This is a genomic window from Rheinheimera sp. F8 (genome assembly GCF_001518915.1).
Genome location: NZ_CP013656.1, coordinates 228441 through 343783, shown reverse-complemented (window position 1 = coordinate 343783; position 115343 = coordinate 228441). Strand labels below are relative to the sequence as shown.

The following is a 115343-nucleotide window of genomic DNA, read 5'->3' as shown; positions in this document are numbered from 1 at the left end:
CGCTAATCATCGCGATATCCGCAAGCGGCCGGCCAGATTGCACCGCATTGCCGGCGCTGGAACCGCCGAGCGGCACTGCTTCAAAACGAACGCGCTGTAGCAGCCGTTCAGTCAGCGCCAGCCACTTGCCGTCAGGGCCGGTCAGGGCGCGTAACGTCAGCGATTGATCGCCGCCATTGATAAACACCACATCGGCCTGTTCCACTAAAGCGGCCATTGCTTTGGGATCGCGGCACAATTTTTGTTGTTGTGCGGCCAGTTCCGGGTAACGTTCAGCGCGGCGCAGTTGACCGGAATGTTTTAACCGGCCTGCTTCAATCGCGTTGCAATCCCAGGGCTGTGCTTGCTGACTCAATGCTGGTTCCAGCGGCAGCCAGTCGACATCGGCGCCTGCGGCCTGAAACAGTTGCTGATAATAATCGACCCATTCATAGGGGTTGTAAGAGGACGCAGTGATCAGCAGCAGCCGGGGCTTCTGCGTCACCGGTGTTTGCGGCTGACGCAGCTGGCGGCGTTCGCGCGCCGAGGCGATAAAGCCCTGGAACAAATCCTGCGTGACGGCATAAGTGCCGGGCCAATACACCGCCATCCGGGCGGTGCTGCCGTCTGGGCGTTGCGGCCGGATCTCGCAGCTGTCTTCAATCGCACTTTGTTCATCGCCGTTCAGTTTGAGCTGATCTGCGAGCTGCTCCAACTCCGCGGCACTGAGGATTTGATTCTGCTTCGCGCTCAGTGCCTGCAGCACCTGAAGACGCCGGGCCTGTGGCGCTGCATCAACCGGCCAGTGCGGCAGTTGTTGCAGCAGCTGCAGGCTGTTTTTGTCGCAACGAAAGGTCTTGCTGGTTTGCGCCTGCTGCCCGGCAAAAAACTGCTGTGCTGCCTGCTGCTGCGACACTTCGCAATATTCAGGTTCGACGCTGGAACAAATGCGCTCGCCGCCGCCAAATAACCATAACTCTTTGCCGGGCAAAGCCTGCGCCGCAGCGGCTGCCTGAAATGTGGCGAGCAGCAAAAGTGACAGCGCCGGCAACGCCAAAGCGTGCCGCTTCAAAGGAACTAACATGAGAACTCCGGAAAAAAGACCAGCCGCCGCGAAGGCAACAAAATGCGGCAGCTGGTGCTTGTTAAAACGAATAACGGGCGGTCAGGCGCACCGATCTGGGCGTCTGATAGTTCAAGTCATGCAGGAAGTTCGGGTTACGTCCTGTATCCTCGAGCGACACATCGCCTTGTTCGTCGTACTCGGTGACTTGCTGACTATTCAGCAGGTTATACACCTGCATTTGCAAACGCAGCCCTGGAACTTTCACCGGTTGATAGGTCAGACCGGCGTCCAGCGTGTAAGTCCAAGGTGTACGGCCGTACTGTCCGCGTTGCGTCAGTGTTTGCTCACCGGCTTCATTGCGGCAATACAGGGTCGAAGCGGCATACCGTTCAAACACTTCATATTCCGGGTCGTCGACATCAAAGGCCGGGTAACCAAAACAGCTGACGGGCCGACCGGATTGCACCGCCAGATTGGCCGAGACTTCCAGTTCGTCGGTCAGTTCATAACCGCCAAACACCTTGAAGCTGTGGCGGCGGTCGTTTGACAGATAGCCGTTGGTACCATCAACAAACATTTTGTGGTCGAAGTCGTTGGTCAGGCCGGGTGATTCTGCTTCAAGGAAGCTGTTGACCAGTCCTTCGGCATTGCCTTTGCTGTACGCCAGCGTGTAGCTGCCCTGCAAATACCAACCATCACTGCGGCCGCGTTCAAAGAAAAATTCCAGCGCTTTATAGGTGCGTTTGTATTCTTCCAGCTGCAGATAGTCGTTGGAGACTGTGACGCGTTTCAGTTCACCGTCGCCGGCAACATCCATATCCATCTGCAGGTCGCGGCCCGGGTTGACGATAATGCAGGTGGCCAGGGTGTCGGCGTCAAAATCGTCATAACCCTGATCGGCGGCGAAGTCGATAAAGGCCTGACGGCCGCAATAATCGTCAACGCCGTTTTTCACTTCCCGGGCGATGGCTTTGACTCCGCCGGTCCAGCCGTCAAACAACTCGCGCTGATACCCGACAATCAGTTCGTCCTGCAACATCGGTTCTAAGTCAGCAGAAGCAACCGTGGCCGGATCCGGCGAAGTGTTGCGGCCGCTGGTCAGCGTATCGCCGAGTTTTTGCCCGAGCTGGCGTGGCGCCTGTGTCACCGGATCGACAGTGCCGTCATACAGATAATATTCGGTGGTGACATATCGCCAGTTCGACGCCCGAACGTTGGTATTGGCGGCGATTGGAATAAAATAACGGCCGGCATTGGCAAAAACTTTGGCGCTGCTGTCTGAATTGACATCCCAGGCGAAGCCTAAACGCGGCGCCAGCATATCTTTAGCATCGACAAAAGACACACCGTCGCTGTTCAGGTTGTCAAAAGATTCATTGCGTAACCCGGCGTACAGCATCAGGTCATCAGTGACATGAAAACTGTCTTCAAGGTAAATCGCGTCATTTTTCACTTCATAACTGCCTGAAGGCGAGCTGCGGGTGCGCTTGCGCACCACATGGGCGTCTGGTGCCACGTTAACACCGTTCCAGCGGTCCGCGAATGGCAGCGGGGTGTAGCGCCGGTAGAACACACCACCGGAGTATTCGGCACCGGCGCGGTCAGAAGTGAAAGTCTCGCTGTCATAACCAAACCTGATGGTGTGCGCGTCTAACGTCCATTCGCCGTCGATGCGCAGCGCTTTGCGCTCGTCTGTATTGGGGCCAAAACCGGCTACGCGTACATCAATTTCGTTCCAGCAGCCGACGTTAATCTCAGCGTCGTTATCCTGATCATAGATGTCAACCAGCGGACACTCGTTGCCTGGCAGCGGGTCAGGTGTCACATAAGCAGCGTCGGTTTTCAGATAGCCGTACATCACACCTAAGTTAAAATTGTCAGTCAGCTGGCCGGTGTATTTACCGATGAGGATATTGCCGCCGTCGCGTTCCTGATATTGCGTGCGTAAATTGCCATGCTGGCCGGTATAAAATTGTTTTTCCGGATTGCGGTATAAGGTGTAATCAGTTTTATTGACGTTGCGGATACCGGTCAGCTCAAAAATATGGCTGTCGGTGATATACCAGTCCAGTTTCAGTAAAGCATTCGGGCTGTTGTTGTCGGTTGCTGTGCTGTTATCGGATTCAAAATAGTCAGTGCTGTGTTTTTTACCTTCAACCAGACCGTAGATAAACAATTTATCCTGAATAATAGCGCCGCCACCGCCGACGCTATACACCAGCTTGTCTTCTTCGTCATCTGAGCGATAAGCCGAATAATAGCTGTTTTCACCCGGCGCTATGCCCGGCACTTTGCTGACGACATTTTTGCCATGACCGGCGAGACTGGCCGGGTCCCAGACCACAGAGCTGGTAAATTCCCAGTCATTGCTGCCGCGTTTGGTGACGATGTTGATGACACCGCCCAAAGCGCGGCCATATTCAGCGCCATAACCACCGGTTTTGATCTGCTGTTCACCGATGGCATCAAACGGCACTTTGCCGTAAGACAAAAAAGTGCGGGCGTTGGTGACGTCAAAGCCGTTGATGTAATAGCCGTTTTCCGCAACTGAAGCGCCACCGAATGAGGCCAGATTGCCAAAGCCACTGTCGCCGCGCACTGTACCAGGCGCTAACAAAGCCACGTCAGAAATATCACGGCCGACCGGCAACATTTCCAGCTGTTCGGCGCTAAATACGGTACTGGATTCAACAGAAGACGTGTCAATCGGGTTGATGGCGCGGCCTTGTACGGCAATGCGTTCAATATCACCTTCAGCGAAACTGACCGGCGTGCCGGTGCCAAGCGACACTGTGACTTCACGGGCGATACCGGCGTTTTCCACTTTATAGCGGCCGCCGGGTAACTGACTAAATTGGAAACGACCGTTTTGGTCGACCTGGATTTGCCGTTTCAGCCCGGTATCCAGATTCTGCACCGTGACAGTGCTGCCTTTGGTCGCCTGACCAAAAATCGAGCCGACGGACAAATCTGCCTGAGCGGCAGGGGCCAGCGCCAGTGCGACCAGCGAGGCCAGCGCGGTTTTTTTGAGAATGTTCAAACTGTTGCGTTGCATAGGATCTCCAGCGTTGTGCCTGTCTGTGCTTGCCTGATATTTATTGATCTAACCGCCCGGACGGCGCAAAACGTCTGGTACGGGGCAAACCAAGCCTGATATTAGTGGTCAATATGGGGATCAGAAATATCCACTTAGGGATAGAACATAGGCCGGAGTCAGGCGGTAACTGAGCTTTCCTATTGCTTAAGGAATAGACAGTCGCTGTAATGCGGCGGTCACAGTGCCGCAATCGGCTGACTGGGCTCTTGTGCCTGCTGGTAAATGTGCAGCGGATCTTCCGGCAGCCCTGGGCGGGCAAACGGAATACAGTTGATAAATAACGAGAATAATTCGGCTTGTGAGCCAATCTCCAGTTTGCGGTAAATGTTCTTACGGTGGATTTTGACGGTGCCGTCAGAGGTCTGCAGTTTCTCCGCAGTCAGTGCAGAGGAATAACCGCGCAGCAGGTACCACAACACGTCGCGCTCGCGCGGCGTCAGCAAAGAGCTGGCAAAATTACTCAGTGTCGCTTCAACCTGTAAATGGGTTTGGTCGGCACTATTGGCCAGCGGCAGTGGCGTGGCCAGCTGATGATGGCGCAGCAATGCGGCGTCGAGAACCGGCATCACCATATTCAGCGCCTGCACATCGGCACGGCTAAAGGTGTTGCTGTTGATATTACGTTGCATGAAAAAATTCAAAGCGGTGTTGTCGTCAATGCGCCACAACACATCAATCGAATCTGCCACGCCAATTTTGCTGTAAAACGCCGTGTAATAACTGCTTTGGTAAAAATCATCCGGCGCGACATCCGCCAGCCAATAGGTGCCACTGGCACAGCCTTTTAAAAACAGCTGATATTGTGGGTCGAGCGCATATGGCCCGGTGGAATAAATGTCGGCGTGCAAACTGCGGTCAAACGGATGGAAACGATGCAACAGGCTTAACGGTTTTTGCTGGCGGTAGAACACCAACAAACCACTGGAATCAACCGGACAGACAGCTTCAAGCACATCCAGCACGGCAGCAAAAAAGCCCGGTTTGCCGAGCTGTTGCCACAAAGTTACCTGTGCTTCCAGCATGCGTTGATCCCAAATCAGCGCCAGCGAGCCCCGATGATAAACTTCCGATTTTGCGCGCACCGTGCCTCCCTGTCGACTGCTGTGAATGAGCCGCAATTGAAGCATTACCTTAACGTTTTTTTTGCGTTGTGCCTATAAGCCAAAAGGCGTGGTTGAGATGAGTGTTTTGAATTTGTCGTCTGGCAATATCTATGGCAGCTGTCGGTTTAATGGCGATGTGAAGCGGATGCGGCAAATACAGGCGGCAATGTGGCCGCCTGCATTTGCCTGCCAATGTATTTAACTCCGGTTGCTGTCAGCTGACCAATTGGTCGGCAAGACCAGCGTGGGATGTCCTGCTGGAACAATAATCGGTTAATCACGTTCTCTGGAGTCACACAGCCCTTTGCCAATACAAAATGGCGCCTGAAATACCTGGATATCAGACTGATTGTCCCGAATAGTGACACCACCATGACTCAATGTCATTTCGAGAAAAATCCGGTCTCCGACATTTTTATTCTCAAGGGCGCGGATTGGTACTATCACATCAGGCCGGTAATTGGCGTTGTACTGTACCGCTTCGGGCACTTTTACCGCCATGTCAAATCCCAGTGACTCGACAATACGGGTTACCAGCCGCTGTGCCTCTTCCTGTAATTTTTTGATAATTTTTGGGGTGATTTTATCCAGTACTTTCAGAATGTAAGGCAACTTTACATCCACTGTGACCACCGGATTCAACTTTTCCCGACCCGGTTGTGCATACAACCGTTTGGTAAATACATTGTATTTGCCATACAACTTCATATCGTCCAGGCGAAAGGTCACATAAAGATTAATAATCGAGTCGGTCATTTTCGCGTTGGCTTCCAGGCCAAAGTTGTCAAAAGTGACCGGAACAAAACCTTCGTTATCTACTATGCCGTCAATTAGCAAATGGATCGAGCCGTTATATCGGGCGTCGAGCCGGACGATTTTGTCCATATTGGCATTCGCCTGAAAATTGTAGAATTCCTGTGTCATGCTTTCTCTAAAATTGTCGACGATATAACTGGTTTGCTCTGCCGCAACACTGTGCAGCTCGTTGTAGATCTGTTTCGGATAACTGTCTCTGGTCGTGATGCCTTGGACATGACATTCTCGATTGGAAATCAGCACAGGCCACATTTCATATTCTTTGGGTTTAGTTTTCAGTGGATCAACAATGTAGGCTTTTACTTTGACGCATGATTGGGTTTGCGGAATACCGGATGCTGAGCTTGTTGCTGCTGTGGACAGCGCCGAAAACATCGCGAGTCCCGCCACACCAGCTGTATAGCTCAATCGACCTGTTCTGTTAGTCATGAAAAAACTCCATTTAATTTTAAGGGGGCAAGTTACAAATTGAACTGAATAACAGCGATTCAGATGCCGAAATATTCAGTAATGCCAGCTTAAAGGAAGGTCGTAGTGAGCAGATGTCTGATATTTATATGTAATGAATTTATAAAATATTTGTAATTGATGAAGTCGTTTAAGCAAATTCTGCCATCGTAAAGCAGTTTATTCCGACCAATTGCCACAACAGCTACGGGAGTGTGACTTTGTCATGACAGGTTGGTTTTGCGCAGCGGTTGGATATCAGCTTTGTCGCTGAATCTGCCAATGGGTAATTTGGTCGTCGTTACAGCTGTTTCGTCACTCAACAGCGTAAATACAGCAACTGATTTTTGTCTTCGCGGGATTTAAAGACATGCACTGCAGCCAACTTGCCAGGAGTTACATGTTGCCAGCGGATTCTTCACTGACTCTGACAAAAAACGGCAAAGGTACACACCTTTGCCGTTTCCACGATCCTGTTGATTGCACTTTACCGGATAATGCTCTGCATATTGGTAAAGACACAGGTGCAAGCTAAAAAAGCAGTGCGACCAGGATGATGATTGGGATCGGGATCCCCAGTACAAACAGTAGTATCGAACGCATCACAATCTCCTTAGATTAAACCGGTTGCTTCATAAGTCGCGCTGACGTCCACCGAAAACAGCCATCAGACTTGCGACAAATGCTCCAATCAACAGCGTGGCTGCCATCCAGAGTGCGCCGTATGCGGATGCTTTGCGTGCTTCGTCAACGGTTTCAAGCGCGATGGCTTGCGCCTTTTGCACTGATGCCAGTGCATCAGAGAAGACCATCGATACACGTTGTTCTGCATCCTGCTGACTGAGCTGCGTGCGCTGCGTGATCAATTGACCGATGTAGCGCACGTCCGCTTGCGGCAGGTTTTCGTTCAACAGAGCCCGGCCGAAGATCCGCGTGACTTCGCCTGCGGGGATCTCCGATTGTGGGGCACCGGCTACACCTGTATTGTCGGCACGGAACATCGAATCAACAAAGTACCCGATGGAGCCGGTGATTCCGTTTTTTTCGTCTGTGCCAGCAGCACCGCCGGTTAACATCAATGCGGTGTTGCGGGCATTGGTGGCTGCCACCGACTTTGTTGCCGATCCTGTTTCGCCAATGACTGCCGCGCCTGCACGGATGCCATTTCCGACCGAACCGAGCACAGACGTTAACAGCGCCGCTGTCAGTAATGAAGCGACAGCCCAGGTCAGAAAGCCATGTGCGGTGTCGCGAAAGTACACTTCATCCGAGTGTACTTTCAGCCATCTGGTGCGCAGGCGTCCGGTCAGATACCCGCCCATACCGGATGCAGCCAATTGGGTAAAGCTTAGCCAGGCGATCGCGGTAAAACCAAGCGTACTGGCGCTGATCCCCTCCCGGTTCCACGGCGACACGACAGTGAAACCCAGCCCGGTGCCGAGGATCACTAAAAACAGTGACAATGCGGCGGCCGCGGCGGCGCCGGCGAATATAGCATTCCAGGATACTGCACTACTGCTGCGCGCTATAGCTGTCATACCTGTTGAGATGCTGTGTGCTCCAATCTGATCCTGCTCTAAGTGAATTTCCGACATCACGTTCTCCGATATAAAGTTGGTAAAAACAAGCTTAGGCGTATCCGCAGCACAGGTCGGTTCGCCAGCGCACTGATGGTCCGGCAGGGAAAATCGTCTGCCGGGGGCCACGTCGTTTTGGGTCTGGGTTAAAAAATTAGAATCAGTGTCCGGATTTCAGCATGTCATCCCGTTGTTGCTCGGCCCGGGCGGCACCAATGGCAGTTTCGACTTTCCTGACCTCTTCCGGCGGCGGCAGGACTGCCGGTAAGCCCAGCGATTCAATCCATAACTCACGGACAAATCCCCGGGTGTGCAGGAGGTGATGCTCTTCTTCCTGTTCTACTAATTCAAAAGCAGCCAGTAGTACCGCAGTTTCTGCCCCCTGACCGTGTGTGGCCAGGTGACCTATCAGTTCCCAGTTTTGCAGGTCCTTGGTTTCCGCCAGCACCACACATTCACCAGCCACCAGCTGTGCGGTTGCGGCATTGCCGCGGGTTTTGGCCAATTCCATCGCGCCGAGCAGCGACTGACCAATGTGGGCCACTACTTCACGGCCCGGTGTCATCTGTTCCGGATCCAGTTTTAATTCCGCGAACAACGCCAGCAGGATCTGCTCATGGGTAGTGGTTTGCTCCAGGTATTCTTCCCATTCGCCTTTTAAATCTTCATTGAGTACAGCTGACAACGCGGCCTGGTAAATTTTTATGCCGCCGCGCTCTGTCTCCAGTGCCTGGTACAACAATTCATGTAATTGCTTTGTGCTATAGGTCTGTTTTTTCATCGCGAGCTCCTTGAGTTGGTCGGTGATTTCCGGTCTGACAGCGCGCCGACAGTCGCGCTGCATGAGGGCAGGGCGCTGGCGCGTCCGGGATAGCGATGTGCTGCTATCGCCGCGATAAATGCCGGTGCGATCCCAGCGGCTCCTGTACTTTCTGCCAGCAGGATCCCATTGCTTTGGTCCGTAGCCGCAGCAATGCCGGCGAGTGCCAGCAGCTCTCGTCCGCTGCCGAGCGCCAGGATGGGTTTGCCATGGCGGTACAGCTCACAGATAAATGTCCGGGTGTGCCGATTGTCAGCCAACGCCTGCACGGCAGCGCTGCCATCCGGTAATACCAAAGCGTCAAACAATACGGATGGGGCATTTTCCAGCGATTTGTTGGCCTCGACTGCGCCGGCCGGACAGCCGGCAAAAACACCGATGTGCGGCCCGATAAAATGCAGCACGGCACCGGCATCTGTCAGCGCACTATGCAGGCCGATTAACGACGCATGGTGTACACCGTTGTCTGTCAGCACGGCGATTTGCCGGGTACGGATGCCGCATTCGCCGGGCAGCGCCAACAGTGACAAGGCTGGCGAAGCCGACACTTCGCCAGACTGCAGTTGTGTAATGGCCCGGGGCATTGCTGCAGGCACTGCCATGCCCAGCCCGGCGGCAATGTCTGCCGCCAGTGCAGTTGACACATTGACCAGCGAAGACAACATCCGTAACCGGATGGCCGGAACTGCCACTTTGCTGAGTTCAAACCGGAATGCGGCGGCAATATGCGCCTGCTCCTCCGGGGTCTGACTATCAAAGAACAGGGTGGCCTGCAGATAATGTTCAGCAAATTTCTCTGGTTTGCCGCGGACTTTGTCAGCGTGAATGCTCTGTGGAAAGGAGCTGAAGCCATTGGCACTGCTGTGGCCTGTGCCGGTCTGAAATGGACAACCGCCCGCCAGTGAGTTCGGCTCGTATGCGACCCGGCCACGGTGGATCGCCTGGCGATGCATGCCATCCCGTTGGTTGTTCTGGACTGAAGTTAACGGCGCATTCACCGGGATCTCGTGAAAATTAGCGCCACCAAGCCGGCTGATTTGGGTATCGACATAGGAGTGGATCCGGCCAGCCAGCAAAGGATCATTGGAGAAATCGATGCCGGGAATGATATGAGCAGTACAAAACGCGACCTGTTCGGTTTCGGCGAAGAAGTTGTCCGGATTGCGATTGAGCGTCAAACGTCCCGCAGGCAGCAGGGGAATCAATTCTTCCGGGATCAGCTTGGTCGCATCCAGCACATCAAAGCTGAAGGCTTCAGCTTGTGCTTCAGTAAAAATCTGCAACCCCAGTTCCCATTGCGGAAATTCACCTGATTCAATCGCCTCCCACAGATCGCGCCGGTGAAAATCCGGATCGGCGCCGGATATTTGTACCGCTTCATCCCAAACCAGCGAATGGGTCCCTTGCAGGGGTTTCCAGTGAAACTTGCAAAATACGGATTGGCCCAGGTCATTGACCAGGCGAAATGTATGCACGCCAAAACCCTGCATCATCCGGTAGCTGCGGGGAATACCGCGATCGGACATCAGCCACATCAGCATGTGGGTCGATTCTGGCATCAGCGACACAAAATCCCAGAAGGTATCATGCGCCGACGCCGCCTGCGGCATGCCATGGTGAGGTTCCGGTTTGACGGCATGCACCAGGTCCGGAAATTTCATCGCATCCTGGATAAAAAACACCGGTATGTTATTGCCGACCAGATCCCAGTTGCCTTCGTCGGTATAGAATTTGACGGCAAAGCCACGGGCGTCGCGCGCAGTATCTTTTGAGCCCCGTTCACCAGCGACCGTGGAAAAACGCACGAACACCGGCGTGATTTTGCCCGGCTCGGCGAAAGGGGCCGCCCGGGTGTATTTGGTCAGGCCTTCATACGCTTCAAAGTAACCGTGAGCGCCAGAACCACGGGCATGTAATATCCGCTCCGGGATACGTTCATGGTCAAAATGCGTGAGTTTTTCCCGCAGTACAAAGTCTTCCAGTAAGGTTGGGCCCCGCACACCTGCAGTTAAGCTGTGCTGATTGTCACTGATGCGTACGCCCTGGTTGGTTATCAAAGGCTGATCGCTGCCATCGACCCGAACCCGGTTCATCGCTGTTGTCATGGCATTGATACCAGATCGCGCAGCGCTGCCGGTTTTTGTCGTTCCGCTATGTTCTGTTGCAGTGCTGGCGGTCAGCACCGCAGCATCAGTTTCTGCTGTGATGCCGGGGGCTGCTGTGACGCTCTGGTCATCACCATAGCCAAGGGACTTGTTGCTGTTGTAAACAATGGCACTGGCCAGCCGGTCGCTGGCTTTGGCTTGTTGTGCCACGATGTCATTTGTTGTCAGTACCCCATCATTTTCAATCGGAGATGCTGCGCTGAGATCGCCAGGAGGCTGGTTTTTGGCTGTTGTCGGTTCAGCCGGCTGTTTGTGCATTGCCATCGTGGTGCTCCGGTAAAGTAGGGGAAATTGGACTTTAGGCATACCGCGCACACCAGTCGCCGTGACCGATTCTGTAAGCTGTGGCTGGTATAGTCTGTTCGTTATCGAACTTGCTGTGGTGCGGGCTCTGTTGAAGTTGTCCGCATTGGCATTGGCATTGGGAGTGTGGCCGCAGACAAATAGCCAGTGACAAGGCGGGCGCAATGCATAGCGCTTCGCGATGTTGCGTTGGCTGGTTGAGTGGTGTTCAACAGATGTTATGCTGGCAGATTTGCCTGACGGGCTGTCTGATGCAGCGTGCTTTATATTCTGTTAATAAAAACAGCGGCCGGGGCCGCTGTTGTTTCAGCAATGTTGGCGGATGTTTACTGACAGGACAAACTGGCTTTATCAGCCAAACCCGGCACCAGGCGGATATCCGATAGCTGAACTTTGTTGGTCGATTTACTGCTTAACACAAAACTTTGCTGCACTTTGCCAAAGTCAGTGCCCTTAAAGCAGGCGAGGTCAATACTTAGTGTCTGCCAACCGGTTTTGCCTTTCAGTAGTGGCGTCAGATCCACAGTGCCGCCACATTGTTCACCACAACCGAGGCCGAGGCTCAGTGCCTGCACGGCCTGCAGCGGATTGATTTGCAGTTCCAGTACCGCTTTGCTTTCACGATAACCCCGTAAATCGCGTGGGAAGTTACTGGCCAGCGCCACTGCGTTGTCAGCTTTGCCACCAAAGCTGATTTCACGGCCATCTTCCTGTACACGGCGGTCGATAGATTTGAAGCTCAGGTCGCCAAGCGTCTGTACATTGGCGGTCACTGCTGCCATCTGGCTGCCGCTGCTGAGCCAGAATTGCCACGGTGCTTTGGCGGCGCGTTCAAATAACGGCAATGGCGCCTGGCTGCCGTTGCCGCCAGCGGCTTGTTCCGACAGCGGTTTGCTGAGCGGGCCGCTGTCTTTGCTGGCATAACTTAAGCCAAAACCATAAGGTAATAACGGCGTTTGGCCATCGCCCGAATTGACTTTGAACTGAGTCGGATGTTGTGGCCAGCTGTAGCTCAGCTTGCCCTGGAAGTTATATTGCACTTTGCCGTCGGCGGTTTTCAGTAAGACGTCGGCGATGCCGGCGCCTTCGCTACCCGGTAACCAGGCGGCAACAAAAGCGTCGGACTGATTCAATTCTGGATTGACCCACAGCGGCCGACCACTCAGGAACACACTGACGACCGGGATCCCTTGTTGTTTCAGTGATTTTAACAACGCTAACGCAGTTTTATTGCCACGCTGGAACTCAAAGTTGTCGATGTCACCGTTGCCTTCGGCATAAGGTTCTTCACCAAACACCACCACAGCGACATCGGGTTTTTGCTGGAAGCTGCCGTCTTTTGACAGCATGACCTGGCCACCGGCCGCTTTCACCTGTGCAGCAAAGCCCTGATAAATCGAGCTGCCGCCCGGGAAATCAGTATTCACATTGCCGGTACCTTGCCAGCTGATGGTCCAGCCACCGCTTTGTAAACCGATATCATCGGCGCCAGGGCCTGCCAGCAGGATCTTCGCTTTCGGTGACAACGGCAGTAATGATTGATTATTTTTCAGTAATACCAGTGATTTACGTACAGCATCACGCGCCACAGCGCGGTGCGGGGCAGCACCAATTAATTCAGTTTTACCGGATAAGGCGCGTTTGGCCGGACCTGGCCGGTCAAACAAACCGGCGCGTAATTTGACACGCAGGATACGCCGCACCGCATCGTCAATCCGGCTTTGCGCAATCTCGCCACTTTTCACCTGCGCCAGCAGATTGTGATACAGCGGTTTCCAGGCACTGGTCGGCACCATATAAATATCAAGACCGGCATTGGCCGCTTTGGCGCAGTTTTCATTACTGCACCCAGGGATCTGGCCGTGGCCATTCCAGTCGCCGACCACCAGGCCGTCAAAACCAAAACGCTCTTTAAGCACTTGGGTTAATAAATACGGACTGCCGTGGTTTTTCTCACCATGCCAGCTGTTAAACGATGCCATCACTGTTTGCGCGCCGGCCTGCAGGCCACCAACATAACCCTGGGCATGGATATCGATGAGCTGTTGTTCGCTGGCGATATTGTCGCCCTGATCGACGCCGCCTTCAGTGCCGCCATCACCAAGGAAATGTTTGACGGTACTGATCACATGATGGTCGGTCATAAAGTCACGGCCGGGTTCCCCCTGCAGGCCCCGCACTATAGCAGCGGCATAATCCCGCACCAGCGTCGGCTCTTCGGCATAACCTTCATAAGTGCGGCCCCAGCGATCATCCTGAGGGACAGCCACGGTCGGCGCAAAGATCCAGTCGATGCCGGTGGCGCGCACTTCAACCGCCGTTGCGCGGGCGATTTGCTCAATCAGTTTGGGCTCACGCGCAGCACCCAACCCGATATTGTGCGGGAAAATGGTTGCGCCAATGACATTGTTGTGGCCATGCAGGGCGTCTGTGCCCCACATGGTCGGAATAGAGCTGCCGTCCTGACTGGCATCAATGGACGCCTGATACAACGCATCTGCCAGTTTAATCCAGTCGGCCGGTGTGGCGTGTTTATTGTTGTCGGGGAAAGCGCCGCCGCCATTCAAATAAGAACCAAAACCATATTTACGCATGTCTTCGACGGTGATATCGCGGATCTCCGGCTGGATCATCTGGGCAATTTTTTGCTCCAGCGTCATGCCTGCCAGAATTTTCTCCAGCCGTTGTTCCAGTTTTGTGTCCACAGGCACTGCAGACGTCAAAGCTGGCCAGCGTTGAATATCCCGATCTGTTGTGCCTGCACTGCCTGCATTCGCTGCGGTGCTGCCTGCGGTCAAGGCCAGAGTCACCGCCAGCGCCACAGGAGCAATCCGGCGGCGCGAGGGCAGTGCGGTGAGTTGGAATAAAGCTGGCAACATAAAATCAGATCCCCGTGCAATAGGCGGCGCAGAGGCAGGCTGCCGCGGGCAGTACTGCTAAAAAGGCCGGTAAATGAATAATTGGAAGCGCTTACAGATATAGCATCGTTTTTGTCGGGGGCCAAGTGCTATTTCCGCCGGGCTTTGGCTCAAGCCCTCGGCAATTGGCGTGTTTTGCTGTGCATAATGTAACCGGTTACTGGTATATAAAACCATAATAAACAATGAGATAGTATGGGTTACGTTTTTTGTATTGACGCATTATAAAAAATCAACTAATGTCCTGAAAGCGCTTTCAGAAGTGTGTCAGGGCAGTATCAGCACCAAAGAAAAAGGCGCAACGTCTCGTCAGCAGACGGGCAAAAAAAAGCCAGAAACTAACTCAGATAACTGGGCCAGAAAAAAGTCGACAGGGAAAACAAATGAATCCAACTACATTTCACAAAAGCAGACTCGCCACCAGCATTGCGCTGGTGCTTGGCGTTGCGATGCCAGGCTATGCCGTCGCGGACGACGCTGCAGCGGCCAAAGAAGACAAAATTGAGGTGATTACGGTCACCGGTATTCGCGGCAGTCTGATCAAATCGATGGACACCAAACGCGAATCTGAAGGTATTCTCGATGCGATTTCAGCCGAGGATATCGGTAAGTTCCCTGATACGAACCTGGCTGAGTCGCTGCAGCGTATCACCGGCGTGTCGATTGACCGCGTCAATGGTGAAGGCAGTAAAGTCACAGTGCGTGGTTTTGGCCCGGACTTTAACCTGGTGACGTTAAACGGCCGCCAGATGCCGGTAACAACAGGCTCGCGCTCATTTGATTTTGCCAACATTTCTTCTGACTCTATCAGCGGTGTTGAAGTCCATAAGACTGCTTTAGCGTCGAACCCGACTGGTGGCATCGGTTCAACGATTGATGTGCAGACCTTGCGTCCGCTCGATTCACCGGGCACAAAAGCCATTGCCAGCGTCGCCGCAGTCGATGACCGTTCTACCGATAAAGGCAGTGCCACACCAGAAGTGTCGGCGTTATATTCCAACACCTTTAACGACAATAAATTCGGTATTTTGCTGTCAGGTTCCTACCAGGAACGTGAAAGTGGTAACCAGCAAGCGAACGTCGGTACTGGCTGGCGCAGCTTCTTAGGTAAAGTGGATGATAACTGGGGCGCCGGTACTGCCGAATGGGGCGGTGTACCCCAAGGCAATCAGGTTAACCGTCCAAGCGCTGATGAAGTGTATTCAGTGCCACAAACCACTATCTACAAGTTTGAAGAACAACAACGTAAACGCACCAATGGCCAGTTAGTGCTGCAATACAGCCCACGCGATGATATCAAAGCAACGCTGGATTACACCTACATGCGTAACGACATCGACACGCAATACAACGACGTGTCGGCCTGGTTTACCTTCGCGCCTTCTTCCAGCGTCTGGACCGACGGTCCAATCTCTTCGCCGCTGGTTTATTCCGAAACCTACGATGCAAAACAAGACTTGTCGATGGGAGCCGGTGATTATGGCGTACGCAACGAAAGCGGTTCGTTAGGTTTTAACCTGGAATGGGAAGTCAACGACAAGCTGAGCCTGACCTTTGATGCGCACACATCTGATGCTGAAAACAAACCAAATAGCCCGAACGGTTCCAACAGCAGCTTAAGTACTGCTGGTTTTGTCCGTACTTATGCGGCGACTGATTTCAGTGGTGATTTACCTGTGCTGGCCGTCGGTGGCGGCAACGCTGTAACGCCGCAGGATATGCGCGTCACAGGTTCAGTGTTCGGCAGTGCCCGCAACAAGTCTGAGATAGACCAGGTGCAGTTTGACGGCGATTACACGCTGAACGACGAATCAAATATCGATTTTGGTATTGCGCTGACGACAGTGGATAACCATTCACAGTCAGTCAACGTACAGCGTAACGACTGGGGTGGTGTGGGTAAAGCCGGTGATTTAGACCCAAGCTGGTTCCCTGCAGAAACCATCCACGACAAATTCACTGCCAATGGTGGTAATTTCTCGGCGTTTACCGGCAAGAGCTTTGACGTGCTGAACAAAATCTTCATGTGGGATTTTGAACGGGTACGGGCGCAGGCTGAAAAGCTGTATACACCGGCCGGTTACAAAGGCAAAGGCGATTGCGGCACTGATTTCTGCCCGTCTTCTGACTACGCCAGTGATACTGACCGTTACACCGAAGAAGAATCACAATCGGCCTATGTGCAGTACAACTACCGTAACGACTGGAAAGGCAAGCCATACGATCTGCATGTTGGCTTACGTTATGAACAGACTGACGTGACTTCGACTTCTGCAGTCGCTGCTTACGACCGCGCCGACTGGATCGCTGATACTGAAATCGCCCTGCATGCCAGCGGCAAACGTGAATTCCAGACGCAACAAGGCGATTACGATTACCTGTTGCCAAGCATCAACTTCAATATCGAAATCGTTGAAGATGTGATGTTACGCGCCGCCTACAGCGAAACCATCGGTCGGCCGGATTATGTGTCTATTCAGGGCGGTACTGTAGTCGGCACGCTGGCGAACCGTTCAGGCGGCAGCGGCTCTTCTGGCAACCCAAGCCTGTTACCGCTGGAATCACAGAACTATGACTTCTCGGCCGAGTGGTACTATGCCGAAGCGAGTTATCTGTCAGCCGGTTATTTCCGCAAAAACGTGACGAACTTCATCACGAACCTGAAAGTGGATTCGACCATTTACAACCTGGCGAACCCGGCTGATGGCAAGAAGTATCGTGAAGCTTTAGCGGCAGTGGGAGCTGATGCTGCGGCGATCCGTAACTGGATCTTCGCCAATTACCCGAATGACCCAAGTGTGAACGTGCCGGGTAAAGTCATCAGCGGCAAAGCCGGTGAAGACAATACGATGATCTTCAAAATCGACACCCCATCTAACGGGGCGGAAGAAGAGACGATCGACGGTTGGGAATTTGCTATCCAGCACGCCTTTGGTGAGACTGGTTTTGGCACTATCCTGAACTACACCATGGTGGATTCAGGCGTTGAATATGACAACTTTATCCTGAAAGACCAGCCGGCGCTGGTGGGGTTAAGTGACACGGCCAACGTCATCCTGTTCTATGAGAACAATGGTCTGCAGGCGCGGATTGCGTATAACTGGCGTGACGAGTTCCTGAACTCCCGTGGTCAGGATACCGGTGCGAACCCGAAATATACTGAAGCTTATTCACAAATTGACGCGTCAGTCAGCTATGACCTGCCGCAAGTCAAAGGCTTAACTGTGTATCTGGAAGCGCTGAATATCACTGACGAGTACATCCGTGTGCATGGCCGTGCCAAAGAGCAGGTGCTGAACCTGACTGAAGCCGGTTCACGTTATAGCATCGGTGCCCGTTACAGCTTCTAAGCGAAGTGGTAACAGCAGAAATAAGACAGCAGTGCACAGGAAGTGCCCTGCTGAATTGTAAGCGCTCTCTTGTTTGCAACTGCGCTTTGTTGCATGCTGCAGAGCGCTTTTTTTCGGCTGTATTCTGCTGAATGCGCCATTCTCTACTCATAAAAAGTTGTAAAAGGTCAGGCCGATGCCAAGTTGTCCTCCTGCAAAAACTGAAGTACTGATTGTTGGTGGTGGTGCTGCCGGCTGGCTGACGGCTGCGGTGCTGAGTGCCACACACAATCTTGATGAAGGCGTGCTGGCGGCACAGCCGCGTATCCAGGTCACTGTACTGGAATCGCCAGACGTACCGACTATTGGTGTGGGCGAGGGCACCTGGCCTTCGATGCGCCAGACGTTAAAGCTGATTGGTCTGTCTGAAACTGAATTCTTCCGCTGCTGCGATGTCAGTGCCAAACAAGGCTCATTGTTTGTCGACTGGACAGAACCGGGCAGCAGTTACCTCCATCCATTTACGCTGCCAGCCGGTTGGCCCGAGTTTAATCTGGCGGCTTGTTGGTTGCCTTTTGCCACCGATATCGCTTTTGCTGATGCCGTCACCACACAGTACCAGCTTAGTCATGCTGGTTTTGCACCAAGACTGCCGCAGGCGCCGGATTATCAGCCGGTGCTCAATTATGGTTATCACTTAAACGCCGGTAAATTTACTGCGTTGCTGCAACGGCATTGCCAGGACAAACTCGGCGTGTCTTATATTCCGGCGCACTTAAAAGAAGTGTTGCTGCGCGACGACGGCGCCATCGACAAGTTGTTGGCGATGCCAGCAGGTAGCAACGACCTTTGTGCCTATCAGGCAGATTTATATGTGGACTGCACCGGCATGCAATCGCTGTTATTGGGCCAGGCGCTGCAGACACCTTTTACCAGCGTCAAACATATCCTGTTTAACGACAGCGCATTGGCGGTGCAGGTGCCATACCCGGATGCGCAAACGCCGATCGCCAGTAATACGATATCGACCGCACAGCACAGTGGCTGGGTCTGGGATATCGGCTTGCCGACCCGGCGCGGCGTCGGGTTTGTCTATGCCAGCGACTATTGCAGCGATGATGAAGCCGATGCCTGCCTGCGTAGTTATTTAACACAAACAGTCAGTGCAGAACTGGCGGCAGCAGCAGAACCGCGCAAGCTGCAATTTCAGCCGGGTTATCGCAGTGGTTGCTGGCAGCACAACTGTATAGCGGTGGGCATGGCGGCAGGTTTTATTGAACCACTGGAAGCCTCGGCGCTGGCATTGGTGGAGTGGAGCGCTAAAACGCTGGCGGCGGCGTTACCGCTGGAGCCGGCGCTGTACGGTCTGGCTGCTGCGAAGATGAACCGGACTTTTCTGCGCCACTGGCAACAAATTATCGAGTTCCTGAAACTGCATTATGTGCTGTCAGAGCGTGACACGCCGTACTGGCGCGCGCATCGTGAGACCGCTTCGATCCCGCAGACTTTGCAAGACCAGCTGCAACTCTGGCGGCAGCAAGTGCCGCAGCCGCTGGATTTTGCTTATCAGGATTTGCTGTTTCCGGCTGCCAGCTATCAATATGTGTTGTATGGCATGGGTGCGCTGACACGAACCTTGGCGGCTAAACCGTCACAACAGGCGCGCGCCCGCGCTTTGTTTGCGCAAAATTATCAGGATTTAACCAAGCTGCAGCAACTGCTGCCGGATAACCGGCAATTGCTGCAACAGCTGGCACTCAAACATTCAAACTAAAACGAAAACAAAGAAGGATAAAGCATGACCCAGCCTGTGTTATTAAATGCCGCCGACCACGCTGATGTGCGGGTGATCACGGCGCGTGGTGCTGCATATGGTGACAATCAGTGGTTCGCTACCACCTTCCCACTGGAGATGCGTAGTTGTGCCGCCTGTTATCCATTGTTTTTCTTCAAAGACACACAAAGTCAGCAGATCTTTCCAGTGGCATTATTTGGCTTTCAGCATGGCGAGAACCTGTTTCTGCAAAGCGGTTGGCAGGAGCAGTATTTGCCGCTGTCGGTGCGTCGTCAGCCATTTTTGATTGGCCGTCAGCAAATCCGTGAAGACGGCATGGTACGCGAACAACGGGTGCTGCATATCGATTTAGACCATCCGCGTGTCAGTCAGCATGAAGGTGAGCCGCTGTTCCTGCCGTATGGCGGGCAAACGCCATTTCTGCAGGACATGGCGGGTATGCTGGAAACGCTGCATTTAGGCATGCAGGACGCCAAAAACTTTGTCGCGCTGCTGGAGCAATATCAACTGCTGGAGCCGGTGACGGTCAATGTCACACTGAAAGACGGCAGTAGCCATCAGTTGGTCGGCTTTTTGACCATTGCCGAAGAGCAGCTGGCAAATTTGGACGGTGCAGCGTTGGCGCAATTGCATCAGCAGGGTTATCTGCAGGCAATTTATCTGATGATCGCCTCACAAGCGCAGATCCGGCAGCTGGTGGCTCTGAAAAACCAACAGCTTGGTTTGTAAAATATGCAGCCGGTTGCCGAACTCACAATAACAACAATGCCGGACGCGACGGCACTGGCGGCGATGTTAGCCAATGCTGAAGCGCCGCTGGTACTGCGTGGGCTATGCCGGGATTGGCCACTGACGCAAGCCGGTCTGCAAAGCCCTGCTGCGGTTTTAGCGTTATTGCAGGGTTACAGTGCTGGTTTGGCGGTGAGCGCCTGTTATCTGCCGCCAGAAAACCACGGCCGGGTGTTTTACAACAAAGATTTTTCCGGTTTTAACTATCAGGGTGGCCCGTTGCCGTTTGCTGATTTATGTCAGCGGCTGCTGGATCCGGCGCTTAGCGCCAGTGGCGCTTCGATATACATGGGGTCGACTGAAATCGGCCAGTATTTTCCCGGCATCCGCGAACAGCATCAGCTGCCACTGGATCTGTTACCCGGCGCAGCGCAGGCGCTGGTCAGTATCTGGCTCGGCAGTAAAAGCCGCATCGCGGCACATTATGATTTTCCGCACAATCTGGCCTGTAATCTGGTGGGGCATCGCCGTTTTACCTTATTTCCACCTGATCAGGTGGTGAATTTATATCCTGGGCCAATGGAGTTTGCACCGGGTGGCCAGGATGTCAGTCTGGTGGATTTTGCCGCACCGGATTTTAACCGTTTTCCACGTTTCTCACAGGCGTTAGCCGCCGGTTTTCAGGTGACCTTAGCACCCGGTGATGTGCTTTTTATGCCGTCGATGTGGTGGCATCACGTCGAAGCGCTGGACGAATTAAATTTGCTGCTGACGCACTGGTGGCGTGACACACCGGCTTATTTGGGCCGGCCGAATAACGCCTTATTAAACGCCATGCTCAGCATCCGGCATTTACCCAAAGCGCAGCGTAAAGCCTGGCAGGCGTTATTCGATTACTACATTTTCGCTGACGAACCCGGTGGCGGTGCAGAACTGCCGGAGGCGGCGCAGGGCTTGTTGCGTCAGCCACTGGATGAAACCACGGCGCGGGCACTGCGCAGCCTGATTATTCAGAAATTACAACGATAAAAACAACAGGATTGGACTAATGCAGATGATGAAAAAACAACGGGTGGTGATCGCCGGTGGCGGCACTGCAGGCTGGATGACCGCCGCAGCCCTTGGCAAGCTGATGGGCAAACAGCTGGATATCACCCTGATTGAATCCGACGAAATCGGCACTGTCGGTGTCGGCGAGGCGACTATTCCCACTTTGCATCTGTATCATCGTCTGCTCAATATCAATGAAGCCGACATGATGGCCGCGACTAATGCCACTTTTAAACTCGGTATCATGTTTGAAAACTGGCGCGATGTCGGTAAAGACTATCTGCACTCTTTTGGTTTTTTAGGCAAAGACTGCTGGGCCTGTGGTTTCCAGCATTTCTGGCTTAAAGGCCGCGAAATGGGTCTGGCTTCGGAGATTGGCGATTATTGCGCTGAGCATCTGGCGGCGCGCGAAGGGCGCTTTGCTGCACTGGCGGGGCAGGATCAGAATCATGCGTACCATTTTGATGCCAGCCTCTATGCCAAATTTCTGCGCGGCATCGCTGAAACCCATGGCGTCAAACGCATCGAAGGCAAAATTGCTGAGGTGCAACAGCATGTTTTTGCTCCACAGCATCCGCAGAATGGTTTTATCAAAGCGTTGTTGCTGGAGTCCGGTCAGCTGCTCGAAGGTGATTTGTTTATCGATTGCACCGGCTTCCGTGGCCTGTTGATTGAACAGACTTTAATGACAGGTTATGACGACTGGACGCATTGGTTACCCTGTGACAGCGCCGTCGCGGTGCAAACGGTGTCTAACGGCACACCAGTGCCTTATACCCGGTCTATTTCCCATCCGGCCGGCTGGCAATGGCGCATTCCGCTGCAAAGCCGCGTCGGCAATGGTCTGGTGTATTGCAGCAAATATCTGTCCGACATGGATGCCAAGACGCTGCTCAAAGCCAATGTGCAGGGCGAGATGCTGACCGAACCAAGGCTGATTAAATTCCGCACCGGCACCCGGCGTAAACACTGGAATAAAAACTGTATTGCCATTGGGCTGTCGAGCGGGTTTCTCGAGCCACTGGAATCGACCAGTATTCACCTGATCCAGCGCAGTATCATCCGGCTGTTGCAGATGATGCCAGCCGGTGACGTGGTGCAGGCCGATGTCGATGAATATAACCTGCAGACCAAAATCGAGATGGAGAACATCCGCGATTTTATTATCCTGCACTACAAAGTGACGGAGCGTAACGACAGTGCCTTTTGGCGGCATTGTGCCGCGATGGAGATCCCGCCATCGCTGGCGCACCGCATCGAGATGTTTGGTGAGGCCGGCAAAGTGTATAAATTCGCGCAGGAACTGTTCGGCGAAAGCTCCTGGATCCAGGTGATGCTGGGGCAGGGACTGACACCGAAACAGCACCATCCGATTGTCGATTTGATGCCGCAGTCTGAGCTGGCGCAGTTCCTTGGCAATATCAAAACTAATGTGGCACGGCAGGTACAGGCCTGGCCGCCGCACTATGATTTTGTCCAGCACTACTGTAAAAGCCGGATGATGTGAGGTGTATGCCTTTAACCCACAAGCGCAGGTGCATTGGCTGGAATTAGGCCAAAGCCGCAGCCGTGCTTTATTGATTGATGATGCGCTGACGGATCTGAGCCAGATCCGTCAGGATGCGGTGAGCGCTGCATTTTGCCAAGACAAAAGGTCGTATTATCCCGGTGTTCGCGCTGAGCTGCCGCAAGCCTACGCCCGTAGTCTGCTCGAAGCGCTATATCCATTGTTACTGCAGTTGGTGCTGCCACCGCCGGACTATCGCTTAATCCCACAGCAATGGTACTTGTCGTTGCTGACGACACCGGCAGCCCAGTTATTGCCCCTGCAGCGGTTACCACATTTTGATCAAGCCGAACCGCTACATCTGGCGATTTTGCATTATCTGGCAGATGGTCCACACGGCGGCACCGGCTTTTTCCGTCACGATGCTTCTGGTCTTGAAAAAATTATGCCCGCGCAGCAACAGGCTTATTTTGCGCAGTTACAGCAGCAACTCGCAGCGCAAGGCGGCGCAGCGGCCGGCTTTCCTTCAGCAAACACACCGCATTTCACTTTGTATCAGCAGCTTGCTTATAAACCGAACCGGCTGTTGATTTATCCGGGCCACCTGTTGCACTCGGCGTTGGTGGAACCGGACACTGACTTATCGGCAGATCCGCTGCACGGGCGGCTAACCGCGAACTTGTTTGTTCAATTTCAGCCCAAACGCTGAGCCTCATTTAAACCTGATGTTTAGCTTTGCGTTGGAAGCGCTAACAATGTGCGATTATTCAGACGGTTTCTGGCTAAAAATAACGAAATTTCAATCTGCTCTCTTTGTCTGCTTGACCATCCGATAAGCAGTTGTTACATTCATTTGAAAGCGCTTACAAAATAAAATTCATCACCTGTTGCAGCGCAACTGCGGGATGGAATACCCCACACAGGGGATCAGACAAGTGGATAGCCAAGAGACGACAATGACATTACAACTGCCGGCGGATTCCCGCATTTTAAACACCGATTTTGTGTTTGGTGTTGCCACTTCTTCGTTTCAGATTGAAGGCGGCCGCGATAGTCGCCTGCCTTGTATCTGGGATACTTTTTGCGCGACGCCAGGTGCGATCCGCGATGGCAGTCACGGCGATATCGCCTGTGATCACTTGCGGTTATGGCCGCAGGACGTGGAGCTGATTAAATCTTTGGGTGTAGACGCTTACCGGCTGTCGATTGCCTGGCCGCGGGTCATGCAGCAAAGCGGTGAGCTGAATCCGGCCGGTGTGGCGTTTTACCGCGACCTGCTGAGTGCATTAAAAGCTGAAGGCATCCGCACTTTTGTCACTTTGTATCATTGGGATCTGCCACAGTATTTAGAAGATCAGGGCGGCTGGCGTAATCGTGACACTGCCTATGCTTTTGCCGACTATGCCGACAAAATCTCTGCAGCATTGGCCGATTTGGTCGACGCCTGGGCCACGCTGAATGAGCCGTTTTGCAGCTCATACCTTGGATATGAAATTGGTGTGCATGCGCCAGGTCTGAAAAACAAAGGCTGGGGCCGGCAAAGTGCGCATCATTTATTATTGGCGCATGGTCTTGCGATGCCAAAACTGCGTAAAAATGCACCGCAGGCCCAGCACGGCATCGTATTAAATTTCACGCCTTGTTACGCCGAAACTGCTGCGCCGGCAGATGTGGCTGCGGCAGAACTGGCCGACCAATATTTTAATCAGTGGTATATCAAGCCATTGTTTGATAAAGCTTATCCGGAGTGCATCAACACTTTAACTACTGATGAGCAGCCACAGATCCTACCCGGAGATTTTGACATTATCGCGGCGCCACTCGATTACCTGGGCATTAACTTCTACACCCGCCATGTTTATCGCGCCGATGCGACAGAAGGTTTTGTCGTGGTTGATCAGGTTGGTGTCGCTAAAACCGATATCGGCTGGGAAATTTATCCGCAGGCTTTTACCGATCTGCTGCTGGATTTACACCGCCGCTACCCGCTGCCGCCGCTGTACATCATGGAAAATGGCGCTGCTGGTGCAGATACGCTGGTCGATGGCGTGGTACAGGACGACATGCGGCTTGATTATTATCAGCAACATTTACTGGCACTGGATAACGCTATCCGGCAAGGTGTGGATGTGCGTGGTTATTTTGCCTGGAGCCTGATGGATAACTTCGAATGGGCAGAGGGTTATCTGAAACGTTTTGGCATTGTGTATGTCGATTACACGACACAACAACGGGTGATCAAACAAAGCGGATTGGCGTTTCGCGACCTGAGTTTAAGCCGCAACGGCTAAACCATTATTCATAATAAAAAAACGGCGCCAACGATGCGCCGTTAGCAAATAAAACAAATCAACTACAAAAACAGGGTGGCTTATGCTCAGCAAGCGGGAGAAGATCGCATACGGTCTTGGTGATACCGCCAGTAATATCGTGTTCCAGACCGTCATGATGTTCCTGACTTATTTTTATACCGATATTTTTGGTTTGGCACCGGCTTATATAGGCTTTATGTTCCTCGCTGTGCGCATTATCGACGCAGTGACAGATCCGATCATGGGCGCCATTGCCGATCGCACCAACAGTAAACACGGTAAGTTCCGGCCTTATATCCTGTGGGGCGCCATTCCTTTTGGCATTTTAAGCGTTTTGGCCTTCACCACGCCGGATTTATCTGACCAGGGCAAAATGATTTATGCCTTTGTCACTTACACCTTGCTGATGCTGGTGTATACCGCCGTTAATATTCCTTATTGCGCTTTGGGTGGTGTGTTAACCGCAGATCCGCAGGAGCGGGTGTCAGTGCAGTCGTACCGCTTTGTCTGCGCTTTTATTGGCGGTTTACTGGTGTCTGCGTTGACGTTGCCACTGGTGGATTATTTTGGCGCCGGTGATAAGGCCAAAGGCTATCAGCTGACCATTCTGCTGATGAGTGTGGCCGGGGTCGCGATGTTTTTATTGTGTTTTGCCGGCACCAAAGAGCGGGTGCAGACGGTGGTCGAACGCAAAACCAATTTCCGTGAGGATTTCAAAGCCTTATGGCAAAACGACCAATGGCGCGTGTTGTCGGTGGCGGCGCTGTTCCTGCTGACCGGCAATGTGCTGAAAAACACCATGGCCATCTATTACGTCAAATATTACCTCGGTGCACCGGATGACATCACCTTGTTCATCACCTTGGGCATGTTCGGCAGTATGCTGGGTTGTATCGTGGCCAATCCACTGGCGAAAAAAGTGGAAAAAGTGAAGGCTTACATTGGTTTACAGCTGGCTGCTGCGTTTTTCTGTGCGCTCAGTTATTGGGTGGTCGCCGACCAGCTGACCGTCGCTTTTGTCGTCTTTATCGCCTGGAACTTCTGTTTTAACGCGGCAACGCCGTTGTTGTGGGCGAAGATGGCCGACACTGTCGATTACGGCGAATGGAAAACCGGCATCCGCACCACCGGCATGGTGTATTCATCGATTATATTTTTTATCAAGCTGGGGTTAGCGCTGGGTGGCGCTGCTGCCGGCTGGTTATTAGCCGGTTATGGTTATCAGGCGGACACTGAACAAACTGAGACGGCCCGCAACGGCATTTTATTGTCCTTCACGTTGTTTCCGGCCATTGGATCGGTGATTGTCGCGATTGTGATGCGCCGGTATCTGCTGGACAGCGCCAAAATGAGCGAGATCCAGCTGGAACTGAAGCAAAGCGCCAGTTGAAATTGCCGGCCAGCAGTGGCTAAAAAGCTGATACTATTCGGGTTATGCAACAATAGCTTGGGGATTAATCACACAAATGGCTACGATTTACGATGTCTCACTGCGCGCCGGCGTGTCGCTGGCGACAGTGTCCAGAGTGATTAACAAAAACAGCAATGTCAGTGATAAAACCCGGCAAAAAGTGCTGGATGCCATGGCAGAGCTGGATTACCGGCCCAATACCATTGCCCAGTCGCTGGCGTCGAATGTGTCAAATAGCGTGGGCGTGCTGGTGTCGCAGTTGGATGGTCCGTATTACGGCCCGATGATGGCCGAAATTGAAGCGGCGCTACGCGCGCAAAACAAGCACGTCATTATCGCCGTCGGCCACAGTGATGCTGCCGTAGAACAGGACAGTGTTGAGTTTCTGCTCAGTCGCGGCTGCGATGCGCTGATCCTGGATGTTGAAGCGGTATCTGATGACTATCTGGTGCAACTCAGCCAGCGCTCAGTACCTATTGTGCTGATCAACCGCTATATCCAGGCGATGGAACCCCGCTGTATATACCTGAATAATGAATTAGGTGGTTACCTGGCCACCCGGCATCTGGTGGATTTAGGTCATCGCAATATCGCCTACATTTCTGGTCCGAAGAACAAACACGATGCGATGGAGCGGCTGGTCGGCCACCAACGTGCTTTAGCGGAAGGCGGTCTGGTATTTGACCCTGCATTGTATATCGAAGGCGACTATAAAGAAGAGGGCGGCGAAGCGGGCATGTTGGCATTGTTACAAACCGGAAAGCAGTTTACTGCTGTAGTGTGTGCCAATGACCAGATGGCCTCTGGTGCTATTGCCGTGTGTCTGCAACGGGGTCTGGTGATCCCGCGTGACCTGTCGGTGATCGGTTACGACAATATTCCTTACGCCAAATATATTTCACCCAAGCTGACGACGGTGAATAACCCAATCCATGAAATGGGTAAGATGGCGGCGTTATGGGTGCTACGCCATGTGTACGCTGACGATCAGACGCAGGTCAACAATGTGTTTGAACCTGAACTGGTGGTGCGTGGCTCGGCCATTCGCGCAGTAAACTGAATAATTTCCGGAGCTGACACTGATGTCCCTTTATCGCCTGTGTTCCCGACGTCTGATTGCGCTGCTGTTCCTGCAAGTTGTTGCATTGCCTGCTGTAAATGCCGCTGCGGTGTGGCCGGCCGAGCTGCCACAACAGCCGGTTGAAGTGCGCGATGCGGCGATGCTGCAGGTGATGAGTGCCGATGCCAAACTGGAGATCCTGTCGACGGGTCACCAGTGGGCGGAAGGCCCGGTCGCCGAGCCAGGCACTGGCGCAGTGTTGTTTTCCGATGTACCAAAGAATCAAATCTGGCGCTGGTCAGCAGCGACAGGTTCAACGTTATACCTGACGCCTTCCGGCGCCACAGGTCACACAACTTCAGTGCTAGGTGAAGGCAGCAACGGTTTGATTTTTAATAAAAAATCTGAACTGGTGCTGGCGCAGCACGGTGATCGCCGGCTGGCGGTCCGCACCGCGCAGCAAGGGCAACAAGCGACATTCCGCACGCTGACCGGGCAATATCAGGGCAAAGCTTTGAATAGTCCAAACGACCTGATTGAACTGCAGGATGGCCGGTATTTATTCACTGACCCACCATATGGCTTAAAAAACGGCGATCAATCAGCTGACAAACAACAACCGCATAACGGCGTGTATCAGCTGGGTACCGATGGCGGCGTGAGCTTAATCAGCGCTGTATTGACGCGGCCAAACGGCCTTGCTGTCTCGCCAGATGAACAATATTTGTATGTTGCCAATTCAGATCCGGCTGCTGCGCAGTGGTGGCGTTTCCAGCGCAATGCCAAAGGCCAGTATCAGGATGGCAGCTTGTGGCTGGATGCCACTGCTGAGGTTAAACAAGCACTTGGACTGCCGGATGGACTAAAAGTACTGCCGAATGGCATTTTGCTGGCAACCGGGCCCGGTGGCGTCTGGGTGATCAACGCCGAACGTAAAGTGCTTGGCCGTATCAACACAGGTGTTGCTGCGGCGAATGTCGCGCTCAGCGGCGATCGGCAATATCTTTATATTACCGCCAGTCAGTATCTGTTGCGTATTCGGCTCAAGGTATAACAACGGTCCGTTACCTTGCATAGTTTTTGTACTGAAAGTCTGGCATAGTGCAGTTTGGATCCGCAGTTGTGACGGTGGCCGCCGATGCGTCGTTTTTTGTGCACTGTACTGTTTTTGTTTACCAGCCCACTGTTTGCAGCGTCGTCGCTGCATCTGCTGACCGAACATTTCCCGCCTTATAACTATCAGGATGGCAACCGTATTACCGGTATTAATGCAGAAATCGTGCACCGGCTCTGTGAAATCACCAGTACTGATTGCAACATGCAGATGTATCCCTGGTTACGTGCCTATGAGTATGCTCTGCAGGACCCCAAAGCCGGTTTGTTTACCACGTCCCGTACGCCGGAACGTCAGGCAAAGTTTCAGTGGGTGGGGCCTTTGGCTTCATCCCGCGCGTTTTTGTATCGGTTGAAAAACCGGCCCGAAGTCAATCCAAAGGACTTAATCCAGGCCAGGCAATTTGGCATTGCGGTGGCTCGCGGTGATGTTTATGAAGAGTTTTTATTAAAAGCCGGTTTTGTCAGAGGGAAGAACTTACTGGATTTTCCGTCAAAATCCGCCCCCATCGGTTTATTCCTGCAAGGCAAAGTGGACCTGATTATTGGATCTGAGTTGGTGATGCCAGCCTGGCTGGCTGCACATAACGCAACGATAGAGCAGGTCGAACCGGTGATTGAACTGGAAACCAAAGGCGACAACTATCTGGCACTGAATCTGGCAGTTCCGGCGGAACAAGTGGCAGCGCTGCAAGCTGCATTGGATGAGATGAAAAGCAGCGGCGAATATCAACGGATTGTGGCCCGGCTTTTTGTCGAAGCGATGCCGGATGTACGGGCCAGTAATATCAAAGAATAGCTTAAGTATATGATTTAAAATCAAATACTATAAACGGCTGACAGTTTCTGTCACGGATCGCTGACAGTGCAAAAGCCTCAGTTTTTGTTTGTCCCCAACCAACTTTGATCTGCATCAACAAAATCTCCACGCCTGGCCGTTATCGTGAAGTGGTTATTGAATTTACAATATATTCACTTTTCGAGGCGGACATGCAGCACAATCCACTGGGTTTACGCGGGATCGAATTTACCGAATTCGCCGCAGCCGACAGCGTGTATTTACATCAGGTGTTTCAGGCGTTTGGTTTTTCCAGAACCCGGCAATTTAAGGGGAAAGCTATTGATTATTATCAGCAAAATGACATCCATATTTTGCTGAATCGTGAACGTAGCGGCTTTTCTGCGGATTTCAGCCGTAGTCATGGTCCGGCGATCTGTGCGATGGGCTGGCGGGTCGATGATGCAGTCGCTGCCCGGCGCATTGCGCTGGAGCGGGGTGCCCGCGGTGCGGATCCGGCGATGACTGACCTACCTTATCCGGCGATCTATGGCATCGGTGAAAGCCTGATCTATTTTATCGATCGCTACAGTGTGGCGGATTCTATTTATCAACGTGATTTTGAACCGCATGATGAACCGGCCATCGTGGCGGATCTGGGCTTCATTTGCATCGACCATCTGACCAACAACGTGGTGAAAGGCACCATGCACCACTGGGCTGATTTCTACAAAAATGTGTTTGGCTTCACTGAAGTGCGTTATTTCGACATCAAAGGCCAGCAAACCGCTTTGTTGTCATATGCACTGCGTTCACCGGATGGCAGTTTTTGTATTCCAATCAATGAAGGCAAAGGCGATGACCGCAATCAGATCGATGAGTTCCTGCGTGAATACAATGGCCCGGGTGTGCAGCATATCGCTTTTCTGACCGACAACATTTTGGATTCACTCGATAAACTGGATCATCAGGTGATTGATACACTGGATATCCATGAAGACTATTACGTCGATGCTTTTGCCCGGGTCCCTCAGGTGCGCGAAGACAAGCAACGCATTCAGCAGCATCAGGTGTTGGTTGATGGTGACGACGATGGTTATCTGCTGCAGATTTTCACCAAGAATCTGTTTGGGCCAATTTTTGTCGAGATTATTCAGCGTGTCGACAATTTGGGTTTCGGCGAAGGCAATTTTCAGGCGCTGTTTGAATCGATCGAGCGCGATCAGCAGAAGCGGGGGTTGTTATGAGCACGCCATCGACCAGCAGTATTCAGATCCGGCATATCCATCATGTGGCGTACCGTTGCCATGATGCCCGCGAGACGGTGCAGTTTTACCATGACGTGCTTGGCATGAATTTTATGCTGGCCATCGCCGAAGACCGGGTGCCCTCGACTAAAGCACCGGATCCCTACATGCACGTGTTTTTAGACGCCGGGCAGGGCAATATTCTGGCATTTTTTGAGCTGCCGAATTCACCACGGATGGGCAAAGACCCGCATACGCCGGAGTGGGTGCAGCATATCGCGCTGCAAGTTGATGATGAAACGGCGTTGCTGGCGGCCAAAGCGGAGCTGGAGCAACGTGGTATTGCCGTCGTCGGGCCAACCAATCACGAAATTATCCGCTCTATATATTTCTTTGACCCCAATGGGCATCGCATCGAGCTGACCTGTGTCACAGCGACTTCAGCCATGCTGCATCAGTTGGACGCGGTGAAGTGGCAGATGCTGGATGAGTGGTCGCAAACCAAACGGGCGCCAAAACTGGCTGCCTGGTTACATCAACAGGAATTTACTGCTCCGGAACTTTGAATCTGTAGTGTGGATTACGACAGAGTGTTGGTTCTGAACAAGCGCGGATCTCATTGAATCCGTGCTTTTTTTTGCCAGAATCTGCGCCGGATCAATATTTGCGACGAGCGGAACTGGCAAAATCATCCATACTGCAGTTCGGACCGTATGTGTTGTGGATTTGGGCGCAAACCAAATCTCAGCTGCAGTTTCTGCCAATAATTAATAAACAGCAAAAAGACCTGATACTACCGTGCAACAGGAGCAAGAAATGTCTCAACTTGATCGTCGTTCCTTTTTAAAATTATCGTCAGCAACGTTAATTGGCGTCACTATGGGCAGCGTCAGCCTTCAGGCGATCGCGCAAGAAGCCGTGAAAGCGGATGATCCAATGGCTGTCGCGATGAAATACGTCGCGAAATCCACCACAGCTGATCAGACGTGTGGCAACTGCATGCACTACGCCAAAGATGCCAAAGGCGACACCGGTGGCTGTGCGATCTTCAGTGGCAAGCTGGTGGCCAAAGGCGGTTGGTGTGCAGGCTGGATGAAAGCAGCTTGACCAAAGCGGAAGTCTCATTGATAAAAAAGCGCCACCGGCGCTTTTTTTCTGCCTGTTATTTGTACAGAAACTGCAATCAGGGTAGTAAGGCGCTGATTAGGTTTGATCAACCTGGCGACAGCCTGCGTATATGCCGCGCTGTTGGTTGTCGCCGACCTCGCCGGCAGCAGCCAATATCTGGCATAATTCAGTGAAAATCTGCTCGGGAGTATGTATGACGGGAATGGTTTTGATCACCGGTGCGGCGCAGCGCGTGGGATTACATTGTGCATTGGGTTTGCAACAGGCCGGATATCAGGTGATCGCCACTTATCGTCAGCCAAAAGCCGGCGTTGAACAATTGCTTCAGGCCGGTGTGATCTGTTTGCCGCTGGATATTCAGCCTGCTACAGATTTAGCATTGCAGGTCAGTGAGCTGGCCGACACCGTCAGCGCTTTATGTCAGCAGCATCAGTTGCCATTGCGTGCGTTAATTCACAATGCTTCCAGTTGGGCTGGCGAGTCGGAACCGGGTGGAAACCTGCTGGATCAGTTAAGAGACGATGCGGCGGTGTTTGATGACATGTTCCGTATTCATACCAAATTACCTTATCTGCTGAGCCGTGCGCTGGCGCCACTGCTCACATCAGCACAACCGCAAACTGCTGATATTATCGCGATCAGCGATTTTGCCGTTACCACTGGCAGTTGCAATCATATGGCCTACGCCGCGTCTAAAGCAGCGCTGGAAAATCTGGTGTTGTCGCTGGCGCGTCAGCTGGCGCCGCAGGTGAAAGTCAATGCGATAGCGCCGGCACTGTTGATGTTTAACGAAGGTGATAGCGCAGATTACAAAGCCTACACGCTGAAAAAGTCGCTGCTGGAAATCGAACCAGGGCCTGCTGAAGTGCTGCAAGGCATTCTGTATTTGCTGCAAAGCCGTTATGTCACGGGCCGGGTGCTGGCACTGGACGGTGGCCGGCATCTGAAGCTGCCATAGGCAGCAGATGCAGTCTCAGGCCCGCTTGCCGCGCATTCAGCGGCCTTATTTTCGCAATGGCCCGGCCCATCGCGCTGGCGCGGATGTCAGCTTTGGCGATATCGTTAAAATCTTTGATTTCCGCCGGATTAAAATTGGCCGTTGGGTCACGCCGGCTGAAACACAGCTGGCGGCAAATCTGTTTTTTGATGCGCTGTCGGACCTGCAGTTGTTATTGCAGGTACCGGCGCAGGTGATTTCGCTGAACGGTTCGCTGGCGCTTAGTTTTGGCACTGGCGGCGAACCCGGCAGTTGCGCATTTTACCAGCCACATGGCCGGTTGCTGGCTTTGGCCAAAAATGCTGGGGGCGGCTCGCTAGCACACGAGTGGTTTCATGCTTTTGACCACTATATTGCCAGCCGGTTATGTAGCGACGTGAAACCCGGCGATTTCGCCAGCCGCAGTTGGTTGTATGGCGCGCCGGTACAGCCACATCCGCTGAATCAGTTGCTGGCGGCGGGTTATGCCCATTGCTTAGTTGCCGCGGACGGGCGGGAACCTTCGGCATTATTTCAGCGTGCCGCCGCCGCCGACAGTGCGCGTAATCTGTTGTATTACGCTTTGCCGGAGGAACTGTGCGCCCGCGCTTTTGAAAATATGCTGCAGCGTCAGAGTCTGCAAAACAGTTTTCTGGTCAGCGGCACTGTCTGGCCGGCGCACCGGCTCAGTGCTGAACAGCAAATGCGCGCCGCTGTGTATCCGGATGCGCTGGAAAGCAGTCAGTTGGCTAACCATTGGCTGCAGTATTTTCAGCGACTGGGGCAGGCGTTACAGCGAGCCTGAACCCGATTGTGCCGACATCAACTTAATGTCAGCGTCTGGGCCAGATAGCCATACACCGCTGATATCCGTCTGAGATGTCTGGATTCAGCGTGGGTCAGCAACCACAGTTCTGTCTGACATTCGTCAAGCACTTCCGTTAACTGCAGCAATTCTGGCTGTTTCTTTGCCAGAAACAGCGGCACGACACCGATGCCAAGCCCCTGATTGATCAGTTCCATCACCGTCAGAATGCTATTGACCCGATAGGTTGGCTGAACTTTGGGAAAATGTCGCTTGCGCCACAAGACTGACGGATGATCCGGCAAGGCGTCATCAGGGGCGATCCAAACCGCTTTGCCGGATTGTACGTCCGCGTAACTTCGGACAGTGCCATTTTTGCTGCCGAATAAAGCGACCCGGATAGGTCCGATTTGTTTGCCAATCAGGTGTTGCGGTGGACGTGTGGTGGCGCGGATCGCAATATCTGCATCACGTTGAGTCAGACTGGCCAACGCATTGCCGGTGTGTAATTCGAATCTGAGTAACGGATGGCTCGCCCTGAGTGTCTGCAATGCAGGGGCGACCAGACCATGCAGGATCGTATCAGTGGTCGTGATCCGCACATTGCCTGAAACGTCGTCACTGCGTATTTGTGCCGCTGATCGGGCAGATTCCAGGGCGGTTTCAAGCTGCTCGGCATGCCCGGCCATCGCCAGTGCCAGTTCTGAAGCCTGATAGCCCGCGCGAGAGCGGGTAAAGAGCATTTGGCCAATCCCCCTTTCAATCCGTTGTAAAGAACGAAACACTGTCGATGCATCGACGCCGAGTCGCTCGCCGGCATTGGCTAAAGTACCGCAGCGCACCAGCGTCAACACAATTTCCAGATCAAGGGCGCTCAGTTTGAATTGCGTTTGTGCATTCATAGTTTGCAATGCTGCTTATTTAGTTTGCGATATTGCAATAGTAAGGTGTTGCCGTCGTCAACTCAACGGGGAACATTATGTCGGAAACTAACCAACAACTAACTTTGCCGTACGGCATTACACTGCTGCGTTTTAGCTTGGGAGCTATGTGGTGTGCGCATGCAATGTTGAAGCTGCTGGTATTCACGCTGCCTGGTACCGCGCAGTTTTTTAGCAGTATCGGATTGCCAGGTGTGTTCGCTTATCCGGTGTTTGCAGTTGAACTGCTAGGCGGGATAGCGCTGATCCTTGGCTATTATGCCCGCCAGGTCTCCTTGCTGCTGATGCCGGTGCTTGTTGTTGCGACCTGGGTGCATTTACCAAATGGTTGGGTTCACACCAGTCCGAATGGCGGCTGGGAATATCCATTGTTTCTGCTGATGACGTCCATAGCACTCTGGTTGCTCGGTGATGGCGCGCTGGCGGTTCGTCGTAGCAGCCGTTTTGTGCTGCGGCGCTGAGGAGGACAACATGACTGTCACTTATACGCCAATCTTTCGCTATGTCGATTAGTTTGAGCAGCTCAGCGCATGCGTCGATGAGTACTTTTTTCCGGGATGCCAAAGGTCCTGGCCTGGCGTGCTGCTTTGTCTGCACGTGCTTCGGTGCAAGCGGCGCTCCCGCCGGATTTTCAGGCATTGCTGCGGGCTTTTTTGCTGACGCGACCAAGTATGCAAGGTACCTCTGCAGGGGATAAATCGCGATAGGGTTGTCATTTTCGTTGGAAATGCACAAATCCGGCAGGTGTCTGATGCAAGTTGGCTGTGGTGTTTAACCGTTACCTCAATCATCAAATATTAAACTGGAGTTATCAATGCGATTGCCTGTCTGCTTTGTCAAATTAACCGCATGGCTGGTGGCTTGCGCGCTCAGCCTTGTTGGTCTGTTTGTTATGCCGGGACTGCACCACGGCAGCCACAGATCGCTGCGCCTTCACTGGCGGGAATGACGATCAATCTGCAAATTGAAAAAACAAAATCTGGTTTGCCAGGAGGTTTTGCCACACAAGGGGCTGTTGCCTGGACCTATGATGCAAAAGGCCAGTGGACCGAAGTTGGTACAGGAGGGCCGGATCATGTGCCGCCGTCCGGCAGTTATATCTATCAGCTGACCGGGCCAGATAGGGCGGAAGAACGCTCCGTCAACCCGACGTTTGCTGGCATAGCTTCGATCACCAGGTTTCATTTTGAAACGCCTCAGCAAGGCAGCTGGGAGATGGCTTGGAACCAACAGCAGATTGTGTTCAGTGGCCGGTTTAGTCTGGTGAATACGGCTGCCGCGCAGGAATTAGCACTGACGACTATTGCCGGTAACCATGTGGCATTGATTATTGAACATTCATATGCACAGCAGTTTCTACGAGTTTTTAAATGGCCAGCGATATGACGAATCGCTGCGGATCCTCAGGCAAGCCGGACACACGCTGAGTATTGCCGATATTGCTTATCGCGCCGGCTTTAATAACCGAAACAGCGTTTACAAAGTGTATAAACATCATGCGGGTATCACGCCAGCGCAGTATAAAAAACAGCTGCAGCTGACCACGTAACAAGGGTGATGACATAACAGCCCCATTAAGCATCGACAATACGCATCGACAATACGCATCGACAGATAGTCTAGACAGAAAGCCGCGGCCAGAAGCCGCGCTTGTTAGCGACGGCGTCTGGCGCAGCTTTTTTGTGTCAGTGCTGTTTGGCCAACAAGCTGATATAGGCCTTCATCTTATGGTCATCGACGTGTTGGCGCAGTGCTTCCTCCACCTGCTCCGGCCGGCATAACACCTGATCCAATAACATCAGCCAGCCTGGTGGATTGATCTGCAGCCGATCCAAATCATCGAAATAATATAACTGGCCGCTATGCCGATACTCTGGCAGCGGCGGCAATTTCGGCACAATATCGCGTTGGTTGACATAGCGCCGGTAAAACGGCAACAGCTGCTGCGTGATCGCCTGAGTCAGCTGGGCGTCGCCAACTTTGGGTTGGCCAAAAGTCACTAATCCTGCCAACCGGAAACCACTGATTTTGCTCAGTTGCAGCGCCAGTAACACCGCCAGTGCGCCACCTAAACTGTGGCCAGTTATCCACACGGGTCTTTCCAGCCCGGCGTTTGGTTGTTGTTCTTTAAGGTCGGCCAGAATCAGCTCTGCCTGATTGCTGAATCCCAGATGTGCGTTGTTCTGGCTGTCTGCGGGCCATTGCTGGAGCCGGTATTGCACATCAGTCTGGATATCCGCGAGTTTGCCTTCAGTACCCCGGCAGATCAGCACGTCATATTCAGCGCCACGGGCGTACAGGTACTGCGTATCCGCACCGACCGAGCGCAAGCGGCCGCTCAATAAAAAAGCCGGCAGTTGCAACTCAAGTTGCGGTTCATCCAGATAGACTAACTCCGACAAGCGCGCTAACTGCAGGTCCATCGCCATCACGGGGTTGGTTTGGGCGGGTAAAACCGTGGTGGTACCACTTTCAGTGGTTTGTGTGGCCGCAGTGGTATTGGTGACGGTGGCAGCAACATCGGGCTCGCCGGTTGCAGGAGTGCTTGGCCGGAATTTTTGCTTTACTGCCATCAGCTTTTGCAGCATATCAAACCAAAACGGTGCGCCTAAGGACAAAGCAAAAGCGGTCAGCAGATAGCCAATCCATTGCAAAGGGTCAGGACAATTGCCAATGATATTTTTGATAAGTTTTTGGGGCCATTGCTCAGGGGGAGGGCATTGATTTTTGATTTCTTGCGAACGGCCAATAATGGGGGCGATAGTGCTCAATTGTGTTTTCATTGTTTCTATTGGCAGACATGTTCCACCATCTTTCGGGCACAGTTCTTCTTCTAAACCAGGCTCTTTTGCCAGACGCTCCGCCAGTTGCAATGCCTGCTGCCGGGCAACCGGGTCTGAATACAATTTTTTGTACAGGTCGATAGAATCAACATTCATACCCACCGCAACGATAAAACCAATACCCAGCTGCCAGGCGCCTAACTGGCGTTTGAACCAACCAACCGCACGATCACCCCGATCATTAAACCAGTCCTGCACCAATAGTTGAAATTTCTGACTATCGGCGTCTGCCTGATACCAGAACTGTAAAAGTGCCACTTTAATGTCAGATTCAGGCAGATTTTTCAAACGCTGTTGGATCTCCAGTGGCGACTGACGCAACTGTATCAGGGGTGTCTTCAATTGCTCTTCCAGCAAGACTTCAGCAGCGATATCTGCCGGAATATAAGACGGCCAGGCGAAACCGAGTTGGAATTTCGCTTTTTGATAAAACGACATGGAGTTGTCATATTGCATCAACTGACGAATGCGTGGATGTTGGTAGAATTTTTTGGTACTGTCAGCGCCGACCAGGCCGGTTATCACCCGGTACAAGTTGCGCCCGCGTAGCCCCAACGCCTGACTAATGCCTTCCCCAATGGCTGTCACTAATAAACTAAGCGTTACATAGATGCCAACCAGCCCGATAAAAGCATCGAGCATGTCCAGACCAGACATAACCAATTCCCTCTGTTGCTGAATCGATGTTCGAGCTTAGCCTGAATTTTCCGGACTGCCCAGTACAGCTGGGGGGAAGGTTGCAGACGCTGCAATGCAGCGTCTGAGGGAGGAAATTTAGTGGTTACTTAGCAGATGCGGCAGCGGAAGTTGCGGCCTTTAATGCCGGCACTGATCAACTTCAGTGCATGTTTAGCCTGGAGGGCTGGCACTGCGACATAAGAATGGAACTCCGTTACCTGGATTTTACCAATCTGATTGCCTTCGATTTGCTGATCAACGGTTAACGCACCCACGATATCACCGGCCCGGACTTTGTGTTTTTTCCCGCCGTCAATCCAGATCGCCGCCATCGCAGGTGTGCGCGGTGCTCGTTGTAATAAGCTTGCATCGGGCACGGCCAGCAGTTGTTCTGCCGCCGGATATAAATCGGCCAGTAAAGCGCGTTTATAGTCATCAGCCGGCGTCACCAGACTGACTGCCAGACCAGAGGCGCCGGCGCGTCCGGTACGGCCAATGCGGTGGACGTGGGTCTCAGTGTCGTGTGCCAGCTGCACGTTAATCACCAGATCCAGCCCCTGAATATCCAGCCCGCGCGCGGCGACATCGGTCGCTACCAGCACGTTACAGCTTTGGTTACTGAATCGGATCAGTGTCAGATCGCGATCGCGTTGTTCCAGATCGCCATGCAGGGCCAGGGCGCTAAAGCCCTGATCGACCAGGTACTGCCATAAATCATGACATTCGCGTTTTTGGTTACAGAACAACACGGCAGAAACCGGCTGATGTTGTTTGAGCAGCAGTTCGACCGCCATAAAACGGTCGTTATTATTGATGGCGTGAAACTGTTGGTCGATAGCCGGTTTATTATCGGCTGTTTCGATCTGCACCCGTGCCGGCTCAGTTAAATAGCGGCCGGCTAACTGTTCAATCTGTCGCGGGAAGGTGGCGCTGAACAGCAGCGTCTGCCGGTTTTTCGGCGTTTGTTGCACTATGGCATCGAGGCTGGGGGCAAAACCCATTTCCAGCATCCGGTCGGCTTCATCCAGCACTAACAGGTTTAGATCCTGCAGCTGTAATGAACCTTTTTGTAAGTGTTCTTCAATGCGGCCCGGTGTGCCGACAATGATGTGGGCGCCATGTTCCAGACTGCCCAGCTGTGGGCCAAACGGCACACCGCCGCACAAGGTCAGCACTTTGATGTTGTGAATGGCGCGGCCTAATTTGCGGATCTCCGTCGCGACCTGGTCGGCCAGCTCACGGGTCGGACATAACACCAGACTTTGAATGCGAAAGCGTTTGACGTCGAGTAACTGCAACATACCCAGCGCAAAGGCTGCGGTTTTGCCTGAGCCGGTCTGCGCCTGCGCGATCAAATCCCGTTTGGCCAGGATCAGCGGTAAACTGGCTTGTTGTACCGGCGTCAGTTCGGTAAAACCGAGGTCATTCAGGTTTTGTTGCAGTTCGGCTTTCAGGGTTATTGCAGTTGGATTCATCAGTCACTCGGCGCAGGGAAAACAGCGGCGCAGTGTATAGAATTTCACCGGTGGGTCAATGCTTTTTTCTATGCGGTTTGCCGCAGGGCAACCGCCGGCAAACCGGCGTTAGCTGTTCTGTTCAGGTGATGCGCGTAAAAAGGCAAATAAAGCGTTGTAATACAGTTGTGGTTGGTCGAGCCAGCCATAATGGGCACAGTCTGGCATCAGTACCAGCCGGGCATTGTTGAAACTGCCGGCAATGGTTTTAGCGGTCTCGACGCTGATAATATCTTTTTCGCCCTGCAGCACCAGGACCGGCGCTTTAAAGGATTTAAATTGCTGCTTCAAATCAAAATGCATGCGGTCGAGATCGGCAAATACCAGACTATTAATCGTCATATTGACCACTTTAAGCCGGGCAGCAATCAGCGGCGCTTTAGTTTTGTCGATGACATAGGCATTGGCGCGCAACTGCGCCAGCTGATCCCGTGTTGATTCCGATTCGTCCCCGCTGCGTTGTCGCAGCTGATACATCTGCATTTTAATCTGTTGCTCCATGCTGAGATTATTCAGCAACCGCTCGGCGATTTGATCGCGGAACTGCAGATCTAAACCACCGGATGACGAGAAAATTAATTTCTGGATATGCTGCGGATACTTCGCTGCATACGCGGCGCCCAGCATACCGCCAAACGAATGGCCCAAAATAATCAGTTTGTCGTGTTGCAAGTGCTGACGCAGTTGCTCGATGTCCTGCACCATCAGCTCCAGACGGATATTATCAGCATCGATTTTTGCTAGTGGCGAACGTCCAGTGCCACGTTGATCAAACAGGACGGCCTGGAAGCCTTGCGCTGCAATCGCTTTAGCGACCGGTTCAAAACCAGCACTGTCGAGGCCTGGCCCGCCATTGATGATGAGTACCGGCTGTCCAGTGCCAAAGGTCTGGTAATAAATGCCTTGTGCCATGCCGGAACTGCCTGGCAGCGAGTCAGCTTTGGCGGCGACAGAAAACAGCAGCGCACAACTCAGCAGCAATAGCCGACCCAGCAGAAACTGATTCAACATGACAAAATACTCCGGTCTGATCCTAAAAATTGCGAGGCTAAGCTAACAGCTCTGCAACAGAAAGTAATCAGATGGCACGGCAGGGCTTTGTAACAAGAGTTGTCGGACAGTAACAAAGAGTGGATTGGTGCTGACTACCGGAGACGTTACTATTGGACCAGGGCATAGCATCGATGCTTCACCAGCAACACCGCTCTTGTATTTTCGGTTTACCTTAAATCCTGTACATAAAAAAAGCCCCCGAAAAACGGGGGCAAAGAGCGGGTGTCGAGTTGCTCAAGGGTCTTACTAACGGAACATGAACTGGAAAAAGTCTAACGGTCGAACCTGGTTACTCATCACTATTCATAAAACCCAGCAGCTGCAGCAGGCTGGTGAACAGGTTAAAAATTGATACAAACAAGCTGACTGTTGCCATGATGTAGTTGGTCTCACCACCGTGCACAATTTCGCTGGTCTGGTACAGGATCATGCCGGACATCAACAGGACAAACATCGCAGAAACAGCCAGGCTTAACGCCGCAATTTCAAAAAAGACGGCACCCAGGCCGGCCAGAAAAGCGACCAGGATGCCAACGGTTAGGAAACTGCCCATAAAACTGAAGTTGGTCTTTTTAATCAGGGCGTATGCCGACAGAGCAAAGAAGATTGCCGCGGTACCGGCCATCGCTAACATGACAATCTCACCACCATTTGGCAGCGCCAGGTAGCGGTTGATGATCGGACCCAGGGTGTAACCCATAAAACCGGTCAAACCAAAAACCCCAACCAGGCCCATGGCGCTGTTACGAAATTTGGTAGTGAAGAATAACAAACCAAAGTAACCGACCAGCGTGATCAGAATACCGGGATGTGGCAGATTCATACTGGCGCTGACGCCGGCCATCACGGCGCTGAATGCCAAAGTCATCGCCAGCAGCGAATAAGTGTTGCGTAAAACTTTGTTGGCCTGTTCGACGCCGAGAGCGCCGCTATAGGCCTGTTGATGATATGTCGTCATATGCACTCCGGATTGAATAAAGCTGTTGCCAGCCGGTTTTAACTCTCTGCATTAAAACAAAGATTGTGCTATTCGGTAAAATCGAATATACCTAATTATAAATCAGTTTATAACTTACTTAGTGATGACATGACACCGGTCAATTTTAATCAGCTGTATTATTTTTATCTGGTCGCCAAAGAGGGCAGTATTGCCAGAGTCAGCGAACAATTGCATGTCACAGCGCAAACCATCAGTGGGCAATTAGCTGCGCTGGAGCACAGTACCGGTACTGCATTATTTGTCCGTAGTGGAAAGAAATGGGGACTGACCGAGCTGGGGCGCGTCACTTATCGTTATGCCGAAGATATCTTCCGGCTCGGCGATGAGCTCAGAACTGTACTTAAAGGCCACCATGGTGTGCAATGGCAAACGTTTACCGTCGGAGTGACCGATGTGTTACCAAAAGCCTTTATTTACGAGATGTTGCGGCCGGTATTTACTTTGCCGGAACAGCTGCGGTTGATTTGTGTCGAAGGCGATCAAAACCATTTGTTGGCCGATCTGGCACTGAACAAACTGGATTTGGTGCTGACAGATCAACCGTTGTCGCCATCAAGTCCGCTGAAAGCCTACAGCCACCAAATTGTTGAATCGGGCACCAGTTTTTTTGCCACTCCGGCACTGGCGGCTGTGTTAAAACGCAGCAGTTTTCCGGCCTGTTTACATCAACAACCATTATTATTGCAAAGCAAGCGGTCGATTATCCGGCAGCGGCTGGATGCCTGGTTTGCCCAGCATGCCGTAAGCGGACAAATTGTTGCCGAATTTGACGACAGTGCCCTGATGAAAGCCTTTGGTCAGCAGGGACTTGGCGTCTTTTCAGCACCCAGTTTGATTGAAGCAAAAATTTGCCGGCAGTATGAAGTGGAAGTGGTGGGTCGCACTGACCAGGTCAAAGAGGTGTTTTATGCAATCTCGCCGGAGCGGAAACTAACGCATCCGGCGGTGTTGCAATTAGTACAGGCACTGGCTCAGGGCGGAAACTGAGCGGGGGCCGGTTAGTGGGCAAATCGTCCAAGCTGTTGCTGAGTTTCTGCGGTCGCTTTTAACAATGTCTGTCCGGCTGTTTCAATCGATGACATTTGCTGATAAGCGTCAGTGGTGCCTTGTTCAATCGCAGTTAAGTGCTGGTGGGTTTGCTGATAGCTGCGTTCCAGATCCAGCACAGAACCGGTGATTTGCTGCACACCCTGTTTGGCTTGTGCCAGTTGCTGCTGCAACTGGGCAAATTCGCTGGCGGTCGTTCCGATAGATTGCTGCGCCTGACCCGCCTGTTCATTCAGCCGTTCAGATTCAGCGCGGGTGTCGCGCACCAGTCGTTCCATATCATTGAGGAAACCGGAAATCTGCCGCGTCGCCTCGTTCACCTTCGCCGCCAGCGTGCGGACTTCGTCTGCCACTACAGCAAAACCGCGACCGGCATCACCGGCTCGTGCGGCTTCGATTGCCGCATTCAGTGCCAGCAGATTAGTTTGGTCGGAGAAGGTCTCGACCATCTGCAGAATTTGCCGCACATTTTCCGAGTTCTTTTGTAAACCTTCAACGGTAGCGCCAAAGGTCTCCAGTAATTGCACAATGCCAGAAAGTTGCGTCGATATGGCGGTCATGCCGTTACTGGCGTCTGCGGCTTTGGTCACAGTAGTTTGCGCCACCAGATTCATCTGAGCGCCGGTGCTGACAATGGCTGCCAGCTTATCAAGCACGTGATCACTGTCACTGCGGATTTGTTCACTGCGCTGTTCTGTCGCCAGCAGGTGGCTACGGGTGGTCTTCACGGCGCCGCTGACCTGCTCGTTGATCTGGTGGGTATGTTGGGCCTGATGATGCAATTTGGTCAGCAACTGCGCCAGTTGGCTGACAAATTGATTGTATTCCTCGGACAGCGTCCTGAACTCATCGTAGGTAAAAGCTGGCAGACGGTGATTCAAATCGGTGCCGTTCTGATTGGCTTTTTGCAGCGCCTGTACCAGCGCTTGCACCGGCCGCACTATCAGGTAAATCAGATAACCAATGGTAAACAGGAACGCGCCGGTGCCCAGTAACAACGTGGTCCACCAGGCACTGCTGGCACCGCCGGTATCCGGATAAGCGAAATACAGCGCTAACCAGAAAATGATGGTCAGAAAACCGATATTACCGATGATTTTTTTGCTGAGACTATCAAAAAAGGTGCGTTCTACCGAGGTATACAGACTTGAAAACCAACCCATGCCAGACTCCCGCTAACTGATTGTGACTGCTGCAGAATTTACCATAGCAAAGTTTCAGCGGTTTGCGGTAAATCAGTCTTCGCCACGATTGGTCATATTTTTGCGACAAAAAAGGCTGCACAGTGGCAGCCTTGTTCAGCGATGGCGCGGATCAGAGACGTTCCAGCACTGCTTGGGTGAAATCTGTGGTGCCATGTGTACCACCCAGATCACGGGTTGTGCGGTCACCGGACGCGATGACGTCGGTGACTGCTGTCAGAATTTGTTGCGCTTTGTCTTTAATGCCAAGGTATTCCAGCATCTGGATCGATGCCAGGATCACTGAGCTTGGGTTTGCCAGATTCTTCCCGGCGATGTCTGGCGCGCTGCCGTGTACCGCTTCAAAAATGGCACAGTCTTTGCCGATATTGGCACCTGGTGCCATGCCCAGACCACCGACCAGACCTGCACACAGATCTGACAGAATGTCGCCAAACAGGTTGGTGGTGACAATCACATCAAATTGTTGTGGGTTCATCACCAGCTGCATACAGGCATTATCTACAATCATTTCAACGGTCTGAATATCGGGGTAACGCGCGGCCACTTCACGGGCTGTTTTCAGGAACAGGCCTGAGGTCGATTTCAGAATATTGGCTTTGTGCACAATAGTCACTTTTTTGCGCTGTTCGCGACGGGCCAGTTCAAAGGCGAACTCAACAATACGTGCAGAACCTTCGCGGGTGACAATACTCATCGCTTCCGCCAGTTCACCTTCGTTTTTTACCACCTGACCGGCACCGGAGTACATGCCTTCAGTGTTTTCACGCACAGTGATGATATCGATATTGTCATAACGCGCTTTGGTGCCTTTAAACGAAATCACCGGACGCACATTTGAGTACAGATTGAATTTTTTACGCAGTGTCACGTTAATTGAGGTGAAGCCTTCACCGACCGGTGTCGTCAGCGGACCTTTTAAGGTGATTTTGTTGCGGGCAATCGCATCCAGAGTGGCTTGCGGCAGCAGTTCGCCGGTTTTCTCCAGCGCAGTCAGGCCGGCATCGACATATTCATACTGAAAGTTGCATCCGACTTTGTCCAGAATTGTGATCGCGGCATCAACAATACTCGGACCAATGCCATCGCCTTTGATGACAGTAATAATTTGTGCACTCATAAAAAACCTTCGTGGTGGATTTGGCTGAAACAGAATGCCGGAGTCGTGGGCTCTGCTGAGCCTCTGGTCTGAGGTCTGGACTCCAACGGAAACAGCCGGACTATAGCAGTTTTCGTCATTCGTTACCAGAATGGCATGGTCGTAGCACTATAAGCGTTGGAAATAGTCGATATAGCGGAAAATGATGAAAGAAAACTACATTTGCGGCTGAAGTGGCCAAAAAGCCTGGTTTTGGTGTTGGAGCTGTTCCAGCCACTGAGACAAAGAGATGGCCGGTAAATCAAGGGCATGCCGGCTGTTTTTATACAGCGCTTCCAGTGTATCCGGCCTTGTGGCGCCCCCCCAGAAATACAATTCCGTCAAGACCCAGCCAAATTGCAACAGCAATTGCGCGGCTTGCTGCTGGCTGTAATCTGCTTGTAGGCCCGGCGCAGTGCGAAAGTTCAGCGCGGCATCCTGCCACAACATTTTTGCTCCGGTGGCTGCCAATAGCTGTGCGATTTGCCGCAGGCTTTCCACGTCCTGCCAGATCAGGATGCGGCATTCGGTCACAACAGAAAGGTTGTTTCGGCCAGGCCGGTGCATTGGCAGATGCCGCAACGCTTCGTGTTGTTGCAATTGCAGATTAAAACAACCGGCAATCAGCTTAGCCTGATTTGGTGTCAAATCTACGCGTCGGGTCTGTGCTGCCAGTAACTGCAATGCCTGACTGAAAACAACTTCGAGCTGACGAAACCATTGCTGCCAGGGTTGCGCACAGAGGGCTGTTTGTTGCGCCAGCCAGGATTGTCGTAGCAGAAGTGGCAGTTGCTCAGCGCCTATTAAGGCCAGCGCATGGCGCAGGTCTTTCACCGGAGTTTGCTGCCGGCTAAGATCAGAAGCCGCGTTACGCAGTAACAGGCAAAACGCCGGATGGTCCTGTAAAAAACTGACCTGGCGGCTCACCGGCCAGTCTGGATTGAGTTGTTGGATCAACGCCAGTGACATCGGCTCCGGGTCTGCGGTTTCCAGCAGGTCTTTGGCCTGACGAATTAATAAACTTAACCAGCTTTGGTCTCTGCACACCCGGGGCGGTAGCAGCTGCATGCCAGCGCCGTCCAACGCAATAGGTTCTGCACTCAGGCTTTTTAGATTTAAATCAAACAGATAACCACGAAGTTGTGGCTCTGCTTCGGTAATAAATGCCACAGCACCAATACTGTCACTACAAAAACGGCCCAGTTGATATAATTGAGCGCCGCTGCGGCTGAGGAGCTGCAGCAAGGTCAGACCAATGCCCTCAGACTGGCGCCATATCTGTCGAAACACCGTTTCAAAGCCAACTTTCCCGGCGGTACTGGCTTGTGAAAGTGGCAAAGTCAGTTGGTACGCTAATATCAACACAGCAGCCAATGGGTCCTGCTGCCAGATTGGCGCTTGTTGGCGTAAGCGGCAGCAACTGGCAAAAAGCTGCAGCCAGACGGCAGGCAAATGTGCCTGATGACTACGTAAAGTAATGAGCCAGGGGTCTTTTAGTTGTATCGGGTCCGCGTCGTCTTGCTCGAGCATTTCAGTTTTCAGACCGCATAAGCTGGCGAAGCTGGCGCTGAGCACTTGCTCTTGCAATGACAAAGGCCATTGACTGTGACTGGCGATCACCAGAATCACGACGGCCTGCTTCAGCGCCAGATTCGCCAGTGCTGAGTGGCTGGCGGATGACAATGCCAGCTGAGCTTGCATCAACACCGGTTGTTGCTGATAAAACTGACAGAATTTTGGCGCGATCTGGTCGCAGGCCAGTTGCAGTCTATCTGAAGCTGCTAATGCTGTTGCCTGCGGATACAAACGATCTAGGTATTGGTACAGGCTCTGGAGCTGTGTGACTGCGTTGCTCATCGTGGTCAGGGCCTGGCAGGCTGCATCTGCAGAAATTGCTGTTGTGCAGCGTCACCGACAGCAACCAGTTGTCGGTTGCGGTACAACAAAGCCGTACACTCTACCTTGGTGGTGATGCCATCAGAAATATCACGTTGTGTGCGGTAAAACACCAGTTGGTAAAGGTCAGCGGCGCTTTGGTAGGCCTCAGTGATATCCGGTCCGCCGAGTTTTTGCTGGACCTGATCTTGTTGCACCACAGCTGTTAAATCGAGGGTATTGATAAATTTCCGGTTAAATGCTTCACGATCGGTCCAGACCATATCGGCCGGGTCATCCTGATAGAAGTTCAGCGCAAGCCATGTGGCCAGCGGATAGATTGCCAGTAGTGCGGCCGCAAGCAGGGCAATTTTAATGTGTTTTTTCAATGCAGCTCCGTCGCTTTGGGGCAGCAAACGTTGAACCAGAATCATATAACCCGACAATACAATGTGTTCAGGTCATCACTTATACAATAAATCTGCCAGTTCTCTGAATAGGCGCGAAATTGTCACTATACCTTGCTAAAACAGCTCCGGCGCCAGAAAGCGCCGGAGAGTGAGTTCAGTCCGACGGACGGCCGGTCAGCGACTGATTTGGTAACAGGGCACGTATTTACTGCCAGGCAATTTCATCCGGCCCTGGGCGACAAAAGCTTCCAGCAGTGTATCCATTAATTCCATCAACGCCGGCTCACCGGACAAAATAAACGGGCCTTGTTGCGCGATGGCTTTAATCCCTTCATCTTTGACGTTGCCGGCGACAATCCCGGAAAAAGCCCGGCGTAAATTGGCGGCAAGACGGGCTTTGTCCTGATTCAGATGTAAATCGAGACTGGCCATATTCTGATGCGTTGGCGCAAACGGATGCTGGAAATCATCGTCGATTTGCAAGGTCCAGTTAAAATGATAAGCGTCACCGGCTGACTTCCGGTATTGCCGGACTGCCTGGCAGCCTTGCTTCAGTTTTTGCGCAACAGCCGCCGGGTCGTCGATAATCACTTCAAACAGATTGAGCGCATCTTTGCCGAGGGTCTTTTCGATAAAGCTGGTTAACTCGTTGAAATAGGCTGCACTTTGTTTCGGTCCGGTCAGGATCACCGGCAAAACCTGCTGGCGGTTATTTTCATGCAACATAATGCCGAGCAGATATAGCAGTTCTTCGGCGGTGCCGGCACCACCCGGGAAAATGATAATGCCATGTGCGCTGCGCACGAATGCTTCCAGACGTTTTTCGATATCTGGCAGGATCACCAGTTCATTGACAATCGGGTTCGGTGGTTCGGCGGCAATAATGCTGGGTTCGGTCAGACCAAGATAACGACCGCTGCTGATCCGTTGCTTAGCATGGCCGATGGTGGCACCTTTCATTGGGCCTTTCATCGCGCCCGGGCCACAGCCGGTGCAGATATCGAGCCCACGCAAACCGAGCTGATATCCCACTTCTTTGGTGTACTTATATTCGGTTTCGTTGATTGAATGGCCACCCCAACACACGATCATATTAGGTGTTGCGCCTGGTGCGATCACCTGAGCGTTACGCAGAATATCAAATACGGTATGGGTAATATGTTCGCTGTTATGTAAATCGAGCTGTTTGGTGTCAGCGCCTAACCGGGTGTGATAAAACAGAATGTCACGTAACACTGCAAATAAATGCTCGTGGATCCCTTTGATCAGTTCACCATCAACAAAAGCACTGGTTGGCGGATTAAACAACTCAATTTTGATACCGCGCTCGCGGGCCACCAGATTCACAGCAAAATCTTTATACAGGTCATAGATTTCGGCTGAGCTGTCGGTATGGCTGCCGACATTCAGTACGGCAAGGCAACAATTGCGGAACAATCTGAAGGTTTCACTGTGTGCATGTTGCTTCAGCTGATCGACTTCCAGCTGCGACAACAAATCCATCGCGCCTAACGGGTTTAACTGTACATGCATCGGTTGCTCCTTGAACAGCAGCAGGGACGGCAGCGCACCGGATCAGGATTTCAGAATGACCTGATCCCGGCCTTGCCGCTTGGCTTCATACAGCGCTTCGTCTGCGCGATCAAAAGCTTCCCGGCCTTCGTCTGTGGGTTTAAGTTGTGTCGCCCCAAAAGAAATGGAAATAAGGACGTTAGTGTCTTTGAATTTAAACGGGATCCGTTTGATTTTCTCCCGCAGAATGTTCAGCGGGGTTTCCAGTTGCTCCAGCGGGGTTTCCGGGAACAACAAAATAAACTCTTCACCACCATAACGGGCGATAAAGTCGGCCTCGCGCATGCTTTGTTTCAGCGCACGGGCTATGACTTTCAGCGTTTTGTCGCCGGCGCTGTGGCCATAACTGTCATTGATGTTTTTAAAGTGATCAACGTCTGCCAGCACAATCGACAGTGGCTTGTTGTAACGTTTACTGCGTTTAAGTTCGAGTTCGTAGCGCTCGTCAAATGCGGCCCGATTGGGGAGTTCAGTCAGCGCATCCTGCAGACTACGGAATTTCTGTTCCGCCAGCCGTTTTTTAAACTGCTTAGCTTCTTCTTCCAGTTCTTTTAAGCGTGAATCCATTTCTTTGACTGACGCTAACAGGATCTCACGTTCTTGTTTTTCAAGCGTTTCTTTGTCTTTTAACGACAGGCTCAGCGTGTTGAGCTTGTCTGTGACCAGTCGTTGCAGCTGTTCCAGCGATGTTGCTGATTTTGTTTCATGGCTCAGCACTTCAATTTGCTGTTCGATTTGCTGATTCAGCAACGCCATTTTGTCGCGGATGTTATTGGTCGATTTCAGTGACGAAACCAGTGAATTCTGTACGCTGGTCAACGCATCATTGAGTTTCAGCAGGAAATGCTGCGCAGATTGCCGCTCTTCGTTAATGCTGGAGATAATAATTTCAATAGTGCGTAAACAGGCTTCCAGCAATTTTTCGATGCTCAGTTCACCCAACAGGCTGAGGCGGATTGCATCAATCGCTTTAGCGTAGGTGCCTTCAAAAGCCAGCTCACTGAGTAAATTGGTAAGCTCTACAGAGATTTGCCGGCAGATCCGCTCGTATCTGCTGTTGTCTGAGATTTCCTCCAGCTCCATGCTTTGCTTGGCATTCAGCGCCAGCTGATAGAGCTCAGTCAGATGCGTCAGGTGTGGCATATAGGCATGGATGGTCGGCGCCGGCTCTTCAACACGACTGAGCAAATCTCGCAGGTCTCGCCGCAGTTGGTTTGGTAAACCGCGTTGTTTTTGCAACAATTTTCCGGCTTCACTGATGGTCAGTTGCGCCTTTTTGACTTCTTGTTGTTGCTTGGTTTCCAGCGTTTTCAGATGCTCGGAGGTGGCATCGATTTGTGGTAACAACTTTTCCAGATCAGTGCCGTTGCTCAGTTGCTGCCGCAAGCGGGCCAGCCGGTTGTCGAGTTCAACATCGATACCTTTACAGACCAGTGACAAACGGGCGACGAACTGCGTCAGAATAGTAAACTGGCTTTCGTAAGTGTCTTCCAGCTGTTTGCGGGCTTTCACGGCAGTAGCAAGTTGTTGCTTGAGAGATTGTTCGGAATCCACGACTCAGATGTTCCCGTCAGTAGCGGCAATGAAGACTGGCCTAAGTATATCGTTAAAGCGGAAAAAGCACAGTCAAAAAATCGGCTGTCTGCTGGTACGGCTCTGTATGTTTTTCCACAGATTCAATATCTTGCCTTATTGATGTTGATAGCAATCAAAGGCTGATGATTATCTTTCGAAACGAAACATTGAATTTCTGCCACAAATAAATAAAGCCGGGGCTTTTGCAGCCTCCGGCTTTATTTATTTCGTCAGCAACGGGGCTGAGCGAATTATTTTTTAGTCAGGTAGTAGGGTAACCAGCTTTGCTCTTCAGCATCGGTAAGCATGTTCATAACAACTTTCCTGTATCAGCATTAAATCAGCATTCGGGTTGGGTTGATGTGTCTGGCACCAACGAAGAATATTTAAACATATTTCGATTCGAAAGTAAAAGTTATTTCGTACTATTACATGGTGGGTTACATAAGTTTTGGCAGCGAAATTTGACAGCTTTAACGCAAAGCACTGGTTTCCTGGCAGGGATTTGCATAGGCTGGGATAAAAATCAGGAGTATTTATGCGTTATTTATCTTTATTGCTGGCCGTAATACCGTTGTGGGCTTCGGCTGCAGTGGACTATCAGATCAAAATTACCGATCCCGATCAGCATTTGGCTGATATCCAGATCAAAATGACTGCGGAGCAGGCGGGGGCTTTTTCACTGAAACTGCCGGCCTGGCGCAGTGGTAAATATCAAATCCTCGATTTGGCAAATGGCGTCAGACGCTTTGAAGCGCGTTTAGCTAATGGGCAACCCGTGCCGGTGGAGAAAGCTGAAAAAAGTACCTGGCAATTACAATTGCCGGCCGCTGGCGATATCGTGGTCAGCTACCAGATATACGCCAACGAATTGAACCAGCGTACCCGTCATATCGACGATACCCATGCCTATATTAATGCGTCGGCGTTTTTGATGTATCACGATGCGCAGCGTAAAGATCCGGTGACCGTCAGTTTACAAGTGCCACAAGGCTGGCGCAGTACTTCCGGCATGACCCGTACCGGCGACCACAGTTTTAAAGCCGCCGATTATGACGTATTGGCCGATTCACCGATTGAAACCGGTATCCATCAGAGTTTCACGTTTAAAGCCGATGGCCGCGATTATGAAGTAGTGTTTTGGGGGCAGGGCAATTTTGATGCCACGCAAACGGTGAAAGACTTTGAGAAAATCGTATTGCAGGCGAGCAGTATCTGGCAAGGCTATCCGTATCAGAATTATCTGTTTATCGTGCATGCCGCCAGCGGTGCGCGTGGCGCGACGGAACATCTGAATTCGACCGTGATCCAACGTGACCGGTTCAGTTTTCGCAAACGTGAACATTATCTGGAGTTTTTGTCGACCGCCGCGCATGAACTGGTGCACACCTGGAACGTGAAAGCCTACCGGCCTGCGGAATTGGTACCTTATGATTATCTGCAGCCAAATTACAGCAAGCTGTTATGGATCTCCGAAGGCTCCACCAGCTATTTCCAGAACCAGTTATTACTGCGGGCCGGGCTGATGACGCCGCAGGAGTTTTATAACGACTTAGCCAAACGCTTAAAACGCTTTGAACGCACACCTGGCCGGGAGATCCAGTCAGTCGCGCAAAGTAGTTTTGACAATTGGATCAGCCTCGGTGGTGATCATGCCGACAACTTCAGCGTCAACATTTATAGCGAAGGTTATCTGGTGAGTTGGATGCTGGATCATTTTCTGATGAATAACAGTGGTTTAAAATCCAACTATCGAACCTTACATAATGAGTTGTACCAACGCTTTGGCAAAACGACGGCTTTTACCGCTGCGGATGTACAGAAAATCGCGATGGATTTAACCGGTCAATCGTTGGCTGAATTCTGGTTACAGCAAGTTGAAACGCCATTGGAGCTGGATGCTGAAACGTTGCTCAAAACAGCTGGTCTGCAACTGGTGAAACCGAAGCCAACCGAGCCTTTTACCGGACTGACCGTGCAGGCCGGCAAAACTGGCGCTGAGGTAAGTAAAGTTGAGCGGGATTCACCGGCCTGGGTAGCAGATTTTTCAGTCGGCGATCACATCATCGCGCTGGATGGCCTGCAGCTACAAACCGAGCTTGCTGAGCGGTTAAAAGATTTTCCGGCGGGTACTGCGATCAAAGTGACACTGTTTCGCGATGGCCGCTTGCTGGAGCGACAGCTGACACCGCAAATTCAGCCGGCCGGCAACTGGCAGGTGGTTCCGGTCGCCAAGCCGAGCCGGCAGCAAAAGGCTTATTATCGGGCCTGGCTGGGCGTTGATCTGCCTGCAGCGAAATAAACACGCAGGTTCTCAATGAAAAAGCCCGCAGTGCGGGCTTTTTTGATCCGAGTTATTGACGGGTCAGGCGGATATTCGGTGGCGTGTAAGGCACGCTGGATCGTAATGGATTGATGTCCAGGCCGCCCCGACGCGTATAGCAGGCATAAACCGCGAGAAATTCTGGCTGGGCCAGCCGCCAGATATCGGTATAGATCCGTTCGACGCACTGCTCATGGAATTCATTGTGCTGGCGGAAGCTGATCAGATAACGCAATAAACTTTCGTGTGAAAGAGCTTTGCCTTTGTAATGGATAAATACACTGGCCCAGTCTGGTTGCGAAGTGATCAGACAATTTGATTTCAGCAGATGAGAATGCAGTTTTTCTTCAACTTGCTCGGCGGTGTTAGTCAGTTGCAGCAAGGTGCCATCATATTGATATTGGTCGATATCAATGTCCAAATCATCAATACAACGACCCGGGATCCAGGTCGGCTGAAAGGCCACCAGCTCGTTAACATGATGGATGGTCACTTCCACCGTTTTGCCGGCGCAGAACGATAAATCCTGCTGCAGGGTCTGATAAACCTGGCTGATATCGCGAAACCGGCTTTGATTAAAACTGTTCAGATACAGTTTAAATGACTTGGATTCAATCAGATTCGCCGAATCAAACGGCACCACCACAGTCAGCAGCGCCACCATGGGTTTGCCTTTGCTGTTGAGCCAGGACAACTCATAACCATGCCAGATATCGTGGCCGACAAACGGCAGGGTACTGTCAGCGGCAAGACCTATCGCATCGCGCGCCAGTTGACGCGGTACTGGTTGTAACAGACTGGCGTCATATTGGTCGGCATAGGCGGTTACTTTACCCAAGCTCAGATGAGCAAGGGCGGCTTCAGTTTGTTTTGTCATGGCTGATCCGAAAAGCATAAAATGGTGAACGGGATAAAAATCCCAGTTTATCACAGGAAGCAAATATCGATGTCTGAGTTACAACAGCAGTTGCTACAACTGGCACAACAAGCCCGGTTAAAGGCGGAACAACAAGGTGATTGTTGGCGCGCTTTTGCCGATCCGGCCGAAATCTCCCCGGCGCAATATGGTGAAACCAGCGAAGACCAGGTCTGTTGGTGGCCGGTGGCGCAAACGGATCCGCTGGATTTTACCGGATTGGAGCAGGGCCTGGATTTGATACTGCACCCGTCGGTGAAAGCCTTTTACGCAACTTTATGGGGGGCGGATCTGCCGGTGAGTCATCCACGTGGCGCTGCCAGCTTGTTATTGTTATGGCATCCGGGCGATTTTATCCGGCTGCAGCAAAATCTGATTGCGCATGTACTGATGAAACGTAGGCTGAAACAACGTGAAACGCTGTTTTTTGCCGTGACCGATGAAGAAGATTCGATGTTGTCGGTGTTAAACAGTACCGGCGAAGTGTATCTGGAGCAAACCGGGCAAGAAGTTAAACAGTTGCTGGCGCCAGATTTTCTCAGTTTTCTACGTCAGCTGAGCCCCGGCTGATTTGGTTTTGACAGAAAAATCAGCCCTGACATTGCCAAGCAATATTACTGACCAGCTGGCAGCGGTTGCAGCGAAAATCAAACAGATCGTGCCAGGGTTGTTGCTGTAGCCACGTCCCGCCACAGCCAGGACAGCAACGGCTGGTTTCAAGGCTGCAGTCCGTACTGACGCCGCTATATAAGGCGTAGTATACCGGTTTGCCGGTATGGGCACTGAGTGTTTTGGCAAAACGTCTGCCTTGGGTATTTAAGGTGCTGCGAAAACTCTGCAGCGAGCGTTCTGCAGGCTTGAGCAGCACACTGTGCTGCTGCATCTGGATCTCGTCCAGCGCCTGATACTGTAACTGCCAACGGATTAGATCTTCAAAGCCGGTTTGTACGCCCAAACGGTATAGTGGTACCGGAGCAAAATGTTCAGCGCAGTATAAGACTGAATTCATCTGGGCAAACCGGCAGTAGAGAATGTAACTGTCTGGCTGTTCGCAGGGATCGGTGTGATTGGACATCAAATCAACACCCATGATCTGTACTTTGGGGTAGGACAATCCGGCCTGCTGTAGGGCCTGCAACGCTTTGTAGCCAGCCTGACTGTGATATTCGGTCTGTAACGCATCTTTTGCCGGCAACACGACCCGGCTGACAAACTGCTCTTGCTGAAAAGCTGTAGGGAACTCGCGGCCGAGAATTTGGCCTTGAAAAATCAACGCTTCCAAGTACAAACGGATCGCAGATTCCGCCGCGGCATAACTGGTATCGCCAATGACACGGAACTGGAGTTCGGCGCTGTACATCAGGATTTGTCCTGCAGCAACGCCAGAATCAGGTCTAATTTCGCTTCAATCCGCGCCAAATCCTGTCTGATGGCCGTATCGCTGGTGTGATCTTTGTCGTCAGCGGCGGATTTAGTTACAGTGCCGGGCTCTTCAGCAGACTTTGTCAGCGGGCTGCCCTGCGCACGCCAGCTCTGATAGGCACTGAACAGCTCTGCCGGGTTGATACCGCCGCCGAGTCTGGCCCTTACCAGCGCCAGGCTTGGTGATTTCCCTTCCTGCTGCAGTTGTGTCGCGATCACACCAATCCGGTTTTGTAATGTACTCATCAGAATCGTTACATTGGCTAAATATTGGTTTAATTTACCACTTTAATTGCCCAGAGTGCGAGCTTGATAGTTTAACTATCTGAAATTAAATGATTTAATAGTTGGCATTAGGATTGCTCAGCGAGTTTATCAATTCAGTCAGCGAATTGTTTTTTCAGAACTAAGGAAAATATATGCATGCATTTTTAAAATTAATCACCGCAGTTGCAGTGATCAGTAGTTTGTCCGGGTGTGTTGTGGCCGTCGGTAATGATGATTTTGATGACGACGATGATGGTAACAACTGGCGCAAGACTCAACAGTATAACCAGAATTATGTCAGCGGTCTTAAAACGGGTACTGAGATCGGTGCAGTGCGGCAGAACCTCGGCACTCCAGCTTTTAGTGAGTCTTTTAATAAACAGGGAGAGACAGTCGAAGTACTGTTTTATCGCACCCACCACAGCCACAGTGATGGCATGACCAGTAAAGATGAATGTACCGCGTTGATTTTCAAACGGGGTTTATTAGTCGGTTGGGGCGACAAGGCCTATCAAAACCTTTGATTAGAGAGATCAATGAAAAAACGCCAGGTGTATAGCCCGGCGTTTTTTTGTCGTCAACTGTTCGAGGTGCAAACTTGCAGTTCCGATTCGCCCTGCTATCGTCAGTGGAACTATAAAAAAAGGGGCGTCGTATGAACCAGTCAACATCGCTGGATTTTTCCAAATGTCGCATTGAGCAATTGAATGCCGAACAACTCAGACAAGCCAATTCCATTCTGTACAGCGCATACCACGATGATCCATTATTTATGCAGATTTTTCAGGCGGAAAAACCCGATTTTGAAGCCAGATTACGGGCTGCGATCAGAGAAGAAATTGCAACTTTCTGGGATAAGCAACAGCCGGTTCTGGGATTATTTTGTGACGAGCAATTGCTGGGCGTGGCTTGCCTGACAGAGCCGGACGCAGGGTTTCAGGGCGAGCGGCTGTGGCACTGGCGGCTGAAAATGTTGCTGACGGCAGGATATCTGTCCAGCAAGCAGATGCTCGATAAAGAGCGCAAAGTACATGATGCGATGCCAGCATCCTCTTATCATATGCTGGCGTTTATCGCGCGTAATCCGGCTTATCACCACCCAGACGCCATGAGCCAATTTTTAAAAGCGATTGATCATTGGGTCGACCAGCATCCAGGGTCAGAGGGCGTCGGCGTGTTTGTTACGTTGGACAAATACCTGCAGTTTTTCCACCAGGACCAATATCAGGTCGTCGGTCAACTTGACTTCCAGCAGGTCAGCGGTAAATTGCTGTTCAGAAGACGGCAACAACTGCAGGAGTCCTGATGCCCACGCCCGAATTTCAGCGTTTCAGTGAGTTTTATCCGTATTATCTGGCGGAACACCAACATCCGCTGTGCCGGGCGCTGCATTATTGTGGCAGCACACTGGTGTTGGTTATTTTGGGTTATGCGCTGTGGACCGCCCAATGGGCGTTGTTATGGTGGTTACCAGTTGCCGGGTATGGTTTTGCCTGGGCCGGGCATTTTTTTATCGAACACAACCGGCCCGCGACTTTCAAATACCCGTTTTATAGTTTGCTTGGCGATTGGGTGATGTACGCTGAGTTTCTCACTGGTCGGTTGGAAGCGCGTTTGACTGTATCAGACCCGAAAGGGCGGTAGTTTAAAATCCGCCAGGCGCAGGCCCTTCATCCATAGTTCCGCCTGGTAACGGCTTTCGCCATCCCCACTGAAATCAATCAGATATAAAGTTCGTAAGCCAGATCTCTGGCTTATCTTCACCCAACGATGACCGTCACGTGCACAATCGAGAAATTGTACTTGCTGCTGCTGGCACAGCTGCCGCGCTAACGCAGTAGCGCGCTCATCCTGCCGGCGTTGTAATAAAAACAGATAAGCAACCAGCATCAGCGCCAGTAAGACCGCAATTGAACTCATAAAGGTTCCTCCCCGCGACGATCATGTGGCTGCTCATCAGCAAAAGCAAGCATTGTGCTAAAATCCGCAGCCTTTCTTCCCGGGAGCTTCCGATGAAGTATCAACAGACCCAAGCGATATTACAGGCCATTGAGGCTGAATTACGACGCCTGCAGCTGTGGACTGAGCTGCCGCCCAGCGCTGCTGCGCTTGCCAGCCAGGCACCATTTTGTTGCGATACGATGCCACTGCAACAATGGCTGCAATATGTTTTGCTGCCAAGAATGCAGGCACTGATTGATGCGCGACTGCCGTTGCCGACACAAATCAGTATTTGCCCTTTCGCTGAGGAAGCCTTTACAGGCTTGGGAGAAAGGGCATGGCCGCTGATTAACCGTATCGCCGATTTGGATGAGTTGTTAAGTGGTCGTCGGGAGCAACAAATTGCAAGAGTCTGAAGTCAAACCCCCGCTGGAGATCCTGTATCAGGACCAGTGGCTGGTTGCGGTCAATAAACCTGCCGGCATGCTGGTACACCGCTCTTTCCTCGACAAACATGAGACTGAGTTTGTCATGTTGCGGCTGCGCGACCAGATTGGTCAGCATGTATTTCCGTTGCACCGGTTAGACCGGCCAACGTCAGGTGTGTTGTTATTTGGCCTTTCCAGCGAGATCGCCAGAGTCATGGGTGAACAGCAACATCTTTGGCAAAAGACCTATCTGGCTGTGGTGCGTGGACATTTGAAAGCAGCGATGTTGCTTGATTATGCATTAAAAGAACAACACGACGCGATCGCAGACAAATTTGCCCGCCCGGATAAAGCCGCGCAGTCTGCACAAACAGCAATTTGGCCGCTGCAACATGTTGAATTGCCTTTTGCCGTCGGTCGCTATGCGACGGCCCGTTACAGCTTACTTGCATTACAACCACTGACCGGTCGTAAACACCAACTGCGCCGGCACTGTGAGCATCTGTTTCATCCAATCATTGGCGACACGACGCATGGCGATGGCAAGCACAATCAGTTGTTCCGCCAACAATTCAACTGCACACGGTTATTACTGCATGCTGCTCAGTTAAGTTTTCATCATCCGGTGTCTGGTCAAATGGTCATATTGTCAGCATCTTGGCGTGATTTTGCCGATTTATTGCTGCACATTGGCTTCACATTCAGCGAAGATGAATTTTCCAGTCAGGTAGTTGCATGGGATTATCGTCAGTTACCGTGGCGGCAGGACTGATCAAGGTACTTTGAAGATTACCTGATAATGACAGTGCTTTGTCAGTTTAAAACTGATTTAACATCAGTTCCTGCCGAATATCGTGTTTTTTTGTTAATTCGACGCAGGTTGAAATTCGCCCTTGTGTTAATAAAAGATAAGAAATACACAAATTAATATGCATTAGTTTTTTTAATTGATGACAGATGCTTAGAAGTGTTTTTGGAATAATACATTTAAATACATTAGCTTACATGCTATTGCATCTCTCTTTGCAAGGTTGGAATTGCCACTGTTTTCGGACCTCTTATTGATAATATTGTAAATGATTGTAATTTATGTATAAATTTTACACAAAATTTCCATTTTTTTTTGAACTTGCCAGTTTCCGATATGGGTAATTGCCAGTGTACAGCGATTGCTAGTTCATGGTAATAGTAAGCAAGGAACGGAAAGTTCCTAGATAACAACAAATTGGAGAATAAGAAATAATGAAATCCAACAACGGAACATGGCGCTTTAAGCGTTCACTCGCTGCTGTCGCCGTCTCTGCAATTCTTGGCTTACCAGGAGCTGTTTACGCTGCAGACACTTCTAACATTCTTGGAAGTGTAAAAGGATTAAACAGTTCACAATCCTACAGTGTGAAAGTCAAAGATCCGAAAACTGGCTTCAGTCGCGAAGTAGCGCTGGACAATGCTGGTAACTTCCGTGTAAGCCAGTTACCAATTGGCGAATACCAAATTGAAGTTACGGCAAATGGCAAAGTTGTTGCTCAAGACAAAGTGCGCTTGTCTTTAGGCAGTAACTCTGTTGCGTCATTCGCCCTGAACCGGCCTAATGACGGTACTGAAGTTATTGAAGTCACTGGTGCTCGTATCCGTGCCGTTGACGTAACCAGCGTAGATTCGGGTCTGGTCGTTGGCGAGATGGAATTTGATAAAATGCCAGTCGCACGTAATATCACTGCTGTTTCATTACTGGCTCCGGGTGTTGTTTTAGGTGACTCCAAATTCGGCGCTTCAGGCGGCATTGGTTTTGCTTCATTTGGTGGTTCATCGATTTCTGAAAACGCCTGTTATATCAATGGTCTTGAAGTAACTAACACTCGCCAGGGTTTAGGTTGTGGCTCTGTGCCATTTGAATTTTATAAAGAATTCCAGGTCAAGACCGGTGGTTACTCAGCGATGTACGGCCGTTCAACCGGTGGTGTGTTGAATGCTGTGACAAAGTCAGGCAGCAATGAGTGGGAATTTGCATTTACGGCAAACACTCAGCCTTCGTCTTTACGTGCTGAAGGCAAAAAATCTTATGGTACTGGCAGTCGTTTAGGTCAGGTATTTCGTGATACTACTGATGATGAATTCAGCGAAAGTGACTTAACGCTGTCTGCGTCTGGCCCGCTGATCGAAGACAAGTTGTTTATCTACGCTATCGTGAACCCGCGTGATCGTAAATCAGAGTGGTCAGATACCAGTGGCCGTGTTCCATACGATGCTGACAATCGCTGGCGTACTCTGGAATCATCAGGTAGCGACAACCTGTTCTGGGGTAGCAAAATTGACTGGGACATTATTGAAGGTCACCGTTTAAGCTTCTTCGCATATTCTGACCGTACTGACTCGCAAGAAACCCGTTATGCCCGCAACGCAAATACCGGCGTTATTGGTGCAAAACAGGGTGATTTTGTCAACGAGCGTGGTGGTGAAGCCGCAAGCTTGAGTTACGTTGGTAGCATTACAGATGACTTCACTGTCAATCTGATGTACGGCAAGATTAAAACACAATACGGCACTACACCGACTGTAACCGATTGCCCGTTTGTGACTGATGGTCGCCAAGTTTCGAATCCTATTTCAGGCTGTGGTGCCGGTGGTACCTTAGGCGATGACTACGACGATAACAAACAAACCCGTGCTGATTTTGAGTGGGCTGCCGGTGATTTATACGGTACGCATTTATTGAAGTTCGGCTACGACAAACAAGACCGTCAATCCAGAAAAACGACAGCTCCGGTCGGTGGTCACAGCTTTACATACTCTACCAAGCTGGCTGGCGACACTATCCAGGGCAACAACGGCCAACTGTGGGCGAATACAACTGGTAAGCCAGTTGATTTGGTTGAAGACCGCATCTTCGTAGGCGGTGGTTCATTTGGTAGTGAGCTGACAGCTTGGTATGTCGAAGATCAGTATCAACCGACAGAACAACTGACATTAAATATCGGCGTTCGTCAGGATCACTTTGTTAATACTGGTGCGACCGGCGTTGATTTCGTCGATCTGAAAACAGATGTGGCTCCACGGTTGGGCTTCAGCTATGACCCGACTGGGGCTGGCGAGTCCAAAATTTTTGGTACCTGGGGTCGTTATTATCTGCCAGTGCCTAACAATACCAACTACCGCGCTGCATCAGGTGTAGACGATACAACAACTTATTATTATTTCACTGGCTTTGATCCGAAAACAGGCGCTCCAACAGGTGCCACTCCGGTTAATGGCACAGTAGGAAATTCGCAGGTTGTGAACTCTACATCTACGGCAATGCCAAGTGTTGCTTTGTTCCAGGCACAAGAAGCCGAACCATTTTATAAAGAAGAGTGGGTACTGGGTTATGAAACTCAACTGACAGATGATTACTCTGCGTCAGTCCGTGGTACTTACCGTTTTGTTGGGGCAGCTTTGGATGACTTCTGTGGTCCGGTTGCGAATCAGCATTTCTGTACCCTGGTGAACCCAGGTAAACCAGGCAGCTGGTACTCTGATGCAGATGATGACAACGTGCCGGATGCTGGTTCGTTAAAAACTTACACTGCAGCAGATATGGCGTTGCCTGAAGCTGACAACGACTACGTTTCATTGCAAAGCCAGTTGGCATATCGTAGTGAAGCGCTGCGTTGGGACTTTATTTATACCTGGTCTCGTAGTACTGGTAACTTCGAAGGTGCGGTGAAATCTGATATTAACCAGGCTGATGCTGGTATTACTCAGGACTTTGACTTCCCTGCGTTGATGGATGGTGCTGATGGTTATCAGGCCAACGACCGTCGTCATGTGTTTAAGTTCTTCGGTAGCTATGATGTTACTGACAAACTGACCTTGGGGATGAATTCGACGCTGAGCAGTGGTCGCCCGCTGAGCATGTTTGGTCAAGGGTACCCAAGCAGTGATCCGAAACTGTACGGCAGCTACGGTGATACTTTCTATCTGGTTACAGGCTGTACCGATACCAACGGTAATGGTAAGTGTGATCCAGCGGAACGTATTTTCTCTAAAACGCCACGCGGTAGTGCGGGTCGTACGCCTTGGAACTTCAACGTTGACGTGTCGGCAACATATGATTTCACTGTGTCAGGTGTTGATTTAAGAGCCTCTGTTAACGTCTACAACATTCTTAATATTCAAGAAGTTACGTCCAGTAACGAACATTATGAAGCCCGTCGTTCTGCAGGGACATTTAACCCTTGGTACAATGCGGCATACACATGGCAAACGCCACGTTATGTTCGTGTAGGTATTGAAGGTCGGTTCTAATTCTGTAAGTTAACCGGCAAAGCCCGCTGTCCCTCCCTCAGCGGGCTTTTTTTATGCCGATGTATCCTTAGGTGCACGCTGTGTGGTTACACAACAGCTTTCTTGTTGATCCAATCTGTTTTCTGTAATGCACCATGTACTATTGTGGGCAAAAAAAAGCCCCGCATCTGCAGGGCTCTTTCATCCAGGCTTTGTCAGTCGATACTACGCAACAACGCATTAATGCCGACTTTGGCGCGGGTCTGCGCATCAACTTTTTTCACGATAATCGCGGCATAAAGACTATGTGTGCCGTCTTTTGACGGAATGGAACCAGGCACAACCACAGCACCGGCTGGCACGCGGCCGTAAGTGATTTCACCGGTTTCACGGTCAAAGATCCGGGTGGACTGACTGATATAAACGCCCATCGACAACACCGCGCCTTCTTCGACAATGACACCTTCGACCACTTCAGAGCGGGCACCGATAAAGCAGTTGTCTTCGATAATGGTTGGATTGGCCTGCAGCGGCTCCAACACGCCACCGATGCCAACGCCGCCAGATAAATGCACGTTTTTACCGATTTGTGCACAGGAACCGACTGTCGCCCAGGTGTCGACCATAGTGCCTTCACCGACATAAGCGCCGATATTGACGTATGACGGCATCAACACCACGTTCTTCGCAATATAACTGCCTTTCCGTACGGCGGCCGGCGGGACTACACGTACACCTTCAGCGACAAATTGTTCATGACTGTAGCTGGCATATTTCATTGGTACTTTGTCAAAGAAACGGTTTTCAGCACCGTCCATCACCTGGTTGTCATTGATGCGAAACGACAACAGCACCGCTTTTTTCAGCCATTGATGCGTGACCCATTCGCCGGCAATTTTTTCTGCAACACGGGCCTGGCCGGAGTCGAGCAGGGCAATTGCATTGTTGACTGCCTGGCGGACATCGTCACTGACGGTGGATGGAGTAATCGACAAGCGGTCTTCAAATGCTTGTTCGATAATGCTTTTTAAATCAGACATGGTGGTTCTTCAGCCTTCTGTAACATCTGTGAGTTGTTCCACCAGCACCCGGCGCAAAATTGCCTGCTCGTCAGCAGATAACGCCTGGTCCTCGCGGGTTGAAATCATAAAAAAGTCTTCAGCACGTTCGCCGATGGTGGTGATTTTGGCCGCATGAATATTAATCTCACACTGCGCAAACACCTGACCTATTGTGGCCAGCAAGCCCGGCATATCCAGCGCTGCCAGTTCCAGCATCGTGCGTTGCTTATTTTTGCCCGGTAAAAACACCACTTTGGGTGGCACGTGGAAAGCTTTTAATTGCTTATTAACCCTGACCTTGGCATTGAGCACAAGTTCCGGCTGGCCAATCGCCTGCTCCAGCGCTTTTTTGATGCTTTGAATACGGGAAGTGGACGTTACCGCATTACCGTTTTGCTCCAGCACCACAAAAGTATCCATGGCATAACCATCTTTGTTGGTCATGATCTGGGCATCAAAAATGCTGACTTTTTTGCTGTCGAGCGCCGCGACCATCCGGGCAAAAAGTTTGGGTTGGTCCGCGGTATACACAAAGATTTGTGTGCCACCGCGCATCGCGGTCGGGCTGACCAGTACCATCGGCCTGCTGAAATCGGTGTGCGCAAGCAGGTTTTCACTATGCCAGGCAATCAGTTTCGGATTGTAGCGGGCGAAATAATCGGCTTTGAATTTCGCCCACAGCGGTAACACTCTGTCTTCAGTAATACCGGTCTCTGCTAACAACCGCAGCGCTTCAGTCTGGTGCTCGCGGATCTGATCACGCAGGTCCATCGGTTTTTCCAGACCGCGGCGGAACGCTTTTTGAGTACCGAGATAAAGCTCACGCAATAACGAGCCTTTCCAGTCATTCCACAGATTGTCATTAGTGGCCCGAATATCGGCCAGTGTCAGGCAATACAGGTAATTTAGCCGGGTTTCGTCGCGAACTTTGTCAGCAAATTCGGCGATCACGGCTGGATCGTGAATGTCACGGCGCTGCGCCGTCACCGACATCAGCAAATGTTGCTCCACCAGCCAGACAATTAATTTGGTATCAAATTCACTGAGTTTATGCATTTTGCCAAACTCGCGGGCATCAATAGCGCCGAGTTCAGAATGGTCACCGCCGCGGCCTTTGGCGATATCGTGGAAGATCCCCGCCAAATACAGCAGTTCCGGTTTTTCCAGCCGTTTGACAATATCCGTGCATAGCGGGAATTCATTGGCAAATTCCGGCTCGGTATAGCGGTGCAGGTTTTTCAGTAAGCGGTGCGTGTGTTCATCGACAGTGTAAGCATGAAACAAATCAAACTGCATCTGGCCAACAATATTGCGCCAGGCTGGTAAATATGCCGCCAGAATGCCGTGGCGGTGCATCAGCGTGATAGCGCGGTCCATACCTTGCGGATGGCGGATGATCGCCATAAACAAATCGCGGCAACCCTGATAGTCCTGCAAGTCGCCCATCAGACGGCGCCGCACTTGCCGCAGCAGACGCAACGTTTCGGAATGAATGCCCTGGATCTGCGGCTGTTCGGCAATATGCCAGAACAACTTCAGAATGTTTTCGCGCCGGGCAAATACGGCTTTGTCCGAAGCAAAAATTAAATGACCATGTTGTTCAAACACATCATCGAGCTTTTGCACTTTGAACTTACTGTGGCTTTTCAGGATGTTGCCTTCAAAATGCTGCAACAGCATTTCGTTCAGTTCGCTGACGCGCTGCACGGTACGGAAAAAGCGTTTCATCATGCGTTCGACCGAAGCTTTACCGTCATCACCAAAACCGAGCCAGCGCGCAACCGCAGGTTGATAATCAAACAAAATACGGTTTTCGTTACGGCCAGCTTCGAGGTGCAGGGCAAAACGCATTTGCCACAGATAGGCCTCACACTCCATCAGCTCCTGATATTCATCTTCAGTCAGATAATGGTGCGCGACTAACTCGCGCATGGTTCGGGTGCGGAAGTGTTTTTTCGCCACCCAGCCGACGGTCTGAATATCACGCAGTCCGCCAGGGTTGGCTTTTAAATTCGGTTCGAGGTTGTATGCCGTACCGTGATACTGGGCATGACGGCCTTGTTGCTCGTGGCGTTTGGCCTGAAAAAAATCTTTGCTGGGCCAGAAGTTGTCTTTACTGACTTCATGCGACAGCTGTTCAAATAAAGGCTGATTACCACAGAGAAAACGCATTTCCATCAGGTTGGTGGCGATGGTAATGTCTTCCCGGCCGAGCGTCAGGGTTTCTTTGATAGTGCGGACACTGTGGCCAACTTCGAGACGTAAATCCCAGAGAATTGTCACGAACTGACCAATTTGTTCCTGTTGCTCCCGGCTTAAGCGCGATTCGGTCAGGATCAATAAATCGATATCAGAATAGGGATGCAGTTCACCGCGGCCATAACCACCTACAGCGATTAAAGTCAGGCCTTTATGTTGCTGCAATTGATAATGGCGCCACAGCTGCTGCAGCACCTCGTCAATAAAACGGGCCCTGGCCCGTACCAGCGTCGCCACGCTTTGGCTGGCTGAAGCGACTTTCAGCCAGTCGAGAAAGTCGCTGAAATGTTTTTTATAACCGTCGAGGGTAAACTGGCCCGGGACTGTTTTTTCAAAGACCATAGCCGTTGTCATGCGCTGTTACCCTGTGCTGACAGGGACTGCGCTCAGGCGTCCGCTGTCAGGATCCGCTCAATAGTGTCATCTGATCGCAAGGTCAGAATTTCACAACCCGTGTCCGTCACGACAATAGTGTGCTCGAACTGAGCCGATAAACTACGATCTTTCGTTACAACCGTCCAGCCGTCTTTCAGTAATTTACTATGACGTTCGCCGGCGTTGACCATAGGTTCTACGGTCAGACACATACCGGTTTTCAGCACATCACCGGTATTGGGCCGGCCGTAGTGCAACACTTGCGGGTCTTCATGGAAGATTTCACCGATACCATGGCCGCAATATTCGCGCACAATCGAATAGTTGTGCTTTTCAGCATGAACCTGAATGACATGGCCGATATCGCCCAACCGCGCGCCATTTTTGACCTTTTTCAGGCCGAGATACAAACATTCCTGTGTGACCCGGATCAGCCGTTCAGCCAGAATGCTTGGTTTGCCGACCACAAACATTTTTGAGGTATCGCCATGAAAGCCATCTTTAATGACGGTGATGTCTATGTTGACGATATCGCCGTCTTTTAACGCTTTGTCATCTGCCGGAATGCCGTGACAAATAACATGGTTCACCGAGGTGCAAATTGATTTCGGGAAACCATGATAATTCAGTGGGGCAGGGACAGTCTTTTGCACGTTGACCATGTAGTCGTGACAAATCCGATCCAGCTCGCCAGTCGTCACCCCCGGTTTGACATATGGTTCGATCATCTCCAGCACTTCTGCCGCCAGACGGCCTGCAATGCGCATTTTTTCGATTTGTTCCGGGGTTTTGATCGTCGCGGCCATGGGGTGCTCTCTGCTGTAAAACTACACAATTCATTGTGTTTACGGGGCGCCTATGGTATAAAGCGCGCCGCAATTTGGCAAATAAAGCCGACGAAATTCTGAAAAGAGCCGTCAGCGTCAATATTGCAAACCCAAACTTAAGTTAAACAACACACATACATCGTCACATAAGCCGGGGTGCTGAAGCTCGCTTCAGTCGGATCTATGGGATGTATGGAGGCCTAACCCCCTTTAAGGAATTACTCAAATGGCTAAAGTTTCAATGCGCGATATGCTCCAGGCGGGCGTACATTTCGGTCACCAAACCCGTTACTGGAATCCAAAAATGAAGCCGTTCATTTTCGGCGCCCGTAACCGCGTTCATATCATCAATCTGGAAAAAACTGTTCCAATGATGAATGACGCACTGACTTTCATCCAGTCAGTGGCTGCGAAGAAAGGCAAAATCCTGTTCGTTGGTACCAAACGCGCTGCCTCTGAAGCAATCAAAGAAGCTGCTAAACAAGCTGACCAGTACTATGTTAACCACCGCTGGTTAGGCGGTATGCTGACTAACTGGAAAACTGTTCGTCAGTCCATCAAGCGTTTAAAAGACCTGGAATCTCAGAGCCAGGACGGTACTTTCGACAAGCTGACCAAAAAAGAAGCTCTGGATCGTACCCGTGAAATGGAAAAACTGGAGAAGAGCTTAGGCGGTATCAAAGATATGGGCGGTCTGCCAGACGCTCTGTTCGTAATCGATGCTGACCATGAACACATCGCGATCAAAGAAGCCAACAACCTGGGTATCCCGGTGGTTTCTATCGTTGATACAAACTCTGATCCAAAAGGTGTTGATTTTGTTATCCCAGGTAACGATGACGCGATCCGCGCTATCCAGCTGTACCTGAGTGCCGTCAATGCTGCTATTGCAGAAGGCCGTGATAAAAACATCGAAGTTCAGGCTGAAGCCGACAACTTCGTTGCAGCTGAGTAATACAGCTGTATGGGGTCTGTCATCAGACTGACCCCATTCACCTTTTAATCTGACAGGGGCTTCGCCCCTGTTTGTCTAACCCGATTGAAACGAGGAATTCCCCATGGCCGTAACTGCCGGTATGGTTAAAGAATTACGCGAGCGCACTGGCGCTGGCATGATGGACTGCAAAAAAGCTTTAGAAGAAACCAACGGTGATATCGAAGGCGCAATTGAATTAATGCGTAAAAACGGTCAGGCCAAAGCTGCCAAGAAAGCTGGTCGGATCGCTGCAGAAGGTACTGTACTGACTCGCGTTGGTAACGGTTACGCTGCTGCAATTGAATTCAACTGTGAAACAGATTTCGTTGCCCGTGATGTTAACTTCCTGGCATTCGCCAATGCTGCTGCTGACCTGGCACACGCCAACCAGCTGTTCACTGTGGAAGCGTTAAGCGCTGCCTCTTTGGGCGAAGCGACTGTTGAAGAAGCTCGCGCCACACTGGTTGCTAAAATCGGTGAAAACATCAACATCCGTCGCATCTCTGTAGTTCAGGGTGACGTGATCGGTCAGTACACGCACTCAGGCCGTATCGGCGTGTTAGTGGTACTGGAAGGCGGTAACGAAGACGTCGCAAAAGATGTTGCTATGCATGTTGCTGCAAACAACCCATCTTTCCTGACTCCAGACTCAGTTCCGGCTGACGTTGTGGCAAAAGAACAGGAAATCCAGATCGAAATCGCTATCAACAGCGGTAAGCCAAAAGAAATCGCTGAGAAGATGGTTGCTGGCCGGATGACTAAGTTCACTGGCGAAGTATCTCTGACTGGTCAGCCATTCGTGAAAGACCCAGCTATTACTACAGGCGATTTCCTGAAGCAACACGGCGCGAAAGCAGTCAGCTTCATCCGTCTGGAAGTAGGCGAAGGCATCGAGAAGCAGGAAACTGACTTCGCAGCTGAAGTTGCTGCTCAAATCGCTGCAGCGAAGAAATAATCGCGCTTCAGCATGACGCTGAAACCGGCTACACTAACCGCGACTGGCTTGCCAGCCGCGGTTTTTTTTAAGTGAAACCTGTGGAAACTGCAGTCCATCTGTCAGTACTGCCTCAGCAGTTTCATTGCATTCTATGTTTTTAACTGACCAGCATGATGGGGATCCTATGAGCATCAATCCAAAACCTACCTATAGAAGAATCCTGTTAAAACTCAGTGGTGAAGCCCTGATGGGCGATGAAGGCTTTGGTATTGATCCCAAAGTGCTGGACCGGATGGCTGCCGAAATCAAAGAGCTGGTCGAGCTTGGGATCCAGGTGGGGATCGTGATTGGCGGTGGCAACATTTTCCGTGGTGAAGGTCTGGCAAAAGCCGGGATGAACCGCGTGGTGGGTGACCATATGGGCATGCTGGCCACTGTAATGAATGGCCTGGCGATGCGTGATGCGTTGCATCGTGCCTTTGTTAACGCCCGTCTGATGAGTGCATTCCCGCTGAATGGCGTTTGTGATAACTACAGCTGGGCCGAAGCGATCAGCCTGCTCAAATCCGGTCGTGTGGTGATTTTCTCTGCCGGTACTGGTAATCCATTTTTCACCACAGACTCTGCCGCCTGTTTACGCGGCATCGAAATCGAAGCGGATGCTGTGTTAAAGGCGACAAAAGTAGACGGCGTCTATTCCGCCGATCCGGTAAAAGATCCAACGGCAACTTTATACGCCAGCCTGACTTATGATGAAGTTCTGTCAAAAGAGTTAAAAGTCATGGACTTAGCTGCATTCACTTTAGCGCGTGACCACAATCTGCAAATCCGTGTGTTTAACATGAATAAACCAGGTGCATTGAAGCGCGTGACGATGGGCGAAGCGGAAGGTACAGTGATCGACCACGCTGAAAATTTACAGTAAACTAGCGGCACTTTTTTCGAGCCGACAGTACGCGAAGGAACAACCAAGTGATTAACGATATTCTGCAAGACAGCAAAACCCGGATGGATAAAAGCGTAGATGCGCTGAAAAACCAGCTGTCGAAAATCCGGACCGGCCGCGCTCATCCGAGCCTGCTTGATGGTATTCACGTGTCTTATTACGGTGTGGATACCCCGCTGCGGCAATGTGCCAACGTTTCTGCTGAAGACTCACGCACCCTGATGATCACCGTGTTTGACCGCTCGATGATTCAGGCTGTTGAAAAAGCGATTATGCAATCTGATTTGGGCTTAAACCCAATCGGCGCTGGCACCAGTATCCGCGTGCCGTTACCGGCGCTGACAGAAGAGCGTCGTCGCGATCTGGTTAAAGTTGTGCGTGCTGAAGCTGAAGGTGCGCGTGTTGCAGTCCGCAATATCCGTCGCGACGCCAACGCTGACTTTAAGTCGTTACAAAAAGACAAAGAAATCAGTGAAGACGATGAACGCCGCGCCGCGGAAGAAACGCAAAAGCTGACCGATCTGTTCATCAAAAAGATTGATGAAGTGCTGGCAGCGAAAGAAAAGGAACTCATGGAAGTCTGATGACTGGCCATGGCTGATGGAAAGCGCCGTGCAGACCCCTTCGCGGCGCTTTTTTGTTGATAAAAACAGCATTTAATGCGGATATCTCGACGGATGACTATTACCAGCTCGACAATGGATCAGGCGCTGCCCCGGCATGTCGGCATTATTATGGACGGCAATGGCCGTTGGGCGGAACGACAAGGCAAACCCCGGGTCTGGGGCCACAAAAAAGGCGTGGACGCGGTGCGGCGCGCGGTCAGTTTTTGCCGTCGACTGAACATTCCCTCGTTAACTCTGTTTGCCTTTAGCAGTGAAAACTGGCGCCGGCCAGAAGACGAAGTCAGTAGTCTGATGGAACTGTTTATGTTTGTGCTGCAAAAAGAAATCAAATTGCTGCACAAGAATCAGGTCAGGCTGAACATCATTGGCGACTTGTCACGTTTCAGCGCAAAACTGCAACAAAAAATTACCGAAGCCCAAGTGCTGACAGCCGGCAATACCGGACTGACACTGAATGTGGCGGCAAACTATGGCGGGCGTTGGGATATTGCCCAAGCCGCACAGCAGCTTGCGCTGCAGGTAGCGGCTGGAACCTTGAGGCCTGACGAGATCAACGAACAGTTACTCGCCGGCCATATCCAGATGCACGACCAGCCTGAACTGGATCTGATGATCCGTACCGGCGGCGACATCCGCATCAGTAATTTTTTGCTATGGCAGGCTGCCTATGCGGAGCTGCTTTTTATTGATACCTTATGGCCTGATTTTGATGATCAGGTATTTGCCGATGCTATCGCCAGTTTTGTCAGCCGCGAACGCCGTTTCGGTTGTACCGGCGCGCAGATCCGCGAACTGGCAGCGGCAACTGGACAAGGATAATAGATTTGTTTAAACAACGGGTGATCACAGCTTTAGTGCTGGCTCCGCTTGCGCTGGGGGCGGTGTTTTATTTACCGCCGACCGGCTTTGCTATCTTTTTGGCGACCGCTTTTGCCGTGGCAGCCTGGGAATGGGCTGGTTTTTGTGGCTGGCATACCAGTAGCAGCAAAACCGCTTTTACCACGCTGATTGCCATGCTGTATGGCGCTGTCTATCTGGTGACACCTGCAGCTTTACACTGGCCGGTGCAGACGAATTATACCGTGCAGACCGTGTTGTGGTTAGGCGTGATCTGGTGGCTGCTGGCTGTGTTGCTGGTGCTGAGTTTTCGCGTTTCCCAACGTTTCTGGGCGGGCAACCAGGCTATCAAAGCATTGATGGGTGTACTGACACTGGTGCCGAGTTTCACTGCGATCCTGTTAGTCCGTCATGTGAATTTTGAACAATCCAGCTTCACCGGTGCCTGGTTGATTTGTCTGATGCTGGGTCTGGTCTGGGCGGCAGATATCGGTGGATACGTGATTGGTAAGCCGTTTGGCAAACACAAACTGATGCCTGATGTCAGTCCGGGCAAAACCCTGGAAGGTTTTGGCGGTGGTCTGGTGTTTGTGTTGATTCTGGTGGGCATCGTTGCAGCAGGTCAGGGTTGGCCAGAACAAACCGGTTTATGGTTTGCCGCCGCGGTGATCCTGACGTTGTTATCAGTGTTTGGTGATCTGTCTGAAAGTATGTTTAAGCGTGTTGCAGGTCTTAAAGACAGTGGCAGTATTTTCCCGGGCCATGGTGGCATGTTAGACCGCATTGACAGTCTGACCGCAACTGCACCGCTGTTCGCAATTTTTGTTGCTATGTTTGGTGGTTTTTAATGCCAAAACAAGTGGTAGTGCTGGGCGCAACCGGCTCTATTGGCTGCAGTACACTGGATGTGATTGCACAACATCCTGATTTGTATCAGGTGCTGGCACTGACCGGCGGTAAGCGTCTGGATGTGCTGTTTGCACAATGTGTGCAGTTCCGGCCCAGATATGCGGCACTGAGCGATGCCGCTGATGCCGCTGCACTGCAGCAGCAACTGCGGCAGGCGGGGCTGACGACTGAAGTCGTCGCAGGCGCGGACGCACTGGCAGAGCTTGCCGCGCATCCGGATGCTGATGTCGTCATGGCGGCGATTGTTGGTGCTGCGGGTCTGTTGCCAACCCTGGCCGCAGTCAAAGCCGGCAAAACCGTGTTACTGGCCAACAAAGAAGCACTGGTCATGAGCGGCGAGTTGTTTATCCGGGCGGTGCAACAACACGGCGCGACGCTGCTGCCGATCGACAGTGAGCACAATGCGATTTTTCAATGTTTACCTGCGGCGTTGCAGCAACATTGTTATCAGAGCGAACTGCAAACCGCGGGTATCGCCAAAATTCTGCTGACCGGCAGTGGCGGGCCATTTCGCCAGACTGCATTGAATGCCTTTGACCAGATCACGCCGGAACAGGCTGTGGCCCATCCCAACTGGAATATGGGCAAAAAAATCTCGATCGACAGCGCGACGATGATGAATAAGGGCCTGGAGTTTATCGAAGCACGCTGGTTATTCAACTGCGCCGTCAGTGATATTCAGGTGGTGATTCATCCACAAAGCATCATTCATTCGATGGTGCAATATACCGATGGTTCGGTGTTGGCGCAGCTTGGTAATCCGGATATGCGCACACCGATCGCCCATGCACTGGCATTTCCGGCCCGTATCGCTTCCAATGTTAAACCGCTGAATTTCTTCGAAGTACCGTCTTTTACTTTTGACCAGCCGGATCCTGAACGTTATCCATGTTTATATCTGGCGCAGCAGGCCTGTGCGGCCGGACAGGGCGCAACTACAGCGTTAAATGCTGCCAACGAAATCGCGGTGGAAGCGTTTTTAAACCGGCAGATCCGTTTTCCGCAGATCGCGGCGTTGAATGCACAGGTACTGGCACATTTTGCTTCAAGCAAAGTGGCTGATCTGGATGAAATTTTATTACTGGACGGTCAGGCCCGTGCCTATTCGCTGAAGTTATTAAAGGATTGGTCCTGATGTTTGATTTTTTGTGGAACCTGCTGAGCTTTGTGGTCGCGCTTGGCTTGTTGGTTACCGTGCATGAATATGGTCATTTTTGGGTTGCGCGGAAAAACGGCATTCTGGTGCAACGTTTTTCAATTGGTTTTGGTAAAACACTGTTTAGCTGGCGTGACCGCCATGGCACCGAGTTTGTGATTGCGGCGATCCCTTTGGGTGGTTACGTCCGGATGCTCGATGGCCGGGTCGACCCAGTATTGCCACAGCTTGCTGATCAAGCATTTGACAGCAAGACAGTACCACAACGGATGGCCGTGATTGCCGCAGGCCCTGCCGCCAATTTCCTGTTTGCTATATTCGCCCTGACGTTGATGTACCTGATTGGTGTGCCAAGTTTGCGCCCGGTTGTTGCACAGGTCACACCGGATTCGATTGCGGCCAGAGCTTATCTGCCAAACCAGCAAATTATTGCAATCAATGGTGAAACGGTGCAGGACTGGCAAGGCGTGCAACTGTTGTTGTTGGAGCAAATTGGCCGCGACAGCGTCACGCTGACGATGGCGGATGACAGCAATAGCCCTGGCGCAGAAGTGCAGCTGGATTTGACCGGGTGGAAATTTGATCCTGAGCACGACTCGGTGTTTGGCAGCCTTGGTATGGTGCCGGTGCAGGCGAAACCGCTGTTAGACGTCGGTTTAGTGCAGCCGAATAGCCCGGCAGCCGCGGCAGGTTTACAGCTGAATGACAAATTGCGGGTATTGGACGGCGTCGCGCTGACGGACTGGGCCAGTATGGTCAAAATCATCCAGAACAATCCGGGTAAAGCGCTGTCGTTGCTGGTTGAACGGGACGGTCAACCTCTGACGTTGACAGTGACCCCCGCATCACAACAAACCGCAGATGGTTTCCATCAGGGCTTCCTCGGGGTGTCACCCAAGGTGCAGCCGGTTGACCCACAGTATATTCAACAGGTGCAATACGGGCCGATAGAAGCGGTCTGGCAGGGCATGCAAAAGACCTGGCAATTAGTGCGGCTGAGTTTCTCGATGGTGGGGAAGCTGCTGTTAGGTGACGTTTCCGTGAAACATTTAAGTGGCCCGATCTCTATTGCACAAGGTGCTGGTAGCAGTGCAGACCTTGGCCTGATTGCTTTCCTGTCCTTTCTGGCGCTGATTAGCGTCAATCTGGGGGTGGTAAATTTACTGCCGCTGCCTATTTTGGACGGCGGCCATTTAATGTATCTTGTCGTGGAACTAATACGCGGCAGGCCGGTCTCTGAGAAAGCGCAGGAGACAGGTTTTAAAATCGGAGCCTTCGTTCTGCTGATGTTAATGGGAATTGCGCTGCTCAACGATATTTCTCGTTTGTAATAACTAATCAAAAGTAGTCCAAAACAATGACAATTAAACGATTAGTAGCTGCGATGTGGCTGGCCTCTGCCAGCGCGTCGGTGCTCGCTGAACAATCATTTACTGTACAAGATATTCAGGTGGAAGGCTTACAACGCGTCGCTTTAGGTGCAGCCCTGAATAATCTGCCGTTTAACATCGGCGATACTGTTACAGAATATACCTTATCTAAAAGTATCAAAACCTTGTATGCAGCTGGCCATTTTGATGAAATTACAGTGCTGCGCGATGGCAATGCCATCATTTACCGCGTCAAGGAACGCCCAACCATTAATGCGGTGGAGTTTGACGGCAACAAAGACATCAAAGAAGAACAGTTACAGGAAAGTCTGACTAACCAGAAAATCATCGTCGGTGAACAACTGGACAAGACGATCATCCGTGAACTGGAAAACGGTTTGACCGAATTCTTCCATGGTGTCGGTAAATACAATGCCAAAGTTGAGATCAAACTGACTTATCTGCCGCGTAACCGTGTCAATCTGAAACTGGAATTTAAAGAAGGCGATGCCGCCTCTGTCCGTCAGATCAATATCGTCGGTAACGAATTGTTCAGCGACGAAGAGATCATGAAAGATATCGAGTCGATGGTCGATTTGCCGTGGTGGCGTTTTATGTCATCCGACCGCTACCAGAAAGACACGTTAAAAGGCGATTTGGAAAAGATCCGCAGTTATTATCTGGATCGTGGTTACCTGCGGTTTGATATTGAAGCCAATACTGTTGCGGTCAGCCCGGATAAAAACTCCGTGTATGTCACTTTGCAGGTCAAAGAGGGCGTGCAGTACAACATCAAAGGCATTGAGTTTGTTGGCGACCTGATTGGTCAGGATGAACTGATTAAAGCCATGCTGCCGTTAAAAGACGGTCAGTTGTATAACGGCGCTTTAGTCACTTATACCGAAGAAAGCATTGCTAAGTTTCTGGCAAGCTTTGGCTATGCCAATTCCAAAGTGCGGACCAGCACCAATATTAACGATGACACCAAAGAAGTGGCATTGTCGATTAATGTTGATCCGGGTAAACGTGTCTATGTTAACCGGATTTCGGTGACGGGCAATTCGGCAACAAAAGACGAAGTCATTCGTCGTGAGATGCGGCAGATGGAAGGTTCCTGGCTGTCGAATGACCGGCTGGAAATGTCGAAGTTGTTTATCCAGCGCTTGCCGTATATCGAGAAGGTTGAGTTTGAAACCAAAGATGTACCGGGTGTGGACGACAAAGTCGACGTGACCTTTAAGATCAAAGAACGGCCGTCAGGCAGCTTTAACGCCGGCGTGTCGTTTGGTAGCTATCAGGGCCTGGCCTTCCAGTTTGGCGTCGAGCAACAAAGCTTCCTCGGCAGCGGTAATTCAGCCGGCATCAGTTTTAACACCAACAAATATCAGAAGTCGGTCAATCTGTCGTTTACCGATCCATACTTCACCCTCGATGGCGTCAGCCTCGGCGGCTCGGTGTTTTATTCTGATTTCGACGGTAGTCGCGCCGGTCTTGAAGCTTACAACCAGAAGAGCTACGGCACAGGGGTTAACTTTGGCTATCCGCTGAATGACTTTAACCGGCTGAATTTTGGTGCCAACGTGGTATGGAACGAGATCAATTCGATCCAGGAATTTGACCAAATCCGCCATTTCCGTGGCGTCCTGATTGATTCTGCCAACCCGGATGCTGCATACAAGTTCACCAACTATGAACTGTTGGCCGGTTGGGTAATGAGTACGTTAAACCGCGGGACTTTCCCAACGGATGGTACTTACCTGGGTGCGAATATCAAGGTGACGACGCCGAATTCAGATTTAACTTACTTCAAAACCAACTTTGAGGCGCGGCACTATATTCCGCTGAGCAGCGATCACGGCTGGTCATTCCTCAGCAAGCTGGAACTGGGTTACGGTAACGGTTACGGCGATAACAATGGTTACGACCATACCTTACCATTTAACGACAGCTTCTATGCCGGTGGTCAGAACTTCCGCGGTTTTGAAAACCGCGTCATCGGCCCACGTGCAGTGTATCGTCAAATAAATGCGATCCCGGGTTTACCGGACCCAATGAATGGCCAATCGCAGGGTGGTTTGCCAACTTCGGCGAATTATGACAATTATTATGTTTCACGCCGTTCTTTTGGTGGTAATGCTATGGCGATTGGAACTCTGGAACTGATTACGCCAACGCCGTTCCTGAAAGAAGATTATGCCAACTCAGTCAGAACCAGCTTGTTTATTGATGCCGGTAATGTCTGGGATACAGAATACGATATTACCCGTTATAGCAAACTGACTCAGTTGTCTGATGCAGTTGTTGGCTATGACCAGCCGGGTTTGCTGGATTATTCAGATGCAGGTATGATGCGCGCTTCAGCCGGTTTGACTGTGCAATGGATCTCGCCAATGGGCCCGTTAACCTTTAGTCTCGCGAAGATCCTGCGCAAATACGAAGGTGACGAGCAAGAGAACTTCAGTTTCAACATTGGTACTACATTCTAAAAATTAATTTGAGGTAATAGGAAACATGTTTAAGTCAGCTTTTTCTAAAACAGCACTGTTAGTTGCCGGTGTGATGATGGCCGGTGCAGTGTCTGCCAAAGAAATGAAAATTGGTTTTGTTGACGTGCGTGAAGTGTTCTCGCAACTGCCACAAGCCGCAAAACTGCAAGAAACGATGAAAGCCGAATTTGGTGGCAAAATCGCTGAAGTACAAAAACTGGAAAAAGACATCGCATTCAACGTTGAAAAATTCAAACGTGATGGCTCTACCATGAGCGATGAGCAAAAGAAAAAACTGCAGGAAGATATCGGTAAACAACAGCAACAGTATGAGCAACTGGCTCGTCCGCTGGGTGAACAGATCCGCGCACGTGAAACTGAAGAGCGCAACAAACTGCAGGCCCTGATCAAATCTGCTATCGATCAAATCGCAGCAAAAGACCAGTACGACCTGGTACTGAATGCTGAAGCTGCTGTGTACGCCAAGCCAGAGTACAACATCTCTGCCGCTGTGGTTGCTCAGGTCAGCAAAGCGAAATAATGCCAGCTTTTAGCCTGCATGAATTGGCTCAGCTGCTCTCAGCTGAGCTGCACGGAGACGGCGCTGAAATCATCAGCGCCGTTGCCACATTAGAAAATGCCGTCCAGGGCCAGATCACCTTTCTGTCCAACAGCAAATATCGCAAGTATCTGCAGCAAACACAGGCATCGGTCGTGCTGATTAGTGCTGCTGAACTGGAGTATTGCCCGGTCGCTGCCTTAGTGGTGCCCGATCCTTACGTTGCTTTTGCCAAAGTTGCCCAATTACTCGATACCACCCCCCGTGCTGCTACTGCGATAGCAGCGACCGCACAGATTGACGCTACGGTAAAGCTGGGCGCTGATGTTGCTGTCGGTCATCATGCGGTCATTAGTGCCGGCGCGGTGATCGGCGATGGTGTGCAAATTGGCGCTGGCTGTTTTATCGGCGAAGGTGTTGTCATCGGTGCCGGCAGTAAGATATGGCCGAATGTCAGTATTTATCACCGGGTGCGGCTAGGTGCTGATTGTATCGTGCATAGCGGTGCAGTATTGGGTGCCGATGGATTTGGTTTTGCCAATCAACGCGGTAACTGGCTGAAGATCCCCCAGGTTGGTACTGTCATTATTGGCGATCGCTGTGAGATCGGCGCCAGCACCACGATAGACCGTGGCGCGCTGGAAGATACCGTGATTGGCACCAACTGTATCATCGACAACCAGGTCCAAATCGCACACAACGTACAAATTGGTGACCACACAGCCATCGCCGGCTGTACTGTGGTGGCCGGCAGTACTAAGATTGGCAAATACTGCATCATTGGCGGCGCCTGTGCCATTAATGGGCATATGGAGATCTGTGATGGTGTGCAGATCACCGGCATGTCGATGATTATTAAATCCATCACCGAAAAAGGTATTTACTCTTCGGGGATGCCAGCGGCCACCAATCTGGAATGGCGCAAAAACAGTGCCCGTTACCGGCAGCTGGATCAGATGTATCAGCGTTTACGCGAACTGGAGCAGCAAGTCGCTGCCCTGACGCCGTCAGCCGGCCCGAACGCGTCTTAAACGCCGGGCGGCAACGCTTCTTTTCAGACAGAGGAATCATTTTGGCTAATTCATTAAACACACTGGACATCCAGGAAATCATGGCGTTATTGCCACACCGTTACCCGTTTCTGCTGATTGATCGGGTGCTGGATTATGTACCGGGTGAAAGCCTGACCGCAGTGAAAAATGTCACGATCAACGAGCCAATTTTCACCGGTCACTTCCCGAATTTGCCAATTTTCCCAGGCGTGCTGATCCTCGAAGCGATGGCGCAGGCGACTGGTTTGCTTGGTTTTAAGACCGTCAGCGAACGCAAAGAAAACGAGCTTTACCTGTTTGCCGGTGTTGACGAAGCACGGTTTAAAAAACCAGTAGTGCCAGGTGATCAGCTGATCCTCGAAGTGAAGTTTTTGGTTGAAAAACGCAACATCTGGAAATTTTACGCCGAAGCCAAAGTCGACGGTCAAATCGTTTGCTCGGCCCAGATTATGTGTGCCAGAAGAGAGCTTTAATATGATCCATCCAAGTGCGGTGATTGAAGCCGGTGCCCGCATTGGCGCCAATGTAAAAATCGGTCCGTTTTGTTACATCGGTGCCGAGGTTGAGATCGGTGATAACTGTATCCTGGAATCTCATGTGGTGATTAAAGGCCCGAGCCGGATTGGTTCTGGCAACCACTTTTTCCAGTTCTGCAGTATCGGTGAAGCCTGCCAGGACAAAAAATACCGTAATGAGCCAACCCAGTTGGTGATCGGCGATGACAACGTATTTCGTGAAAACTGTACTGTGCATCGTGGCACGATTCAGGACAAAGGCATCACTCAAATTGGCAGCCGTGGTCTGTATATGAACAGCAGTCACGTTGCGCATGACTGCGTCATTGGTGATGACGTGATCTTCGCCAGTGGTGCTCAGGCGGCGGGTCACGTGCATATCGGCGATTGGGCTATTCTGGGTGGCATGAGCGGTATTCACCAGTTTTGCCATATCGGCGCACACGCCTTTATCGGCGGCGGCTCTATTGTGGTCAAAGACGTGCCACCTTATGTGATGGCACATGGCTCGCACGCAGTGCCGCATGGCATTAACAGCGAAGGTTTAAAACGCCGTGGTTTTACTGCAGAAGTGATTCTGGAGATCCGCCGCGCGTATAAAGTGCTGTACCGTCAGGGTCTGACCGTACCAGAAGCGCTGGCTGAGCTAACGGGCAAAGCGGCAGAACTGCCAGAATTAAAAGCCTTCACTGATTTTATTGAACACGCATCACGCGGCATCGTGCGCTGATGGCAGCGCCGGACTGCCCAGCTGCAGTTCCGGCATTGACCTGCTTTTTGTTTCAGGAAGAACTCCTTGCTTAAAACGCCTCTTCGTATCGGTCTGATCGCCGGTGAACATTCCGGTGATATCCTTGGCGCTGATTTAATCCGTGCGTTAAAACAGCGCTACCCGGATGCTGAATTTTATGGCATCGGTGGCGAGCGCATGCGCGCGCAGGGCTTCCGTGCTGTGTTTGATATGGAAGAACTGGCAGTGATGGGCATCGTCGAGGTGTTAGGGCGCTTGCCACGTTTGTTACAGGTGCGGCGCGAGATCCTGGCGCATTTCAGCGCGCACCGGCCTGATGTCTTTATTGGCATTGATGCGCCGGATTTTAATTTGCCGGTGGAGCTGAAACTGAAACAAGCCGGTATTAAGACCATACAGTATGTTAGCCCGTCGGTTTGGGCCTGGCGGCAAAAACGCATCTTTAAAATCGAAAAGGCCACCCACTTAGTGCTGGCCTTGTTGCCGTTTGAAAAAGCCTTTTATGATAAATTTCAGGTGCCTTGCGCTTTTGTTGGCCATACCCTGGCTGACCAGATGCCGATCGAACCGGATAAAACGGCGGCGAAAACTGCATTGGGCTTCGCCGCTGCGCGGCCATTACTGGCGCTGATGCCGGGTAGCCGCACCAACGAAATCAAACTACTGGCGCCGGATTTTTTCCGCGCGGCGGCGGCATTACAACAACAGCAGCCTGGGCTGCAGCTGGTCTGTAATATGGTCACGGCACAAAAAGCCGAGCTTTATCAGAAGATTAAAGATGAAGTCGCACCTCAGTTACAGATCAAACTGCTGATTGGTCAGGCGCGTGATGTGCTGACCGCTGCCGACGCGGTTTATATTGCCTCCGGCACTGCAACGTTAGAAGCGATGCTGGCAAAAACGCCGATGGTGGTGGCTTATAAAACCAACTGGCTGACGTATCAGATCGCCAGCCGCATGGTGAAACTGCAGCATTTCAGTTTGCCGAATTTACTGGCCGATAAAGCGCTGGTGCCAGAACTGTTACAAGACGCGGTAACTGTTGAGGCCTTAGTCAGTCAGATGCAGCCACTGCTTGGCGTCAAAGGGCAGGCTACTTATCAGGATTTTGTCGCCATCCACCAACAAATCCGCTGTGACGCCAGCGCGACTGCGGCACAAGCTGTAGCCGCTTTACTGGAAACGTCCTCTGCAGGAACACCGCAATGACTTATGAATTTGTCCGACCGCCTTATACGCTGATTGCTGGTGTCGATGAAGTCGGCCGTGGTCCGCTGATAGGCGCAGTCGTGACGGCTGCCGTGATCCTCGACCCGGCAAAGCCGATTATTGGGCTGAATGACTCCAAAAAGCTCAGTGAAAAGAAACGCTTATTGTTGGTTGAAGAAATTAAGGCCAAAGCGTTAAGCTGGAGTCTGGGCCGGGCAGAAGTGGAAGAAATTGACCGTCTGAATATCCTGCATGCGACGATGCTGGCGATGGAACGTGCGGTAGCCGGGTTACAGATCCAGCCGGAATGGGTGCTGATTGACGGCAACCGCGTGCCAGACGGTTTAAAAGGCCGCGCCGGTGCGGTGGTGAAAGGTGATAGTCTGGTGCCAGAGATCAGTGCGGCGTCGATTTTGGCGAAAGTGGCGCGTGACGCCGAGATGACGGCCTTGCATCAACAGTATCCGCAGTATAATTTTGCCGGGCATAAAGGCTATCCGACCGCCGAACATCTGGCGGCGATCAAACAATTTGGTATCTTAGCGCAGCATCGTCGTAGTTTCCGGCCGGTGCGTGAGCTGTTATAACCACAGGCCAAGACCTGTGGCGGAGAGCTGATGGAACCGATTTTTGTACATCTGCGGGTGCACAGTGATTTTTCGATGATCGATGGATTATCGAAAATTAAACCTATTGTCAGCGCGGCGAAAAAGCAGGCGATGCCGGTTTTGGCACTGACTGACCAGATGAACATGTGTGGCCTGGTGCGGTTTTACTCCACTGCGCACGACGCCGGTATCAAACCAATCATTGGCGCCGACCTCTTCGTTCAACATCCGTTTTTTCCCGGCGAAGCCTGCCGGTTATTGATCCTGGCCGCTGACAATGAAGGCTACCAGAATCTGACCATGTTGTTGTCGAAGGCTTACCTGCGTGGCCATGTCGACAACAAACCGCAAATTGACCACGACTGGCTGGCTGAACACCATAAAGGCCTGATTGTGATTTCCGGGGGTAAAGAGGGACCACTTGGCAAAGCGCTGATCAAAGGCAATCAGGGCAGTACCGATGCGCTGGTGCAGTTTTATCAGCAATATTTCCCGGACAGTTTTTTCCTCGAATTGATCCGCACGGGCCGGCCGGATGAAGAGATTTATATCCAGCAGGCAGTGACGCTGGCAGAAAATACCGGCTTGCCGGTCGTGGCGACCAACGAAGTGGTGTTTTTAACGCCGGATGATTTTTCTGCGCATGAAATTCGGGTCGCTATTCACGATGGCTACACGCTTGAAGATAAACGCCGGCCAAAAAAATACAGTGAATCTCAATATTTACGCTCGGCTGACGAAATGGCCGCGCTGTTTCACGACCTGCCGGAAGCGCTGGCCAACTCGGTTGAAATCGCCAAGCGTTGCAATGTGACCATCCGCTTGGGTGAATATTTCCTGCCGGCTTTTCCGACCGGTGGCATGTCTGACGCCGATTTTCTGGTGCTGAAATCGCGTGAAGGTCTGGAAGATCGGATGCAGATCCTGTTTCCAGACGAATCGGTACGCGCCGAAAAACGCATTCCTTATGATGAACGTCTGCAGATTGAACTCGACGTGATCAACCAGATGGGCTTTCCGGGCTACTTCCTGGTCGTAATGGAGTTTATCCAGTGGTCGAAGGATAACGATATTCCGGTTGGACCGGGGCGGGGCTCGGGCGCCGGTTCACTGGTCGCCTATGCACTGAAGATCACTGATCTGGACCCGCTGGAATTTGACTTACTGTTTGAGCGTTTCTTAAACCCGGAACGGGTCTCAATGCCCGACTTTGACGTCGACTTCTGCATGGATCGGCGTGACGAAGTGATAGAACATGTCTCTGACATGTACGGTCGCGAAGCGGTATCGCAGATTATTACCTTCGGTACTATGGCGGCCAAAGCGGTGATCCGCGACGTCGGCCGGGTGCTGGGGCATCCATATGGTTTTGTCGACCGCATCTCTAAACTGATCCCGCCAACGCCTGGCATGACGCTGGAACAGGCCTTTATTGAAGAACCGCGGTTGCCGGAACTATACGCCTCTGATCAGGAAGTCAAAGATCTGATCGACATGGCGCGCCGGCTGGAAGGGGTGACGCGCAACGCCGGTAAACACGCCGGTGGCGTGGTGATCGCGCCGACAAAAATTACCGATTTTGCCCCGGTCTATTGTGACGCCGAAGGCAATAACCCGGTCACCCAGTTTGATAAAAACGACGTGGAATATGCCGGCTTAGTCAAGTTCGACTTCCTTGGCTTACGCACCCTGACCATCCTGCAATGGGCGGTCAATATGGTGAATGACCGGCATAAGAAAACCAATCAGCCGCTGGTCGATATCAATCATATTCCACTGGTCGACCGTAAAAGTTACGACATGCTGATGAAAGCGGAGACAACCGCAGTGTTCCAGCTGGAATCACGCGGCATGAAGGATCTGATCCGCCGGCTGCAGCCGGACTGTTTCGAAGACATGATCGCTCTGGTGGCGCTGTTCCGGCCAGGTCCTTTGCAATCCGGCATGGTGGATAACTTCATCGACCGTAAACGAGGCCGTGAAGAGATTTCGTATCCGGACGCGACCTGGCAACACGAATCATTAAAACCAATTCTCGAACCGACTTACGGCATTATTCTGTACCAAGAGCAGGTCATGCAGATCGCGCAGGTGCTGTCGGGCTATTCGCTGGGTGGCGCTGACTTGTTACGCCGCGCTATGGGTAAAAAGAAACCCGAAGAAATGGCCAAGCAGCGTGATACGTTCCAGAACGGTGCAGCGGCCAATGGCGTAGATCCAGAATTGGCGATGAAAATCTTCGATCTGGTAGAGAAATTCGCGGGTTACGGTTTTAACAAATCGCACTCAGCAGCGTATGCCTTAGTGTCTTATCAGACGTTATGGATGAAAGCGCATTATCCGGCCGAGTTTATGGCGGCGGTGATGTCGGCGGATATGGACAACACCGACAAAATAGTGACGCTGGTCGACGAATGTGAGCATATGAAGCTCAAGCTGTTGCCGCCGGATGTGAATTCGGGCCAGCATAAATTCACCGTCAACAGCGATGGCCATATCGTTTATGGCATTGGCGCAATTAAAGGCGTGGGTGAAGGTCCGATCGAAGCGATTATCGAAGCGCGCGATAGCGGTGGGCCTTTCCATGATCTGTTTGATTTTTGTCACCGAGTCGATATTAAACGTCTGAATAAACGTGTCATCGAAAAACTAATCCTGGCCGGTGCGATGGATAAACTGGGCCCTCATCGCGCGGCTATGATGGCAAGCCTTGAAGAGGCGATGAAAGCCTCAGAACAACAGGCAAAAGCGCAAGCGATGGGGCAGGACGATTTGTTTGGTTCGTTAGCGCCCGAGCCAGAAAATTCTGCAAAAGCTTTTAAAATGGTGCCCGCCTGGCCGGATGAAGTCTGGTTAGAAGGTGAGCGCGAAACGCTGGGTCTGTATCTGACCGGTCACCCAATCAACCGCTATCTGGCAGAGATCCACCATTATTCGACGGCAAGGCTGGTCGACTTTACGCCAACCCGGCGTGATCAGACAGTGCATGCTTGTGGCCTGGTGGTGAACGTAAGGGTGTTAATCAACAAAAAAGGCCGTCGCTGGGCATTAGTACAACTTGACGATAAATCGGCGCGGTTAGATGTACGTTTTTTCCCCGAACAGTTCGAGAACTTCGAGCATCTGCTGCAAAAAGACAAGGTTTTGGTGGTATCAGGACAGGTCAGCTTTGATGATTTCAGCGGTGGCCTTACAATGACCGGCCGCGAGGTGGTCGAGATCACCCAGGCCAGGGAAAAATGCCTGAAACATTTGTTTGTCAGTATAGAAGCTGACAAGCTCAATCCGGACAAGCTGCAACAGCTGCGGCAGGTCCTGAACGAATTTAAAGCCGGAACCGTGCCGGTCAAATTACGTTATCAGCGCCCGGAAGGCGCGGTGACACTGGCACTCGGTACAGATTGGTGGATCACACCCACAGACGCTTTGTTGCATCAGTTAAAACAATTAGCAACAATACAACTTGAATTTAATTAGGTAGGTAGTGACAGTCGATGATGCTGAATTATTTAGAGTTTGAGCAACCGATTGCGGAACTTGAAGCAAAAATAGAAGAACTGCGCAAAGTCAGCCGTAATGGAGAGTTTGACCTCGGCCTCGAAGAAGAGGTGAACAAGCTCAAAGAAAAAAGTCTGACGCTGACTAAAAAGATTTTTGCAGAGTTAGGTCCATGGCAGGTTGCACAGTTAGCCCGCCATCCGCTGCGTCCTTACACGCTGGACTACATCAAACATATCTTTACCGATTTTGATGAACTGGCCGGCGACCGTGCTTTTGCCAACGACCCGGCCATTGTTTGCGGTACCGCCCGTTTAGGCGATCGCCCGGTGATGGTAATCGGTCATCAGAAAGGCCGTGATACCGGCGAGAAAATCAAACGCAACTTCGGTATGCCGAAACCGGAAGGCTATCGTAAGGCGCTGCGCATGTATGAAATGGCAGAACGCTTTAAAATGCCAATCATCACTTTTATCGATACGCCGGGTGCTTATCCGGGGATTGGTGCGGAAGAGCGCGGTCAGAGTGAAGCCATCGCGCGTAACCTTAAAGTGATGGCAGGCCTGAAAGTGCCGGTGCTGTGTACTGTGATTGGTGAAGGTGGTTCTGGCGGTGCCCTGGCGATTGGTGTTGGTGATCAGGTCAACATGCTGCAATACAGCACTTACTCAGTGATTTCACCGGAAGGCTGTGCCTCCATTCTGTGGAAAAGCGCCGATAAAGCGCCGTTGGCAGCCGAGGCGATGGGCGTGACTGCACCACGGATCAAAGAACTGGGCCTGATTGATGACATTATCAATGAGCCGCTTGGTGGCGCGCATCGTGCTCACGAGCAGATCGCGCAAAGCGTCAAAGCCGCGCTGCAACGTGATTTGGCGAAACTCGATAAATTCTCTGTTGCCGAATTACTGGACCGGCGGTATAAACGCCTGATGTCCTTTGGTTATTGCTAAGCCAGCAACAAGGAAAGCCGCCGTCAGGCGGCTTTTTTATCCCGATGCCAGTAAGCCCTGAAGCCAATATTTTAAACCAAAACCTGCAGCAGGCCGTGTTGACTGCACTTATGGCCAGCAACAAGCCCAATGTGTTGTTGGCGCTGAGCGGCGGGCTGGATTCAATGGTGTTGCTGCATCTGTTGGCGAGCTTGCGGCAAAAAGCTGGCTTCTGTTTAAAGATCGCCCATGTCCATCATGGGCTACAGGCGCAGGCCGACGATTGGGCGGCATTTTGTCAGGCGCAGGCGGATGCTTTGCAGCTCGATTTTCAACTCTGCCGGGTCCAGCTGGCCGATCCAGCGCGCAATATTGAACAGCAGGCCCGCACCTTACGCTATCAGGCGCTCGCAGGGCTGCTCACGCCGGACACAGTCCTGATGACCGCACACCATGCCGATGATCAGATGGAAACTGTGTTGTTAGCGCTCAAACGTGGTAGTGGGTTGCAAGGGCTTACCGCGATTGCCGCACAAAAACCTTTTGCTGGCACTCAGTTGTTGCGGCCACTGCTAGCTTTTAGCCGCACTGAGCTGGAACAATATGCGAAAGTGCAACAGCTGGCTTTTGTCACAGATCCAAGCAATCAGGACGACAGCTTCGATCGGAACTTCTTGCGCCAGCATGTGCTGCCATTATTACAGCAACGTTTCCCAACGATTAGCCAGACCACTGCCCGCAGTTGTCAGTTATTGCAGCAAAGTCTGGAATACCAGCAACAACAGCTGGCCATTGGTTTGACGCCAGTGCTGCGCCACGACCAACTGGATTTAACCCGGCTAGCGCAATTAGCGAATCCGGCACGCGATTTATTACTCCGACATTTCCTGAATCGCTATGACCTGACGCCGTCGGCGGAGCAAACCCGTGAGTTTGTGCAGTGCTTTTTATTGTCTGAAACGGATGCACAGCCGCAGCTGCAGTGGGGCGACTGGCAATTGCGCCGCTTTGATGGATTATTGTATCTGCTTGATCTAAAAGCCCAGCAGCAAGCTGCGGAAAAGCCAGCCGAGGGGGCATGGCTGGCGCCGGAGCGACTACTCAATTGGCAGCACTGGCAGTTTTTATGGCATAGCGATGCAACAAAAGCACCAGATGCGACGTGGTCCAGCATGCCGCTGGCCGTGCCGTTGGCAGAGCAAATTAGGCTGACGACGGGGCAGCTGAATCAGCGCTTTAAACCTGCCGACAGCGCGCACAGCAAAGCGTTGAAAGATTGGTGTAAACAATGGAAAGTGCCGCCCTGGCGACGTGGCTCCATGCCGTTTATCATCGCCAGACAGCAAAACACAGTGATCGCAGTGCCTGGTTTCGCCAGTCATTGCACGGCAGCACAAGCGCAAAGCTGGCTGCACTATAAAGCAGACGTTTAGTTCAGGCGTTCATCACTTCGGCAATGGGGTTGCCGTGGATAGCTGCAGTGCGCACTGCATTTTTACCACTTTGTTTGGCGTCATATAACGCCGAATCTGCCCGGTTAAACAAGGTTTGGGTAGTTTCTTCCGCTTGGTATGAAGCTAAGCCTGCACTGGCAGAGACACCAAATTTGACACAAATATGGTGCTGACTAATGGCCTTTACCAGGCGATGTGCAACCAATTCAGCGCTTTGTGCATCTTCTGCGGTTAACAATACGGCAAATTCATCGCCGCCAAAGCGGAACAGATTATCACTGGCACGCAGGGTACAGCGCATGGCGTCGGCAACGGCTAGTAATACTTCATCACCGGCATGGTGGCCGAAGTTGTCATTCACTTGTTTAAAGTTATCCAAATCTAACAGGATCAGCACCATTGGCTGTTGCTTGCGCTCAGTCAGCTGCAGTGCTTTTTGGATCGCATCGTCAAAATACCGGCGATTGCCGAGGCCAGTCAGCGTATCACGCAGGGCCAGTTGCTGTAGCCGGGTGACGATCAACGCATTGCGTAGCGGGAACAACCATTGTTGCTCCAACTCCAGTAATTTGCGCTGCTGCATCGGGCTGACCGGCAGTTCACTCTGATAAATCAGTTCAGCCAGGCATTGCTCATTCAGCACCAACATACTGCGGTATTCATGCGGGCCATCACAGGAACCGGCAGCCTTAAACTCACCAACGGCGGTGCACAGCTGCATTGCCGTCAATGGCAGGATTTTGCCGGCGGCCATCGAGAACATCTGCAACTGCTGGTTGAGTTCCAGCGTGGTTTGCAGCTGTTCCGGCAACGCCGAACCCAGCTTGCTGGTGACTGCGGACCACAACGGACTGGTGGTAATGCCGGCATAACTGGGCACATGTTGTAATGACATATCGGAAAAGCTGAACAGTTCCATCAGCGACTCCCTGACGTGGATAATAGTTCAGCAAAGCATGTTTTGTGCCATTCGGTGTAAGTGCATGTTTAAAAATGAAAATGTATAAAAATAACGCGCCGTCGCGCAGACAATAGCGGCAGCATGCTGCCGCAGATGACTAATTTTTGGCGGCGAGAAAAGTCATCAGGTCATCCATTTGAACCATGGCGTCCTGATAACCCAGTTCAATTAAGCGTTTGGTAAAGCTTTTTTCAAACAGCAGATAACTGGCCAGACTGGAATCTGAATGTTGTTTGATACCGATGTTGCGCAGCAATGAACGTATGGCCATCGGCAGCGCCAGAAAATGCTCGCTGGCCAGCGCATTAAAATTCACCGAGGGGTTAATCAGATAACTGTGTACGGGCTTGAGCTCAGACGCGATGTTGTGTTGTTGCAATGTCTCGAGAGTTTTATTTACCCGCTGCATCCGTTCTAAATCCGCATTCAGCGTGTCTGAAAAAATACTGTCGAGCAGATGGCCGGCAATGGTGGACAGGTTCGGGTGATGCGGCATCTGCTGCAGATGTTCACGCCGACGAGGTTGCTCCAGTCCAACAATCAGGATCCGATCTGCGCCTAAATGGATAGGGGCGCTGAGCGGTGCCAGTTGATTGACAGATCCATCGCCAAAATACTGCTGATTGATCCGCACAGATGGCATCACCAGCGGAATAGCGGCGGAGGCCATCAGATGGTGAATCCCCAGCAATGTGCGTTGACCACAACGGCGTGAACGCTGCCATTCGCTGGCATCGCGGCTTTGAAAAAAAGTAATAGAGTCGCCGCTGTTGTAGCAACTGGCTGTAACAGACACGCTGTCGAGGTAACCGCCCATAATATTGCGGTCCAGCCGTTTTAAATCCAGCATGTTGTTTAACAGGATCTTCAGTGGTTTGTTATCCAGCATCGACACTGGTTTATGGTTGGCATAATCGGCCTGAAAAGCGCTTAAAAAACCGCGGAGCAGATGCCAGCTGGCGCGAACATAATCGGAATAATACACCTGACCGGTATGGAAGTTTTTCCACACCCATTCCAGTTTTTTGACGCCAAGCTGAAAGCAACTGGCGTAACAGGCGATTGCGGTGCCGTTGATGGCGCCGGCAGAAGTGCCACAAATGATTTGAAACGGAATCTTGCTGTTGCGCGGATATTGCTGTGCAATCGCCTTGAGTACGCCGACCTGATAGGCCGCGCGCGCACCACCGCCCGTCAGTAAAATGGCGGTTTTTTGTGATTTTGTTTTATCTGTCATAGAGATAACAACATACGTCTGAATAGCGTAACTATTAACTATTGCATGGTTTTAAGCAATGCCATCGCAGGCCGGGTTAAGCCGGCGACAAGATAAAATGGAAACTTTTCAAATACTTTAATAACTAAAACGGCATCGTCTGCGTTAAAGTAATCTGAATAGGTTCACGAGGAGTCAAAGCGTTTATGTCGAATCAAGCGAAATCCCGTTCTTTGTCCTGGATTGCCCCGGTGTTGGTACTGGTGCTGATCGCAGGCGCCGCCTGGTATTTATTAAAACCCGCGCCACAACCTGTCGCGACGGCCCCGGTGAAAGTGACGCCAGCCACGGTTACACCAGTCCCTGCCAAGGCTGAACCTGCGGATAAATTGACGCCGGTACCGACAGGTGAAGACGGCCTGGCCGCTCAGGCTGACGACGCCGGCACTGATCTTGGCAGCGAAACCGAAGTTGCAGGTGCGCCGGTATTACCACCACTGGACCAGTCTGATGAGGTGGTCAAAGCAGCGTTTTTTGGTTTGAAATGGAAACCTGGTTTGGCTTCGTTGTTTTTAAATGAAGAGATGATCCGGCGTTTTGTTGTACAGGTCGACAATATCGCGCAGGGGCGCTTAATTGCGGAACAGGCGTTGTTCAAAGGTCTCAGCAAAGACTTCGCCGCCAAGGCCAAAGGCCAGGGCTATACGCTGGATAAGAGTAACTATGCGCGTTACCAACCATATCTGGATTTGCTGGAGAGCGTGCCCCCAGAGCAGGTCGCCGCCTTGTATAAGCAATTTTATCCGTTATTGCAGGCGGCATATCTTGAACTGGGTTACCCGGATCAGCAGTTTGACGACCGTGTACAGCAGGCGATTAAAGTCTTGCTGAGTGCACCAGAGATCAGCGATGAACCGGACCTGACACTGCCTTCGGTGCATTATGCTTTTGCCGATGCGGAGCTGGAACAGCTGGGTATGGCGCAAAAACAAATGTTGCGGTTGGGGCAGGCGAATCAACAGCGGCTTAAATTGTTGTTGGTGCAATATCAGTCGGTATTAAAGCGGTGAGTCTGCAATTACCTGAATTGGCGCCGGCATTGCCAAGGCATGGCAGTGCCCGGGCGCAGCGATTGGGCTTCTGGATCCTGCAGCGCCTTGGCTGGCAAGTCCGCGGAAATTTGCCGAACCTGCCAAAGATGGTCGCTGCCGTCGCCCCACATACCTCGAATTGGGATTTTATTGTTGCTTTTGCGGCCAGTCTCGCGCTGGGGGTGAAAATCTCGTTTTTAGGTAAACACAGTATTTTTATCTGGCCTGTGCGGAATTTTCTGCTGCGGTTTGGCGGAATTCCGGTCGAGCGTAGCCAGCGTCATGGCATAGTGCCACAGCTGGTTGAGACCTTTCAGCGCGAGCCTGCACTGCTGCTTGGCATTGCACCTGAAGGTACACGGAAAAAAGTTGCGCAGTGGAAATCTGGTTTCTGGCATATTGCCAAACAAGCTAATGTCCCGATCCAGTTGATTGGATTGGATTTTAAAACCAAATCCGTAGTTTTCGGCCCTCTGTTGCACCCAGGTGACAGTTTTGATGCGGATTACCCGCAAATGCGCGCGTTTTTTGCGCAAATGCAACCCCGTTTTCCAGAAAACTTTTAAAGTCATCAGCTTTTTGTGGCCGCTCACTGATTTTCGGTTGCAGGCTAAAGCGCTTTTGCGCATAATGCCGCCGCACTCATTGCTGACGCCTGTCAGCAACACTATGGTGGCCTTATTGGTCCTCCCGCAATAGTAGTTCGTGAACCCGGTCAGGTCCGGAAGGAAGCAGCCGCAGCGAATGATCTATGTGCCGGGATGTGGCTGGTAAGGCTACCACCCAAATTCCCCTGAAACTTATTTGAAATCAGCTGTGACAGCTTATTGTTGCGCTTGTTGCTGGTTTTGCAACTTGCGTTGAAAGTCTCTGGTCACTATGGGCAATGCGGCCAGCACAACGGCCGGGTCAAGCTGATGTTGTTCCAGCAGCATGATGAGGTCGACCGCCAGTTGCACTGCTGGCGGCGCTTGATCGATTGATGGATGGTCTGTTGTCATGCTTCGGTTGGGGCAACCGGATCGATTTTTTTGTTGTCCGGGCTGTCGAGAAAAGCACGCGCTTTGCTGACGGCATCCTGCACCCGCGTCACCATTTCAAATCGTTCGGTTTGTGGCAGGTAAAATGCCATATCTACTTCATAACGAATGTATTTACATGGCAACTGATTCAGCACAATACAACACAAATCGGCCAGGTATTCACTGTCGTGGTCATCGCTGAGTCCCAGTTCACTGAGGTGATCGAGCATCAGTTTTTCATAATAATTATGGATATCGTCATGTAATTTCATCAACTACTCCCGCGAGTTGGGTTAAATCTGCCTGCAGGCAGCCGGTATCGACCCAGCATAACCATTAGTTGGCAAAAACGCCACCGGACTGACCAGCGTCGCTGCCGCAGGTCTGCCAGCTGACAGAAGTTGATGCTCAAGTTAGACTAGCCCGTCTTCCTCAGGGCCTAGGGCCGGAATAATAAAAATGCAAAAAAATACCACTCCCTGCTATTACGGCGATTATCTGCAACTCGACAAAATCCTGGCGGCACAAGCGCCGGAAAGTGCCCGTTATGGCAACGAAGCGCATGACGAAACCTTGTTTATCGTCGTGCATCAGGTGTACGAACTCTGGTTCAAACAAATTCTGCATGAGTTAAAAGCGGTGCTGACCGTGTTCGCTGAACCGGTGATCCATGACCAGCAACTGACCGGCGTGGTACATAAACTCAAACGGGTGATCACCATCCAGCAGCTGTTAAACCAGCAGATTGGTGTGATGGAGACGATGACGCCGCAGGATTTTATGTCATTTCGTGATTATCTGGTGCCGGCCTCTGGGTTCCAGTCCGTGCAGTTTAAGATGCTGGAAATAGGTTTGGGCCTGAAAAGTGAATTCCGCATCGATTTTGACAAGAACTCCTTTTATAACCGCCTGAATGACAAAGACCGCGAGTTTCTGCAGAGCTTTGAAACCTTGCCATCGTTATTTGAACGCGTGCAAGCCTGGCTGGAGCGGATGCCATTTCTGGAATTTGGCGATTTCAGTTTCTGGCAGATGTACCAGCAGGTCACGGCACAGATGCTCGATGAGGATCAGCAAACCGTTGAATCTATTGCCGCACTGGCAGCGCCGGAGCGGCAACTGCAGCTGGATGAGATTGAGCGCACCCGCGCCAAATTCAGTGCTTTATTGGATGCAGACAAATATGCGGAGCTGCAGCAGCAAGGCAGTTTCCGCTTAAGCCAGCGCGCGATGCTCGGTGCTTTGTTTATCAGCCTGTATCAGGAAGAGCCGGTGTTTAATTTGCCATTTCAGGTACTGACCTGCCTGACCGAAATCGACGAAAATCTGACGATCTGGCGTTACAAACACGCGATGATGGTGCAGCGGATGCTTGGAACCAAAATTGGTACTGGTGGTTCCAGTGGCCATGATTATCTGAAACGCACCACCGAGAAAAACCGGATTTTCACGGACCTGTTCCATATGGCCACTTTCCTGGTACCAAAGGCCAGTCTGCCCTTGTTACCGGCTCCGGTGCGCCGTCAGCTCGGGTTCTATTTCTCCGGGGATCCGGTCTAATTCCAATTCAACGGCTGCGCCGGCGCATAGACGGCGCAAGCGGCACGAAATAACTGGCTGTGCACTGCAGTCAGTTTGCTGATATCGCGTTGATAACCGCCGCCAATGACTGCCGCAACCGGGATCTCTAAGGCGCGACAGCGCTCAAAGACAAAAGCATCACGCTGAAAAACGCCTGTTGTGGAGACCTGCAACAGGCCTAAATCATCATCCTGATGGATATCGACACCGGCGTCATATAACACCAAATCGGGTTGATGCAGATGTAATAAATAATCCAGACTGGTTTTGACCGCGTCCAGGTAATCTTCGTCGCCACAGTGCGTCGTTAACGCAATGTCCCAATTGGATTGTTGTTTGCGTGCCGGGAAATTCTTCTCGCCGTGCAGCGATGCCGTGATGATGTCCGGTTCGTCGGCGAACAGCAGGGCAGTGCCGTCACCCTGATGCACATCACAGTCGAAAATCAGTACTTTGCCAACACCTTGCTGCAGTGCGGCTTTGGCGGCAACGGCTAAGTCGTTAAACAAGCAAAAACCGGCGCCTTCTTCAGCAAAAGCATGATGATAACCACCACTTAAATGCAATGAGATGCCGTGCTCAAGTGCTAACTGCATAGTGCGGACAGTGCCGCCGACTGATTGCAAACTACGCTGCAGTAAAAATTCCGACCAGGGAAAACCAATCCGGCGCATCGCTTTGTTGTCGAGTGCGCCATGGCACAACGCATCGATATATTGTGTTTGATGGACGAGGGCAAGTTGTGTCGGGGTTGCCGGTGGCGCATCCAGATCAAACCAGGCTTGCGGCACACCAACCCGCAATAAATGCTGATAGAGCGCACGGTACTTGCCAATCGGATAGCGATGCCGCTCTGGTAACACTAAATCGCTGTAGCATTCGTGGTAGACCAGCGGCAGCATCAGGATTTACGTCCGCGTTGTTCATACCACTGGATCTCGGCTTCCAGTGCACTGATGGCTTTACGGCAGCGACCGAGCCTGGCATGTAAAGCCAGTTGCACGGCCGGCGCTTGTTGCTGCTGCGCCGATTCCTGCACCATTTCCTGCAGGCGGCGCTCAAAGCCGCGATATTCGGCCAACTGTTGATGCATCGCCTGTGCGGTACCGCCCAGTTGCGCCAGTAACTGTCCGGCCTGATGCCTCGCCACTGTGGCCGGTGCGGTTTTACTGCGCGCAGCGCGCCATTTCGGCGCCTGTTCTTTTTGCCGTACATCCTGGCTGGAGAACGCCTGCATCAGTGCCTGCACCTGTGCCGCCAGTTTTTCACACAACATTTGTTGCGATTGCAGGGCTTGCGGTTTATCCAGATAGGTTTTGATGCGCTGGCACAGCTGCATACTTTCCTGCACATAGTCGAGCAAATGGCGTGACCGCGTCTGAAACAACTGGCTGGAAAAACAATCGCGTTGCTGCCAGTCCGGCAAATGCTGATCGAGCTTGCCGGCTTTGGCCGCCAGTGTCAGTAATTGTTGATCAAGCTTTTGCAGCAGGCTGAGTGCTGACATTAATGCTGGCCCCATTGCTGCCAGACCAAACGCAGCGCGATCGCCATTACCATCAGAATAAACAACGGTTTAATTAACTTACTGCCAAACCGGATAGCGGTGTGGGCACCCAGATAGGAGCCGGCCATCATACACAGGCCCATCGCAATGCCCAGTTTAAAGTGAATGTGGCCGAGCAGGCCAAAGGTCAGCAACGCGACGCCGTTGGAGACAAAATTCATCGTGCGGGCCAGGCCACTGGTCAGCAATAAGTTGATTTTATACAACGCCATGCTGGATACCATCCAGAAAGACCCGGTGCCAGGCCCGGCGATGCCGTCGTAGAAGCCGAGGCTGAATCCCTGGATCCGTTGCGTCCAGATATGTTGGCGGTTTTGTTGCGGTAACTGCTGTTGATGATCCGCCGGCACTTTGGCAAACAAGCTATAAATCGCCGCGGCTAAAATCACCAGTGGCAACACTTTTTCCAGTGCGGCTTTGCTGATCTGGTCCACAACCAGCACGCCGATACAGGCACCGATAGCGGTCGTCAGCAGCGCATGGCGCCAGAATTGCGGATCAAATAACTTCTTTTTGTAATAGGTATATGAGGCGGTCAGCGAGCCAAAAGTTGCTGCCAGCTTATTAGTGCCCAGCACCAGATGCGGTGGCAAGCCAGCGGTCAGCAGCGCCGGCACTGTTAACAGACCGCCGCCACCGGCGATCGCATCGATGAAACCAGCCAATAATGCGACGGCACATAACAACGCCAGCGTGGCGGGCGCAAGGACATCAGGCTCCAGTAATACTTCCATGACTATTCATCTATCTGACGTTGAAAGGGCGGCAGCGCGTTTAACATGGCGCTGCCATAAGATTTGCTGACCAGCCGACGGTCGAGGATCACAATCCGGCCATAATCCTGTTCCTGGCGCAGCAGTCTACCACAGGCCTGCACCAGTTTGCGTGCCGCGGCCGGTACCGTCAGGGTCAGAAAGGCATTGCCGCCGCGTTTAGTAATAGCTTCTGCCATGGCCGCTTCAAATGGCGAGGTCGGCACGGCAAAGGGTAATTTGGTGATCACCAGATTGGTCAGCAATTTGCCCGGCAAATCCAGCCCTTCAGAAAAGCTCTGCGTACCGAATAAAATACTGCCACTGCCGCCTTCAATTTTACTTTTATGCAGCTCGAGCAGCGCCTGCCGGCTGGCTTCGCCCTGGACTAACAGGCTCAGTCCTTGTTGGCGCAAAGCTGCGGCGACCTGTTCCATCTGCCAGTACGAGGCAAATAGCACCAGATTGCCAGCGTCAGGCTGTAAAAAACCGGCGAGACGACGACAGAGTTCGTCAGTAAAAGCGTCTGCGGTTGGTTCTGTGTTCAACCGCGGAATGTGGATCAGGCCACGCTCGCGAAATGCAAAAGGCGAAGCGACTTCCAGCCGGCGCAGACCCGGGTGTTCGGTCAGGCCCAGCTCGCGGCTGATATGCTCAAAACTGCCGAGCGTTTTTAAAGTAGCAGAACACAACAACACGGCCTGAGCCTGACTAAATAACAAGTCTTCCAGCTGAAAACTGACCGATAACGGACAAGCATGGCCGCTGATATGCTGGGCGTCCGCTTCTAGCCAGCGCGCCTGACTGACATGTTGTTGTGATTGGTTCCAGCAGGCCCAAAGTTCAGCCTGGCTACTGAATTTTTGCTGTAACTGACTCAGTTCCTGCTGCAGGCTGGCTAACGAACTGGTGGAAAGTTTGCCGTCATTGGCCACTTCAAGCAGTAACTGAAACAGTTTGTCGATGGACGTCAGCACTTTCTGGCTGCTGTCGCGCAGTGGCTCGGCCTGGCGTTGCAGCAGATCCGGCAATATCGCATCGGCGAACCTGACATGCGGTTCATCACCGGCTGCAGCGCGGAACAGCGTTGCAATCTGGCGTTGCACCGGCTGATAGTGACCAAAAAATTCATCGGTCGCGTCAGCAAGCCGCAGTAACTCGCCAATGGCCGCATGTTGTGGCAACAGCTTGTTCAGCATTTGCTTCAGTTTTTGCACTTTATCCTGCCACAGACTGGCTTCGCTGCTGAGTAAGGCGCGGGCCGAGAAATAATCCCGGCCTACATCGGCCAGGTGGTGGGCCTCATCGATGACATAAATGCAGTCTTCGGGGGCTGGCAACACACTACTGCCGGCATCAAGATCGGCCAATAACAAGGCGTGATTCACCACCAGCACCTGACTGTCATCAATTTCAGCACGTGCCAGATGAAATGGACAGTTGCGGTGCGCAGCGTGCTGACGTGGGCAGTGATAGGCATCGGCCTGTAGCAATTGCCAGCTGGTTTCCGGTAAAGCTTCGGGCAATGAATCGCGATCCCCCAGCCAGCTGCGGTTTTTCCAGCTCTCCAGCAAACTGGCAAACTGGCCGAGCTGCGCCTGCGCAAATAATTCAGGTTGCTGAATTTGTTGCTGCAGGCGCTGTACACAGGCATAACGCTGGCGGCCTTTGACCAGACTGAACTGGAAATCGATACCGCTATGTTTTTGGAAGAATGGCAAATCTTTATTCACCAGCTGTTCCTGCAGCGCCACTGTTGCGGTTGCAATCACCAAGGTTTTTTTCTGTGCCAGCGCCAATGGAATGGCGGCCATCAGATACGCCAGTGATTTACCAGTGCCAGTGCCGGCCTCAATCAAACCAATCCGGTCGTGGTTGTGATAACTGCCCGCCAGAATGTTCGCCATTTCAGCAACCAGTTGATTTTGTCCAGGCCTTGGCTGATAGCCCGGCAGGTTAGCTTTCATCTGTTGGTGAATGGAACGGATTTGTTGTTTCAGCGCGTCGCTCAGCATAAAAAGATCTGTATGAAAGTACAGTGCTGTCAGTTTAATGCGCTGAATGGCCATGCTGCAAACTAAATCGCCGTTTGACGATGATCAGACCAGTGATTTGCGACAAAATTAATAGCACTACAAATGTTAATAAACGCATGAAAAATTGATTTTTTTCAGTGTATTTGCTGATTGTAAGTGATTGTATATGAATATAAATGTGGGGTGAGTGGTGGTGAATTTGCTTTTGTTTACAAATGTAAGAATGGATAGCCTGACCCTTTTGATGTGATGAAGTTCCCGGTAAATGCATTGACCGCAAAAAAAAAATCCGATATTTATGCTGCCAGTATTGTGTTAAGTCCCGATACTTTTCGTTAATACGCCGGTATTAACTTTACAAATAGAATCACTTTCCTTAAGTGGTCCAGGGAGAAAAATCAATGTTTACAAATACCAAAGTTACCCACGCGGTTCGATTGGCACTGGTTTTCGGTGCTGCCTCTACAGCTGCACTGAGCACCAATGTTGTGGCTCAGGAAACTGAAGAAGCGAAAAAAGTAGAACGGATTGAAGTCACAGGTTCACGTATCAAACGTACTGATATGGAAACTGCACAACCAGTTCTGGCCATCAGCCAGGAAGACATTTCTCGTTCAGGTCTGGTCAGCGTCGGTGACGTATTAAAAGAAATTTCAACCAACGGTGCCGCTTTAGGCTTACAAACCAACAACGGTAACACGGGTGGTGCATCGCGCGTCAACCTGCGTAACTGTGCTTCAAACCGCACGCTGGTGCTGGTTAATGGCCGTCGCTGGGTGGCAGATCTGAACGGCGCAGTTGACTTGTCAACCATCCCACTGGCTGCAATTCGCTCTGTAGAAATTCTGAAAGATGGTGCATCTTCAATCTACGGTACAGATGCAATGTGTGGTGTTGTTAACATCATCACCAAAAACGACTTTGACGGCGCTGAAGTGTCTGCCTACAACGGTCAGACTTCTTATGAAGACGGCAAGCGCGAAACTTATTCAGCAACTTTCGGTACTTCTACCGAGAAGTCAAACGCACTGATCAACGTTAGCTACACCAAACAAGAGCCAATCATGGGCGGCGATCGCGAGATCTCTTCAGTGCCTATCTATGGTCTGCCAGCAAACGTTTCTGTCAGCGGCGGTCGTGCTTCACCTACTACTCCATATGGTCAGTTCCCGGTTGGTCCAGCAGGTAACAAAATTTCATATACTTTGCCTGAAGGAAAAACCGGTTGTGTTGCTAACAAAGTCTGTACTTCGGTAGCTGACTTCCGCGCTTATGATGGCAATATCGACGGTTATAACTTTGCACCTGTGAACTATATTCAACAGCCGTCAGAAACCCTGTCGCTTTATGCGCAAGGTGGTTATGCCATCACGGATACCCTGAACTGGAAAACTGAAGTACTGTTTAACGAGCGCACATCAGAGGCCCAGCTCGCTGCGCAGCCTTTGGGCAGTTTAGTTATTTCTCCTGATAACATGTACAACCCATTCCGGGACATCCTTAAGGCGTTGCCTAATCCAGCTGACCGTCAGATCACCGGTGGTAGTTTCCGTCCTATCGTATCTCCACGCGTCTATGGTGCTGAAGTGGATACCTGGCGTTTTGGTACCAGCTTAGATGGTGAATTTGAACTGGCTGATCGCACTTTCACCTGGGATGCTGCAGCGACTTATTCAGATAACTCGTTTGTTGCACTGAAAGAAGGTTTCTTCCATTCAACACGTTTTGCAACGGCGGTTGGACCATCATTCCTGAACGCGCAAGGTGTACCGACTTGTGGTACTGTTGCAGCGCCAATCGCGGGCTGTGTGCCATTTAACGTATTTGGTGGTCCAACAGGTGTAACACAGGCGATGCTGGATTATGTATCAGTAGCACCGCGTGATTTGGCTTACGCTAAAATGTGGGACTACTCGGCGAACATCACTACAGACCTGTTTGAACTGCCAGCTGGTATGGTGCAGGTTGCTGCCGGTACTGAGATCCGTCGTGAATCTGGTTTCACCAGCCCAGAGCCGCTGACTGTATTAGGTCAGGTATTGGGTGATAACGCTGCAACCCCAACCAAAGGTGGTTATGGCCTGAAAGAAGTTTACTTAGAAGCAAACCTGCCATTACTGGCAGATATGACCATGGTTGAAAGTCTGGACCTGTCAGTTTCTACCCGTTATTCAGATTATTCTACCTTTGGTGACACCACTAACAGCAGCTATAAACTGACTTACCGTCCAACGTCTGAACTGATGTTCCGCGCCAGCTTTAACGAAGGCTTCCGGGCACCATCTATTCAGGAACTGTATCAGGGCATGAACGACTCGCGTCCAACTGCTTCTGATCCATGTTCAACGCCACCAGTTGGCTCAGCACCAATTGCTGCTGATGTTGCAGCACGTTGTGCCGCGGCCGGTGTACCAGTTGGTTTTGTGCAAAAACTGCCACAAATCCAGGCAAAAGTGGGTGGTAACCCAAATCTGCAGCCAGAGACTTCTGAATCCTGGTCGAGTGGTGTGGTGTATAGCCCAGAGTTTATCGACGGCCTGAGCCTGACATTAGACTGGTACAGAATCGAAATCGCCAATGCAGTAAGCTCATACACTGCACAACGTGTATTTGATGGTTGCTATAAAGAAGGTGATGCCAAGTACTGTCAGTTGTTAACCCGTGACAAAACTGGTGCGCTGAACGCCAATATCGGCGAAGTTGATTTTATGGCGCTGACCAACCAGAACTTTAAAGGTGGTTCGCACATTGAAGGTGTCGACCTGAACATCGACTACCGCTTCACCACTGACTACGGTACCTGGCGCATTAACAACGATAACGCTTATGTGATTTATGATGGTTCTTTGGGCAAGCTGAAACGTGGCGAGCTGACTCTGGATGGTTCTCTGTCTGGTGGTAATACTTCTGGTCGTCTGCAACCAGGCTTCTCTGGTGGTGGTACTTCTTACCGTCTGAAGTCAAATACGACTCTGACCTGGAGCAAAGATGACTGGAACGCGTCAGTCACTGCTCAGTACCTGGGCAAACTGACCGAAGAATGTAACCTGGTTATTGGTGTGGCCAATAGTCTGAAACAACCAGCACTGAAAAATCTGTGTTCAAACCCAGACGGTACCCGCATGGGTTATACCCTGTCCAATGGACAGCCAAAAGAAGTTCCAAATGAAGCTTGGGCAACCAACGAGCTGAAAGCGACTGTGTACTTCGACGGTCAAATCGGCTGGACTTCACCATGGAACAGCGATATTTCAGTTGGTGTGCGTAACATTTTCGACAAAGAACCACCGGTTGCTTACTCAGCATTCGCGAACTCTTTCGACCCGAACTATCGTACACCAGGTCGTTTCTACTACGTGAGCTTCACTCAGAAGTTCTAATCAGTACTGAACGGAACTGTTGAAAAAGCCGGCTGATGCCGGCTTTTTTTTTGGGGTTGTGTTACAGAGCGTGCGGTACGGCAATAAGTTGACGATTTATCTGGCGGCACGTGGGTGCGCATAAATAGCGCAATAAGAACTGTTACCAGTCACAAGCAAGAAATTTAGCGCTTTGATCTCAGAATTGTAACAACATTATACAGATTTAACCTGTACTGTTTTTTTTACGCGGTTAAATTTCAGGCAAACAGTCAGATCGAAGATAATTTCATTTTGGCACATCTAAAAGGCCGTAATTTACCAAATGAACACCTCTAATTAACATTAGAAAAACATAAAAGACCCTTGTTGTTTTCCTTTTATTCGATTTTATGCATATTCCCTGGAGGCGGCACGACTACTGGCTTTGCGATAAGTTCCCTACATCTGCAAAGCGCTTGAGGAATTTGTGTAAAAGCGGTTGACCCGTTTAAAAAAATACTCTTATTATCCAGTGGTCAGTTTCCGTGCATAGCGGAAAAAATTGCCCGAACTACCAGTATGGCGGGTAATGCCAGTTGACTTACAGACAACAAAATCACTGCTAAGTGGTCCAGGGAGATAATAATGTTTAGTAACAATAAAACAGCAAATGCCGTGCGTATTGCCCTTGCATTCGGCGCAGCTTCAACAGCAGCCTTTACCTCAGCTGCTGTGTCTGCTCAAGAGCAAACTGAAGAAGCGAAAGACAAAGTAGAACGTATCGAAGTTACAGGTTCACGGATTAAACGTACCGACATTGAAACTGCAAGCCCGGTACAAATCACTTCTGCGGAAGACATCAAGCTGTCAGGTTTCACCAAAATCGAAGATTTGATGAACAGCCTGCCGCAAATTGAAGCATCAGAAACTTCATTCCAGGCCAACGGCGCTTCTGGTAACGCGACTCTGGACTTACGTGGTCTGGGTGCTCAGCGTACATTAGTGCTGGTCAACGGCCGTCGTCTGCAACCAGGCGGTATCTACAACGCCGGTGCAGCTGACGTTAACCAAATCCCTTCAGCCCTGGTTGAGCGCGTAGAAGTGCTGACCGGTGGTGGTTCTGCCACTTACGGTGCGGATGCGGTTGCCGGTGTTGTTAACTTCGTAATGAAAAAAGATTTCGAAGGTATGGAACTGACCTTAGGTGGTTCAGGTTACCAACATGACAACGACAACAAATACATTCAGGGTCTGATGGACAAACGTAAGTTTGAGTACCCTACAGGAAGCTCAGGTATTGACGGTAAAACCGGTAATATCGACCTGACTATGGGTGGTTCATTAGGTTCTAAAGGCCATATCACTGCATATGCGACCTGGCGTCAGGTTGATGAACTGCGTCAGGAAGCCCGTGACTACTCAGCTTGTGCGCTGAACGATGCTGGTACCGCGTGTGGTGGTTCTGGTAACGCAGTAGTGCCAAACTTCTACTTCTACCCGGTTGTTGGTGGCGAAACTGACTACAACAAAGAACAGTTCTGGACGCTGAACTCAAGCAGCCAGTTCATTCCGTCAGTTGGCAACATCTACAACTACGCGCCAATCAACCACTTCATGCGTCCGGATGAGCGTTACACCTTAGGTGCGTTCGCCAACTATGAAATCAGCGAATATGTTCGTCCGTACTTAGAAGTGTCGTTCATGAACGACCGTACTGTGGCACAGATTGCTGAATCAGGTACTTTCTACGCGGAAGAATATCACTTAGATATCAACAACCCGTTGTTCAGTGATGCCCAGCGTACTCAGTTCCGTACTGCTTTCGGTGCAGGTGTTGACACTATCGCTGCTTACATCGGTAAACGGAACGTTGAAGGTGGCCCACGTCAGTCAGACCTGGAACACACCTCATTCCGCGTTGTAACAGGTACTGAAGGTATCATCAACGATACATGGTCTTATGACCTGTCATTCCAGCACGGTGTAACCACTTCTGGTGTGGCTTACCTGAACGACTTCTTCGGCCCGCGTATCGCTCAGGCGTTAGGCGCTGAAGGTGCTGATCCATGTACTGGTTCATGTATCCCTTACCAAGTGTTTAAATACCAAGGTATTACTGGTGCGCAAGCCGGTAATCTGACAGGTACTGCGGTCATGAAAGGTGTGACTTCAGAAACTATCCTGAACGGTTTTGCTTCTGGTGAGCTGGGCTTTAACCTGCCTTCACACTCAATGCCAGTCGCTGCAGTTATCGGTGTTGAACACCGTGAAAACAAATTCGAACGTACTGCGGACGAAGTGTTCGAAAAAGGCCTGTTGTTGGGACAGGGCGGCCAAACTCCTTCGATTGAAGGTGGTTACACCGTGAAAGAAGTATTCGGTGAATTAAGCATCCCACTGATCGAAGAAGTTGGTATCTTCAAAGACGTGACATTAGGTCTGGGTGGTCGTTATTCAGATTACTCAACGTCAGGCAGCGAACCAACGTACAAAGCCGAACTGGACTGGACACCAGTGGATGACTGGAAAATCCGTGCCAGCTACAACCGTGCTGTCCGTGCACCAAACGTTGGCGAACTGTTTCTACCGCAAACTAATGGACTGTGGGGCGGTGTAGATCCTTGTGCGAACAGAACGGTTAACGGTGTAGAAGTCCCGCCGGCTTTGGGAGCTGATGCGTGCGCCCGGACAGGTGTAACGGCGGCTCAATACGGCAAAATTAAGGCAAGCCCGGCAGGTCAGTACAACGGTATTTTCGGCGGTAACCTGGAACTAAAACCAGAAATGGCAGACACCATGTCTTTTGGTATCGTCGGTCAGCCACTGGACAACCTGAACCTGTCTGTTGACTACTGGGACATCCAGCTGGAAGACGTGATCGGTAACGTATCTGCTCAGTTAACTGTTGATCAATGTGCCGCGACTGGTATTGCCGCTTTCTGTGACAATGTGGTTCGCGCACCAAACGGCAGCCTGTGGTTAGGTACTGCTGGTTATATTCAGGCGACTAACATCAACTTAGGTGGTCGTCACTGGCGAGGTGTGGATGTTAGTTCTAACTACGAACAGGAAGTGTTCGGTGGCAAGCTGACTGTGAAGATGATCGGTTCTGTCAACCTGAAGAAAGAATATGAAGAGCTGCCTGGCAATGCCGACGCAACTTATGACTGTTCAGGCAATGTCAGCGTCGACTGTTTCGCTCAGCCAAAATGGCGTCACACTCTGTCAGCCAGCTACACCACGGGTGACTGGTGGGCAGCGACTGCGAAATGGCGTTACTATGGCAAAGTGGACTACGAAGGTACTACTGATAAGTTGATCCCTAACGGCATCAGTGCACAGAGCTACCTGGACTTAGTCGGTTCATTTGACCTGAACGACCATGTCAGCGTACTGGCCGGTGTGAACAACGTGCTGGACAAAGAACCACCAATGGTGGGTCTGACTCTGTCTACCAACGCGAACACCGTATCAGGTTACTACGACACTCTGGGTCGTTACCTGCACGCCAGCGTAACAGTTCGCTTCTAATCGAAGCTGAACGTTGAAAAAGCCGGCTTTTGCCGGCTTTTTTTATAGATTAATATCGCGGAATTTCAGCCGTAGCGATGCATTTTCATTTTTTCCGGATTTTTTCATGAGCAACGAACTTCAACTGCAGGCATTCCTGCAGCTCGCCCCGCGCGCATGGCAAGCGTTGCGACAACAACAATATGCGCTGGTGGCTGATTTCCTGCAGCTGCATCGATTGGATCATCCGCAGTGGCGGGTGTTAGCGCTGGAGCTGGCGTTGGCCCGTGGCCAGTTTGCCCAGGCTGACCAACTGTTTGCCCGGATCTGCCAGTCTGATACTGATGTTAGTGCGGTGGCATTGCGGATGGCGCAGTTTTACCTGACACAGCGTCGGCGTGGTGACTGTCGCAAGGCCTTGCTTGAAGTCGCCAAAGCACCACTGGCGGATGCTGGTTTTTACCGGGCTGTAGCCGCAGTGTTCAGTGCACTGGATGATCCGGCGCAGGCCTTACCCTGGCTGGAGCAAGCTGTGCGGTGGCAACCGCAGGATGCCGCATTGCGTTTTGATCTGGCGCTGGCACAGTTTTTCCTGAACCAGATGCCAGAAGCCGGACAAAATCTGACGCAGGTGCTGCACAAGCTGCCACTGGCCGGTAATGTGCTGCATTTGCGCTCGGCTGCCCGCATCGCGAGCGATTCTGACAATCATATTGCCGATTTACAGCAACGGCTGGCCGCGCCCGCACTGACGCCACAAGATGCGGTTGGCGCGGGTTATGCGCTGGCCAAAGAGCTGGAAGATGTCGGGCAGTATGCTGCAGCATTTGTGGCGTTGCGCCAGGCCGCGAGCCGGAAACGGCAACAATTAAACTACGATGCTCGCAGTGAGTTCGCTACTTTTGCCGCGATGCGGCAGCATTTTACTGCGGAGTTTTTTGCCGGGACCATCACAGACAGTGTCAGCTCTGCAGAGCGCACATCGCTCAAACCAATTTTTATTCTCGGTATGCCGCGCACCGGCACCACATTGGTAGAGCGTATTCTGGGGCAACATCCGGATGTGATTTCGATTGGCGAATTCCCGGATTTTCCGCTGGAAGTCGGCGCACTGGCGCAGCAGGTCAAAGGCGTATCGTCACGGGTTGAGGCCGCATTACAGCTCGATTATGCCGAACTGGGACAACGTTATTTACGCCAGGCCGCTGACATGGTGCAGGGCAAGCCGATTTTCATCGACAAACTGCCGTTTAATTTTATCTATGCTGGTCTAATTAAAAAGGCGCTGCCACAGGCCCGCATCATTCATCTGGTGCGTGACCCGCTCGATACCTGTTTTGCTGTTTATAAAACGTTATTTAATCAGGTGTATTCATTTTCTTACCAGCTGGATGAGCTGGCCGATTATTTTATCGAGTATAAAAAGCTGATGGCGCATTGGCACCAGGTATTGCCTGGGCAAATTCTCGACGTGCACTATGAACAAATGGTTGCCGAGCCAGAAGTGCAGGCCAAACGCATTTTGCAATGGTGTGATTTGCCGTGGCAGGACGATTTGCTGCAGTTCCATCAGGCGAAATCGGCGTCAACCACTGCCAGTGCGGCGCAGGTGCGTCAGCCGATCCATAAAAAATCGGTACAGAAATGGCGGGCATTTGCCGATGAGCTGGCGCCGGTGCGGCAACGGTTATTGGCGGCAGGGCTGATTGATGCCGATGGCAACCCGTGTTGACATCGGCGCTGTAGATGCTGTTCAGGCCGGCATAATATCGCAAGGTGCGGTCATTCGGTGCGCATTGACGCTGCTGGCCTGGAACGGATAAGTACCGTGCCAGACAAAACTCGGAAATAACACCACCAGCCCCGGCGTTGGACAAATCGCCCGCGCCACTTGCTCTTGCTCACCCAGTAATAACGACGTCTCGCCCAATTTTAACCAGCCCTGACGTGTTGGGTCATCCGGCCGGATGCAGTCGGGCAAAGTCAGGTAGGTACAAGCTGACAACCAGCCTTGCGGGTGCACATGATTGGTGTGAAAACCCTGATTATTCAGGCGTACCGACCAACTGCCGGAAAAACGGAACTGGCCGTTGTTCCGGCTCAGCAATGGATGCTCAGGATCTTGTGGTAACCGTTGCAGGTACTCGTTGATCCGTTGCTCCAATGCAGCGCGGAACTGTTGGATCAGCGGATGTGGATCTGCCAGTAAACGGCCAAGCGTTTGGGTGCCGCCCCGCACGCTTTGATCCAGCGGTTGCCGTGTGCTGGTATGCAGACGTTCGATCACCGGAATGAGCTGCGTCAGGAATTCGTCCAGACTCTGATAGCCCGGCGGGGTAGGCAGAGGCCGGGCATCGATCAGTTGATCATAATGATTCAGCCAGTGCGTTTTGGCATCGCCCTGTAAACGCCAGCAAGTGCCCAGATAGGCCCAGATCTCCTGATCCAACGGGCTTAACTGCCGGGCCTGCTGTAAATAGTGGACTGCGTCGGTCAGACGTTGCGTGCGCATCGCATAGTTCGCTGCATCAATCAGCGCACGGACGCGCAAAGGCAATGGTATTGTGGCCAGATCCAGCACTTCTGCAGTCAGCGTTGCGGCCTGTGATAAATCACCTTGTTTGGCCGCCTGCACGCCCAGCGCATGTAATAAGTCACTTTGCCGGCCGTGGATCTGCAAACCCTGCTGTAACAGCGCGGTCGCTTCAGCATCGCGTCCGGCCTGGATGAATAAGGTCACCAGACAGTAGCGTAGTGACAGCGCTGCAGGTTGTTGTGCCAATATCTGCAGGCTTAACTGTAAAAACTGTTGTTGGTCCTGTTGCTGCCAGTACAGCTGATTTAATGCTTCATGTGCGCTGATATGTAGCGGCTGAAGCTCGATCGCCTGACACAATGCCTGCTCAGCTGCCTGATCATCCCCCAGGTCATGTTGCAGGCAACCCAGCATAAAATGCAGGTCAGCCTGCAACGGGGATAACGTGATTAACCTGCTGACAAGCGCTAAAGCCGCTGCAGGCTGCTGCTGTTCACGCAACAGCTGCGCTTTTTGCCATAACAAAGTGGCCTGATCTGGCCAGCGCTGCAGCGCCTGATCCAATAACTGAATGGCCGGTCCGGATTGTTCTGATTGTGCCAGCGCGGTAGCCAGCGGTGGGTAGACACGGCTGTCGTCCGGCCGTAATTGTCGTGCCTGCTGCAGGCGTTGCAGCGCCTCAGCCGGTTGCTGGCGACGTAACGACAACAGCCCGGCGTTCAGCCAGCTATCAGCCTGCTTTGGTGCCAGCTGCAAGGCGCGTTGATAAGCCTGCTCGGCTTCATCCATGCGTTCCAGCTGCTGTAATAAATTACCGTAATTAGACCAGACCGCACTTTGGGCCGGACCTGCAGCCAGACTGCGTCTGAACCATTGCAAAGCTGTATCGGTCTCTCCTTTGCTGCGGGCACAAAGCGCCAGCAAATGCAGCGCGTCGGGTTGTTCCGGTACTTGCCGCAGCACCTGAGTCGCCAGCTGACTGGCGCGGTCAGCTTGACCCTGACTGAAGGCGCTGACCGCAGCCTGAAGATATTGCTGAGCATGCATAAGGACAACTGAGTTCAATGCTGAATGTCGCTAAATTACCAGAAAGAGTGGTGGGGCAGCCAGCCCTGGTGCGCCTAACTGGTCAGCCGGTTTTTGCTGTCGTATTGTTGCCGTTCACAGCGGGCACAACGCTGTCGTGCCGGATCTTGCTGTAACAGTTCGCGTTCGATTCTGGCTTCACAGTCTGAACACAGCCCGTACAGGCCCATATCCATCTGACTAAGCGCCGCCTGCACCAGCTCCAGCCGGCGCGTTTTTTGTTCCAGCTCAGGTGTCAGCCAATGTTGCAGCAGTTCAGGCCAGTGGCTCAGTGCCTGATGTTCCAGCTGTAATAATAAATGGTCAAATTCGCCGGCATGGTCACGTTGCAGGTAGGCGAAAATGTCCTGACGCAGTTGCTGAAGTTCCTGCTGTAACTGACCACGTAATTCCGGAATGAGAGACTTAGGCATAACATCCTCAGCGGTGACAAAACGATTGAGGTTGCAGTGTGGCCTATCCTTGCGGTCGCTGTGCTGATACAGATCAAAGCTGATGGCAGTTGATCCGCTTTTTTCTGTGTCGCCGCTGGTCCCCGTTAAATCCCCGTTGGTGGCCAAGCTGATCTTCCGGTCGTGGCAAAATTTTACTATGCTCGGCGAAAGAAAATTCCAGTGCCGTCGGTCTGGTGTGATATCGGTTGCAATAAACCGGTAGAAAAATAATTTGCCCAACAACAGAAGGATTTAGCAAATGAATCAACAGCAAAAAGTCAAAGCAGCCTTAGGTGGCCTGATGTTATCCGCATTGGCCGGTTTAAGTGGCACCGCTCAGGCGTTTCAGGCAACTGAACTGACTTCTGGTTATCAGCAGTCGCCGGACGGCGCAGCACAACAGGCGGCAGACCCAAAAGCCGGTGCCGATAAAGCCAAAGAAGGCAAATGCGGCGAAGGCAAATGTGGTGAAGGTAAATGCGGTGAGGGCAAAAAAGCCGATGCCAGCGCCGATAAAGCCAAAGAAGGTAAATGTGGCGAAGGTAAATGTGGTGGTGATAAAAAAGCCAGCACTGACAAAGCCAAAGAAGGTAAATGCGGCGGCATGAACTAAGATGCCATCGTTACAGGGCGTGGGATTGGGCCTGCGGCGCGAGCTGCTGGCCCCGTTGCAACAAGGTGGGCAAGGTATCGATTTCATTGAAGTGGCACCAGAAAACTGGATCCCCTTTGGTGGCCGGTTGCAACGCCAGTTTGCTGAGGTCGCGGCGCATTATCCGCTGATTTGCCACGGTCTGTCGTTGTCTATTGCCGGACCAGATCCGTTGGATCTGGTCTTCCTGCATCAGCTGAAACAGTTTTTCCGCCAGCATCAGGTGCATTTGTACAGCGAGCATCTGAGTTATTGTTCGGGGCAGGGGCATCTGTACGACCTGATGCCGGTGCCTTTTTGCCCTGAAGCCATCGATTATCTGGTCCCCCGCATCCGTCAGGTGCAGGATATTTTGGAGCAGGAACTGGTGCTGGAGAATATCTCCTATTACGACACGCCGGCATCGACTTTGTCTGAACTGGAATTTCTCTGTGAAGTACTGGATCGTGCGGATTGTGGTTTGCTGCTCGATGTGAACAATATTTATGTCAATTCGGTCAATCATGGTTATGACGCCAGCGCATTTTTGCGCGGCTTGCCGACCAAACGCGTGCGCTATTGCCATGTTGCCGGCCATTTACGCCAAAGCGCTGACTTATTGATCGATACCCACGGCAGTGATGTCAACGATCCGGTCTGGGCTTTGTTAGCAGAAGCTTATGCTGTCCATGGCGTGCAGCCGACTTTACTGGAGCGCGATTTTAATCTGCCCCCTTTTGCTGACCTGCAGGCAGAACTGGCGCAGATCCGCCAGATCCAGCAGCAAGCATTACGCCTCAGTAGTGGTGCAGCCTGATGCAGGATTTTCAGCAGCAACAGCTGGCCTTTATCCGCCGCATCAAAGACCCGACTGCGCCTTTGCCGGCGGGCATGCGACCGGCGCGGATGGCCGTCTACGAAGAATTGTTTTTTAATAATCTGCAGAATTTTATCAGCAGTGCGTTTCCGGTATTGTTGTCGATAGTTCCGGCGCAACAATGGCAGGCGCTCTGCCGGCAGTTTTTCCAAGAACAGCCTTTGCACAGTCCCTATTTTCTTCATATCTCCGAAGCATTTTTGCACTGGTTACCGCAGGTCGCTCAGCAGTTACCTGGTTTTGCTTTGGAACTGGCCGAATATGAATGGCTGGAACTGGCGCTGGCAACTGATGTCGCAACAGTCGCGCCGGGTTGGCAGTTTGACGCGGACAGCGCATTGATGCTGGCCCCGTTGACGAGATTGTGTTGTTACCAATACCCGGTACAGCAGATTTCTGTAAGCTTTCAGCCGGCAGCGCCGGCAACTCAACCGGTGTTTGTATTGCTGTACCGTGACGATGCTGATAACGTCCGTTTTCTGCAACTAGACGTCTGGAGCGGCGCTATGCTGCAGCTAATTCTGGCGGCACCGGGTCAGCAAATCAGCACTTATCTTGCTTGGTTGCAGCCTTATGTTCCGCAATGGAACCGCGACCAGTTATTGGCCCAGGTGACGCCTTTATTGACCGATTTTGCCATGCGCGGCATTGTCACTGCTGCGGCCGAAATCTAGCCTTCAGTGCCGGTATCGGTCGCCACAGTTCCGACCTGGATTTTTCCGATAAAAATGCGCCTGGCCGCCGTGACAATCACTGGCTATTGCCAGATTTTTTCATTAAAATCGACCCCCCTTATTTTGCACTGGAAAGATGTCGATGGCAGACGAGAATTTTAAAGAATCCTTCAGCGTGTGGCATTTGTTAGGCTTCGTCGCTGTGTTTGTATTGCTGTTGTGCCAACCACCCCTGGTAACCTGGTTGCGCATTTTAGGTTAAGCCGAGCGACCAGACCGAAAAACCGCCTGCAGGCGGTTTTTTTATCGAATTTAATATAGAGATTTCCTCATGACGCATACCGAATTAAGCCGCTTACTTGAACAAGTCATCAAGTCAGTACAGGACTATCCGAAGCCAGGCATTTTATTTCGCGACGTGACCAGCCTGATGCAGGATGGCGCCGCTTTTGCTGCAGTAATTGACCATCTGAAACAGCATTATAGTGGCCATGGCATCACCAAGATTGTCGGCACTGAATCGCGCGGTTTTATTTTTGGTGCGCCACTGGCCTATGCCATGGGCGTGGCATTTGTGCCAGTGCGTAAACCAGGCAAACTGCCGCGTGAAACTATCGCGGAAAGCTACCAACTGGAATACGGTCAGGACACTTTGGAAATTCATCTGGACGCGATCGCACCAGAAGATAAAGTCCTGTTAGTTGACGATTTATTGGCGACTGGTGGTACTATTGATGCCACAACAAAACTGGTCCGTCGTTTAGGCGGTCAGGTCACGGATGCGACTTTTGTCGTCAATCTGCCGGATCTCGGTGGTCAGCAGCGTCTTGAAGCGCTGGGTCTGACCATCCACAGTCTGGTTGATTTTCCGGGACACTAAGCCCGACCTGCGTACCGGCGCTATGCCGGCGCAACTTCCGACAAGGTGAACACATGAGTTATCAGGTGCTGGCGCGCAAATGGCGGCCACAGAATTTTGGCCAGCTGGTGGGGCAGGAGCATGTCAAAACTGCACTGACGCACGCGCTGAACCAAAATCGGCTGCACCATGCTTATTTGTTCACTGGCACCCGTGGCGTGGGGAAAACCACCATCGCTCGTATCTTTGCCAAAAGTCTGAACTGCGAGCAGGGCGTCACCGCCACGCCTTGCGGTATCTGCAGTGCCTGTACCGAAATCGATAAAGGCTTTTTCGTCGATTTAATGGAAATAGATGCGGCAAGCCGCACCAAAGTCGAGGATACCCGCGATCTGCTCGACAACGTACAGTACGCGCCAACCCGTGGCCGCTATAAGGTGTACCTCATCGACGAAGTGCACATGTTGTCTAAACACAGTTTTAATGCGCTGCTGAAAACTTTGGAAGAACCGCCGCCTCATGTGAAGTTCTTACTGGCGACCACAGATCCGCAAAAACTGCCGATCACTGTGTTGTCGCGTTGCCTGCAATTCAGTTTAAAAGCCCTGTCGCAAAGCCAGATTAAACAGCATCTGAGTTATATCCTCAGTCAGGAAGGCATTGCTGCCGAAGACGAAGCGCTGGCATTGTTGGCGCGCGCTGCCAAAGGCAGTTTACGCGATTCATTGAGTCTGACCGATCAGGCGATCGCGCAGACTAACGGCGATATCCGCCTCGGCGCGGTGCGTGAAATGCTCGGGTTTCTGGAGCAAAGCTGGGCCGAGATCCTGCTGCAGGATGTGCTTAATCGCGACTTATCTGGGATGCAGGCGCATATTCAGCAACTGGTCAGTAGCCACAGCCATTTTCAGGCCGTGTTAGATGACATGTTATCGTTGTTGCATCTGGCGGCGTTGTCACAATATCAGCTCAGTGCTTCCGAGCTGGCGTTGACCGAATCGGCTTTTGTCCGGGCTGTCGCGAAGACACATGCGCCGGAATCGATCCAGCTGTATTACCAATTATTGTTATCTGGCAAACGTGATTTGCCTTTTGCGCCGGAGCCACGAATTGGTCTGGAAATGGCGTTGTTGCGCGCTATCGCCTTTGTCCCAGCCAAGGCTGGTGTGATACCGGAAGTCAGTGCCGGCCGCGCAGCGGCATTATCAGCTGCGCATCTGACGCCAGAGCACACACCCGTAGTCGCATTGCCACCAGCGGAAACGCAAGTACCGCAGCTGCATGTCGCACAGCCGGTACCAACGGCGCAACTCACTGTGGAACCAGTTGTTGTTACAGTGCCATCCGAAACGGCAGCCACAATATCGGCGCCTGAAACGGCTCCAGAATCTGTGGCGAGCAGCGGCATCGATTCAGTTACGGCCAGTATTCTGGCACGCCGTGGTCTGCAGCGGGCGGCTTCGAACGAACCAAAAAAGTCTGAGCGCCAGCAGGCGCCGGTCGTATTACCTGCCAGAACTGCTCCTGCAGTAGCTACACCTGTGGCTGCACCAACACCAGTTGATGTCCCTGTGGCAGCGCCCGGTCCGATAGCACCTGCTGCGAGTCCGGTACAACCAAAGCCTGCGGATATCCCGCCATGGGATGAATTGCCTGAGCAGTCGCTACAAGCGGATGATGGCGTTGAGCATGAGCAGATGGACGAAGACGTGTCAGTCGCCAGACCTGCAGAGGCGGTTGTCGCGACAGAAGACGATGTAGATGCGGCAGACATCACCGACGTGGTCGAATCCACTGAACAATGGCAATGGCAACAATCTTATAGCGCTGCGCCAGTGCAGCCGATCCGTCATGCTTTACTGGAAAGTCTGGCCGTGCCGGAATTGCCGGAGAATCTCGATTTTGCCAGCGAAACCATCGCTGAAGTGCAGACGGTCGCAGACACAGATGCCGACCTGACGTTTGATGGTCAGATCCATGCCGGCAACTTTGCCGTACGCAGTAGCAGTCAGGTCGATGCCTGGGCACAGCGTATCGACAGCCTGCGCATTGGTGGCCTGATGCGGTTGTTCCTGTTACACAGTAGTATGTCACTGGACGGTAACCAGCTAACGCTGCAGGTCAGCAGTACGCAGCGTCATCTTGATTCGGAACGCAATCGTGCGCAATTGCAGTCAGTGCTGGCTGAATCATTTGGTCAGGCGCTTGATGTGCAAATCGAATTTGTCGACGAAGTCCCGGCCAGCCCGCAGGCGCTGCAACAGCGTATTGATGCGGCGCGCCGGCGTTATGTCCATCAGGTGCTGAAGGACGACCCGACGTTAAACGGCATCACCCGCGATTTTGCCGGTGAATGGTTACCTGATAGTCTGGAAGTATTTTAATTCACCAGTCCGCGTCTTCGGCGTGGGTGTAATCTTGTAATTTTGCGGCTTTGTGATTATCTTGGCCGCCATTATCAATACAGCTGAGAGTACAGAATATGTTTAAAGGTGGCATGGGTAACATCATGAAACAGGCGCAGGCAATGCAGGAAAAAATGCAGCGTGCGCAGGAAGAAATCGCCCGGCTGGAAGTGACCGGTGAAGCCGGTGCCGGCATGGTGAAAGTGACGATGGCCGGTAATCATAACGTGCGCCGTATCAGCATCGACGATAGCCTGATGGCCGATGACAAGGAAATGCTGGAAGATTTAATCGCTGCAGCGATCAACGATGCGGTACGCCGTGTTGAAGAAACCAGTAAAGAACGCATGGCGTCTGTGACCGGTGGTATGCAGTTACCGCCGGGCTTTAAAATGCCATTCTGATGTGCAGAATATTGAGGTAATACATGGGTAAACATACGCCGCTGGTGCAAAAGCTGATTGATGCGTTACGGGTACTGCCATCGGTAGGCCCGAAATCAGCGCAGCGTATGGCCTATCAGTTACTGGAGCGCAATCGGGAAGCAGGCTTGCAGCTTGCTGCTGCATTGCAGTCGGCGATGACCAAAGTGGGTCATTGCCAGCGCTGCCGTACCTTCTGTGAAGGCCAGATCTGTCAGATTTGTGCGCACCCGATCCGCGGTCAGAGCTCTTTACTCTGTATCGTCGCCAGTGCCGCGGACTTATTTGCCATCGAACAAACCGGCTTATTTGCCGGCCGTTATTTTGTACTGCGGGGACAGTTGTCACCGCTTGATGGCGTCGGGCCGGCGGAATTGGGGCTGGATGTCTTATCGCAGCAACTGGGGCAGGGCAAAATCGAAGAAGTGATTCTGGCGACTAATCCAACTGTGGAAGGTGAAGCCACCGCGTTTTATATCGCCGAACTGTGTCGTAAGCACAGAGTGCAGGTATCGCGTCTGGCCCAAGGCATGCCGGTTGGCGGCGAACTGGAATTTCTCGACGGCAGCACTTTGTCTTATGCGTTAAGTGGCCGCAAGCCGTTCTGAGCTAGGACGACTCTGCAAATATCAACCTGCTGATTGACCACCATCGCCGTCGATAGCGGCTTCCCCCTTGAAAAACAAATGACAGGCCCCAGATCTGAACCCGGCAATGACAGGCGGGCCAGTCCGGAACCTTTGTGTATCTGAACCGGTCCGCGCTGACGAATTTAGTGTGAAAGGAGCGGTAAATGACTGAAACAACTCAAAAACAAACGCATGGCTTCCAGGCCGAAGTCAAACAGTTGCTGCAACTGATGATCCATTCTTTGTACTCGAACAAAGAAATTTTCCTGCGTGAACTGATTTCGAACGCTTCAGATGCGGCGGACAAACTGCGTTTTCTGGCGTTATCTGACAGCAGTCTGTATGGCAACGAAGGCGATTTACGCGTGCGCGTCAGTCTGGACGAAGCGGCCAAAACCATTACGATCAGCGACAACGGTATTGGTATGACG

General features: G+C 51.7%; 96 protein-coding genes and 1 other RNA gene (2 of these 97 cut by a window edge). 61 read left to right on the top strand and 36 right to left on the bottom strand.

What is annotated here, in order from left to right; all coding sequences use genetic code 11:
- From ATY27_RS01595 to ATY27_RS01560, 8 genes are all read right to left on the bottom strand, one after another.
- On the bottom strand, window positions 1-1063 hold the 5' portion of the coding sequence (locus tag ATY27_RS01595) for a cyanophycinase (RefSeq protein WP_208932421.1). Its footprint begins 722 nt before the window's first position; the window shows 1063 of its 1785 coding nt (coding positions 1-1063); the start codon lies at window positions 1061-1063; the stop codon falls past the left edge of the window.
- Between the two features lie 61 nt (window positions 1064-1124).
- Window positions 1125-4100, bottom strand: a complete 2976-nt coding sequence (locus tag ATY27_RS01590) for a TonB-dependent receptor (RefSeq protein ID WP_208932419.1) — start codon at window positions 4098-4100, stop codon at window positions 1125-1127.
- Window positions 4101-4318: 218 nt separating this feature from the next.
- Window positions 4319-5224: a helix-turn-helix transcriptional regulator gene (locus tag ATY27_RS01585; protein ID WP_208932417.1), complete on the bottom strand. Its 906-nt coding sequence runs from the start codon at window positions 5222-5224 to the stop codon at window positions 4319-4321.
- A 294-nt stretch (window positions 5225-5518) separates the two neighbouring features.
- Entirely contained in the window at window positions 5519-6490 is a 972-nt protein-coding gene (locus ATY27_RS01580) for a hypothetical protein (RefSeq protein ID WP_208932416.1), read from the bottom strand.
- 650 nt (window positions 6491-7140) lie between these two features.
- A complete protein-coding gene (locus tag ATY27_RS01575; protein WP_208932415.1) occupies window positions 7141-8103 on the bottom strand; it encodes a hypothetical protein in 963 nt (320 codons plus the stop codon).
- A 142-nt stretch (window positions 8104-8245) separates the two neighbouring features.
- Entirely contained in the window at window positions 8246-8866 is a 621-nt protein-coding gene (locus ATY27_RS01570) for a hypothetical protein (RefSeq protein WP_208932414.1), read from the bottom strand.
- Window positions 8863-11334 carry a catalase gene (locus tag ATY27_RS01565; protein WP_208932413.1) on the bottom strand — a complete coding sequence of 824 codons (2472 nt, stop codon included), beginning with the start codon at window positions 11332-11334 and terminating at the stop codon, window positions 8863-8865. The genes ATY27_RS01570 and ATY27_RS01565 overlap by 4 nt, the downstream gene beginning before the upstream one ends.
- Before the next feature lie 365 nt (window positions 11335-11699).
- Entirely contained in the window at window positions 11700-14252 is a 2553-nt protein-coding gene (locus tag ATY27_RS01560; RefSeq protein ID WP_208932412.1) for an exo 1,3/1,4-beta-D-glucan glucohydrolase, read from the bottom strand.
- Window positions 14253-14674: 422 nt separating this feature from the next.
- Here ATY27_RS01560 and ATY27_RS01555 point away from each other — a divergent pair, with 422 nt between their 5' ends.
- From ATY27_RS01555 to ATY27_RS01480, 16 genes are all read left to right on the top strand, one after another.
- Window positions 14675-17641 carry a TonB-dependent receptor gene (locus ATY27_RS01555; RefSeq protein ID WP_208932411.1) on the top strand — a complete coding sequence of 989 codons (2967 nt, stop codon included), beginning with the start codon at window positions 14675-14677 and terminating at the stop codon, window positions 17639-17641.
- A gap of 175 nt (window positions 17642-17816) precedes the next feature.
- The gene (locus ATY27_RS01550; RefSeq protein WP_208932410.1) at window positions 17817-19394 is read left to right on the top strand and encodes a tryptophan halogenase family protein; all 1578 of its coding nucleotides are present in this window, start codon (window positions 17817-17819) and stop codon (window positions 19392-19394) included.
- A 24-nt stretch (window positions 19395-19418) separates the two neighbouring features.
- Complete coding sequence (locus ATY27_RS01545; RefSeq protein ID WP_208932409.1) at window positions 19419-20144, top strand: SapC family protein; 726 nt, start codon at window positions 19419-19421, stop codon at window positions 20142-20144.
- Window positions 20145-20147: 3 nt separating this feature from the next.
- Entirely contained in the window at window positions 20148-21173 is a 1026-nt protein-coding gene (locus ATY27_RS01540; protein ID WP_208932408.1) for a cupin-like domain-containing protein, read from the top strand.
- Between the two features lie 19 nt (window positions 21174-21192).
- Complete coding sequence (locus ATY27_RS01535) at window positions 21193-22701, top strand: tryptophan halogenase family protein (RefSeq protein ID WP_208932407.1); 1509 nt, start codon at window positions 21193-21195, stop codon at window positions 22699-22701.
- A 1-nt stretch (window position 22702) separates the two neighbouring features.
- On the top strand, window positions 22703-23410 hold the full coding sequence (locus ATY27_RS01530; RefSeq protein WP_208932405.1) for a DUF6445 family protein: 708 nt from the start codon (window positions 22703-22705) through the stop codon (window positions 23408-23410).
- Between the two features lie 247 nt (window positions 23411-23657).
- A complete protein-coding gene (locus ATY27_RS01525) occupies window positions 23658-24992 on the top strand; it encodes a GH1 family beta-glucosidase (protein ID WP_208932403.1) in 1335 nt (444 codons plus the stop codon).
- Window positions 24993-25074: 82 nt separating this feature from the next.
- Complete coding sequence (locus ATY27_RS01520; protein WP_208932401.1) at window positions 25075-26403, top strand: glycoside-pentoside-hexuronide (GPH):cation symporter; 1329 nt, start codon at window positions 25075-25077, stop codon at window positions 26401-26403.
- A 76-nt stretch (window positions 26404-26479) separates the two neighbouring features.
- Complete coding sequence (locus tag ATY27_RS01515; RefSeq protein WP_208932399.1) at window positions 26480-27484, top strand: LacI family DNA-binding transcriptional regulator; 1005 nt, start codon at window positions 26480-26482, stop codon at window positions 27482-27484.
- A gap of 22 nt (window positions 27485-27506) precedes the next feature.
- Entirely contained in the window at window positions 27507-28538 is a 1032-nt protein-coding gene (locus tag ATY27_RS01510; protein WP_208932397.1) for an SMP-30/gluconolactonase/LRE family protein, read from the top strand.
- A gap of 84 nt (window positions 28539-28622) precedes the next feature.
- The gene (locus ATY27_RS01505; protein WP_208932395.1) at window positions 28623-29396 is read left to right on the top strand and encodes a transporter substrate-binding domain-containing protein; all 774 of its coding nucleotides are present in this window, start codon (window positions 28623-28625) and stop codon (window positions 29394-29396) included.
- A 191-nt stretch (window positions 29397-29587) separates the two neighbouring features.
- Window positions 29588-30622, top strand: a complete 1035-nt coding sequence (gene hppD, locus ATY27_RS01500) for a 4-hydroxyphenylpyruvate dioxygenase (protein ID WP_208932393.1) — start codon at window positions 29588-29590, stop codon at window positions 30620-30622.
- The gene (locus tag ATY27_RS01495; RefSeq protein WP_208932392.1) at window positions 30619-31188 is read left to right on the top strand and encodes a VOC family protein; all 570 of its coding nucleotides are present in this window, start codon (window positions 30619-30621) and stop codon (window positions 31186-31188) included. Before hppD ends, ATY27_RS01495 begins: the two co-directional genes overlap by 4 nt.
- Window positions 31189-31438: 250 nt before the next feature.
- On the top strand, window positions 31439-31729 hold the full coding sequence (locus ATY27_RS01490; protein WP_208932390.1) for a high-potential iron-sulfur protein: 291 nt from the start codon (window positions 31439-31441) through the stop codon (window positions 31727-31729).
- A gap of 214 nt (window positions 31730-31943) precedes the next feature.
- Window positions 31944-32708: a dihydromonapterin reductase gene (gene folM / locus ATY27_RS01485; protein WP_208932388.1), complete on the top strand. Its 765-nt coding sequence runs from the start codon at window positions 31944-31946 to the stop codon at window positions 32706-32708.
- A 7-nt stretch (window positions 32709-32715) separates the two neighbouring features.
- Entirely contained in the window at window positions 32716-33531 is an 816-nt protein-coding gene (locus ATY27_RS01480) for a CLCA_X family protein (protein ID WP_208932386.1), read from the top strand.
- Between the two features lie 17 nt (window positions 33532-33548).
- Here ATY27_RS01480 and ATY27_RS01475 read toward each other — a convergent pair whose 3' ends face one another.
- The gene (locus ATY27_RS01475; RefSeq protein ID WP_208932384.1) at window positions 33549-34433 is read right to left on the bottom strand and encodes a LysR family transcriptional regulator; all 885 of its coding nucleotides are present in this window, start codon (window positions 34431-34433) and stop codon (window positions 33549-33551) included.
- A 77-nt stretch (window positions 34434-34510) separates the two neighbouring features.
- Between ATY27_RS01475 and ATY27_RS01470 the strand changes: the two genes are divergently transcribed.
- The 3 genes from ATY27_RS01470 to ATY27_RS01460 all read left to right on the top strand — a co-directional run bounded on the left by ATY27_RS01470 (window position 34511) and on the right by ATY27_RS01460 (window position 36021).
- Complete coding sequence (locus ATY27_RS01470) at window positions 34511-34933, top strand: DoxX family protein (RefSeq protein WP_208932382.1); 423 nt, start codon at window positions 34511-34513, stop codon at window positions 34931-34933.
- Window positions 34934-35417: 484 nt separating this feature from the next.
- Window positions 35418-35858, top strand: coding sequence for a hypothetical protein (locus ATY27_RS01465; protein ID WP_208932380.1), 441 nt, complete (start codon window positions 35418-35420; stop codon window positions 35856-35858).
- Window positions 35815-36021 (top strand): helix-turn-helix domain-containing protein, encoded by a 207-nt coding sequence (locus ATY27_RS01460; protein ID WP_208932379.1) that lies wholly within the window; start codon window positions 35815-35817, stop codon window positions 36019-36021. Before ATY27_RS01465 ends, ATY27_RS01460 begins: the two co-directional genes overlap by 44 nt.
- A gap of 136 nt (window positions 36022-36157) precedes the next feature.
- Here the strand turns inward: ATY27_RS01460 and ATY27_RS01455 are convergent, their stop codons facing one another.
- The 4 genes from ATY27_RS01455 to ATY27_RS01440 form a co-directional block, all read right to left on the bottom strand.
- Complete coding sequence (locus tag ATY27_RS01455; protein ID WP_208932377.1) at window positions 36158-37972, bottom strand: hypothetical protein; 1815 nt, start codon at window positions 37970-37972, stop codon at window positions 36158-36160.
- Between the two features lie 128 nt (window positions 37973-38100).
- Window positions 38101-39468, bottom strand: coding sequence for an ATP-dependent RNA helicase DbpA (dbpA, locus tag ATY27_RS01450; RefSeq protein WP_208932375.1), 1368 nt, complete (start codon window positions 39466-39468; stop codon window positions 38101-38103).
- Window positions 39469-39576: 108 nt separating this feature from the next.
- The gene (locus tag ATY27_RS01445) at window positions 39577-40518 is read right to left on the bottom strand and encodes an alpha/beta fold hydrolase (RefSeq protein ID WP_208932373.1); all 942 of its coding nucleotides are present in this window, start codon (window positions 40516-40518) and stop codon (window positions 39577-39579) included.
- A gap of 331 nt (window positions 40519-40849) precedes the next feature.
- A complete protein-coding gene (locus ATY27_RS01440) occupies window positions 40850-41518 on the bottom strand; it encodes a Bax inhibitor-1/YccA family protein (RefSeq protein WP_208932371.1) in 669 nt (222 codons plus the stop codon).
- Between the two features lie 129 nt (window positions 41519-41647).
- Here ATY27_RS01440 and nhaR point away from each other — a divergent pair, with 129 nt between their 5' ends.
- Window positions 41648-42547: a transcriptional activator NhaR gene (nhaR, locus tag ATY27_RS01435; protein ID WP_208932369.1), complete on the top strand. Its 900-nt coding sequence runs from the start codon at window positions 41648-41650 to the stop codon at window positions 42545-42547.
- An 11-nt stretch (window positions 42548-42558) separates the two neighbouring features.
- Here the strand turns inward: nhaR and ATY27_RS01430 are convergent, their stop codons facing one another.
- From ATY27_RS01430 to ATY27_RS01405, 6 genes are all read right to left on the bottom strand, one after another.
- The gene (locus ATY27_RS01430) at window positions 42559-43770 is read right to left on the bottom strand and encodes a methyl-accepting chemotaxis protein (RefSeq protein WP_208932367.1); all 1212 of its coding nucleotides are present in this window, start codon (window positions 43768-43770) and stop codon (window positions 42559-42561) included.
- A 151-nt stretch (window positions 43771-43921) separates the two neighbouring features.
- Complete coding sequence (locus ATY27_RS01425) at window positions 43922-44929, bottom strand: isocitrate dehydrogenase (protein WP_208932365.1); 1008 nt, start codon at window positions 44927-44929, stop codon at window positions 43922-43924.
- A gap of 195 nt (window positions 44930-45124) precedes the next feature.
- Window positions 45125-46804 (bottom strand): hypothetical protein, encoded by a 1680-nt coding sequence (locus ATY27_RS01420; RefSeq protein ID WP_208932363.1) that lies wholly within the window; start codon window positions 46802-46804, stop codon window positions 45125-45127.
- A 5-nt stretch (window positions 46805-46809) separates the two neighbouring features.
- A complete protein-coding gene (locus tag ATY27_RS01415; RefSeq protein WP_244151387.1) occupies window positions 46810-47211 on the bottom strand; it encodes a DUF3192 domain-containing protein in 402 nt (133 codons plus the stop codon).
- A 195-nt stretch (window positions 47212-47406) separates the two neighbouring features.
- Complete coding sequence (ppnN, locus tag ATY27_RS01410; protein WP_208932360.1) at window positions 47407-48765, bottom strand: nucleotide 5'-monophosphate nucleosidase PpnN; 1359 nt, start codon at window positions 48763-48765, stop codon at window positions 47407-47409.
- A gap of 42 nt (window positions 48766-48807) precedes the next feature.
- The gene (locus ATY27_RS01405) at window positions 48808-50358 is read right to left on the bottom strand and encodes a GGDEF domain-containing protein (protein ID WP_208932358.1); all 1551 of its coding nucleotides are present in this window, start codon (window positions 50356-50358) and stop codon (window positions 48808-48810) included.
- Window positions 50359-50917: 559 nt separating this feature from the next.
- Between ATY27_RS01405 and ATY27_RS01400 the strand changes: the two genes are divergently transcribed.
- Window positions 50918-52681 carry a PDZ domain-containing protein gene (locus ATY27_RS01400; RefSeq protein ID WP_208932356.1) on the top strand — a complete coding sequence of 588 codons (1764 nt, stop codon included), beginning with the start codon at window positions 50918-50920 and terminating at the stop codon, window positions 52679-52681.
- Window positions 52682-52733: 52 nt separating this feature from the next.
- Here ATY27_RS01400 and queF read toward each other — a convergent pair whose 3' ends face one another.
- On the bottom strand, window positions 52734-53579 hold the full coding sequence (gene queF / locus ATY27_RS01395; protein WP_208932354.1) for an NADPH-dependent 7-cyano-7-deazaguanine reductase QueF: 846 nt from the start codon (window positions 53577-53579) through the stop codon (window positions 52734-52736).
- Between the two features lie 69 nt (window positions 53580-53648).
- Here queF and syd point away from each other — a divergent pair, with 69 nt between their 5' ends.
- A complete protein-coding gene (syd, locus tag ATY27_RS01390; RefSeq protein ID WP_208932353.1) occupies window positions 53649-54188 on the top strand; it encodes a SecY-interacting protein in 540 nt (179 codons plus the stop codon).
- A 19-nt stretch (window positions 54189-54207) separates the two neighbouring features.
- On the opposite strand, the gene ATY27_RS01385 is transcribed toward syd, so the two are convergent.
- Complete coding sequence (locus ATY27_RS01385; RefSeq protein ID WP_208932351.1) at window positions 54208-54978, bottom strand: DUF2310 family Zn-ribbon-containing protein; 771 nt, start codon at window positions 54976-54978, stop codon at window positions 54208-54210.
- Entirely contained in the window at window positions 54978-55286 is a 309-nt protein-coding gene (locus ATY27_RS01380; protein ID WP_208932350.1) for a hypothetical protein, read from the bottom strand. The genes ATY27_RS01385 and ATY27_RS01380 overlap by 1 nt, the downstream gene beginning before the upstream one ends.
- A gap of 173 nt (window positions 55287-55459) precedes the next feature.
- Between ATY27_RS01380 and ATY27_RS01375 the strand changes: the two genes are divergently transcribed.
- The 3 genes from ATY27_RS01375 to ATY27_RS01365 all read left to right on the top strand — a co-directional run bounded on the left by ATY27_RS01375 (window position 55460) and on the right by ATY27_RS01365 (window position 56951).
- The gene (locus tag ATY27_RS01375) at window positions 55460-55831 is read left to right on the top strand and encodes a DUF3192 domain-containing protein (RefSeq protein ID WP_208932349.1); all 372 of its coding nucleotides are present in this window, start codon (window positions 55460-55462) and stop codon (window positions 55829-55831) included.
- A gap of 131 nt (window positions 55832-55962) precedes the next feature.
- A complete protein-coding gene (locus ATY27_RS01370) occupies window positions 55963-56613 on the top strand; it encodes a GNAT family N-acetyltransferase (RefSeq protein ID WP_208932348.1) in 651 nt (216 codons plus the stop codon).
- Complete coding sequence (locus tag ATY27_RS01365; RefSeq protein ID WP_208932347.1) at window positions 56613-56951, top strand: DUF962 domain-containing protein; 339 nt, start codon at window positions 56613-56615, stop codon at window positions 56949-56951. Before ATY27_RS01370 ends, ATY27_RS01365 begins: the two co-directional genes overlap by 1 nt.
- Here ATY27_RS01365 and ATY27_RS01360 read toward each other — a convergent pair.
- The gene (locus tag ATY27_RS01360; RefSeq protein ID WP_208932346.1) at window positions 56931-57227 is read right to left on the bottom strand and encodes a DUF3301 domain-containing protein; all 297 of its coding nucleotides are present in this window, start codon (window positions 57225-57227) and stop codon (window positions 56931-56933) included. The two genes, ATY27_RS01365 and ATY27_RS01360, sit on opposite strands and share 21 nt — an antisense overlap.
- 92 nt (window positions 57228-57319) lie before the next feature.
- On the opposite strand from ATY27_RS01360, the gene ATY27_RS01355 reads away from it, so the two are divergent.
- The 3 genes from ATY27_RS01355 to ATY27_RS01345 all read left to right on the top strand — a co-directional run bounded on the left by ATY27_RS01355 (window position 57320) and on the right by ATY27_RS01345 (window position 61960).
- Entirely contained in the window at window positions 57320-57664 is a 345-nt protein-coding gene (locus ATY27_RS01355) for a YqcC family protein (RefSeq protein ID WP_208932345.1), read from the top strand.
- A complete protein-coding gene (truC, locus tag ATY27_RS01350) occupies window positions 57651-58448 on the top strand; it encodes a tRNA pseudouridine(65) synthase TruC (protein WP_244151386.1) in 798 nt (265 codons plus the stop codon). The genes ATY27_RS01355 and truC overlap by 14 nt, the downstream gene beginning before the upstream one ends.
- A 470-nt stretch (window positions 58449-58918) precedes the next feature.
- Window positions 58919-61960: a TonB-dependent receptor gene (locus tag ATY27_RS01345; protein ID WP_208932344.1), complete on the top strand. Its 3042-nt coding sequence runs from the start codon at window positions 58919-58921 to the stop codon at window positions 61958-61960.
- A gap of 194 nt (window positions 61961-62154) precedes the next feature.
- On the opposite strand, the gene dapD is transcribed toward ATY27_RS01345, so the two are convergent.
- The 3 genes from dapD to map are packed head-to-tail and all read right to left on the bottom strand — an operon-like array spanning window position 62155 to window position 66440.
- Entirely contained in the window at window positions 62155-62979 is an 825-nt protein-coding gene (dapD, locus tag ATY27_RS01340) for a 2,3,4,5-tetrahydropyridine-2,6-dicarboxylate N-succinyltransferase (RefSeq protein WP_208932343.1), read from the bottom strand.
- 9 nt (window positions 62980-62988) lie between these two features.
- Window positions 62989-65613, bottom strand: a complete 2625-nt coding sequence (gene glnD / locus ATY27_RS01335; RefSeq protein ID WP_208932342.1) for a [protein-PII] uridylyltransferase — start codon at window positions 65611-65613, stop codon at window positions 62989-62991.
- A gap of 32 nt (window positions 65614-65645) precedes the next feature.
- A complete protein-coding gene (gene map, locus ATY27_RS01330) occupies window positions 65646-66440 on the bottom strand; it encodes a type I methionyl aminopeptidase (protein ID WP_208932341.1) in 795 nt (264 codons plus the stop codon).
- 247 nt (window positions 66441-66687) lie between these two features.
- On the opposite strand from map, the gene rpsB reads away from it, so the two are divergent.
- From rpsB to tilS, 18 genes are all read left to right on the top strand, one after another.
- A complete protein-coding gene (gene rpsB, locus ATY27_RS01325) occupies window positions 66688-67416 on the top strand; it encodes a 30S ribosomal protein S2 (RefSeq protein ID WP_208932340.1) in 729 nt (242 codons plus the stop codon).
- Between the two features lie 103 nt (window positions 67417-67519).
- Window positions 67520-68392, top strand: coding sequence for a translation elongation factor Ts (tsf, locus tag ATY27_RS01320; RefSeq protein WP_208932339.1), 873 nt, complete (start codon window positions 67520-67522; stop codon window positions 68390-68392).
- A gap of 166 nt (window positions 68393-68558) precedes the next feature.
- Window positions 68559-69299: a UMP kinase gene (gene pyrH, locus ATY27_RS01315; protein ID WP_208932338.1), complete on the top strand. Its 741-nt coding sequence runs from the start codon at window positions 68559-68561 to the stop codon at window positions 69297-69299.
- 47 nt (window positions 69300-69346) lie between these two features.
- Window positions 69347-69904: a ribosome recycling factor gene (gene frr / locus ATY27_RS01310; RefSeq protein ID WP_208932337.1), complete on the top strand. Its 558-nt coding sequence runs from the start codon at window positions 69347-69349 to the stop codon at window positions 69902-69904.
- Between the two features lie 93 nt (window positions 69905-69997).
- Entirely contained in the window at window positions 69998-70765 is a 768-nt protein-coding gene (uppS, locus tag ATY27_RS01305) for a polyprenyl diphosphate synthase (protein WP_208932336.1), read from the top strand.
- Between the two features lie 5 nt (window positions 70766-70770).
- Entirely contained in the window at window positions 70771-71631 is an 861-nt protein-coding gene (locus tag ATY27_RS01300; protein ID WP_208932335.1) for a phosphatidate cytidylyltransferase, read from the top strand.
- Window positions 71631-72827: a 1-deoxy-D-xylulose-5-phosphate reductoisomerase gene (ispC, locus tag ATY27_RS01295; protein ID WP_208932334.1), complete on the top strand. Its 1197-nt coding sequence runs from the start codon at window positions 71631-71633 to the stop codon at window positions 72825-72827. The genes ATY27_RS01300 and ispC overlap by 1 nt, the downstream gene beginning before the upstream one ends.
- Window positions 72827-74179, top strand: coding sequence for a sigma E protease regulator RseP (gene rseP / locus ATY27_RS01290; RefSeq protein WP_208932333.1), 1353 nt, complete (start codon window positions 72827-72829; stop codon window positions 74177-74179). Before ispC ends, rseP begins: the two co-directional genes overlap by 1 nt.
- A 26-nt stretch (window positions 74180-74205) precedes the next feature.
- Window positions 74206-76704, top strand: a complete 2499-nt coding sequence (bamA, locus tag ATY27_RS01285) for an outer membrane protein assembly factor BamA (protein ID WP_244151385.1) — start codon at window positions 74206-74208, stop codon at window positions 76702-76704.
- Window positions 76705-76729: 25 nt separating this feature from the next.
- Entirely contained in the window at window positions 76730-77245 is a 516-nt protein-coding gene (locus tag ATY27_RS01280) for an OmpH family outer membrane protein (protein WP_208932332.1), read from the top strand.
- Complete coding sequence (gene lpxD, locus ATY27_RS01275; RefSeq protein WP_208932331.1) at window positions 77245-78294, top strand: UDP-3-O-(3-hydroxymyristoyl)glucosamine N-acyltransferase; 1050 nt, start codon at window positions 77245-77247, stop codon at window positions 78292-78294. Before ATY27_RS01280 ends, lpxD begins: the two co-directional genes overlap by 1 nt.
- Window positions 78295-78335: 41 nt before the next feature.
- Window positions 78336-78788, top strand: a complete 453-nt coding sequence (gene fabZ, locus ATY27_RS01270) for a 3-hydroxyacyl-ACP dehydratase FabZ (protein WP_208932330.1) — start codon at window positions 78336-78338, stop codon at window positions 78786-78788.
- Between the two features lies 1 nt (window position 78789).
- Entirely contained in the window at window positions 78790-79560 is a 771-nt protein-coding gene (lpxA, locus tag ATY27_RS01265; protein ID WP_208932329.1) for an acyl-ACP--UDP-N-acetylglucosamine O-acyltransferase, read from the top strand.
- Window positions 79561-79626: 66 nt separating this feature from the next.
- Window positions 79627-80790, top strand: a complete 1164-nt coding sequence (gene lpxB / locus ATY27_RS01260; protein ID WP_208932328.1) for a lipid-A-disaccharide synthase — start codon at window positions 79627-79629, stop codon at window positions 80788-80790.
- Window positions 80787-81377 (top strand): ribonuclease HII, encoded by a 591-nt coding sequence (gene rnhB / locus ATY27_RS01255; protein ID WP_208932327.1) that lies wholly within the window; start codon window positions 80787-80789, stop codon window positions 81375-81377. Before lpxB ends, rnhB begins: the two co-directional genes overlap by 4 nt.
- A 30-nt stretch (window positions 81378-81407) precedes the next feature.
- Complete coding sequence (gene dnaE / locus ATY27_RS01250) at window positions 81408-84875, top strand: DNA polymerase III subunit alpha (RefSeq protein WP_244151384.1); 3468 nt, start codon at window positions 81408-81410, stop codon at window positions 84873-84875.
- A 17-nt stretch (window positions 84876-84892) separates the two neighbouring features.
- The gene (gene accA / locus ATY27_RS01245) at window positions 84893-85849 is read left to right on the top strand and encodes an acetyl-CoA carboxylase carboxyl transferase subunit alpha (protein ID WP_208932326.1); all 957 of its coding nucleotides are present in this window, start codon (window positions 84893-84895) and stop codon (window positions 85847-85849) included.
- 44 nt (window positions 85850-85893) lie between these two features.
- Window positions 85894-87261, top strand: coding sequence for a tRNA lysidine(34) synthetase TilS (gene tilS, locus ATY27_RS01240; protein WP_208932325.1), 1368 nt, complete (start codon window positions 85894-85896; stop codon window positions 87259-87261).
- A 1-nt stretch (window position 87262) separates the two neighbouring features.
- Here tilS and ATY27_RS01235 read toward each other — a convergent pair whose 3' ends face one another.
- Entirely contained in the window at window positions 87263-88201 is a 939-nt protein-coding gene (locus ATY27_RS01235; RefSeq protein ID WP_208932324.1) for a GGDEF domain-containing protein, read from the bottom strand.
- A 139-nt stretch (window positions 88202-88340) separates the two neighbouring features.
- Complete coding sequence (locus tag ATY27_RS01230; protein WP_208932323.1) at window positions 88341-89480, bottom strand: patatin-like phospholipase family protein; 1140 nt, start codon at window positions 89478-89480, stop codon at window positions 88341-88343.
- A 185-nt stretch (window positions 89481-89665) separates the two neighbouring features.
- On the opposite strand from ATY27_RS01230, the gene ATY27_RS01225 reads away from it, so the two are divergent.
- The 3 genes from ATY27_RS01225 to ffs all read left to right on the top strand — a co-directional run bounded on the left by ATY27_RS01225 (window position 89666) and on the right by ffs (window position 91326).
- Complete coding sequence (locus ATY27_RS01225) at window positions 89666-90529, top strand: DUF3014 domain-containing protein (protein WP_208932322.1); 864 nt, start codon at window positions 89666-89668, stop codon at window positions 90527-90529.
- Window positions 90526-91116: a lysophospholipid acyltransferase family protein gene (locus ATY27_RS01220; protein WP_244151383.1), complete on the top strand. Its 591-nt coding sequence runs from the start codon at window positions 90526-90528 to the stop codon at window positions 91114-91116. Before ATY27_RS01225 ends, ATY27_RS01220 begins: the two co-directional genes overlap by 4 nt.
- A 113-nt stretch (window positions 91117-91229) precedes the next feature.
- Window positions 91230-91326: signal recognition particle sRNA small type (gene ffs / locus ATY27_RS01215), an RNA gene on the top strand.
- A 48-nt stretch (window positions 91327-91374) separates the two neighbouring features.
- Here the strand turns inward: ffs and rsmS are convergent.
- Window positions 91375-91551, bottom strand: a complete 177-nt coding sequence (gene rsmS / locus ATY27_RS01210) for a pleiotropic regulatory protein RsmS (RefSeq protein ID WP_208932321.1) — start codon at window positions 91549-91551, stop codon at window positions 91375-91377.
- A complete protein-coding gene (locus tag ATY27_RS01205; protein WP_208932320.1) occupies window positions 91548-91844 on the bottom strand; it encodes a late competence development ComFB family protein in 297 nt (98 codons plus the stop codon). The genes rsmS and ATY27_RS01205 overlap by 4 nt, the downstream gene beginning before the upstream one ends.
- Before the next feature lie 187 nt (window positions 91845-92031).
- Between ATY27_RS01205 and ATY27_RS01200 the strand changes: the two genes are divergently transcribed.
- A complete protein-coding gene (locus tag ATY27_RS01200) occupies window positions 92032-93132 on the top strand; it encodes a tryptophan 2,3-dioxygenase family protein (RefSeq protein WP_208932319.1) in 1101 nt (366 codons plus the stop codon).
- Here the strand turns inward: ATY27_RS01200 and ATY27_RS01195 are convergent.
- From ATY27_RS01195 to dinG, 4 genes are read right to left on the bottom strand one after another with little or no spacing between them, the layout of a single operon-like run.
- A complete protein-coding gene (locus tag ATY27_RS01195) occupies window positions 93129-94055 on the bottom strand; it encodes a histone deacetylase (protein WP_208932318.1) in 927 nt (308 codons plus the stop codon). The two genes, ATY27_RS01200 and ATY27_RS01195, sit on opposite strands and share 4 nt — an antisense overlap.
- On the bottom strand, window positions 94055-94660 hold the full coding sequence (gene priC / locus ATY27_RS01190; protein WP_208932317.1) for a primosomal replication protein PriC: 606 nt from the start codon (window positions 94658-94660) through the stop codon (window positions 94055-94057). Before priC ends, ATY27_RS01195 begins: the two co-directional genes overlap by 1 nt.
- Window positions 94660-95454, bottom strand: coding sequence for a TSUP family transporter (locus tag ATY27_RS01185; RefSeq protein ID WP_208932316.1), 795 nt, complete (start codon window positions 95452-95454; stop codon window positions 94660-94662). Before ATY27_RS01185 ends, priC begins: the two co-directional genes overlap by 1 nt.
- Window positions 95455-95456: 2 nt before the next feature.
- Window positions 95457-97487: an ATP-dependent DNA helicase DinG gene (gene dinG / locus ATY27_RS01180; RefSeq protein ID WP_208932315.1), complete on the bottom strand. Its 2031-nt coding sequence runs from the start codon at window positions 97485-97487 to the stop codon at window positions 95457-95459.
- A 422-nt stretch (window positions 97488-97909) separates the two neighbouring features.
- Here dinG and ATY27_RS01175 point away from each other — a divergent pair, with 422 nt between their 5' ends.
- The 3 genes from ATY27_RS01175 (at window position 97910) to ATY27_RS01165 (ending at window position 106091) form a co-directional block, all read left to right on the top strand.
- Window positions 97910-100888, top strand: coding sequence for a TonB-dependent receptor (locus ATY27_RS01175; RefSeq protein ID WP_208932314.1), 2979 nt, complete (start codon window positions 97910-97912; stop codon window positions 100886-100888).
- Between the two features lie 606 nt (window positions 100889-101494).
- Entirely contained in the window at window positions 101495-104380 is a 2886-nt protein-coding gene (locus ATY27_RS01170; RefSeq protein WP_208932313.1) for a TonB-dependent receptor, read from the top strand.
- Between the two features lie 106 nt (window positions 104381-104486).
- On the top strand, window positions 104487-106091 hold the full coding sequence (locus ATY27_RS01165; RefSeq protein WP_208932312.1) for a sulfotransferase: 1605 nt from the start codon (window positions 104487-104489) through the stop codon (window positions 106089-106091).
- A 21-nt stretch (window positions 106092-106112) separates the two neighbouring features.
- Here ATY27_RS01165 and ATY27_RS01160 read toward each other — a convergent pair whose 3' ends face one another.
- Both ATY27_RS01160 and ATY27_RS01155 read right to left on the bottom strand, forming a co-directional pair.
- Window positions 106113-107942: a tetratricopeptide repeat protein gene (locus ATY27_RS01160; RefSeq protein ID WP_208932311.1), complete on the bottom strand. Its 1830-nt coding sequence runs from the start codon at window positions 107940-107942 to the stop codon at window positions 106113-106115.
- Between the two features lie 74 nt (window positions 107943-108016).
- Entirely contained in the window at window positions 108017-108394 is a 378-nt protein-coding gene (locus tag ATY27_RS01155; RefSeq protein WP_208932310.1) for a hypothetical protein, read from the bottom strand.
- A gap of 280 nt (window positions 108395-108674) precedes the next feature.
- Between ATY27_RS01155 and ATY27_RS01150 the strand changes: the two genes are divergently transcribed.
- The 8 genes from ATY27_RS01150 to htpG form a co-directional block, all read left to right on the top strand.
- On the top strand, window positions 108675-109028 hold the full coding sequence (locus ATY27_RS01150) for a hypothetical protein (RefSeq protein WP_208932309.1): 354 nt from the start codon (window positions 108675-108677) through the stop codon (window positions 109026-109028).
- 1 nt (window position 109029) lies between these two features.
- A complete protein-coding gene (locus ATY27_RS01145) occupies window positions 109030-109863 on the top strand; it encodes a DUF692 domain-containing protein (protein WP_208932308.1) in 834 nt (277 codons plus the stop codon).
- Window positions 109863-110597 carry a putative DNA-binding domain-containing protein gene (locus tag ATY27_RS01140; protein WP_208932307.1) on the top strand — a complete coding sequence of 245 codons (735 nt, stop codon included), beginning with the start codon at window positions 109863-109865 and terminating at the stop codon, window positions 110595-110597. Before ATY27_RS01145 ends, ATY27_RS01140 begins: the two co-directional genes overlap by 1 nt.
- Before the next feature lie 331 nt (window positions 110598-110928).
- Window positions 110929-111477 (top strand): adenine phosphoribosyltransferase, encoded by a 549-nt coding sequence (gene apt, locus ATY27_RS01135; protein ID WP_208932306.1) that lies wholly within the window; start codon window positions 110929-110931, stop codon window positions 111475-111477.
- A gap of 53 nt (window positions 111478-111530) precedes the next feature.
- Complete coding sequence (gene dnaX / locus ATY27_RS01130) at window positions 111531-113840, top strand: DNA polymerase III subunit gamma/tau (protein ID WP_208932305.1); 2310 nt, start codon at window positions 111531-111533, stop codon at window positions 113838-113840.
- A 98-nt stretch (window positions 113841-113938) separates the two neighbouring features.
- On the top strand, window positions 113939-114265 hold the full coding sequence (locus tag ATY27_RS01125) for a YbaB/EbfC family nucleoid-associated protein (RefSeq protein ID WP_208932304.1): 327 nt from the start codon (window positions 113939-113941) through the stop codon (window positions 114263-114265).
- Window positions 114266-114288: 23 nt separating this feature from the next.
- Window positions 114289-114891, top strand: coding sequence for a recombination mediator RecR (gene recR / locus ATY27_RS01120; RefSeq protein ID WP_208932303.1), 603 nt, complete (start codon window positions 114289-114291; stop codon window positions 114889-114891).
- 185 nt (window positions 114892-115076) lie between these two features.
- On the top strand, window positions 115077-115343 hold the start of the coding sequence (gene htpG / locus ATY27_RS01115; protein ID WP_208932302.1) for a molecular chaperone HtpG. 1656 nt of this gene lie beyond the right edge of the window; the window shows 267 of its 1923 coding nt (coding positions 1-267); its start codon is at window positions 115077-115079; the stop codon falls past the right edge of the window.

Bases quoted from the DNA above. Each gene is read 5' to 3' on its own strand.
- ATY27_RS01540 (WP_208932408.1), top strand. From the start codon at position 20,148: ATGCAGCCGGTTGCCGAACTCACAATAACAACAATGCCGGACGCGACG.
- folM (WP_208932388.1), top strand. From the start codon at position 31,944: ATGACGGGAATGGTTTTGATCACCGGTGCGGCGCAGCGCGTGGGATTA.
- rsmS (WP_208932321.1), bottom strand. From the start codon at position 91,551: ATGACAACAGACCATCCATCAATCGATCAAGCGCCGCCAGCAGTGCAA.
- ATY27_RS01560 (WP_208932412.1), bottom strand. From the start codon at position 14,252: ATGTTGCCAGCTTTATTCCAACTCACCGCACTGCCCTCGCGCCGCCGG.
- map (WP_208932341.1), bottom strand. From the start codon at position 66,440: ATGGCCGCGACGATCAAAACCCCGGAACAAATCGAAAAAATGCGCATT.
- ATY27_RS01580 (WP_208932416.1), bottom strand. From the start codon at position 6,490: ATGACTAACAGAACAGGTCGATTGAGCTATACAGCTGGTGTGGCGGGA.
- ATY27_RS01525 (WP_208932403.1), top strand. From the start codon at position 23,658: ATGACATTACAACTGCCGGCGGATTCCCGCATTTTAAACACCGATTTT.
- ATY27_RS01515 (WP_208932399.1), top strand. From the start codon at position 26,480: ATGGCTACGATTTACGATGTCTCACTGCGCGCCGGCGTGTCGCTGGCG.
- ATY27_RS01235 (WP_208932324.1), bottom strand. From the start codon at position 88,201: ATGGAACTGTTCAGCTTTTCCGATATGTCATTACAACATGTGCCCAGT.
- ATY27_RS01445 (WP_208932373.1), bottom strand. From the start codon at position 40,518: ATGTTGAATCAGTTTCTGCTGGGTCGGCTATTGCTGCTGAGTTGTGCG.
- ATY27_RS01170 (WP_208932313.1), top strand. From the start codon at position 101,495: ATGTTTAGTAACAATAAAACAGCAAATGCCGTGCGTATTGCCCTTGCA.
- ATY27_RS01460 (WP_208932379.1), top strand. From the start codon at position 35,815: ATGCACAGCAGTTTCTACGAGTTTTTAAATGGCCAGCGATATGACGAA.
- dnaE (WP_244151384.1), top strand. From the start codon at position 81,408: ATGGAACCGATTTTTGTACATCTGCGGGTGCACAGTGATTTTTCGATG.
- ATY27_RS01360 (WP_208932346.1), bottom strand. From the start codon at position 57,227: ATGAGTTCAATTGCGGTCTTACTGGCGCTGATGCTGGTTGCTTATCTG.
- tsf (WP_208932339.1), top strand. From the start codon at position 67,520: ATGGCCGTAACTGCCGGTATGGTTAAAGAATTACGCGAGCGCACTGGC.
- ATY27_RS01385 (WP_208932351.1), bottom strand. From the start codon at position 54,978: ATGTACAGCGCCGAACTCCAGTTCCGTGTCATTGGCGATACCAGTTAT.
- ATY27_RS01195 (WP_208932318.1), bottom strand. From the start codon at position 94,055: ATGCTGCCGCTGGTCTACCACGAATGCTACAGCGATTTAGTGTTACCA.
- ATY27_RS01545 (WP_208932409.1), top strand. From the start codon at position 19,419: ATGACCCAGCCTGTGTTATTAAATGCCGCCGACCACGCTGATGTGCGG.
- ATY27_RS01125 (WP_208932304.1), top strand. From the start codon at position 113,939: ATGTTTAAAGGTGGCATGGGTAACATCATGAAACAGGCGCAGGCAATG.
- ATY27_RS01590 (WP_208932419.1), bottom strand. From the start codon at position 4,100: ATGCAACGCAACAGTTTGAACATTCTCAAAAAAACCGCGCTGGCCTCG.
- priC (WP_208932317.1), bottom strand. From the start codon at position 94,660: ATGTCAGCACTCAGCCTGCTGCAAAAGCTTGATCAACAATTACTGACA.
- dapD (WP_208932343.1), bottom strand. From the start codon at position 62,979: ATGTCTGATTTAAAAAGCATTATCGAACAAGCATTTGAAGACCGCTTG.
- ATY27_RS01140 (WP_208932307.1), top strand. From the start codon at position 109,863: ATGCAGGATTTTCAGCAGCAACAGCTGGCCTTTATCCGCCGCATCAAA.
- ATY27_RS01400 (WP_208932356.1), top strand. From the start codon at position 50,918: ATGCGTTATTTATCTTTATTGCTGGCCGTAATACCGTTGTGGGCTTCG.
- apt (WP_208932306.1), top strand. From the start codon at position 110,929: ATGACGCATACCGAATTAAGCCGCTTACTTGAACAAGTCATCAAGTCA.
- pyrH (WP_208932338.1), top strand. From the start codon at position 68,559: ATGAGCATCAATCCAAAACCTACCTATAGAAGAATCCTGTTAAAACTC.
- rseP (WP_208932333.1), top strand. From the start codon at position 72,827: ATGTTTGATTTTTTGTGGAACCTGCTGAGCTTTGTGGTCGCGCTTGGC.
- ATY27_RS01575 (WP_208932415.1), bottom strand. From the start codon at position 8,103: ATGTCGGAAATTCACTTAGAGCAGGATCAGATTGGAGCACACAGCATC.
- hppD (WP_208932393.1), top strand. From the start codon at position 29,588: ATGCAGCACAATCCACTGGGTTTACGCGGGATCGAATTTACCGAATTC.
- ATY27_RS01185 (WP_208932316.1), bottom strand. From the start codon at position 95,454: ATGGAAGTATTACTGGAGCCTGATGTCCTTGCGCCCGCCACGCTGGCG.
- ATY27_RS01425 (WP_208932365.1), bottom strand. From the start codon at position 44,929: ATGAGTGCACAAATTATTACTGTCATCAAAGGCGATGGCATTGGTCCG.
- ATY27_RS01150 (WP_208932309.1), top strand. From the start codon at position 108,675: ATGAATCAACAGCAAAAAGTCAAAGCAGCCTTAGGTGGCCTGATGTTA.
- bamA (WP_244151385.1), top strand. From the start codon at position 74,206: ATGACAATTAAACGATTAGTAGCTGCGATGTGGCTGGCCTCTGCCAGC.
- ATY27_RS01440 (WP_208932371.1), bottom strand. From the start codon at position 41,518: ATGACGACATATCATCAACAGGCCTATAGCGGCGCTCTCGGCGTCGAA.
- rnhB (WP_208932327.1), top strand. From the start codon at position 80,787: ATGACTTATGAATTTGTCCGACCGCCTTATACGCTGATTGCTGGTGTC.
- nhaR (WP_208932369.1), top strand. From the start codon at position 41,648: ATGACACCGGTCAATTTTAATCAGCTGTATTATTTTTATCTGGTCGCC.
- ATY27_RS01225 (WP_208932322.1), top strand. From the start codon at position 89,666: ATGTCGAATCAAGCGAAATCCCGTTCTTTGTCCTGGATTGCCCCGGTG.
- ATY27_RS01470 (WP_208932382.1), top strand. From the start codon at position 34,511: ATGTCGGAAACTAACCAACAACTAACTTTGCCGTACGGCATTACACTG.
- rpsB (WP_208932340.1), top strand. From the start codon at position 66,688: ATGGCTAAAGTTTCAATGCGCGATATGCTCCAGGCGGGCGTACATTTC.
- ATY27_RS01160 (WP_208932311.1), bottom strand. From the start codon at position 107,942: ATGCATGCTCAGCAATATCTTCAGGCTGCGGTCAGCGCCTTCAGTCAG.
- ATY27_RS01475 (WP_208932384.1), bottom strand. From the start codon at position 34,433: ATGAATGCACAAACGCAATTCAAACTGAGCGCCCTTGATCTGGAAATT.
- syd (WP_208932353.1), top strand. From the start codon at position 53,649: ATGTCTGAGTTACAACAGCAGTTGCTACAACTGGCACAACAAGCCCGG.
- glnD (WP_208932342.1), bottom strand. From the start codon at position 65,613: ATGACAACGGCTATGGTCTTTGAAAAAACAGTCCCGGGCCAGTTTACC.
- ATY27_RS01535 (WP_208932407.1), top strand. From the start codon at position 21,193: ATGCAGATGATGAAAAAACAACGGGTGGTGATCGCCGGTGGCGGCACT.
- ATY27_RS01550 (WP_208932410.1), top strand. From the start codon at position 17,817: ATGCCAAGTTGTCCTCCTGCAAAAACTGAAGTACTGATTGTTGGTGGT.
- ispC (WP_208932334.1), top strand. From the start codon at position 71,631: ATGCCAAAACAAGTGGTAGTGCTGGGCGCAACCGGCTCTATTGGCTGC.
- ATY27_RS01455 (WP_208932377.1), bottom strand. From the start codon at position 37,972: ATGTCTGGTCTGGACATGCTCGATGCTTTTATCGGGCTGGTTGGCATC.
- ATY27_RS01465 (WP_208932380.1), top strand. From the start codon at position 35,418: ATGACGATCAATCTGCAAATTGAAAAAACAAAATCTGGTTTGCCAGGA.
- ATY27_RS01375 (WP_208932349.1), top strand. From the start codon at position 55,460: ATGCATGCATTTTTAAAATTAATCACCGCAGTTGCAGTGATCAGTAGT.
- ATY27_RS01420 (WP_208932363.1), bottom strand. From the start codon at position 46,804: ATGAGCAACGCAGTCACACAGCTCCAGAGCCTGTACCAATACCTAGAT.
- uppS (WP_208932336.1), top strand. From the start codon at position 69,998: ATGACTATTACCAGCTCGACAATGGATCAGGCGCTGCCCCGGCATGTC.
- dbpA (WP_208932375.1), bottom strand. From the start codon at position 39,468: ATGAATCCAACTGCAATAACCCTGAAAGCCGAACTGCAACAAAACCTG.
- ATY27_RS01355 (WP_208932345.1), top strand. From the start codon at position 57,320: ATGAAGTATCAACAGACCCAAGCGATATTACAGGCCATTGAGGCTGAA.
- recR (WP_208932303.1), top strand. From the start codon at position 114,289: ATGGGTAAACATACGCCGCTGGTGCAAAAGCTGATTGATGCGTTACGG.
- tilS (WP_208932325.1), top strand. From the start codon at position 85,894: ATGCCAGTAAGCCCTGAAGCCAATATTTTAAACCAAAACCTGCAGCAG.
- ATY27_RS01430 (WP_208932367.1), bottom strand. From the start codon at position 43,770: ATGGGTTGGTTTTCAAGTCTGTATACCTCGGTAGAACGCACCTTTTTT.
- ATY27_RS01495 (WP_208932392.1), top strand. From the start codon at position 30,619: ATGAGCACGCCATCGACCAGCAGTATTCAGATCCGGCATATCCATCAT.
- queF (WP_208932354.1), bottom strand. From the start codon at position 53,579: ATGACAAAACAAACTGAAGCCGCCCTTGCTCATCTGAGCTTGGGTAAA.
- ATY27_RS01555 (WP_208932411.1), top strand. From the start codon at position 14,675: ATGAATCCAACTACATTTCACAAAAGCAGACTCGCCACCAGCATTGCG.
- ATY27_RS01570 (WP_208932414.1), bottom strand. From the start codon at position 8,866: ATGAAAAAACAGACCTATAGCACAAAGCAATTACATGAATTGTTGTAC.
- dinG (WP_208932315.1), bottom strand. From the start codon at position 97,487: ATGCTGAGCGACGCGCTGAAACAACAAATCCGTTCCATTCACCAACAG.
- ATY27_RS01370 (WP_208932348.1), top strand. From the start codon at position 55,963: ATGAACCAGTCAACATCGCTGGATTTTTCCAAATGTCGCATTGAGCAA.
- ATY27_RS01365 (WP_208932347.1), top strand. From the start codon at position 56,613: ATGCCCACGCCCGAATTTCAGCGTTTCAGTGAGTTTTATCCGTATTAT.
- ATY27_RS01510 (WP_208932397.1), top strand. From the start codon at position 27,507: ATGTCCCTTTATCGCCTGTGTTCCCGACGTCTGATTGCGCTGCTGTTC.
- ATY27_RS01175 (WP_208932314.1), top strand. From the start codon at position 97,910: ATGTTTACAAATACCAAAGTTACCCACGCGGTTCGATTGGCACTGGTT.
- ATY27_RS01480 (WP_208932386.1), top strand. From the start codon at position 32,716: ATGCAGTCTCAGGCCCGCTTGCCGCGCATTCAGCGGCCTTATTTTCGC.
- ATY27_RS01145 (WP_208932308.1), top strand. From the start codon at position 109,030: ATGCCATCGTTACAGGGCGTGGGATTGGGCCTGCGGCGCGAGCTGCTG.
- ATY27_RS01280 (WP_208932332.1), top strand. From the start codon at position 76,730: ATGTTTAAGTCAGCTTTTTCTAAAACAGCACTGTTAGTTGCCGGTGTG.
- ATY27_RS01200 (WP_208932319.1), top strand. From the start codon at position 92,032: ATGCAAAAAAATACCACTCCCTGCTATTACGGCGATTATCTGCAACTC.
- ATY27_RS01345 (WP_208932344.1), top strand. From the start codon at position 58,919: ATGAAATCCAACAACGGAACATGGCGCTTTAAGCGTTCACTCGCTGCT.
- ATY27_RS01380 (WP_208932350.1), bottom strand. From the start codon at position 55,286: ATGAGTACATTACAAAACCGGATTGGTGTGATCGCGACACAACTGCAG.
- ATY27_RS01490 (WP_208932390.1), top strand. From the start codon at position 31,439: ATGTCTCAACTTGATCGTCGTTCCTTTTTAAAATTATCGTCAGCAACG.
- ppnN (WP_208932360.1), bottom strand. From the start codon at position 48,765: ATGCATGTACAGTTAAACCCGTTAGGCGCGATGGATTTGTTGTCGCAG.
- ATY27_RS01565 (WP_208932413.1), bottom strand. From the start codon at position 11,334: ATGGCAATGCACAAACAGCCGGCTGAACCGACAACAGCCAAAAACCAG.
- lpxA (WP_208932329.1), top strand. From the start codon at position 78,790: ATGATCCATCCAAGTGCGGTGATTGAAGCCGGTGCCCGCATTGGCGCC.
- ATY27_RS01230 (WP_208932323.1), bottom strand. From the start codon at position 89,480: ATGACAGATAAAACAAAATCACAAAAAACCGCCATTTTACTGACGGGC.
- ATY27_RS01205 (WP_208932320.1), bottom strand. From the start codon at position 91,844: ATGAAATTACATGACGATATCCATAATTATTATGAAAAACTGATGCTC.
- ATY27_RS01165 (WP_208932312.1), top strand. From the start codon at position 104,487: ATGAGCAACGAACTTCAACTGCAGGCATTCCTGCAGCTCGCCCCGCGC.
- accA (WP_208932326.1), top strand. From the start codon at position 84,893: ATGATGCTGAATTATTTAGAGTTTGAGCAACCGATTGCGGAACTTGAA.
- ATY27_RS01155 (WP_208932310.1), bottom strand. From the start codon at position 108,394: ATGCCTAAGTCTCTCATTCCGGAATTACGTGGTCAGTTACAGCAGGAA.
- lpxD (WP_208932331.1), top strand. From the start codon at position 77,245: ATGCCAGCTTTTAGCCTGCATGAATTGGCTCAGCTGCTCTCAGCTGAG.
- dnaX (WP_208932305.1), top strand. From the start codon at position 111,531: ATGAGTTATCAGGTGCTGGCGCGCAAATGGCGGCCACAGAATTTTGGC.
- ATY27_RS01505 (WP_208932395.1), top strand. From the start codon at position 28,623: ATGCGTCGTTTTTTGTGCACTGTACTGTTTTTGTTTACCAGCCCACTG.
- ATY27_RS01520 (WP_208932401.1), top strand. From the start codon at position 25,075: ATGCTCAGCAAGCGGGAGAAGATCGCATACGGTCTTGGTGATACCGCC.